This is a genomic window from Alteromonas sp. KUL106, from assembly GCF_009811415.1.
GTDB lineage: Bacteria > Pseudomonadota > Gammaproteobacteria > Enterobacterales > Alteromonadaceae > Alteromonas.
Window position 1 is genome coordinate 1 of sequence record NZ_BLIG01000016.1, and the last position, 106113, is coordinate 106113.

89 protein-coding genes and 4 pseudogenes are annotated in these 106113 nt (G+C 43.1%); 53 read left to right on the top strand and 40 right to left on the bottom strand.

What is annotated here, in order from left to right; genetic code table 11:
- The 4 genes and pseudogenes from GVO63_RS05730 to GVO63_RS05745 form a co-directional block, all read right to left on the bottom strand.
- Nucleotides 1-1424, bottom strand: a pseudogene (locus GVO63_RS05730) (hypothetical protein); the annotation flags it as partial.
- A gap of 7 nt (nucleotides 1425-1431) precedes the next feature.
- A complete protein-coding gene (locus tag GVO63_RS05735; RefSeq protein WP_159489468.1) occupies nucleotides 1432-3048 on the bottom strand; it encodes an AAA family ATPase in 1617 nt (538 codons plus the stop codon).
- A gap of 258 nt (nucleotides 3049-3306) precedes the next feature.
- Nucleotides 3307-4425 carry a succinylglutamate desuccinylase/aspartoacylase family protein gene (locus GVO63_RS05740; RefSeq protein WP_159578459.1) on the bottom strand — a complete coding sequence of 373 codons (1119 nt, stop codon included), beginning with the start codon at nucleotides 4423-4425 and terminating at the stop codon, nucleotides 3307-3309.
- Nucleotides 4426-4516: 91 nt separating this feature from the next.
- Nucleotides 4517-5287 (bottom strand): HesA/MoeB/ThiF family protein, encoded by a 771-nt coding sequence (locus GVO63_RS05745; RefSeq protein WP_159578460.1) that lies wholly within the window; start codon nucleotides 5285-5287, stop codon nucleotides 4517-4519.
- Between the two features lie 124 nt (nucleotides 5288-5411).
- On the opposite strand from GVO63_RS05745, the gene moaB reads away from it, so the two are divergent.
- The 7 genes from moaB (at nucleotide 5412) to GVO63_RS05780 (ending at nucleotide 10273) form a co-directional block, all read left to right on the top strand.
- Nucleotides 5412-5918, top strand: a complete 507-nt coding sequence (gene moaB / locus GVO63_RS05750) for a molybdenum cofactor biosynthesis protein B (protein WP_159489593.1) — start codon at nucleotides 5412-5414, stop codon at nucleotides 5916-5918.
- Entirely contained in the window at nucleotides 5915-6394 is a 480-nt protein-coding gene (moaC, locus tag GVO63_RS05755; protein WP_159578461.1) for a cyclic pyranopterin monophosphate synthase MoaC, read from the top strand. The genes moaB and moaC overlap by 4 nt, the downstream gene beginning before the upstream one ends.
- A gap of 161 nt (nucleotides 6395-6555) precedes the next feature.
- Nucleotides 6556-6804 (top strand): MoaD/ThiS family protein, encoded by a 249-nt coding sequence (locus GVO63_RS05760; protein WP_159578462.1) that lies wholly within the window; start codon nucleotides 6556-6558, stop codon nucleotides 6802-6804.
- A 2-nt stretch (nucleotides 6805-6806) separates the two neighbouring features.
- Nucleotides 6807-7280 (top strand): molybdenum cofactor biosynthesis protein MoaE, encoded by a 474-nt coding sequence (locus GVO63_RS05765; protein ID WP_159578463.1) that lies wholly within the window; start codon nucleotides 6807-6809, stop codon nucleotides 7278-7280.
- Nucleotides 7280-8428, top strand: coding sequence for a molybdate ABC transporter substrate-binding protein (modA, locus tag GVO63_RS05770; RefSeq protein ID WP_236552067.1), 1149 nt, complete (start codon nucleotides 7280-7282; stop codon nucleotides 8426-8428). The genes GVO63_RS05765 and modA overlap by 1 nt, the downstream gene beginning before the upstream one ends.
- A gap of 2 nt (nucleotides 8429-8430) precedes the next feature.
- On the top strand, nucleotides 8431-9126 hold the full coding sequence (modB, locus tag GVO63_RS05775) for a molybdate ABC transporter permease subunit (protein WP_159489482.1): 696 nt from the start codon (nucleotides 8431-8433) through the stop codon (nucleotides 9124-9126).
- 1 nt (nucleotide 9127) lies between these two features.
- Nucleotides 9128-10273 (top strand): ATP-binding cassette domain-containing protein, encoded by a 1146-nt coding sequence (locus GVO63_RS05780; protein ID WP_159578465.1) that lies wholly within the window; start codon nucleotides 9128-9130, stop codon nucleotides 10271-10273.
- Here GVO63_RS05780 and hemN read toward each other — a convergent pair.
- Complete coding sequence (hemN, locus tag GVO63_RS05785) at nucleotides 10260-11636, bottom strand: oxygen-independent coproporphyrinogen III oxidase (RefSeq protein WP_159578466.1); 1377 nt, start codon at nucleotides 11634-11636, stop codon at nucleotides 10260-10262. The two genes, GVO63_RS05780 and hemN, sit on opposite strands and share 14 nt — an antisense overlap.
- Nucleotides 11637-11813: 177 nt before the next feature.
- Between hemN and GVO63_RS05790 the strand changes: the two genes are divergently transcribed.
- From GVO63_RS05790 to GVO63_RS05820, 7 genes are all read left to right on the top strand, one after another.
- A complete protein-coding gene (locus GVO63_RS05790) occupies nucleotides 11814-12470 on the top strand; it encodes an SGNH/GDSL hydrolase family protein (RefSeq protein WP_236552068.1) in 657 nt (218 codons plus the stop codon).
- A gap of 123 nt (nucleotides 12471-12593) precedes the next feature.
- On the top strand, nucleotides 12594-13232 hold the full coding sequence (locus GVO63_RS05795) for a DsbA family oxidoreductase (protein ID WP_159578468.1): 639 nt from the start codon (nucleotides 12594-12596) through the stop codon (nucleotides 13230-13232).
- A 27-nt stretch (nucleotides 13233-13259) separates the two neighbouring features.
- Nucleotides 13260-14252 carry an XdhC family protein gene (locus GVO63_RS05800; protein ID WP_159489492.1) on the top strand — a complete coding sequence of 331 codons (993 nt, stop codon included), beginning with the start codon at nucleotides 13260-13262 and terminating at the stop codon, nucleotides 14250-14252.
- Between the two features lie 335 nt (nucleotides 14253-14587).
- On the top strand, nucleotides 14588-15274 hold the full coding sequence (locus GVO63_RS05805) for a histidine phosphatase family protein (RefSeq protein WP_159578527.1): 687 nt from the start codon (nucleotides 14588-14590) through the stop codon (nucleotides 15272-15274).
- 11 nt (nucleotides 15275-15285) lie between these two features.
- Nucleotides 15286-16521, top strand: coding sequence for an acyl-CoA dehydrogenase family protein (locus GVO63_RS05810; protein ID WP_159578469.1), 1236 nt, complete (start codon nucleotides 15286-15288; stop codon nucleotides 16519-16521).
- Nucleotides 16522-16573: 52 nt separating this feature from the next.
- Nucleotides 16574-17635, top strand: coding sequence for a phosphotransferase family protein (locus GVO63_RS05815; RefSeq protein WP_159578470.1), 1062 nt, complete (start codon nucleotides 16574-16576; stop codon nucleotides 17633-17635).
- 74 nt (nucleotides 17636-17709) lie between these two features.
- Entirely contained in the window at nucleotides 17710-18684 is a 975-nt protein-coding gene (locus GVO63_RS05820; RefSeq protein WP_159489498.1) for an NADPH:quinone oxidoreductase family protein, read from the top strand.
- A 107-nt stretch (nucleotides 18685-18791) separates the two neighbouring features.
- On the opposite strand, the gene GVO63_RS05825 is transcribed toward GVO63_RS05820, so the two are convergent.
- From GVO63_RS05825 to GVO63_RS05835, 3 genes are all read right to left on the bottom strand, one after another.
- Nucleotides 18792-20072, bottom strand: coding sequence for a GGDEF domain-containing protein (locus GVO63_RS05825; RefSeq protein ID WP_159578471.1), 1281 nt, complete (start codon nucleotides 20070-20072; stop codon nucleotides 18792-18794).
- Nucleotides 20073-20308: 236 nt separating this feature from the next.
- Nucleotides 20309-20848, bottom strand: coding sequence for a YchJ family protein (locus GVO63_RS05830; RefSeq protein WP_159578472.1), 540 nt, complete (start codon nucleotides 20846-20848; stop codon nucleotides 20309-20311).
- Nucleotides 20849-21070: 222 nt separating this feature from the next.
- A complete protein-coding gene (locus GVO63_RS05835) occupies nucleotides 21071-21481 on the bottom strand; it encodes a deoxyguanosinetriphosphate triphosphohydrolase (RefSeq protein ID WP_159578473.1) in 411 nt (136 codons plus the stop codon).
- Nucleotides 21482-21804: 323 nt separating this feature from the next.
- Here GVO63_RS05835 and GVO63_RS05840 point away from each other — a divergent pair, with 323 nt between their 5' ends.
- Complete coding sequence (locus tag GVO63_RS05840) at nucleotides 21805-22203, top strand: YqaA family protein (RefSeq protein WP_159578528.1); 399 nt, start codon at nucleotides 21805-21807, stop codon at nucleotides 22201-22203.
- Nucleotides 22204-22223: 20 nt separating this feature from the next.
- Here the strand turns inward: GVO63_RS05840 and GVO63_RS05845 are convergent, their stop codons facing one another.
- The 3 genes and pseudogenes from GVO63_RS05845 to GVO63_RS05855 form a co-directional block, all read right to left on the bottom strand.
- Nucleotides 22224-22886, bottom strand: a complete 663-nt coding sequence (locus GVO63_RS05845) for a sulfite oxidase heme-binding subunit YedZ (RefSeq protein WP_159578474.1) — start codon at nucleotides 22884-22886, stop codon at nucleotides 22224-22226.
- A 100-nt stretch (nucleotides 22887-22986) separates the two neighbouring features.
- Complete coding sequence (gene msrP / locus GVO63_RS05850) at nucleotides 22987-23994, bottom strand: protein-methionine-sulfoxide reductase catalytic subunit MsrP (RefSeq protein ID WP_159578475.1); 1008 nt, start codon at nucleotides 23992-23994, stop codon at nucleotides 22987-22989.
- Between the two features lie 197 nt (nucleotides 23995-24191).
- Nucleotides 24192-25199: pseudogene (locus GVO63_RS05855) on the bottom strand (anti-phage deoxyguanosine triphosphatase); the annotation flags it as partial.
- 89 nt (nucleotides 25200-25288) lie between these two features.
- On the opposite strand from GVO63_RS05855, the gene GVO63_RS05860 reads away from it, so the two are divergent.
- The 7 genes from GVO63_RS05860 to GVO63_RS05890 all read left to right on the top strand — a co-directional run bounded on the left by GVO63_RS05860 (nucleotide 25289) and on the right by GVO63_RS05890 (nucleotide 34633).
- A complete protein-coding gene (locus tag GVO63_RS05860) occupies nucleotides 25289-26563 on the top strand; it encodes a site-specific integrase (RefSeq protein ID WP_159578476.1) in 1275 nt (424 codons plus the stop codon).
- A complete protein-coding gene (locus GVO63_RS05865; protein ID WP_159578477.1) occupies nucleotides 26556-28850 on the top strand; it encodes a hypothetical protein in 2295 nt (764 codons plus the stop codon). The genes GVO63_RS05860 and GVO63_RS05865 overlap by 8 nt, the downstream gene beginning before the upstream one ends.
- Entirely contained in the window at nucleotides 28851-31541 is a 2691-nt protein-coding gene (locus GVO63_RS05870; RefSeq protein WP_159578478.1) for a hypothetical protein, read from the top strand. It abuts the gene before it with no gap.
- A complete protein-coding gene (locus tag GVO63_RS05875; RefSeq protein ID WP_159578479.1) occupies nucleotides 31538-32056 on the top strand; it encodes a hypothetical protein in 519 nt (172 codons plus the stop codon). Before GVO63_RS05870 ends, GVO63_RS05875 begins: the two co-directional genes overlap by 4 nt.
- Before the next feature lie 364 nt (nucleotides 32057-32420).
- On the top strand, nucleotides 32421-33014 hold the full coding sequence (locus GVO63_RS05880) for a hypothetical protein (RefSeq protein ID WP_159578480.1): 594 nt from the start codon (nucleotides 32421-32423) through the stop codon (nucleotides 33012-33014).
- Nucleotides 33015-33017: 3 nt separating this feature from the next.
- Nucleotides 33018-33560, top strand: a complete 543-nt coding sequence (locus tag GVO63_RS05885; protein ID WP_159578481.1) for an ImmA/IrrE family metallo-endopeptidase — start codon at nucleotides 33018-33020, stop codon at nucleotides 33558-33560.
- The gene (locus GVO63_RS05890; RefSeq protein ID WP_159578482.1) at nucleotides 33557-34633 is read left to right on the top strand and encodes a beta family protein; all 1077 of its coding nucleotides are present in this window, start codon (nucleotides 33557-33559) and stop codon (nucleotides 34631-34633) included. Before GVO63_RS05885 ends, GVO63_RS05890 begins: the two co-directional genes overlap by 4 nt.
- Here GVO63_RS05890 and GVO63_RS05895 read toward each other — a convergent pair.
- Nucleotides 34613-35230 (bottom strand): sce7726 family protein, encoded by a 618-nt coding sequence (locus GVO63_RS05895; protein WP_159578483.1) that lies wholly within the window; start codon nucleotides 35228-35230, stop codon nucleotides 34613-34615. The two genes, GVO63_RS05890 and GVO63_RS05895, sit on opposite strands and share 21 nt — an antisense overlap.
- Nucleotides 35231-35485: 255 nt before the next feature.
- On the opposite strand from GVO63_RS05895, the gene GVO63_RS05900 reads away from it, so the two are divergent.
- From GVO63_RS05900 to yfbR (GVO63_RS05930), 7 genes are all read left to right on the top strand, one after another.
- Entirely contained in the window at nucleotides 35486-35713 is a 228-nt protein-coding gene (locus tag GVO63_RS05900; protein WP_159578484.1) for a hypothetical protein, read from the top strand.
- 1579 nt (nucleotides 35714-37292) lie between these two features.
- Nucleotides 37293-37511, top strand: a complete 219-nt coding sequence (locus GVO63_RS05905; RefSeq protein WP_201281881.1) for a helix-turn-helix domain-containing protein — start codon at nucleotides 37293-37295, stop codon at nucleotides 37509-37511.
- Complete coding sequence (locus tag GVO63_RS05910; RefSeq protein WP_159578486.1) at nucleotides 37498-38028, top strand: hypothetical protein; 531 nt, start codon at nucleotides 37498-37500, stop codon at nucleotides 38026-38028. Before GVO63_RS05905 ends, GVO63_RS05910 begins: the two co-directional genes overlap by 14 nt.
- A gap of 33 nt (nucleotides 38029-38061) precedes the next feature.
- Nucleotides 38062-39237, top strand: a complete 1176-nt coding sequence (locus tag GVO63_RS05915; protein ID WP_159578487.1) for a DNA cytosine methyltransferase — start codon at nucleotides 38062-38064, stop codon at nucleotides 39235-39237.
- Nucleotides 39238-39677: 440 nt separating this feature from the next.
- Nucleotides 39678-40358 (top strand): hypothetical protein, encoded by a 681-nt coding sequence (locus tag GVO63_RS05920; protein WP_159578488.1) that lies wholly within the window; start codon nucleotides 39678-39680, stop codon nucleotides 40356-40358.
- A gap of 596 nt (nucleotides 40359-40954) precedes the next feature.
- Complete coding sequence (locus GVO63_RS05925; RefSeq protein WP_159578489.1) at nucleotides 40955-41164, top strand: hypothetical protein; 210 nt, start codon at nucleotides 40955-40957, stop codon at nucleotides 41162-41164.
- Nucleotides 41165-41849: 685 nt separating this feature from the next.
- Entirely contained in the window at nucleotides 41850-42443 is a 594-nt protein-coding gene (yfbR, locus tag GVO63_RS05930; RefSeq protein WP_159578490.1) for a 5'-deoxynucleotidase, read from the top strand.
- 118 nt (nucleotides 42444-42561) lie between these two features.
- Here the strand turns inward: yfbR (GVO63_RS05930) and GVO63_RS05935 are convergent.
- The 3 genes and pseudogenes from GVO63_RS05935 to GVO63_RS05945 form a co-directional block, all read right to left on the bottom strand.
- Nucleotides 42562-42903, bottom strand: a pseudogene (locus tag GVO63_RS05935) (HD domain-containing protein); the annotation flags it as partial.
- An 83-nt stretch (nucleotides 42904-42986) separates the two neighbouring features.
- Nucleotides 42987-43586: a 5'-deoxynucleotidase gene (gene yfbR, locus GVO63_RS05940; protein WP_159489505.1), complete on the bottom strand. Its 600-nt coding sequence runs from the start codon at nucleotides 43584-43586 to the stop codon at nucleotides 42987-42989.
- A 1-nt stretch (nucleotide 43587) separates the two neighbouring features.
- Nucleotides 43588-44808, bottom strand: a complete 1221-nt coding sequence (locus tag GVO63_RS05945) for a pyridoxal phosphate-dependent aminotransferase (RefSeq protein ID WP_159489506.1) — start codon at nucleotides 44806-44808, stop codon at nucleotides 43588-43590.
- 272 nt (nucleotides 44809-45080) lie between these two features.
- Between GVO63_RS05945 and GVO63_RS05950 the strand changes: the two genes are divergently transcribed.
- Nucleotides 45081-45875: a DUF2189 domain-containing protein gene (locus GVO63_RS05950; protein WP_159578491.1), complete on the top strand. Its 795-nt coding sequence runs from the start codon at nucleotides 45081-45083 to the stop codon at nucleotides 45873-45875.
- A gap of 415 nt (nucleotides 45876-46290) precedes the next feature.
- Entirely contained in the window at nucleotides 46291-46620 is a 330-nt protein-coding gene (locus GVO63_RS05955) for a DUF3718 domain-containing protein (RefSeq protein ID WP_201281879.1), read from the top strand.
- 118 nt (nucleotides 46621-46738) lie between these two features.
- Here the strand turns inward: GVO63_RS05955 and GVO63_RS05960 are convergent, their stop codons facing one another.
- From GVO63_RS05960 to GVO63_RS05980, 5 genes are all read right to left on the bottom strand, one after another.
- Entirely contained in the window at nucleotides 46739-49918 is a 3180-nt protein-coding gene (locus GVO63_RS05960) for an efflux RND transporter permease subunit (RefSeq protein WP_159578492.1), read from the bottom strand.
- A complete protein-coding gene (locus tag GVO63_RS05965; RefSeq protein WP_159578493.1) occupies nucleotides 49915-53304 on the bottom strand; it encodes an efflux RND transporter permease subunit in 3390 nt (1129 codons plus the stop codon). Before GVO63_RS05965 ends, GVO63_RS05960 begins: the two co-directional genes overlap by 4 nt.
- A 25-nt stretch (nucleotides 53305-53329) precedes the next feature.
- Nucleotides 53330-54463, bottom strand: a complete 1134-nt coding sequence (locus tag GVO63_RS05970; RefSeq protein WP_159578494.1) for an efflux RND transporter periplasmic adaptor subunit — start codon at nucleotides 54461-54463, stop codon at nucleotides 53330-53332.
- 213 nt (nucleotides 54464-54676) lie between these two features.
- Nucleotides 54677-55069 (bottom strand): OsmC family protein, encoded by a 393-nt coding sequence (locus GVO63_RS05975; protein ID WP_159489510.1) that lies wholly within the window; start codon nucleotides 55067-55069, stop codon nucleotides 54677-54679.
- Between the two features lie 198 nt (nucleotides 55070-55267).
- Nucleotides 55268-56158: a S1 RNA-binding domain-containing protein gene (locus tag GVO63_RS05980; protein WP_159489511.1), complete on the bottom strand. Its 891-nt coding sequence runs from the start codon at nucleotides 56156-56158 to the stop codon at nucleotides 55268-55270.
- Between the two features lie 65 nt (nucleotides 56159-56223).
- On the opposite strand from GVO63_RS05980, the gene GVO63_RS05985 reads away from it, so the two are divergent.
- The 4 genes from GVO63_RS05985 to GVO63_RS06000 are packed head-to-tail and all read left to right on the top strand — an operon-like array spanning nucleotide 56224 to nucleotide 59604.
- A complete protein-coding gene (locus GVO63_RS05985; RefSeq protein WP_159578495.1) occupies nucleotides 56224-56961 on the top strand; it encodes a 5-oxoprolinase subunit PxpA in 738 nt (245 codons plus the stop codon).
- A 56-nt stretch (nucleotides 56962-57017) separates the two neighbouring features.
- Nucleotides 57018-57797 (top strand): allophanate hydrolase subunit 1, encoded by a 780-nt coding sequence (locus GVO63_RS05990; RefSeq protein ID WP_159578496.1) that lies wholly within the window; start codon nucleotides 57018-57020, stop codon nucleotides 57795-57797.
- The gene (locus GVO63_RS05995) at nucleotides 57794-58741 is read left to right on the top strand and encodes a biotin-dependent carboxyltransferase family protein (protein WP_159578497.1); all 948 of its coding nucleotides are present in this window, start codon (nucleotides 57794-57796) and stop codon (nucleotides 58739-58741) included. The genes GVO63_RS05990 and GVO63_RS05995 overlap by 4 nt, the downstream gene beginning before the upstream one ends.
- A complete protein-coding gene (locus GVO63_RS06000; protein ID WP_159578498.1) occupies nucleotides 58738-59604 on the top strand; it encodes a D-amino acid aminotransferase in 867 nt (288 codons plus the stop codon). The genes GVO63_RS05995 and GVO63_RS06000 overlap by 4 nt, the downstream gene beginning before the upstream one ends.
- Before the next feature lie 52 nt (nucleotides 59605-59656).
- Here the strand turns inward: GVO63_RS06000 and fur are convergent, their stop codons facing one another.
- Complete coding sequence (gene fur, locus GVO63_RS06005; RefSeq protein ID WP_159489516.1) at nucleotides 59657-60085, bottom strand: ferric iron uptake transcriptional regulator; 429 nt, start codon at nucleotides 60083-60085, stop codon at nucleotides 59657-59659.
- A gap of 314 nt (nucleotides 60086-60399) precedes the next feature.
- Here fur and GVO63_RS06010 point away from each other — a divergent pair, with 314 nt between their 5' ends.
- On the top strand, nucleotides 60400-62406 hold the full coding sequence (locus tag GVO63_RS06010; protein WP_159578499.1) for a methyl-accepting chemotaxis protein: 2007 nt from the start codon (nucleotides 60400-60402) through the stop codon (nucleotides 62404-62406).
- 110 nt (nucleotides 62407-62516) lie between these two features.
- Here the strand turns inward: GVO63_RS06010 and fldA are convergent, their stop codons facing one another.
- The 5 genes from fldA to GVO63_RS06035 form a co-directional block, all read right to left on the bottom strand.
- A complete protein-coding gene (gene fldA, locus GVO63_RS06015) occupies nucleotides 62517-63041 on the bottom strand; it encodes a flavodoxin FldA (protein WP_159489518.1) in 525 nt (174 codons plus the stop codon).
- Nucleotides 63042-63067: 26 nt separating this feature from the next.
- On the bottom strand, nucleotides 63068-63286 hold the full coding sequence (locus tag GVO63_RS06020; protein WP_159489520.1) for a DUF2788 domain-containing protein: 219 nt from the start codon (nucleotides 63284-63286) through the stop codon (nucleotides 63068-63070).
- A 124-nt stretch (nucleotides 63287-63410) separates the two neighbouring features.
- A complete protein-coding gene (locus tag GVO63_RS06025) occupies nucleotides 63411-64190 on the bottom strand; it encodes an alpha/beta fold hydrolase (protein ID WP_159578500.1) in 780 nt (259 codons plus the stop codon).
- Between the two features lie 106 nt (nucleotides 64191-64296).
- Nucleotides 64297-64695, bottom strand: coding sequence for an H-NS family nucleoid-associated regulatory protein (locus tag GVO63_RS06030; RefSeq protein WP_159578501.1), 399 nt, complete (start codon nucleotides 64693-64695; stop codon nucleotides 64297-64299).
- A gap of 145 nt (nucleotides 64696-64840) precedes the next feature.
- Complete coding sequence (locus GVO63_RS06035) at nucleotides 64841-66490, bottom strand: electron transfer flavoprotein-ubiquinone oxidoreductase (RefSeq protein ID WP_159489526.1); 1650 nt, start codon at nucleotides 66488-66490, stop codon at nucleotides 64841-64843.
- Between the two features lie 370 nt (nucleotides 66491-66860).
- Here GVO63_RS06035 and GVO63_RS06040 point away from each other — a divergent pair, with 370 nt between their 5' ends.
- Nucleotides 66861-67613: an electron transfer flavoprotein subunit beta/FixA family protein gene (locus GVO63_RS06040; RefSeq protein WP_039216447.1), complete on the top strand. Its 753-nt coding sequence runs from the start codon at nucleotides 66861-66863 to the stop codon at nucleotides 67611-67613.
- Nucleotides 67610-68536: an electron transfer flavoprotein subunit alpha/FixB family protein gene (locus GVO63_RS06045; RefSeq protein WP_159578502.1), complete on the top strand. Its 927-nt coding sequence runs from the start codon at nucleotides 67610-67612 to the stop codon at nucleotides 68534-68536. Before GVO63_RS06040 ends, GVO63_RS06045 begins: the two co-directional genes overlap by 4 nt.
- Before the next feature lie 111 nt (nucleotides 68537-68647).
- Here the strand turns inward: GVO63_RS06045 and GVO63_RS06050 are convergent, their stop codons facing one another.
- Nucleotides 68648-68956 carry an isoamylase early set domain-containing protein gene (locus GVO63_RS06050; protein WP_159578503.1) on the bottom strand — a complete coding sequence of 103 codons (309 nt, stop codon included), beginning with the start codon at nucleotides 68954-68956 and terminating at the stop codon, nucleotides 68648-68650.
- A gap of 357 nt (nucleotides 68957-69313) precedes the next feature.
- On the opposite strand from GVO63_RS06050, the gene GVO63_RS06055 reads away from it, so the two are divergent.
- From GVO63_RS06055 to GVO63_RS06070, 4 genes are all read left to right on the top strand, one after another.
- Entirely contained in the window at nucleotides 69314-70546 is a 1233-nt protein-coding gene (locus tag GVO63_RS06055) for an efflux RND transporter periplasmic adaptor subunit (protein ID WP_159578504.1), read from the top strand.
- Nucleotides 70546-73680, top strand: coding sequence for an efflux RND transporter permease subunit (locus tag GVO63_RS06060; protein WP_159578505.1), 3135 nt, complete (start codon nucleotides 70546-70548; stop codon nucleotides 73678-73680). Before GVO63_RS06055 ends, GVO63_RS06060 begins: the two co-directional genes overlap by 1 nt.
- A gap of 49 nt (nucleotides 73681-73729) precedes the next feature.
- Nucleotides 73730-75892, top strand: a complete 2163-nt coding sequence (locus GVO63_RS06065; RefSeq protein WP_159578506.1) for a prolyl oligopeptidase family protein — start codon at nucleotides 73730-73732, stop codon at nucleotides 75890-75892.
- A 152-nt stretch (nucleotides 75893-76044) separates the two neighbouring features.
- Nucleotides 76045-76401, top strand: a complete 357-nt coding sequence (locus GVO63_RS06070; RefSeq protein WP_159578507.1) for a hypothetical protein — start codon at nucleotides 76045-76047, stop codon at nucleotides 76399-76401.
- A 96-nt stretch (nucleotides 76402-76497) separates the two neighbouring features.
- Here GVO63_RS06070 and GVO63_RS06075 read toward each other — a convergent pair whose 3' ends face one another.
- Together GVO63_RS06075 and GVO63_RS06080 are read right to left on the bottom strand one after the other, a co-directional pair.
- Nucleotides 76498-78774: a TonB-dependent receptor gene (locus tag GVO63_RS06075; protein ID WP_159578508.1), complete on the bottom strand. Its 2277-nt coding sequence runs from the start codon at nucleotides 78772-78774 to the stop codon at nucleotides 76498-76500.
- Between the two features lie 260 nt (nucleotides 78775-79034).
- The gene (locus tag GVO63_RS06080; protein ID WP_159578509.1) at nucleotides 79035-80024 is read right to left on the bottom strand and encodes a GlxA family transcriptional regulator; all 990 of its coding nucleotides are present in this window, start codon (nucleotides 80022-80024) and stop codon (nucleotides 79035-79037) included.
- Between the two features lie 142 nt (nucleotides 80025-80166).
- Here GVO63_RS06080 and GVO63_RS06085 point away from each other — a divergent pair, with 142 nt between their 5' ends.
- From GVO63_RS06085 to GVO63_RS06100, 4 genes are all read left to right on the top strand, one after another.
- Nucleotides 80167-81969, top strand: a complete 1803-nt coding sequence (locus GVO63_RS06085; protein ID WP_159578510.1) for an acyl-CoA dehydrogenase — start codon at nucleotides 80167-80169, stop codon at nucleotides 81967-81969.
- Nucleotides 81970-82046: 77 nt separating this feature from the next.
- The gene (locus tag GVO63_RS06090; protein WP_159578511.1) at nucleotides 82047-82814 is read left to right on the top strand and encodes an SDR family NAD(P)-dependent oxidoreductase; all 768 of its coding nucleotides are present in this window, start codon (nucleotides 82047-82049) and stop codon (nucleotides 82812-82814) included.
- Between the two features lie 76 nt (nucleotides 82815-82890).
- Nucleotides 82891-83652: an SDR family oxidoreductase gene (locus GVO63_RS06095; protein WP_159489546.1), complete on the top strand. Its 762-nt coding sequence runs from the start codon at nucleotides 82891-82893 to the stop codon at nucleotides 83650-83652.
- A 25-nt stretch (nucleotides 83653-83677) separates the two neighbouring features.
- Nucleotides 83678-84136: a YaiI/YqxD family protein gene (locus GVO63_RS06100; RefSeq protein WP_120959091.1), complete on the top strand. Its 459-nt coding sequence runs from the start codon at nucleotides 83678-83680 to the stop codon at nucleotides 84134-84136.
- A gap of 126 nt (nucleotides 84137-84262) precedes the next feature.
- Here GVO63_RS06100 and GVO63_RS06105 read toward each other — a convergent pair whose 3' ends face one another.
- The 4 genes from GVO63_RS06105 to GVO63_RS06120 form a co-directional block, all read right to left on the bottom strand.
- Nucleotides 84263-84514, bottom strand: a complete 252-nt coding sequence (locus GVO63_RS06105; RefSeq protein WP_159578512.1) for a hypothetical protein — start codon at nucleotides 84512-84514, stop codon at nucleotides 84263-84265.
- A gap of 110 nt (nucleotides 84515-84624) precedes the next feature.
- Nucleotides 84625-86790: a S46 family peptidase gene (locus tag GVO63_RS06110; protein ID WP_159578513.1), complete on the bottom strand. Its 2166-nt coding sequence runs from the start codon at nucleotides 86788-86790 to the stop codon at nucleotides 84625-84627.
- Nucleotides 86791-87095: 305 nt separating this feature from the next.
- Nucleotides 87096-88286 (bottom strand): amino acid aminotransferase, encoded by a 1191-nt coding sequence (locus GVO63_RS06115; RefSeq protein ID WP_159578514.1) that lies wholly within the window; start codon nucleotides 88284-88286, stop codon nucleotides 87096-87098.
- A gap of 147 nt (nucleotides 88287-88433) precedes the next feature.
- Complete coding sequence (locus GVO63_RS06120; protein WP_159578515.1) at nucleotides 88434-89216, bottom strand: NRDE family protein; 783 nt, start codon at nucleotides 89214-89216, stop codon at nucleotides 88434-88436.
- Nucleotides 89217-89457: 241 nt separating this feature from the next.
- On the opposite strand from GVO63_RS06120, the gene GVO63_RS06125 reads away from it, so the two are divergent.
- A complete protein-coding gene (locus GVO63_RS06125) occupies nucleotides 89458-90093 on the top strand; it encodes a 1-acyl-sn-glycerol-3-phosphate acyltransferase (protein WP_159489556.1) in 636 nt (211 codons plus the stop codon).
- Nucleotides 90094-90183: 90 nt separating this feature from the next.
- Nucleotides 90184-91425, top strand: a complete 1242-nt coding sequence (locus GVO63_RS06130) for a cystathionine gamma-synthase family protein (protein WP_159578516.1) — start codon at nucleotides 90184-90186, stop codon at nucleotides 91423-91425.
- 109 nt (nucleotides 91426-91534) lie between these two features.
- Here GVO63_RS06130 and GVO63_RS06135 read toward each other — a convergent pair whose 3' ends face one another.
- Nucleotides 91535-94003 (bottom strand): CHRD domain-containing protein, encoded by a 2469-nt coding sequence (locus GVO63_RS06135; RefSeq protein WP_159578517.1) that lies wholly within the window; start codon nucleotides 94001-94003, stop codon nucleotides 91535-91537.
- Between the two features lie 223 nt (nucleotides 94004-94226).
- Here GVO63_RS06135 and GVO63_RS06140 point away from each other — a divergent pair, with 223 nt between their 5' ends.
- Nucleotides 94227-94829, top strand: a complete 603-nt coding sequence (locus tag GVO63_RS06140) for an FMN-dependent NADH-azoreductase (RefSeq protein WP_159578518.1) — start codon at nucleotides 94227-94229, stop codon at nucleotides 94827-94829.
- A gap of 172 nt (nucleotides 94830-95001) precedes the next feature.
- Here GVO63_RS06140 and GVO63_RS06145 read toward each other — a convergent pair whose 3' ends face one another.
- Nucleotides 95002-95556 carry a glutathione peroxidase gene (locus GVO63_RS06145; RefSeq protein ID WP_159578519.1) on the bottom strand — a complete coding sequence of 185 codons (555 nt, stop codon included), beginning with the start codon at nucleotides 95554-95556 and terminating at the stop codon, nucleotides 95002-95004.
- Between the two features lie 179 nt (nucleotides 95557-95735).
- On the opposite strand from GVO63_RS06145, the gene GVO63_RS06150 reads away from it, so the two are divergent.
- Nucleotides 95736-98231, top strand: coding sequence for a prolyl oligopeptidase family serine peptidase (locus tag GVO63_RS06150; protein ID WP_159578520.1), 2496 nt, complete (start codon nucleotides 95736-95738; stop codon nucleotides 98229-98231).
- A gap of 181 nt (nucleotides 98232-98412) precedes the next feature.
- Here the strand turns inward: GVO63_RS06150 and rrtA are convergent, their stop codons facing one another.
- A complete protein-coding gene (rrtA, locus tag GVO63_RS06155) occupies nucleotides 98413-98997 on the bottom strand; it encodes a rhombosortase (RefSeq protein ID WP_159578521.1) in 585 nt (194 codons plus the stop codon).
- Nucleotides 98998-99108: 111 nt separating this feature from the next.
- Here rrtA and GVO63_RS06160 point away from each other — a divergent pair, with 111 nt between their 5' ends.
- Nucleotides 99109-99873 (top strand): enoyl-CoA hydratase, encoded by a 765-nt coding sequence (locus tag GVO63_RS06160; protein ID WP_159578522.1) that lies wholly within the window; start codon nucleotides 99109-99111, stop codon nucleotides 99871-99873.
- 14 nt (nucleotides 99874-99887) lie between these two features.
- Nucleotides 99888-101645 (top strand): gamma-glutamyltransferase, encoded by a 1758-nt coding sequence (gene ggt / locus GVO63_RS06165; RefSeq protein ID WP_159578523.1) that lies wholly within the window; start codon nucleotides 99888-99890, stop codon nucleotides 101643-101645.
- Nucleotides 101646-101844: 199 nt separating this feature from the next.
- Here the strand turns inward: ggt and GVO63_RS06170 are convergent, their stop codons facing one another.
- The 4 genes from GVO63_RS06170 to GVO63_RS06185 form a co-directional block, all read right to left on the bottom strand.
- Complete coding sequence (locus tag GVO63_RS06170) at nucleotides 101845-102636, bottom strand: PhzF family phenazine biosynthesis protein (protein ID WP_159578524.1); 792 nt, start codon at nucleotides 102634-102636, stop codon at nucleotides 101845-101847.
- Entirely contained in the window at nucleotides 102626-103003 is a 378-nt protein-coding gene (locus GVO63_RS06175) for a DUF3703 domain-containing protein (RefSeq protein WP_159578525.1), read from the bottom strand. The genes GVO63_RS06170 and GVO63_RS06175 overlap by 11 nt, the downstream gene beginning before the upstream one ends.
- A gap of 13 nt (nucleotides 103004-103016) precedes the next feature.
- Nucleotides 103017-103385 carry an MmcQ/YjbR family DNA-binding protein gene (locus GVO63_RS06180; RefSeq protein ID WP_159578526.1) on the bottom strand — a complete coding sequence of 123 codons (369 nt, stop codon included), beginning with the start codon at nucleotides 103383-103385 and terminating at the stop codon, nucleotides 103017-103019.
- Nucleotides 103386-103801: 416 nt separating this feature from the next.
- Nucleotides 103802-104116 (bottom strand): superinfection immunity protein, encoded by a 315-nt coding sequence (locus GVO63_RS06185; protein WP_201281880.1) that lies wholly within the window; start codon nucleotides 104114-104116, stop codon nucleotides 103802-103804.
- 654 nt (nucleotides 104117-104770) lie between these two features.
- Between GVO63_RS06185 and GVO63_RS06190 the strand changes: the two are divergent.
- Nucleotides 104771-105807: pseudogene (locus tag GVO63_RS06190) on the top strand (IS110 family transposase).
- Nucleotides 105808-106113: the final 306 nt, after the last annotated feature.

Below are 106113 nucleotides of genomic sequence, written 5' to 3' on the forward strand. Positions count from 1 at the left end.
CCTGGTGGGCCGTCAAGAATGGCAAAATCGTTAGACGCAAGCGCTTTGCATACAAATTCCCTTTGCTCTAAGCAGCCATCAAAACTTGTATCTGTAAGTATTTTCCACGATTTTTCATTAAGCGACTCCGGTGCTATTTCCGGCCACACCATGCGGTCGCGGTCTGAAAACAATGATAAGAGATTAAAGTTTCCTAGTGTAGGCGCCTTCTTAAGTGCTTGAATTGCATCTCGCTGTATAAATAATTGGCTTACATCAGCTAACGCCTTAATTTCGTCATCGTTAGGGTAAACACTTTCAATTCGTTTATCTTTTTTACCTAAAAGAAGCCTGCGCTCTTCACTGTCAGATTTAATAACCTTGTATTCGTCATTTCCTCTGCCATTTCTATCTAAAATACGAGCATTGTCGCTAAAAAAATAATCTAATGCCGACACGCCGGTATCATCATTCGACTCTGGCTCTATGAGCTGTATCCATTTATCTTGCTTATGTTCTTTAAGCTTTATTTCTAAATTCCAAGCATCATAGGTAACACTCTTTAGTTTTGGAGCATCTTTATGTTTTGCTGTGATAATACGCTTGCTTTGTTCAGTACTTATTTCAAAATCTGCATTTGAGAGTGAGCTTCCATTGCCAGACAGGTTCGAAATATTTAGTTCCTTCAACCACGCGTTAGTAATATTACTCACCGCACAGTTAGGTAAATTTGGAGAAATATTGCTGCTAATTATCCATGCATTATCAAACTCTTCAGCATTACTTGGTAGAGACTCATCGCTAAATTGGTTTTTAAAGCAAAAGCTTACTTCAATACCATTTATTGTTAATTGATCTCTACTCGGAACAATGTGGTGATAAATTTTGATGGTTTTATCGTTAACTACCCTGTGTTGAACCCTTATGCCATTTAATTGAACATTTGAGGCTTCATTGAGTGAGTTCTGGCACTGTACTAGTGTTAACGTATAGCCTTGCCAAACCGCGCGATTATTGAAAAACTCTATTGTTTGTTCATAACCTTTTAGATTTACCTCGAATCGATCATCTTTTTTTCTCAAATTATAATGAGCGATAGTGACGATTTCTCGGTTCGGTCCTCTACCAATTTCAAGAGGAGCATTGCAATCGGGCGCAAAAAATTCATCCACTTCATGAATATCTAGCTCGTACCAACCAATGTTGTCATCTACTATTTCAATGATGTTTTCTGGGACTATTTTAAATATTTTTGTTTGCAGCGTTATTTCATATTTCCGATCGTGCAAGGGGCGCCATTTTGCTACTACCTCTTTATTTTTGAAGGCTGAAATACTGTTGTTAAGATAATTAACAAAAGGGGTAAGCCCGTTATCGACGTCAGTTGCTAGTTGAGTCGCTTGCTCTGCGCTATTACAAAGCGCATTATAAAATAAATTGCTCATGTACTACCTAAGAAACAAATGGGTTTTCAATTTCCGTTTTAAGTTTTGGCTGCGGTGAGGATTTTTCAGAGGCTTTTACATCTTCTGGCTCTTCACTGCTTGCCTTAACTGCTCTTCCTTTCGCCCATTTTCTAGTGTCATTGATAAGTTCATGCATGGTTACTGAGAGTGGGGATGTTGCTTCTAATGCTTGTTGAATGTGACTTTTATCTAAGTCACATCCCTCGTCAAAAGCGACAAACATAGCTTCTTTGATGGCTTCTTCAAGCTCTGCGCCCGTAAAACCTTTTGAAGTCTTTGCAAGGCTACGTACATCTTCTTGGCTAAATTCGTCTGCTCTTCGTCGACTACGAAGGTGTACGGTGATTATTTCTTCTCTTTCGTTTGCTGTTGGCAAGTCAACAAAGAAAATCTCATCTACTCGCCCTTTACGAAGCAGTTCGGGAGGTAAATGAGAAATATTGTTTGCCGTTGCAACGACAAACACCGGTTTGTCTTTTTCTTGCATCCAAGTAAGAAAGCTACCTAGAACACGTGCTGTTGTTCCACCATCTGTAGAACCAGAGCTTTGCATACCAGATAACCCTTTTTCTATTTCATCAATCCACAATATGCTGGGTGAAAGCGCTTCAGCTAACTGCAGCGACTGACGCATATTATCTTCAGACTGACCGACAATTCCGCCATAAATTTTACCCATATCAAGTCGCAACAAAGGAAGTTGCCAAGCATTTGCAACGGCCTTCGCGGCTAGGCTTTTACCAGTTCCTGGAAGGCCTAGAAGTAATACTCCTCTTGGATCTTCTAGACCAAAGTCTTTTGCATGAGAAGTAAATGCTTGTTTTCGTCTGTTTAGCCATGTTTTAAGGTTCGCTAGGCCGCCAATATCATCTAGTGTTTCCTTTGGATGAAAGTATTCAAGATGCCCATTTTTGCGAATGATTTGCTCTTTTTCTTCTACAATAAGCGGAATTTCAGCTTCGCTTATGCGTTTTTTTTGTGATGCTGCTTTTGCAAAAGCAAGTTGAGCCTCGCTGGTAGACAAGCCTAATGCGGCGCTAAGCACTTCATCCGTAACTCGGTAGTCGGATTCGGCGATATTGAATGTCTGCTTAGCTTGCTTTGCTAATCTTTCTAAATCGGACTTGTTTGGCAGTGGAAGAGTAAGAATTTGAGTTTCTTTTTCCAATTCTACGGGAAGACGGTGTATGGGTTGCGACATAACCAATGTTATATCTCTAATCTTTTTCCCTGCCACCGAAATTGCAAAATTTCTAAGGCGAGCGATTATTGCGTAATCTGCATCAGTTAAATTGGGGTGGAAGTCTTCCAACAATACAATGCAGTTGCTTGGTTTTGGAAAATGCTCATCGTCATCCTCGAAAACGCCATTAAGCCAATCAATAGGAATAGCAGGTTGTTTTGTTTCTTCAGGGGCATCTGGAGACGGGTAGGTTACATTTTCGCGTAAGCCTTGGATGCGATCCCATATATAAGTGTTGCGGCCTAAGGTTTCCGCAACAGTCGCAACTTCGGCTCTTATCCTTAGTGTATCGTGACTGATAATTTGAATTATTGGAGCACCAGCTGCAATGTTACTTTCTAATAGCTTATTGAAAGTCATTTAGAGTCCATTCTTTTTTTAAGAGCAAGAAAGTTACCAAAAGAAAAAATAGAATAAAAGTGCTCTTTATTGAAAATTCACATAATTGTTATAGAAAACCTATTACATAAATTCTCTTTTGACCTGAAAATTGCTTAATAAATTCTTAAAAGTTATGCGCAACTTACTGTGCAGTGACATGCACTCCGTGCGTTCGCTTTTTTATCATAGTGTTTTTCACTTTCTAAAATTCAAATTGTATTTTTATTAGATGTAAATTTATAACTCCCGATAATTAGTAAACACCTTGTAAAGCTGCGTTCCACTCAATACCGAAGCCGACGGGAAGTGCAGAATAGGGATCAAATCGCACGGCGCTTCTAAAGTCCTGCTGCCGTTATCGGTATCGAGATCGTCGATATTTAAAATTTGTGCTAGCGGCTCGCCTTTTTTTACGGTTTGGCCGGGTTTTGCCATGTATTCCACCATGCCGCCCCAATTAGTAAACAAGGTTTTGTAGTCTTTTAAATACACGCCTAAACGCTGCATTGCTTTTGGTTTAATATCGCACTCGTGTAATACACCCTTGGCGTTTAAGTAGCTAAGAATACTGGTGGCGTCTATATTGCCTTCTTTAAAGTCGATCACCTCTTGACTACCCATTTCAAGCGTAAAGGCTTCAACGTTAAAGCTAATTTCCCGTTCTAAATTTGTTTTTATGCTTTCTTGTAGTGTCCACCATGGGCAGAACGTTGCTTCGTCTAACGCCCCTGCAAATACGTTTGGAATAAAAATACAGTGAGGAATGTTGAACAGCTTGGCGCTGTCTTTGGCGTATTCGGGAATATAAACGTGGCGGGTAGACACCGGGCCGTTGTGAAGATCCAGCACGAAGTCGGCGTTGACCGCCATTTGCTGTAGCTTTAGGTTAAGCTGCTGTGCTAGTCCTAAACCCCACGGTTCAGCCAGTTTATTGTCGATAGCGTTAGACAGGTGAGCACGAAAACGTTGCTTTATGCCTTCAATCGACTCTTCGCGAGTCACGGTTTTGGCGAAATACTCCACCGCACTTTTATCAAAGAAGTAGCCGCGGTTCCAGTTTGTTCCGTTCACAGGGTCGAAGCGGCCTAGCGTGTATTCACCGGCTTTAATATTGGTACCAATGGGATTACAGTTGGGCACCAGTATAATTTCGCCGCAAATATCCATATCTTTTAAGCGCTGTATAAGATGATAGATAACCACATTGCCTTGCACTTCAGCGCCGTGAATAGAACTTTGAATATACACAGTGGGGCCAGGGCGCGCGCCTTTCATACGATAAATAGGCACGTTCATGTTACGTCCAGACGCGTTTTGCGCCACTACCATGTGTTTTTTTACTACTTGGGTTGTCATTTAAATCAACCTATTTTCTGTCTTGTTCTTTGTTTTAGTCTGTTGCTTTTAACCACGTCTTTAGAATTGCATGCTGCAAAAGCCTGTAAACTTAACAAGCACATAGCTCGCAATCTACGCCTTTAGGTAGCTTCCAGTTTCGCCACTCGTGCGACAGAGCATCAAACGTCATTAACGTGTTTTTAGGCATATTATCGAAATCCAGCAATACTTGCATAGCTAGCAAGGCTTGGTAAGTACCAATAATATTTACTACTGGCGAGAATATACCTGCCTCAACGCAGCTTAAATCGGGCGATTCAAACAGCGTCCGCAAGCATGCATAGCAACGGCTCTTACCGGGTATAGCCACGAAAAGCTGGCCTTCAAAGCGAATGGCTGCGCCCGATACTAGCGGAGTATTTAGTTTGAAACACAATGCGTTTATTAAATCTCGCGAGTCTGTATTGTCGGTGCAATCTAGCACAACGTCAGCACGCTCTATGGCCTGTTTTAACGCTGGTGACAGCTGAGTAGCGCCGGGCGCCGAAAACGGTTCAGCCATTACGGTAATGTCGCAGTCGCTGTTTATTGCAGTAAGCCGCGCTTTAGCTGCCTCTACTTTATTTGTGCCTACATCTTGTTCGCTAAACAAGGTTTGCCTTGGCAGATTAGTGGCCTCGACTGTGTCGTGGTCGATAATTGTCAGTGCGCCCACGCCACTGGCGCAAAGACTAGTGGCGGCCGCGGTGCCAAGCCCGCCAATACCAATAATACAAATGTTGGCGTTTAGCAGCGCTTCTTGACCGTCTAGGTCAACTTTGGGAAGCACAATATGGCGGTTATAACGCATAGCCTGCTGATTAGTTAGGCTTTTAAACATAGTTTATGCCAACTTAGTTGTTGAATTCATGGCATGCACCCTTATAAAGTGATTACCAAATAGTATTTTGGCTGGTACTTTATCAAAATCCGCCAAAATGTCGCATATCAAATTAGGATTTCATATGTCAGTTGTCAGCCAACCCCTTAATATTGCCGTACTTACTATTTCAGATACGCGTACCCTCGAAAACGACAAGTCGGGAGACTACTTGAAAGAGGCGCTTACCTCAGTTGGCCACAATCTTTATGACCGCGACTTGGTGAAAGACGATATTTATCAGCAGCGCGCCGTTGTGTCCAAGTGGATAGCTGATAAAAACATTCATGCGATATTAATTACTGGTGGTACAGGCTTTACGCACCGCGACTCAACGCCGGAGGCCATCAGCGTTTTGTTCGACAAAGAGGTCGACGGCTTTGGTGAGCTATTCCGCCAAATTAGCTATGAAGAAATTGGTACGTCAACGATTCAATCTCGCGCGGTAGCCGGTTTTGCCAATAATACCGTCATTTTCTGCCTGCCAGGCTCAACAGGCGCGTGTCGTACGGCGTGGGAAAAGATTATTGCTAGCCAGCTTGATGCTGACTTTAGACCGTGTAACTTCGTAAAGCACTTGGTGGAAGCATGAGCACCTTTAGCCATTTAAATGCTGGCGGCGAAGCCAACATGGTAGACGTTAGCGACAAAGACGTAACTATGCGGGAAGCCACAGCAGAAGGGTTCTTGTACGTAAGCGAAGACGTAATTCGCCAAATCTCTGAAGCGAAAATTGCGAAAGGTGATGTGTTCGCTGTGGCCCGCGTTGCCGGTATTCAAGGGGCAAAACGCTGTGCCGAACTCATTCCACTTTGTCATCCATTGGCGCTGTCAAAAGTAGATATTAACTTTGACATTCAAGCTGACCAAAACCGCATTAAAGCTATCTGCTATTGTAAGCTGAGCGGTAAAACCGGTGTTGAAATGGAAGCACTCACGGGGGTAAATGTAGCGTTGTTAACCTTGTTTGATATGTGCAAAGCCATCGACCCTGGCATGCATATGGAGGGGATACGAGTACTGGAGAAAAAGGGTGGTAAGACAGGCCACTGGCAGTCTGCTTCCTAGCGCACACAAAGAGTAGGGTGCTTTAAAAAACACTAGGTTTTATTGCACAACGCACTGAATTAACAGCGTACTTCAACTTGAGTATCGTTTAGAAGCTAAGAAAAACCAAACCAGTGCACAAGCACTGGGCAGCGTCAAAAAGGCATACCAAAAGGCAAAGCATGCAGATAACGGTAAAAACATTCGCACAAACCCGAGAGATTACGGGTGAAGATAAATTTGCGCTTAATTTAAGCGACAACAGCACTATTGCAACCGTAATTTCGCAGCTTAAACATCGCAACGACAAGTGGGCGTTAGCCTTAGAAGGCAGCGTACTCACTGCTCGTAATCAGGAGCTCTGCGATCTCCAAACCGTACTCAGCGACGGTGATGAGCTGGCGCTTTTCCCTCCTGTGACAGGGGGGTAGCTATGTTCGCGCTAGTTCAAGCTGAAGATTTCGACCAAGGTGAGCTGTACGCTAGGCTAAAACAGTCTGCAGATGAGAAGGCCTGCGGCAATACCGGCGCGATTGTTACTTTTACTGGGCTAGTGCGAGATTTTAATAACGCTGGCGATATAGACGGCATCGAATTAGAGCATTACCCGGGCATGACTGAAAAGGCGCTGATGCTGCTGGTTGAACAAGCCATAGAGCGGTTTTCTCTTAACAGTGCTGGCGCGCTACACAGGGTAGGGCGTATATATAATAACGAACAAATTGTATGGGTGGGTGCTGCTGCTCCCCATCGCCAAGCGGCGTTTGACGCGGCAAGCTTTTTGATGGACATGCTTAAGCAGTCTGTTCCCCTTTGGAAAAAAGAATTTAAGGGAGATCAATCTGAATGGGTTGCGGCAAAAGCGTCAGACGACAAAGCTGCGCTGAAATGGATGCAAAAAACATAATGTTTTTTTCTTCTGCTACGCAATCTTCACGGTTTTTCAGCAATGCTGCTCTCTTTATTTACAGCGTGGTTGTATTTGTAGGGTTCACGGTTTTTACCAGTTCTTCGGCACAGGCGAGCAGTTTCAGTCCGGCAAATCCATCGGTAAACGAAGGCATAGGACGCCATGGTGTTGAGCAAAGCCATTCAGCGATTTTTAAACGAAGGGATAAGATTAGCGTGGCCGTTGCTGCGAACTTTGCAAAACCGTTAAAAAGCATTGCTGAGCAGTTTACCGAATTAACGGGTATAGATGTGGCTGTGACGGTGTCTTCTAGTGGTACATTGTATGCGCAAATTCAGCACGGTGCTTCGTTCGACGTTTTTTTATCGGCAGATCGCGCTAGGCCCCAAGCCTTAGTGGATAACAACCTAGTGCATGAAAGCAATATAGTAGACTATGCTAAAGGCAAGCTGGTCTTTATCCATGCTGGCGACTTGCCGTACGAAGAAAGTTGCAAGCAGGGCAAGGAGCCTTATACGGCAGATGCGAAAAGCCAGCTAAGTGCAAAGCTTATTGAGTGCTTGTCTCTGCAGCTAAGTAAGTTATTGGAGAACCCGCAAATTAAGATAGCCATCGCTAACCCGAAGCTTGCGCCATATGGCATTGCTGCGCAGCAAACGTTGCAAAATTTAGGGTTGTCGCAGCGGGTAGTACCACACAGAGTGATGGGCAAAAACGTGCTGCAAACTCTACAGTTTTACACTACAGGCAGCGTGCAAGGGGCGTTTGTTGCGAATTCGTTGGCTCTCGATTTGCCCTCTAATTTACCTTTTGACGTGGCTCGTGCAGATAGTACGAAAAGCGCTGACGCCACCACTGTGATTATTCCCGTTTCTGACACCTTATATCGACCCATTATCCAGTCGTTAGTCGTTAACAGTAAAACGGCGGCTAGGTTTTCGCCAAACTTATTTGACACGACAATACTGGTTGATGAAGCGATGGATAAAGACGAAAGAACCGCATCCAAGCCGTTTAATTTAAGCCATGCCGATGGCGTGCCATCAGCCAGCCTTTTTGTGCAATATGTGTTATCGCAAAGTGTGCAGCATAGCTTAAATGATTGGGGTTACGAGTCAGTTAATCTATTCGGTGCAGGTCAATAAACATGCTTGCGGAATTCTTTGGGGCGTCGACGCTTGAAGCCATTTTGCTTACTTTGAAGCTAGCTTTTATCACCAGTACCTTGTTGTTGCTAATAGCGCTGCCGTTGGCGTGGTTTCTAGCAAACTGGCAAAGTAACGCGAAGCCTTTGGTGATGTCGGTACTCGCATTGCCTTTAGTGCTGCCGCCAACGGTGTTGGGATTTTATCTGCTTGTTGCGTTTTCGCCGCAAGGTGCGTTAGGGCAGGGGTGGCAAAGCCTTACAGGCAGCAGTTTAGCGTTCAGCTTCGAAGGCTTGGTGCTAGGCTCTGTTATCTACTCACTTCCATTTGCCTTACAGCCTTTATACAGCGGCTTTTCGCAATTAGATGGCCGTTATTTAGATGTCGCAAAAACATTAGGTTTTTCAGCCACCGAAGCTTTTATGAAAATTGTGCTGCCTTTGAGTAAGGCACCCATTGTGGTAGCCCTAGGCTTAAGTTTTGCTCATACCATCGGCGAATTTGGTGTGGTGCTAATGATAGGCGGTAACATTCCTGGGGAAACTCAGGTGCTGTCTATTGCGCTATATGAACAGGTAGAAGCATTGGAATACGACAGCGCACATAATCTTGCTCTCGCACTTTTGATATTTTCGTTTGTGATGCTTGCCGCGCTGTATCGTTTTAACGGAATATCCCGCAGTGTTCAAGGGCGCTAGCATGCAAATATCTGCACAACTACAAAATCGTATACATGCACACATCTCACTTAAGCCGCAAAGCCGGTTTATAGGGGTTGCTGGCCCGTCTGGTGCGGGCAAAAGCACCTTGTTTCGGGCACTTGCCGGCGTAGAAAAAAACGCAAAAGTCGTAACACCTTGGGCAGCCCAAAAGATCGGCATCGTCTTTCAGCAGCCTATGCTGTTTCCCCATACCGATGTTCGGGGAAATTTAGCCTTAGCGCAACGTCACGCAAGCGCCAATGCGATGTCTATAGAGGCGTGTTTGCGTGGTTGTTGCTGCGAACATTTAATTGATAAATCCATCCACTCGCTCTCTGGTGGTGAGGCCCAGCGCATAGCGATTGTGCGTGCGTTAGTAAATGGGCCAGATGTATTATTGCTCGATGAATCGTTAAGCGCGATTGATACCTTCACCCGTCGTAAAATTTACCAGTTTTTGAATAATTTATGTGTGTCGGGGCAGCTTACCTGTTTTGTGGTTTCTCACGACTTAGACGATCTTGCGCTGTTCAGCGATGAGCTAGTTTATATTGACCAAGGTCGCGTCGAGCTTTGTGGCCCGACGCGCGATGTACTGGCGCAGGTATTTGACAAAGAAGCCGTTATGACGCCATCTAGTGTGCTTGAAGGGGTGAAGTTTGCTTCAAGGGGCAACGCCAGCGAACAGTTAACTAACGCTAGTCTAAGTGAATACCCGATGGGAAGCTCGATTGAGCGCGTTAGGGTGGCGGGGTATGAGATTTTTGTTAGCGAAGAATCGCTGTCTTATTCATCGCAAAATGACGGTGATGAAGTGCCTGTTCGCTTTGCGGTGAAAGCGTGTGATGTCAGTATCGACACCAACATCGCCGATTTTGGCAGCGCCAGCACTATCAGCATTTTAAACGCGCTGCCCTGTACTATATCGAGTATAGAGCCTGTGATGCGTTCTACAAACGCGTCTGACGGCGCAGCAAATCAGGCCCACAACAATTTAAGAACTGCTTACAGCGCCAAGGTGTTGCTAAAACTAAACGTAATAGGCAGCAGACAAACGTTATACGCCCGTATCAGCTGTATTTCTCTAACCCGTCTTAATCTAGACGTGGGGATGCAGGTGATTGCACGGTTTAAATTGCCTTAGAGTAGCTGCTAAGGGTTTCGCTTGTATTGAGGTAAGCGTCGAAACGTGCGCAGACAGCGCGAATATAAATGCGCGCTGATTCAGGTACTCGAATATACCGGGACGTGATTTCAACAAGCCCATCGGCTTCAAGCCCAGACAAACTCTCTAATGCGTTAATAAAATACTCATTGAATATAATGTGGTGTTTGTCTGAAATAACGTTTTTGTCTACTGCCAAGTTGCACATTAAGCTTGATATGACGTCTCGGCGAATAAGGTCGTCTTGCGTGAGTGACAGCCCAACTTTGGCTATCGGTAAATGATCGTCAATACGCTGATAGTATTCTTTTAAATCTTTGGCGTTTTGGGCAAATGCATTGCCTATTGTACTGATTGCCGACACGCCAACACCAATTAAGTCGGTATCGCCGCGCAATGTGTAGCCCTGGAAATTTCGATGAAGCTCACCTTTATTTTTTGCAATGGCTAATGCATCGCCGCTCAGTGCAAAATGATCTAAACCAATCATTTCATATCCCACGCTAGTAAAGCTATTCACAGCAAGCTTGTATAACGCTGCCTTCTCTTCGCTATCAGGAAGAGTCTCTGGTGGAAATTTCCGCTGCGCAGCAAAACGTTCAGGAAGGTGCGCATAGCTAAAAAGCGAGATTCGGTCTGGCATCATTGCTTTGGTTGCGGCTATGGTCGATTTAAACGTTTCTCGTGTTTGATTCGGCAGACCGTAAATTAAATCTAAATTTACGGAATCAAATCCCAATGTACGTGCTTCAAACACTAAATCAGCAATGTGTGACGTGCTTTGTACTCTATTGATGAGTTTCTGCACATTGTAGTCAGTGTCTTGAAGACCAAAGCTAATGCGGGTGTAGCCCAAGCCTTTTAATTTTTGCAAATAGGCTTTATCCACATTTCTCGGGTCTAATTCGATAGAAAGCTCGGCGCCTATTTCAAACGTAAAGTGTTTTTTTAAAAGGTACATGAGAAATGTGTGCTGCTTTGGACTAAGGAAACTGGGTGAGCCTCCCCCTAAGTGCAGCGAAACCACAGACTTGCCGTCTACCAAATAACGCTTAGACAAAATTTCTCTCTCTAGATACGCTAAATAGATGTCAGCTTTCTCATTGTGGCGGGTGACCAATTTGTTGCAGCCACAGTAATAGCAAAGGGTCTTACAAAAAGGGATATGTACGTACAAACTTACGGCTGGCGCTTTAGACACAGTAAGTGCCTGAGGGTAAATATCTTTTTTCAAAGGCTGGAACTTAAGTGCAGTAGGATATGATGTGTAGCGCGGCGCATGTTGCGCATATTTTTTAATAGTAGAAGCATCGGTGCTCTGCTGTGTAGTCATTTTATTCATTTTTTATATACACTTAGTTCTGCTGGCTCAGCGCCTATTTATGGGGCAAATTAAGCATAACTTATTCGACGGGAACGTAATTTGATCTACTTCAAGGTTTTGCTATTAAACACCGCCATTATTCTTCTGCTTCCAGTGGTTTTTTTACAAGCGTTATGGGTAAGAAAGAGAACCGTTGTGTTGCCAGAACCTCAAGGGGAAAGAGTGTTCTGTTCAACGAATAGTAATGAATTACCAAGCACGAACATACTAATAGTGGGGGACTCTGCCGCTGCAGGCGTTGGCGCAGAATCACAGGAGGGGGCGTTAGCTGGGCTGATTTACTTATACCTTTCACAGCATGGTCCAAGTCGTGTTTCTTTACATGCTAAAACGGGTTACAAAAGTGAAGATGTGCGCAATCTTTTACACCAAATACCTGAACAATGCTTTTCGTCAACCATTGTCTCAATGGGCGTTAATGATGTCACAAAATTTGTATCGATTAACCGCTGGCGACGGAACATAGAAGCGATATGTGCCCTGTTGAACACAAAATTTAGTTGTCGACACATTCTATTTACGGCCCTGCCTCCTATACACGCGTTTCCTGCTTTGCCCCAGCCCTTGAGAGGCTTACTGGGTTTAAGAGCCTTGTTACTCAATCAAGCGTTGAAAGAATCGATTGCTGCCCGTACTGATGCTGACATTCTTTATGTTCGTGCATTACATTTTGGCAAAAGCGCGAAAGATGCAGGAAAAAGCGGCTTGATGGCAAAGGATGGCTTTCACCCTTCTACCCAGGGCTATGAAATTTGGGCACGTTCAGCGCTCACGCATTTGCGATCATCTTAGCCTTTTGCGACGTACACTATGCACAAGGGGTTGAAGTTTCTTTTTGTAACCTCATCTAAGGGTATTCTATAAACGAATATATCTAAAAACTTCGGTTAAACGGGTTATGTTAAGGGAGTCAATATGCAAAAAGTAACCGTAAATATGGTGTCTGACGTGGTATGTCCGTGGTGTATCGTGGGGTATCAAAGATTACAAAAAGCCATTGAAACTCTCGATGACATTGACGTTGATATTAAGTTTCATCCGTTCGAGCTAAACCCAAATATGCCGCAAGAAGGGCAAAATCTTCGCGAGCATATCATGGAAAAGTATGGCATCAGCGAGCAGCAAAGTGCAGAAAACCGAGCGCGCCTTGCAGCGGTGGGTAAGGAGATAGGTTTTACGTTTAACTTTACTGATGACTCGCGCATGCAAAACACGTTTAAAGCGCATCAACTCATTCACTTTGCTGCAGAAAATGGTCTTGAAGAAGAAATGAAGTTGAGCCTATTTAACGCTTATTTTACTGATGGAAAAGACGTTAACGATCTAGATGTGCTTATAGCGCTTGCTGGTGATATAGGTCTTGATAAAGCGGAAGTTGAAGAAGTAATTCAAAGCGCTAAATATGCCCAAGCAGTGCGCGAGGAAGAAAGCGTTTGGATTCAAAGAGGTATACAGAGCGTTCCTACTTTTGTGATTGGCAATCAGGGCGTAGCAGGTGCCCAAGAGCCAGCAACCTTAGCAGCGTTCATTCGCCAAGCGGCTTCTCAGCAATAACCGGGTTAAATAGGTTTTGGGGAATTCATGAGTAATCACGTTAACCATTTGCTGGCACAATGGCTTCCGCTGAGAGATAAGCACAAATGGGTGCTGGGCTTTATTTTCAAAACGGAAGGCTCATGCTATCGCAAAGCGGGCGCTATGATGTTGTTTAGTGATGCCGGGCATCAATTGGGTATCTTAAGTGGTGGGTGCTTGGAAAGTGACATTGTTAAGAAAGCCCAGCGCGTAATGACCGACGGCGTCAGCCGAACCGCGGTTTACGATGATGAAGACGAAGAAGATATCGCTTTCAAACTAGGTGTTGGATGTGGCGGCGTAGTGCACTTGGCACTCGTGCCGGTAAATGACAATAACGCCTATCTATCCCTTGATACGGTAAGTAAGACGCTGTCCAAGGGGTACGCTTGTGAATGGACGTGTACTGTTGATGGAACACAGGGCGCATGCGAGGCGTTGGAAAATGCTTCTGTAAAACCGAGAAAGGCCTTGCTAGATAACGTTGATGGTAAGCGTACGTTATCGGTGTTGATGGTGCCGCCTATTCACCTTCTTGTAATAGGTGGTGGATTCGATGCGACATTTATGACCAAGCTAGCAAACCTTCAAGGTTATTTGGTGAGCTTGTGGGATCCGAGACCGGCTCAAGCAAGAGTAGAGCATTTCCCTGAGGTTAACTATTTAATTGAGGATCCGACGACGGAAGGCTTGCGTCTGCACCTCAATGAGCACAATATCCAAGCGGCGGTGCTTATGTCACATCACCGCGAAATAGATTCAAAAGCACTTCAAGTGCTGAGTAAGCAGTCGTTAACGTATACCGCGATGCTGGGTCCGCTGCATCGCAAGCAAGAAATTATGGACTTGGCAGGACTGAGCGATACTCACTTTACACAGTATTTTGCCAGCCCTGCGGGCTTTGACATTGGTGGTGAACTACCAGAGCATATTGCGTTGTCTGTTATCGCGCAATGTCACGCCGTATTTCACACAAAACACACTCACTTAAATCATTAGATTGACTCCCCAAAGGTTGCGTAAAAGTCTCTCTTAGTCTCGGGGGAGGTCGCGAATTGTGCACGGTTTTGTCTGCGCGCTACCTCTGGTCTTGGCGAGAGACACAGCCACACAAGGGAACGCGAACATTGAAACAATCATCGGCGTACTTGACTGGTATTAAAGCGCCATGTCTTTTTGGGTGTGACCATACCTGCGAAAAAAAGCAGTCATTCGCTGCCTTCTGAATAGTTACACATGATGCATACTCATTCAAAATATCAATTAAACTTATAACGCTGTTTTCCTTAGTATGTTAAATGAAAGTTAACATCTTCATTACATCAGGCAGCGGTATGACAGACATCTATTTAGTACGCCATGGTCAAGCGTCTTTTGGCAAAGCCAATTATGACAAACTTAGTGACCTAGGCGGGCAACAAGCCATCTGGCTTGGTGATTATTTTAAACATCGCAAGATTGAATTTGATGCGGTTTTCTCTGGTGACATGGTAAGACATCACGAAACTAAAGAAGGCATTGCTACTGGTATCGCCACTGAAAACTACGTACTTCCCGAAGTCACTGTAAATAGCGCATTAAATGAATTCAATTTTCAAGCCGTAGCAAAAGCATATTTAATGCGTAACCCCGAGGCAAAAGTGCCTGATGGCGCTTCACCCGCTGAATATTATCGACTACTTAAAAAAGCCATGCTGGCATGGTCGCAGGATGAATTGGCTCATGAACTACTCGATGAGACATGGAGCCAGTTTGAAGAAAGAGTACATCGTATGCTCATGCATCTTCAAAGCACGGACGCAAAACGCGTGCTTGTTGTGAGCTCGGGTGGTGCGATTGCCATGATGCTTAAACACATCCTTGGCTACGACGCTGCTACCGTCATTAATATAAATTTGCAAATACGCAATGCCAGTTTCTCTCAATGCTTCGCAAACCCGCGTGGTGTTCATTTAAATAACTTCAACAGCGTACCTCACCTGGATGTGATTGACAGGTTGCACGCCATTACCTACAGCTAAATGGGGCAATTATGAACTTTGAATATAATGACAAGACTCAAGCGCTTTTAGAAAAGCTAAAAGCGTTTATGAAAGACGAAGTGTATCCGATTGAAAAGGAATATATTCATGCCGTAGAAGGTGGCTCAGCCAACACCGGTGAAGGCCGTTGGAAGACACCGGAAATGATGCATACGTTGAAACAGCGTGCTAAAGAAGCAGGCCTTTGGAATTTATTTTTACCTGAAGAGTACAAACCTTATGGTGCGGGACTGACTAACGCTGAATATGCCCCACTTTGTGAAGAAATGGGGCGGGTACTGTTTAGCGCAGAAATATTTAACTGTAGTGCGCCAGATACGGGCAATATGGAAGTATTGGCGAAATACGGCAATGAAAACCAGAAAAAACAATGGTTAGAACCTTTACTCAACGGCGAAATTCGCTCTGCGTTTGCAATGACTGAGCCAGCGGTAGCGTCAAGTGATGCTACCAATATCGAAACCTCTATTCAGCGTGATGGAGACGAATACGTCATTAACGGGCGTAAGTGGTACACCAGTGGTGCCATGAATGAAAACTGTAAAATTATGGTGGTGATGGGCAAAACTGATTTTGACGCGCCACGTCATCAGCAGCAGTCTCAAATTTTAGTACCGATGGATACCAAAGGCGTAACAGTAGTGCGTCCCATGGCGGCAATGGGCTATTACGACGAGCCCGTTGGCCACGCAGAAGTTTTGTTTGAAGACGTGCGTGTGCCTGCTGAAAACTTGTTGTTAGGTGAAGGGCGGGGCTTTGAAATTGCGCAAGGACGATTAGGCCCGGGCCGTATACACCATTGTATGCGTCTTATTGGCTGTGCTCAGCGTGCGTTAGACATGGCGTGCGAGCGTGTAGAGCAGCGCGTAGCGTTCGGTAAGCCGTTGTCAAAACAGCAATCGATAAGAGAAAACATTGCCCAGATGCATTGTGATATTGAACAGGCGCGACTGCTAACGTTAAAAGCGGCGGACAAGATGGACCGCTATGGGAACAAGGTATCTCGTGACCTTATTGCCGCAATCAAAATCGTAGCGCCAAGTATGGCATGTAAAGTGATTGATCAAGCCATACAAATGCATGGTGCAGCGGGTACCAGTCAAGATTTTGTACTCTCTGCAATGTACGCATATGCGCGTACTATAAGATTGGCGGATGGCCCAGACGAAGTGCACATGATGCAACTAGGTCGTAATCTTATTGCGGAAAAAGCGGTCGCCGAATAAGCGTTGAGTTTATAAAAACAATACAGATAAACGTTACGGGTAAGGAGTCAAAGTGTCTAAAGACAATGCGAAAGCCCCACATGTAATAGATTTAGCGGTGCTAAACTCATACTTATCAACTGCGTGTCCGAGCGTCGGGCATGTGGAAAGTGCCGAAAAATTTGCGGGTGGGCAATCGAACCCGACATTCAAATTGACCACGGATAACGGCGTATATGTATTGCGCCGTCAGCCACCGGGTAAGCTTTTAAAATCCGCCCACGCAGTAGATAGAGAGTTTCGCGTTATCAATGCGTTGCAGGGTTCTGAAGTACCTGTACCAACCGCATACCATTTGTGCGAAGACACCAGCATCATCGGCAGCATGTTTTACATTATGGCGTTTGTCGAAGGCGACATTTTTTGGAATAGCGCACTTCCTGAAATCGCGTCTTCTGATACTCGCGGCGCCATGTATGATGAAATGAATCGCGTTCTTGCTGCGCTTCACAGTGTGGATATCAAAAGTGCTGGGCTGAGTGATTATGGCAAACCAGGCAGCTACTTTGAGCGCCAGTTGAGCAGATGGACAAAGCAGTACCGGGCGTCTGAACTTGAGCATATTGAAGAGATTGAAAGTCTTATTCAATATCTTGAAGCTAATTTGCCTGACGATGATGGGCAAGTCTCACTGGTTCATGGCGATTTTCGTTTAGACAATATGATGTTCGATATGTCTGATACTCAAAACCCGAGGGTTGTGGCAGTGCTGGACTGGGAATTATCAACGTTAGGGCATCCGTATGCCGATTTAGCTTACCAATGTATGCAGCTGCGCCTTCCATCTGATATTGCACATGCGGCAGGGTTAGGCGGCCTCGATAGAGAGCAGTTGGGTATTCCGAGCGAACGCGCCTATATAAATGCGTATTGCGAGCGAAGAGGCATAGATACCATTAGTAACTGGACATTCTACCTCGCATTTAGCTTTTTCCGTTTAGCCGCTATTTTGCAAGGTGTGGTAAAACGGGCGCACGATGGTAATGCGTCAAGCGAGAAAGCCATGCAGCTAGGTGCAATGGTGCGTCCGCTGGCACAAATTGCGAACCAAACCATACATCAACAAAGCGAATAAGCGCGATATAACGTACCTAATGGCATGCGATGCTGAGAAAAGCGCGCAGGCCGAACAAACAAACTGGAGACAGTATGAAAGCAATTGTATGCGAAGCCTTTGGGCCCCTCGATGATCTTCAATTTAAAGACGTGGCAGACCCACAAGTAAAAAAGGGCCATGTCGTTGTGAATGTAGAGGCAGCGGGCGTTAACTTTCCTGACGGACTTTTAGTCCAAGGCCTCTATCAAATGCAGCCAGACTTTCCGTTTATTCCGGGAAATGAAGTGGCAGGCAGCATCGCTGAGGTGGGTGAGGGCGTAAGCCATTTAAAAGAAGGGCAGCGCGTTATCGCATTGTCTAATTTAGGTGGCTATGCGGAAAAAGCGCTGATCCCGGCAACTCACGTTATGCCTTTACCTGATTCTATACACGTTAATGAGGGTGCGGCCCTTGTAACTGCGCATGCGACGGCGCATCACGCATTAAAACAACGTGCAAAACTCCAACCTGGTGAAACATTGGTAGTAACCGGTGCTGCAGGTGGAACTGGCTTAGCGGCTGTGCAAATAGGCAAAATCATGGGCGCTAAAGTGATTGCGGTGTGCTCAACGGAAGAAAAGCTAGCTCTCGCCAAAGAGTATGGTGCTGATGTTTTAATAAACTACAAAGAAAAAGACCTAAAAGAAACGCTAAAAGAAGTAACCGGCGGCAAAGGTGTGGATGTTGTTTATGAATGCGTTGGTGGCGATACGTTCCATGCGTGTAGCCGCAGCATGGCTTGGGAAGGACGTTTGCTCGTGGTTGGCTTCGCTGGTGGAGAAATCCCTAAGTTCCCGGTTAATCTAGCCTTAGTAAAGGGCTATTCGGTGATGGGCGTGTTCTGGGGCTCGTTCACTCAGCATGACCCGAAAGGCTTTGCTGAAAACATGCAAGAGCTTTTAACCTGGTATGTGCAAGGTAAGGTCAAAGTGGTAGTAGATGAAGCGCTGCCATTAGAGCAAGCAACTAAAGCTATGGCGAAGGTAATGAACCGAGAGGTGAAAGGCAAAATGGTCCTCGTGCCGTAGGCTGCAGAGCACTGAAATCATTACTTTAATGCAAAAAGCCTGAATACTTCTGTATTCAGGCTTTTCTATTCCTGTTTTTCAACGTTATACGACGTCATGTATCCTGATCAACACATGGCACACGTCTCTACTAGTGTTTCGCAGTAATTTACCGCACTGACCGCATTCTTACCTTTGTTTTTTGCTTCGTATAGGGCTTCATCAGCAACAGATAATAGTTCATGGGCTGGATCCTCAGTATTCGGTATAGCGGAATTAATGAATACTACGCCAAATGAGCAAGATGCACTGAATGCGTGCTCATCAATTTCAAACACTTTCAATGCTATTTGCTTCCTAATTCGTTCAACTATGGACGGACCGTTTTTCGAGGTGTCACTGTCTGAAAACAGTATCACAAACTCATCACCCCCTAAACGGGCTATGCAGTCAGAAGGACGAATATTTTCTTTTACTATTTCGGTGATGTTCTTGAGCAGCATATCGCCACTGGCGTGCCCATATTTATCATTGATCGTTTTGAAATTATCGATATCGAAGAGGCATAGCGCCATGCTTTCTAACTCACCTTGCGCGGTTAGATTTAGACTTTCAGCAAGCTTTACTTCCAAATAGCTTCGAGAGAATGCATGGGTTAGATGATCGTACATAAGCTGGTGATTGAGCATTCGCCGCTCTTCATATAACTCATCAATGTGGAGAACTAATACCCATGCAATAGTACAGGTTACTAAAAATGACCCAACCCATGTGAGAGGCGGTGCATCCAGAACTTCTATACCTGTTAACGTATCGCTAATTCCAGTGAACAGCCAAATTGTGTTGGTAATGAGTAATAACACCACTGTATTACTATTTTTTAGCAGCGAGCGCTGACGGGCAAATACTTTGAGGAGCACGTAAATACAATACGAGCCTAGAATTAGGATCCAAAGCCCCCAAAGCTCAAACAAAAAGCCATATTTCAGCCCTGTGTAATACTTAGAAGTAGCATAAAATACGTTGTCTAAAAAGTACGGGCTTGGCACTACCGTTAAAAGGGAAAACACGCTAGAAATAACGTAACACCACTTCAAAAAAGAAGGCGCTTTATAGTTGAAAAAAGCAAGGTAGAAATGAAGGCTTATGACTAGGATGAACATGGCGCCAATGATGGTGAGTCTATTTGAAACGCTCAGAACAACAAGGCTTTCGCTTGCATTAATGAGCACACCAAAAGCGCCAAAGAATATTGCGCTCACGAAAGCCGACAGTGCAAACAGAAAATAGTATTTCACTGGCTCTTTATGGTGAAAAGCCAGCCGGTAATAGAGCAGCGAAAAGAATAGGCTCATCAATAAGCAAATGCTAGATGTCACAAAAAGTGGCAGTGACAATGTGTGAATCATATTATTGTTCTATTCCTTATTGCTTCACATCACGTTATGAGTAAGTGTAGAGCAACTATTTTTGTGCGCTAACTTTTCGAGAGTCTTTTAGGGCGTGTTGATCTTTGTTGCACGAATTTTGGCTATATGAAAGCATTTTAATCGCGAAATAGCCCTGCAGGCATAGTTGTTCTATGTCAGAGGGCTGTGACAAAGAGCAAACTGCTGCAAAAATGTACAGCAAAGATCAACACGCCCTAGTATGAGTGATTTTTAAGACCGCAGCACTGTTTAAATTTTTTGTTGCTACCGCAGACGCAAGGTAGGTTTCTGCCATATTTTATTTTGCCGCAGTCATTGTGCAGTTCACCATCGTGATAGCGCCATTTACCCTCTTCGACAATGAAGTTTGATGATTCATGAAGCTGATACATGTTTTTATTTTCAAAATAATAGGCTGTGAATTCAACAATGGCTGTAATGGGCTTGGAGTGCGAGTCAGCTTCGTCCGCCGCTTCTACTTTAGCATTACCGTGCACAGAGCTATCTGCAAAAGCAGGGTGAACTTGTAGCGCGAACCATGTGGCACCTTGTGCGTTTTGCGCCAGATTCTCTATAGAGAGACCCTGCTGCTTTTCTTTGGTGTAGGTTTCAAGAATATATTGATAATGCGCTGTAGCATAGGCTGAAAATCGTGAGCGCATAAGCTGCTCTGCAGAGCTAGGGAATTCAACGCCCTTAATGAAAGGCTCGCAACATGTTTTGAAGGGTTTTGAGGAACAACAGTAACAGCGCATAAGGCAACTCGCAGATTGAGAATATCACAAAGCATTACAGTATAGGGATAAGCAGCGTGAGCCCCAACCTTTTTAAATGTAAAGGTTAGCGATATTCAAAATTTCATGGCAGTCCATGCCAAAGAGTCTATTCCAAATAGCTGTTTGAAAATAATGGTGAAGGCTTTGCCTATGCCCCTCTATTTGCGCAAAAGCAGGATTTAGATACGAACAGGCTATGTATTACCAAGGGCCTAACGCGACGTTTCTTACGTCGTCAATGCTGTTAACACGCACATTCACCAGGCTGACAGAGTAAAGTTCACACAGCTTTCTGATCATTTCACTGTCTGTTGGCTGAAGGTCTAAATCGATGTTTTCAACATACAGTGTTTTACACTGGCCACTTGTAATCAATTTACTGATCCATTCTGGCATTTTCTCTTTTTCAGGCTTTTGAATACGAATCGCGTGATTGACGGTTTTTGAAAACGACACCGTGTTTGAAAGCAGATAATTCCAACCTTTATCGTTACTTCCTTTTCCATTACCTTGTTTTTCGCTAGGAAACCCTTCTATCGGCAAAGGTAGTTGAACAACATTTGAAACCGAAGCGCGCAAAGCATTGAATCGTGAAACTGAAGATGTGTTCATAGTAAAACCCTTAATGCATTTACTCTTAAGTTCGTAAGGCAAACTTTAAGAATAGTGTTATTAATAAATACTGTTCGCATATACAGTGTGTATGTGTATACAGTATTCATAAAAGAGGAGTTTGGCAAGTATTTAGTTGTACTTTTTTTACACAAATTGGTGGGTTTTTCAGTAACTATCTAAAAAGTAGTATTTTTTTGATTGCTCCATGAAAGAAGTATTCATTGATGGTTTAAGGTAATATGCGCAGCTATTGAATGTAGAAACTACTTTATAACGCTGGGGGAGCATTGAGCGCGTTAATACACTTGGGCTATTTGGGCATGTTCTTATCAGCCTTATTGGCTGCTACGATCTTGCCATTAAGTTCTGAAATTGTATTGAGCGCTTTATACAGTAGTGGCTTTAACGGGCTGTTATTGCTTGCTGTTGCTTCGCTAGGAAACGTACTCGGCTCGGTGGTTAATTATGTATTGGGCTTTAAGTTCGGAAAAGACATTGCGACGCATAAGTTAAAAGTAAGCGAAGCGGCGTTTAACCGTGCAAGTCACACCTTTACTCAGTGGGGGAAGTGGAGCTTGTTTTTATGCTGGGTCCCGATTATTGGCGACCCGATTACACTGGTAGCGGGTGTACTTAGAAGCCCGCTTTGGTTCTTCATATTTGCGGTCACTATCAGCAAAACCGTGCGCTATGCCGCGCTGCTCTACGTACTAATGTGATACGTTTATTGATTTTAGCTTTATCTCACTAGCGCACGTTTGTCTCGGTTCGTCTTTTTTCTTTTCTTCTGATACGCCACATACCAGTGTCTCACTCTTGGGCTCATTAGCAACAGTCCAATCATCCAGTACCAAATCGGCTCTTGCCAAAATGTTTTCTGCGACCAGCTGAAATGCAGCAGGGCGAGGGGCAATATCAGGTAAATGCTGTTATGAAGCCTCTGCCACTTTGTTCCCATACTTCGCTGGATGCGTTTAAACGACGTAGCAGTGAGCGCAAAAAGAAGAAGTAACGCCGCCATGCCAACGATTATGTAAGGTCTACTTACTATTTCGCTTGCGACCAGCGCCATATCTAGCTGAAGTTCGAACACAATGTAGGTGAGCAGATGTGAAAAGGCGTACACAAAGGTGTAAACGCCAATCATACGCCTGAAATTCATGGGTTCAGGGCTTGGGAGCCATTTCGCAAGTGGGCTGAGGGTCAGCGTCAATAAGAGAAAGTGAATGGCCCAGGTTCCAGTTTCGTTAATGAGTGTGTTTACAGGGTCAGGGCCAAGCTGATCGTTAACGCCTGCAAAAAACAACCAGGCGACATAGCCTAGCGCTAAAAGATGAATAAGACCTTTCAGCGTGCGACGTTGCAAAACAGAAAATCGAAACGGTTTTTTTCTTAACGGCATTAAATAAGCAACTTAATAACAAGGCAAAAGAATTTCAGTTAGGTGAATGTCATACGAGGGGCTTGTCATCTATATACAGCCCCCTTATACAAGATAGCTGCTAATAATAGCGGGATAAGTCCATATCTTTGTATAACGGAGCGACTTCGCTGTAGCCGTTAAACATTTGGGTGTCGATGCGATTTCTGGCAAGTAGCCCACCTGTGGTTATTCTGCGTTCACTGGCCTGACTCCATCTAGGATGTGACACGTTAGGGTTTACATTGGCGTAAAAGCCATACTCGTTGGCGGCCAGTCGATTCCATGTGGTGGGAGGCTTCTTGTCAGTAAGGCGAATTCTCACAATAGACTTAATGCTCTTAAAACCATACTTCCACGGTACAACAAGCCTGATAGGCGCGCCGTTTTGAGGTGGCAGAGTTTTCCCGTAAAGACCCACTGACATGAGCGTCAACGGATGCATGGCCTCATCAAGTCGCAAACCCTCGATATAAGGGTAATCGATACCTCCACCGGTAAATCGGCTTCGTTGGCCGGGCATTTGCTCTGGGTCATATAACGTTTCAAACGCCACGTATTTGGCTGACATCAACGGGTCCGCTTGTTTCAACAGAGCACCTAATTCAAACCCTATCCACGGCACCACCATTGACCATGCTTCAACGCAGCGCAAACGGTAAATACGCTCTTCAAGTGGAAAGCGTTTTGTTAACGCATCGTGATCAAGTTCAAGTGGATTTTTCACCATACCGTCAACTTTTAAGGTCCATGGATCAGTTTGAAATTCAGTCGCATTTTTAGCTGGCGCATCTTTAGAGGTGCCAAACTCATAAAAATTGTTGTAGCTGGTTACTTTATCCTCGGGCGTTCGTGTTTCCGCTATCTGAAACTTGGGCGGCTGAATGAACTCAAGCGCCTTTCCTTTAAACGCAGCTTTTTCTTCTTCATCTTCCCAAAACCAACCGGCAGCGCCTGCCGACCTCGCTAACAGCGTAGACGCGCCCACGAAGCCCATAGATTTGAGCAATGAACGGCGATTCATGTAGATGCTTTCATCGGTAACATGGCTCTCGTTTAATTTCACTGAGGGTTTAAATGGTTTTGGCATTACATCACCTTCTTTAGAAAATGGCTGGATTACTCTACATTCGTTTAGGAAGCGGAATAATAATAACTACGTAAATACTGGGAGTAAGTTTTAATACCGTTACTTTTTAATGAAATCGATAGAATAAAATAGACCGAGAGAGTGGCATTTATCTTTCAAAAAGCTTTGAAAGCAACGAGTGAAGAGCCAGTTGGACATTACAAATGTAGACTATCCTGAATGCCGCCTTGCTTGGGGGAAAAGATATTGCTGTATAAGCGAGAAGCAAATTCGTCGGTCATGCCAGAAATATAGTCGGCGAGTACGCGCATACCATTATCGCTCTCGCATGCGTTACGCCAACGAACCTGGGTATTTTCTGGTAGCAAACGGTCGGGATCTGACGCAAACGCCTCAAAAAGCTCCATAACCACCAGTTGTCCCTTATATTCAAGCAGCTGAACATCGGGGCGGCGTATCACTTTGTTAAACACAAAGCGTTTAAAAAGCTCTAGCGCTTCGGCAAACTTTTCAGGCATTACGGCGTTAAACGCAAGTAACGGATGAGTGAAACCCTCTACGCCTTTTATTTCAATAGCAGTGATAAAGCTATTTACCAGCGCGCCAATGGCGTTCTTTCTCTCGTGATGCGCGGCACCAAATAATTTGTTGGTTAACGTTTCTATGTTGCTTGATAGCCACGGTACATCAAGGGCCTTAAGTGGTATGGATACATCATCGATAAAATGATGCTTGTCGACCATATCCATAACGATAGCATCCTCTAAATCGTGAATACCGTAGGCAATATCGTCAGATAGCTCCATTATTGAGCAGTCAAACGATTTAAATTGCGTTTTACTGTGGGTATTCGGTTTTGCAGTAAACTGCATAAACGCATCTTTATCTTCATTGCTAAAGGGTGCAAGTAGCCAGTCAAATAGGGGCTCGTCGCAGCGAAACAGACCTTTTGGTGGATGCCAGTCGTGGGCCTTAACCTGACGAAGAGAAAGCGGGCGCTGAGGAACAGGCCCCTTACTATGAAGGGCATCAATAAAATTTGGATATTTCACTAAGCCCAACACACTTCTTCTGCACAAATTCATGCCGTGGTGCGCAGTGTAGGGTTCAAGCTGGGTAATGATCCTGAAAGTTTGCCCGTTTCCTTCAAAGCCGCCGTACTCATGCATCATGTAATTGAGCGCAATTTCACCGCCGTGCCCGAAGGAAAATGAACACCCACTAAAAAAGATAAAAACGTATCTATTGTTGGAAAGGTAAACTAGTATGTAATTAGATTGGGCTTGAGAAATAGATGATGTATAACTTTCAAAGTGAAAAATATAAAACAAAGTTGATGTGTGACAATGATGGCATACCATTGTTGCTACCCAACATATATTTACATTCACTTTATAAGAATAGACAAGCATACAAATTAACATGGGTAGATGGGTCTGGAAAGCGCAGAATAAAAGATGCTGAGCTTGATAAAGTAACGTTATCAAAAACAAAAATTACCGAATGCTTTTACGAGTTAAGAAAGCTTCTCTTGTGGCTTGAAAGTTATTCAGAAAACTCGCCTTCAATTTCTCTTATTACACACCATAACTTACCTGAAGAAATCCTCAATCATTATATCAATAACGTTTTGATTCTGGAGCGCAATACAAGTGAGAAAATGGTCGAGAAAGCAGTTTCAGGCTTGACGTATTACTACAACTATTTGGCGTACAATGGGTTTACTAACATAAAAGAGATTCGTGTAAAAGACGATAAGAAGTCTATTGCAAGGGATAATACAAAAAGAAGAAATGTAATTAAGTATCTGTCTCCTCGCATGCGAGCTGAAATTTATGCCAATGCTAAAAGTCTTCGAGTCGAATGTATTTTGCGTGCAGGCGGAGAGTGTGGCTTACGTACGCGAGAAAATATGGGATTATTACTTAATGACTTTAGAGTTGGCGGTCAACCATATTTAGGTATGAAATCGTTTTTCAAAGAAATAGATATAGAATTAAAACTCAATACGCGCTTAGACAAACAAAAGCAAGAGTTCAAGTATTGGCTTCAAGGTAAATATACTAAAGGCCGTAAAAATGGTGTTGGGGGCATTTCTAGATGGATTTATATTCCACGTGACGTCATGCTACGTTTTAAACTTTATTACGAAACTGAAAGACCTGATTGTGCTGAAGATAGTTTCTTCTTAACTGATCCTCAAAGTCGTATTGTAAATGGAATAAAACAATACCAAGGCACTAGGGACTTTAAAGATACACGTGCTTCGGTTATTGATAGGCAAAAGAAAGGGTTATTGAAAACATACCTTTATAAATTAGATGAAAAACATACATACCACATCCTTAGACATTCTTACGGTACTGATAAGTTTCATGATGCGGTTGAAGAGGATGGACTTGAGCTCGAAAATGTTACGCACTTATCTAGACCATATTTACTAGTTGCAGAATTATTAGGTCATGAAACTCAAGGCAAAGATGCTGTGACAACAACGAGAAAATACATAAGGTCTGTAAAAGAAAAGCTTGACCAAGAAAATTCATACTTGGAGTACTCAAATGGATAATGCAGAAGCAAGCTTACTAGAACAACAAGCTGAAATGCTGGCAGAGTTTTCAAGCAAACAAAAGGTTAGAGCTGTTGATTTTGAGCCATTTGATACTAATAAATTTATTGTTCCGGAATATGAGGGTACAAAGTCCCAAATCATAATTCTTGAAGATTTTGAATCACGAGAAAAGCGGTTAATATTTTCGGCTTTATATGCTGCAAATTATTTAACATTTGTTCTTAATGAAGGCACAGGTAGTAATCGTCAAACATTATCTTATATTGTTCCTAAATTCATGAGTTTCTTAAATGAACTTAAGGTAGATAAATTAAATCGTGTAAAAATTTTAAAATGTTTTGAATCTCACCGAGTTAAAAACGATGGAGTGAAGACTCAAAGCACTGGAATGATAGAGTTAATACGGCTGATAAATAAAGCTCTTAATTATGTAAAATTTGGTAATGAATTACTTGCAATTGATGATTATAGATACCTAGATCTCCTATCAAAAAATAAACCCGCAGCTAGAGATGATAGCGATCAAACTACACTTACTGATTACTTTGGATTTCACACTTGGTTAAGAAGAGATGATGTTGGTGTTGGTTCACAGCTATATCAAAGAGCTGAGTCACCAAAAGTATTGATGCGGTCATTCCAAATTACAGTAAGTAGTGCATTAATTGAAATTAATAAAGCAAAACACGCGCTTATTGACTTGTTTCGTAGGAAGAAAGTTAATCCAAGCTACTTTCCTGAGAAGTTGATTCGCCCTCATCTGGAGGACTATCACGGTGGACGAAAAAGTAAACAGTTTCGCGTAGATGAAGCAGCATTTAAAAATGCTACTCTAAATAATCAAAAAGAGTTTTTTGAGAAACTTAGAAGTGTTCTTACTAATATCGAAACAGATAACATTATTAATACCGCTATAGAGTCTTTAATTTTCTCCCAATGTATAGAAAAAGCATATCAGTTTGCGAAAGATGAATTTTGGAAAACAGGAAAAATAGCAGCGCAAACATCAAAGATTACAAATAAAAGAATCACTGTATTTCGTCAGGCTACGGAATGCTCGCTTTTATTTACGCCTGATTTTATTAGAGAGTTGGTTGAATATTCTCACGTAAAACAAAAAAAGATCCCAATTTCTAAAGGGGAAAATTACTTATTTGCTTTATTAATGTCTTACCAAACGGTTCCATATAACGATTTGTTTAAAATAAAATTGAGTGATTTAAGATTTTCAGAAAGACAAACAGGGGAAGTTACTCAAATAGAATCAGACTATTTTAAATCTCGCTCAAAAAGCTACCATGACCTTGAAACGGTGAAAGCGAATTCTTTATTAGGCATTTCTATCCTTGCGTTTCTAAATGACCGTACAGATAGACTTAAAGTCAATTGTAAGTTAATCGATGATGATGGTTCATTGCTATCAAAGATGGGTAGAACAACAAGCATGTCATTGTTCTTTAAGTTCTTGGGAAAACCTCGTATTCGTGATGTGATAAACAATCAGTTATCAAAAGAGAAGGTTTCACCCGTATTCATCGAATGCGTTTTAGCTATATGTGAAAAAGGTGTTCGAAAAGAGAATTATGAGAGAAAAAACACAAACTGGCTTTTGAATTGCGAAACACCAACTGTGACTCGTATTTTTAGCGCTGAGGCAGTAAAGAACTCAAAAGTACACTCTCAATCAGATAACTTTGACCCAAGTCGAATGACTAATTACAACTCTCATACAAATGAGACAGAACGTACTAACTATCGTACTGAAAACAATCAAACTTGGATAGATAATTGCGGCAAAGTTACTCGCGCTGTTATGAATGATATTTCTTTAAATGTCTTAAGGCCGAGTAAGTCACAAGTTTATGAATATAACACAACAATAAAAAGTGCCCTACAAGCGATTAAACTAAAAGCAGATAATACCTTAGCGCTATTAAAAGTAGTTACTGGAAAAAATAATGGCAAGGTCAACGGCCTTGGTTTCTTGGCATCTAATGAAGGCATTGAAGATAGTCTGCCTGACAATATTTACCTTGTTGATTCACCTGAAACTGTTCTTAAGCTTTTACATTATTTGGGCGAACTAGAACGCAGCCATCAAAAAATATTTCAACGCGCTCCAGAATATTTGTTTCTAGAGGCGTTACCCACGGCAGAATGGATAGAGACGGTTCTATCAACTAGATTGTTTAGTAAAGAAGCGATCATCGAAGGTCAAAAGCTTTATAAAAAGTATAAGAAAGATTTACCACCTATCTTCACCGCGTTTACAGGAGGTTACTAAGTGAATAGTTTAGTTAGTTCGGTCAGCAATATTAACAACTCTAAATCTAGGTTCGTAGAGCATTGTAATGATATGTTGCGTTTAATTGACCCTAACGCACACGCTTCCTTTGTAAAGGATAAATGGATAATTCCTTTTTCTTCAACTAATGCCAGAGCAGAAAATCTGTATGCAACGTTAGATTTCAACGACTTCAATAATGAAAATTTAAAATTCAAATCAAGTATCAAAATTGAATTTGAAGTTGGAGACTTTATTAAATTGACGATCATTGATTTTGCCAAGTGGCTTTTTCTAAAGCAAAAGCACAACAATTGTTTGGACTATAGAAGTGTTTGGTATTTGGAAATGCTAAGAATGCTTTTTGCTTATCTTAGAGTAAATAATATCAAATTACTTGATGAATCCAAGCTGGAGGACTTCTTTAATTTAACTCTGACTCACGATTTTGTAGAAAATGCTTTCGTTAGACGCCTATCATCTCCTGCTTATGGTTCTCGATTTAAAATGTTTAACTTAGCTAACATTGCAAGAGCTTTACGCATTCACAGCGTAGAGGATGTTGTTGCTAATATCCATGAGGAGGATTTGAATAAGGCGCTAAATTCAGCATGTCTATCTCAGATGGGGATGACTTTGGCAGATTACAAGAATGGAGGAACATTTGATTTTTTGACTTTGGATGTAGGTAAACATTATGTTGATTATTGTGCAAGCTTCTTTGAACAACATATTGTTTTTTCTACAGCACTTCGCTGTTCTATTTTTGAGCTAGGATTTGATTTAGAAGAAAAGATAAATCAATCTAGCTGGAATGCGTTATTTAATGAAAATAGAGAGCAGCTCTGCAATTTAATTACTACTAAATTTAACGAAATAGTTGCGAAGTATCATGCATTTAATATAGATAAACTTAATAAAATAATATTAAATTTAAAATTAGATGAAACTCGTTTTGACTCCTATGAGTTTGTAAGAGCGCTGATGTATGCTCGCTTTTATGATGATCAGCTAAAAAAAAGAGAACAAATACTGTCAGAATACACTTCGAGTGTTAATAGTGATAATTCAGGCTTCAAGATCGACTTTTCGTTACAAGAATTCGATGAGCATTGTGACAATGTTTTAAGCGAGCAAGCTTTAGATTTTAAGAAAGCAGATGCACTTCTGAACGAATATTTAGAACTATTTCGGGATAGAACTAATGTCAAATTGATGAGTTTTTTCAGAGATGTCGAAGCCGCTGGTATAACTGCTTTGATTGCTTACACTGGGTGGAGGGCAAGTGAGTATGGGTTCCCTGAGTCATCGTTGAAATCGACTGTCAATAAAGAAATCTTAGATGCCGTTTATTCACCGTTTCGATTTTACATAAAGTGGATTTCACCAAAGACAAATGGCGAAACATTACTAGAAAGAGAAATTACGTTATCAACAGCAATTCTTATTAAGCAATTGTCTGCTTTCACTGCTACAAATAATAATGGTTTTGCGTTGACTTCTGCCACATTTGGAGACGCAACGCTGATTGAGAGACATGTCGACAGAATGGTATCAAGACATTGGCAAAGATTTCCTGAAAGATATGAAGTTTTTTTGGAGCTAGATGAGCTTGAATCACTAACGATTAAGGATACTGATTGCGATTCAGCTGATTTAAAAAGAAAGGCGTATTTGTCAGGCAAATACGATTTGAACAACCCTGTAGTTGAAAATCTTATAGAACTAAAAGATAAATTAAGGAAGGATAATCAAGTCTTAGAGCTAATTTCTCGCAGTTATAAAGTTGTTGGCAAGCACTTACGTTTTGGTGAAACTATAAGACGTTATGTCAATGGCGAGCTTGATTTGATTAGTGTTGGCCTACTCGAAAACGGTTTATCTCAAGAAACTCTGGACCACATTAGAATACATAATGGCAAGAACAGCAACACTGATACTAAGGCTATAATAAAAGAGCTTAAAATAGGAATACTTAGACCAACTCCCCATGCATTGAGGCATATATGGGCCGAAGCAGTATTAAGGCGGTATAAGGGCGACATAGGCAAGTTTATTAGAGCAAATTTCAAACACATTGATGAACGTTTTTTTATGGCGTATTTAAAGGGGAAAGAAGCTAAAGCTTTAATGCAGGTCGCCAAGAGAACAACAATAAATTATATCGTAAAAAATAGAATCAAAAGTCTTAATGATGAAAAAAGACATTATGCGGGTCTGTTTGACCGGTTCATAAACAAAGCTATTGCTATTACTCATGTTAAAACACATGAAGACTATGAAAAACTAACAAACAAAGTTTCAAATGACAGAATAATCGATATCAAAGTTAATCCTTGGAGTACGTGTGTGTTACGAAAGGGTACATTTATTCAAGCCAAGTGCACAGAAGATGATATACCTCAACGGCATAAAGCTGAACCTAGACTTTGCTTAGGCTGCATCAACGGTGATGTTGAAGAAGGAAATTTCAACGGCATTGTTGTATATATCAAACCGGATGTCGAAGCTTGTAGAAACCCTAAACTGCCTATGTTCATTAAAAAGGCGCATTTATTTACGGTGAGACTAGCTTTAAAGCGTATTCTAGAGCTAGGTAAAAATTACGATGATTCACCTTATCAAAAATATGTTGATTTTCTATACGAAACAATAGAAATGGTTGATAGCTTTGGGGAAGCTTCCAAATGAACAGTGATTACTATGAAAACTTTTTATTAGAAGAAAACGGTCAAGGACTTGAGACCACAGAAGTAGGTAAGAAGTTAGAGTGGATTAAGCTTCATCCAACTGCTGAAAAAGCTTACAAAGCGATAAATAACCTTAAAGAGGAAAAGTTGCGCTATATCAGAGGGCACCCAAATCAGAATAGCTATGAAACAAAAAAACATTGGACTTTTACAAAGGCAGAGGTCGGTAGAAAAATTGGAAAAGAGTCTCAGCCATTATTTAATAGTAATACTTTCTCCGAAGGCTTGACCGAACATTATGATAATGCAATCAAAGAGCTACATAAGTCTAAAGAAGATAGATTAAAAAAAACTAACAAAGGTTATCAACATAGGACTAAAGAAGAGCTGGTTAACAGTACTAAAACACTAACGGATGAAAATAAAAAACTACTCCAGAATACCTGTGAAGAGCTATACGAAAGGTTTTTGAATGACATACCTCTCGATATAAAACGAAAACTTGGTTTAAAATAACGGCACTCGCTTTATCAGAGCACGGCATTAAAAAGTACGCATAATGCGCTTGGAAATTGTACGCTTTTTCTCTTGAGTATTCACAAATACCTCTTTGCACATGAGCGTTAAACTAGACCTGTATTCATGGTTGCCGTTAGCAACTTGTAGTAGATAAGCGAGCAGAGCCGTCACCTAGATGACAAAAAATAGCTGTTCCTTACATTTCAACGCTTTTAGAAGTCTAGTTTCTATTGCTTCTTCTTGAAGAGTTTTTCCAATTTCTTTGGGTTTTAGTTAAGGAGCAGTTAAGCAATGGACTAGGTTACAACTGCGGTGTAGTATTGGCGTATTCATCCCAACTGGAGGGGGAGTAGTATTCAAAATGGAAAAAGCGCAGACTACGGTTCAACGTTGGGCATCACCGTTAATAATGTCTCTTACCTTCTCTATCTTTATTCTCTCTTTGTTCATTTATTTTGTAGAGCCAGTGGGTTCTTATGCGGAATATCTCAGTCCCGATTTGAAACTTACTAACGAAGATGCAAAAGGATTGGTTTCACTTGTCCAGAACGATATTTATGAGCTTGTCATCTCGGTATTAATCTTCTTAAACTCTTTAATTGCTGCACTTTCAGTGTGGTATATCAAGACAAATACAGAAGAAAAAGCTGAGCAGAATATAAAAAAGCGGCTTAAAGAATATTTGGCCGGGGCAGAGTTTGAAAAGCAGCTTAGAGTCGAGCTCGATGCAAAAGCAGCGTCCTATCTTAAAAGCGCCCAATCGGATATGGATAGTTTTGCTAAAGATTTTGCTGATGCTGCTAACAATATTTATCAATTGCAATATGACCAAATTGACAGCGAACGCCGATTAGCAGAACTATCAAGGCAAATGCGAATTATAGCGAAAGCTGTTGCTGACAAGGATACTTCTGAGAGCGATGGCAATAACTTAAGGTTTAGAAAAGGGGATTAGTGAATGGCTTTCGTGAGAAAGGGACGAGTAAAAACTAAAGCTGAGGCTGACCAACCAGATATCCATACGTCAGAGGACTTGCTGCTATATGCGGAGAAAAAGGGAATAAAGACGGATCCATTAAATATTGCAGAGCTAGCACATGAGCTTGGTATAGTAGTTCGATATGAACCTATGGACGGGGACGATTCTGGCTCGTTAGAGATGAACGATAAAGAAAACAGATGGATAATGACAATTAATTCTCTCCATCATCCCCATAGGCAACGTTTTACAATGGCGCACGAGCTTGGGCATTTTATTAAACATTCGCCAATCTCGTCGCGGTTTCATGACACGAACTTTTTTCGGAACTCTGAATCAAATCAAATGGAGACTGAAGCTAATAACTTCGCAGCCGATCTTTTAATGCCAAAAGATAAATTTGATTATTTCGTTCAAAACAAATCGGCTTCAGCAGAAGCGGTGGCGGAATATTTTCAGGTTTCTACTATTGCTGCAAGGGTCAGAGCTAAGCAGTTGGGGTATACTGGGCACGGTTTATGAAAAAGCTTTACTACCCAATTTTAAAAACTAGAGACGCTGAACTAAGGGCTATGAAACATTTGTCCGTTGAGGTATTGCAACGTACATGTCCAATTTATGAATTAACAAAGTCTAGGAAAACAACAAAAGTTCCAGATGGCGATATTCACAGAAGAATGAAAGTTATAGAAGAAATTCAGGGTCACAACGAGTTTATATTAGACCTATCAACAGACGAAACCTATACGAACCCTCAAATAAAACAGCTCTTGTCTCCCTATCACGGGTTTAGCGATTGGTTCTACTTCGTAGTGGAAAATTACCGCAATCTAAATATTATCCCAACGGTCCATATTTACGAAGACGAAGACGGATTTTCAAATGAAGTATCAGAGTTTGTCAGAAAGATGTCTCAAATCAAAACAAAACTTGCTCTCCGTTTACCGCATGATCTAGGTGTAGACGATATACTTGAATATTTAAAGTCGGTAATCGAAGCAATGGACGAACGTTGCAAGTTAATTATTATTTTCGATGCTGGTCATGTAACTGAAGCCGAATATGCAAAAGTGATAGGTTCTTTTACCGAGTCCTGCGAAGCTGTAGAACGTTTAGATAGACTTGAGAGTATTGTTGTTGCGTCTTCTTCATTCCCCTCTGACGTTAAAAATTCTGGCGGCCATGATGCAGAGGGGGATTTTGCCATACTAGAGGAGAAAATTTATCTCGCGGTAAAAGATGAGTGCCCAATCGTAGAATGTGGCGACTATGCATCAATCAATACTGAGCAAATCGAAATGCGTGGTGGTACGTTCGTCCCAAGATTGGACATCGTTACAGAGGATTGCAATAGATTCGTGTATAAGAGATACCGACGCGATGATGGAAGTTATCCAAGATGTGCGAAGCAGATGTTAAAGGATAAGCGATACAAAGGAGATAACGGTTGGTGGTCTAACGATGAAATAGCGCTAGCAAGCAATGATGTACCAAATGGTATAAGCCCTGCCTATTGGATATCTGTGCGAGTTGATTATTACATAAACATGAAGATAAAAAAGCGTTTAGAAGAGCTAGAGCTTCCTGAACGCTGAGCTTCTGGGTTTGGTTATAATGATCAAGTCATCGGAATTAAGTTGTTTATAGCTTTCTTTGCGGATAATTTCTGTAGGCAACTGATACCTATCTCTTAAGTTACTACGTGAAAGCGCTTTAATGTCAGAGAAGGTTTTCAACTTTGTAAGTAATTGGCAAAGTTCATGAGTCGACACATTCGGGGTAGGCTTACTGATACGCCTCAATTGTATGCTTGTAATCGTGCTTAGAAGCGCCATTTTATTCTGTATCTTAAATATCTTTGGGCTTCTTAGTTTTTTTACTGAGTTTCTAGTAACTACATTTAAGCCAACCCATCGCGGAGCGATTTCTCTGATCTTTTTAATATTTGCAGGCTCACATACAACTACTACTGCATCAAAATAAAGGCGATAGTCTTTCAGTTGATTCGCTAGTGCATTAATGTTGTCGTTTTCACTTTTTATTTCATATCCAGTGACTACAGTGTTTGAGATAGACATGATATCAGCTCTGCGCCTACCAAATAAAAATGGAACTTCAGAACCTACAGCGTCTACATTCGAATCGTCTAAAAGTGACGATACGAGTAGTTTTTTAATTTCTATCTCATTCAAAATATAATGTTTATTTATACAGATTAATTTCAAAGTATAAATTATTTCAATTTACCTATAAAGGCTATCTTTACGCCTTTGTAACGCGCACTTAGTTTCGCTCTCTAGCTAGGCTCAACAAGTGAACAAACTCAATGTTCTTTTCTTTTTGAGACTATAAAGCTATCCTTTGGTTTGAGGTTGTGTATTATCGCAATACAAGGGTGATGTGTTACCTGCACCTCTCACCCTAAATTGTTCCGAGTAGGATTTTTTATGGAAAAAGTAGACGTTTTAAAACTTGCTGAACTGGTAAATGCTCAATCTCTTACGGGAGAACTCGCGGAGCACCTTTTGAATACTAATGGCGTCCTTTATGAAGCCGCTGAGGAGACTAATAAATTTAGGAGGTTACTGCAAAATGGCGAAGTATCTGAAGGGTATTTTCAAAGTGGGGTCTTTGTAAATGAAAAGGTAGTGGCGTGCTTACCTGTTACTGAGTGAGTTGTTTTATTTCCACCTACTTCTTCGGCCAATAGGTCCTTATACGCTCAGGTATTGTAGAAATAACGCTAATATAATTTTATTTTTTAAAGCGATCTAAAATGGTAGGAAATACGTGCTACAGCCTAAAAACGCCCCATTAAATGTATTCTCATCCAATTTTTTCGGATAGTAGGCCCTTATATACTTGGGGGTTGTACAATCACCACCCAGATTCCTTTCGAAGGCGATCTAAAATGGTAGGAAATACGTTGCTACAGCCTAAAAACGCCCCATTAAATGTATTCGCACCCAATTTTTTCGAATATTAGGCCCCGATATACTTGGGGGTTGTACAATTACCACCCAGATGCCTTGTGAAGGCGATCTAAAATGGTAGGAAATACGACACTACAGCTTAAAAACGGTCTATTAAACGTGTTTTCACCCAATTTTTTCTCATACACTCTGGGCTTGTACAATTGCCATCCAGATGTCCTTCGAGGCGATCTAAACTGGTAGGAAATACAATACAACAGCTAGGAACGAGCCATTAAACGTATTTCCACCCACTTTTTTCCAGTCAATAGAGCCTAGTATGTTCAGAGATTATACAAAGGATGCTCAGATTCTCTTCGAGACGATCTAAACTGGTAGGAAATACAATGCAACAGCCTAGATGTATTCCTTTAAACCTATTTTCACCCACTTTTTTCGGTCATTAGGTTCTTTTAGGTTCAGGAATAATACAAATAATGCTCAGATTCTCTTCGAGACGATCTAAACTGGTAGGAAATACAATATGACAGCGTAGAAACATTCCATTAAACGTATTTCTACACACTTTTTTCGGTCATTAGGTCCTTTTATGTTCAGGAATAATACAAATAATGCTCAGATTCTCTTCGGACGATCTAGACTGGTAGGAAATACAATACAGCAGCTAGAAACGAGCCATTAGACGTACTTCCTCCCACTTTTTCAATCAATAAATCTTTATATATTCGGGGAGATTTTACAAATAATGCTCGAATGCCATTAGAAGTCGATCAAAACTGGTAGGAAATACTAAGCTACAGCTTGATAACACCCGGTTAAGCGTATTTCAATCCACTTCTTCGGGCAGTGGGTCTTCATACACTTGGGGATTATACAAATAATACCTAGATGCCCTTCGAAGACGATCTAAACTGGTAGGAAACATTACATTATCCGGTTTACAACTCATATTTTTTGGTCAATAGACTATACGTTCAGCGATTATGCAAACAATGCTTAGATTCCATTTGAAGGCGATGTAGACTGGGAAAATCCTAATATTTAGGCCGCGAAATACAACTAAACGTATTCTCCACGACGTTTAGGGGTCGGAATACAGTTACGTCAGAGGAGAGTGTACGAGTAATACTTAGAGACCATATAAGCGCGATATGAAACGTGGATAGTTGAGTGTAAGTCGTTTTTAACCAATAGAATATATTGAAATTTCTTTCAAAAATGGTTTTCTATGTGACTTATAGTCCGTGGTATTAAAGTCTACGTTTGTGATGATTGTCCTCGACTTAACCGGGAGTTACACGTGGACAACGAAAAGCTTCTCATGCAATTTGGAACAAAGATTGCGCATATACGCAGGGCGAAAGGTCTAAGCCAAGAAAAATTGGCAGAAATGACTGAACTAGATAGGACTTATATCAGCTCTATAGAGAGAGGGAAGAGAAATGTAAGTTTAATAAATATTGTTCGTGTCGCGAAAGCACTTAATTGTCCACCTAGTGAACTCTTTAGTGAACTGGGAGACAACATTGGACAATATTGATAAAGCATACGATTTTTACAGTAAACATATCTACGATAAAGAAAAAATCAAACTATTACGTGAATACAACCTTAAAACAGCTGGATTTGTACCATCAGTTCTTTGGGAGTTATTTGGAGCTCTAATCACGGGCAAAAAAGGAACAGGTTTAACTGGCGCAGATTTAGAAGGGTGGGAAGTAAAATCCTCTGTTGAACGCGGTTCCTTTGAATACCAGTACCATCTCAATACCGGGCGACCTAAACTTATCGAAGACTGCGGAGTCAGTCACTTGTTTTGTTCATACTCGAAAGATTATAAGAATGTTTTCGTCAGGATGATGACAGGAGAAGAACTACGTGAAAGTTATTTCGATAAGTGGTTGCCTGAATACGAACTAAACTATGATCGAAGTATTGAATCAACTGCAAGGCGTCAACGGTTCCGCAGGTCTATTCCTTTCGGACATGTTTCTAAAAATGGTAAACTTGTATTAGAAATAAAAAATACTGAATTAGTGTATAAAAATACAGTATAATGTTTTGTGGTTTTTAATGCAGGCTGATATTAAATGAAATTTGCAGAGTTTTTTGCTGGCGTTGGGCTAGTTAGAGAGGGGTTAGCGATTGATGGGTGGGAGTGCGTTTGGGCTAACGATATCTGTGAAAATAAGATGCAAACTTATCTCCAAAACTATGGAGAGGACCACTTCAGATTGGGAAATGTCTGGGATTATGTAGACGATCCGACAAGTATACCTGATGATATTTTTCTCTATACAGCTTCATTTCCATGTACTGATCTTTCAGTTGCTGGAGGTCGTGCTGGTTTAGCCGGAGTACATTCTGGGTCTTTAAATGCCGTTTTAAAGATATTGCTCAATAAAAGGCGAGCCGGAGCCGCCCCTAAAGTTATATTACTTGAAAATGTATTGGGTTTTATTACGTCTCATGGTGGTAAAGATCTTAGTGACACGGTTAATTTACTCAATGAACTCGGTTATGTGGTTGATGTCATTGAAATAAATGCTGCGCATTTCACTCCACAAAGCCGGCAGCGCGTTTTCTTAGTTGCAGTTGATAAAGAGATTGCTTCAAATACCATGAAAGTTAAGTCTAACGATGGTGCTTATGCCGATGATTGGTGGGAAGAACTTACCAGTAGACCTGACATCAGATCTTTGAAGTTGCAAAACGTCATTAGACAGAATAAAAACTTAAATTGGGGACTAGTAAAGGTCCCTCCGCTGCCAGTTCTCAGCAATTCTTTAATTGATATTATAGATGAATCGGTAGGCGAAAACTCAAAATACTGGTGGGACTTAGATAGAAAAAATAAATTGTTTTCGCAAATGAATAATAATCATAAGCGAATCCTTGAGTACATGTCAGCTCAAGATAGTCTTTCTTATGGGACGGTATACCGAAGAATGAGAAAAGGGCTGTCGATGGCCGAACTTAGAACTGATGGTATAGCAGGTTGCTTGAGAACACCAAGAGGTGGTTCAAGTAAGCAAATCTTGATACAGGGTGGGTTCGGAGACTGGAAAGTTAGGCTATTAACTCCGAGGGAATATGCAAGATTGCAGGGGGTTAGAGATTCTTACATTTTACCTGTCAAAGACAATCAAGGCTATTTCGCAATGGGGGATGCAGTTTGTGTACCTGTAATCAACTTCATTTCTCAACACATACTAACCCCCATATATTCTGCGTATATCGATAAAAAAATTAAGAAGGCCAGTTAAGAAGGCTTTAAGTGAAATAGACTGTCTCTCGCATGTTCGTTTTAACAGTGCTCAATTAGAATGCTAATTTCTATGCTCAGTCACAAAAACGTTATTCTGATCGGCATTCTTAATTCGGGATTTTGAACTAATTTGTTTAGGCTATTTAAAATCTGAGATTGAAATCAACGTTTCATAGAGCTTTGCGCTTCATTCGCTAGCTTTATAGTGTTTTATACTTGAAATATATAATTATAAGTTCAAAAAAAGAGGTGTTATTGCTAGAGGATACTGACATTTCCATAAATTGATCTCAACTAAATCTGACGGTCTATTGTGTACATGATTTGGTCATTAAATTTATTTACATCGAAAACCCAGCGATGGCTTTTCAATACAAACAGGTGTTACTACGAATTCTCGGTGATAAGCTTTAAGACTCAGGTTTTTAAAGGATTTTTATGCCCTCAACCAATATTCAAACAGAGTATGACTCGCCAATAATATTCAGAACCTGCGACCAAGATGTTTATAATGCAACTTGTGAAACTGGTTCTTTATGGTTAAGAACAAGCAATTATTATCGCAAAATCGAAGATATGGCTCGTCGTGACATCGGGGAAGGGGTTACTGGGACTAGTGTTGGGCTTGAGTTATCGATCAACCCAGAGAACGCAAACGGCATTAGACTAAAGGGGACTGGTACTATTGGCTGCGAAATAATCCCGCATTATTTAATCTCGTTTCATGGAGCCGCAATCAAAGAACAAACAAGAAGAGACTTTGGAGGATATACTCTTGGCGTTAAATCACTTACAAAGCTCAGTGCGGAAATTGTGTATCAGGCATCACTTCAAGTAGATGTTACTGGTTACAGGTACGGCCCGGTTTCCTATCAAAACACGGCATTAACATTGTCCCATTCAGGTTCAAGCGCCGCTTTAGAAATGACTGGAACACCTGCTGTTTATTTAAAATCAATCAACACTGATGTGCTACGCAAATTACCTGTGGAGCCATTCATTTCCCAAGACGAATGGCGGATCGCTCTTTTTGTTAAAAACTATCTTAAAGATGAGATAAATGAACCTCTTAAAATCCATGTCAGTCCATCACATTTTTATAGGTACATGTCATTATAAGAACACTTTAAAACCAAGTTAGCGGGACAATATTAAGCTGGTCTCCGCCTCTTTGTGCTTTTTTAGCCAGTCTTAAAACCAACAGTAGTTCGCGAGGTTGCCAGCAATAACTCATGTCGTGTATTTTGGCAATCACCATCATCATTCGACCAATGCGGTCAATCGCTTTATCGTATAGAACAATAAAGTCTCGGCCTCTTCTAATACTTCGTTGACAGAATCGTTCACCCGTCTTTTAGGCAGTCGACTACCTGAGTCTACGCAAGAGCTTATACTATTGAAAGCGGTGAAATTTTTAGTCCGTTCATATGAGGCACTGGTTTCATAATGGCATATACTTGATGAAGACTTTTTTACCGCGACTGGGGTCAACGTTGGGTCTGACTCGGCCTGCTCTGTCCCTCAGCCTGTTTGTAACAATAAGAAGCTAGCAATTATTAACAGCTTACAATTATTCATAAAGTTTCAAATAAATGATGCATGAATTGAGTCTGCCACTTTGGTTGGGCATCACCATCCATACACTATTCCGAGGTGCAGTTACAAAGAGAAAGGCTTGCTGCTAACATAGCTATAAAATCTGAGGGGGTGATAAAATGAACATAGAGCAAATAATAGACGACACCGCTGATGAACTGAGAGCTGTGCACGACATCATCAGTACGATTCTCGAAAGCATCCCAGCCGACGAGCCAGAGCATAAAGCTATCGAGTGTAGTGACAATGCAATGGTGCTGCTTGAGTATGCCCGTGGTTATGTTAATCGCGCATTCAAATGTCTCGATAGGCTAGGTAATCACAGATGAGTTTAAACTTAAATTTAGCTTTTATAGTAATCAGTCTAAAAACTCTTCAATCGAAACGAAAATGAGCGAGCGTTATTTGCATATTCACGCTCGTCCGTAATGATATGGGGCAGCAATGTACGTTTTATGACATTTAACTTTTCTCATGAGAACACAGAATACAGTTTTTCAGTTGAAACGGGCTTTATTATAAATTTTCAGTAATAAGCCCCATTGAGAGATAAGACTAAGAAATTTTTAGGATAAACAATTGGTGCGCCAAATAGCTATAGTGAGATAGTTAGGAAAAATGCAATCACGTCCTATAGAGAGATTAAACTTCGATGCTATTTTGGGGAGAAAAGTCACTAATTTGTGAAAAGTTTTCGCTCAGCTAGAACGCGAAATTAACGGCAGTGGAACCGCTGAAGGCTGAGAAAAAGCAAAATATTCTGTTCAAGCGTCTAGGTAGGTAGCCGGTATTATCGAGTAAAATACTGAAAATATAAAGAAGGCATTGTAAAACATTACAAACATAGTAAAACGTACTTAGCCAGTCAATTTACAGTTGGGATAAACTGACGAAAAGAGAGCTGAGTAACAATATTTATAGCTATATTTCACTTAAATCTTAATGTATGGAACATAGCTTTTTTTGATAACACTTGTTAGTGAAAAATTTAATTTTATTTAAAGAGGTGCTTTAGTGAAAGATAGTTCGTTCTTAGCATGGATACTTCGTATGAATCTCATCAAGCGTTGGTCCCCTATGCACTTAGTTAAACAAGAAAATGTCGCCGAACATAGCCACCAAGTTGCCGTTATCGCTCATCTTTTAGCTACTGTTAAAAATGTTTATTGCGGTGGTCAAATAAGTCCTGAGAAGGCGGCTACGATAGCTCTATACCATGAAGTTTCTGAGACTAAGCTTCAAGATATTAATCACGTTACAAAATACAGTTCACCAGCATTAACTGAGGAGTTTAAGAAAATTGAAGATTTAGCTGAGATAGAGTGCTTGAACACCCTTCCTGAAAAATTAAAACCGCTGTTTAAAGAGCTAGTCATCCAAAAACAGGTAGATGAAGAATATAAAAAATTAGTAAAAGCGGCAGATGTGCTTACTGCGTATTTCAAAGCATGCGATGAGCTTAAATTCCACAACCCAGAATTCGTATCTGTTAAAAGACGCTTATCTAAGAAAGTTGACTCGTTCAAAGAAGACATGCAAGAAGTAGGCGTGTTTATGGATTTATTTGAACAAAACTGCTTGGCTAGTTTGGATGATTTATCTAGTTAATCTTGACTTTTGAACTTTGTATGTAGTAATTTGTATGTATGGCTTTTATTACAAAGCTATATACTACAAAGGCTTCAGCTACCTTTCTTTATTAAAAGATACGATATTGGTGTTTTGTTCCGAAAGGGGGATGACCTATATCATGTGCTAAGCACAGCGTTTCAATTAGTGTGGGATCGAGTGCCAGCGAACGCGCTATATCAGGAAATTTTACCCAAAGTTGCGCGGTAATACCTGTGCCGATTTGTGCAGCCTCTAATGAATGGGTGAGCCGTGTACGATAAAAATCGCTCAGCCCTACACCAAGCACTTGGGTTTTTGCCTGTAATCTTCGGAACGCCGCGCTGTGAAGTACACGCGCTTTATCGCGCTGATACGGATTGCGGTGATCGCCGTCTCGAGTTTCGCTACGGGGTAAGCGACGCTCGTGTAATGCTAGTTCCCATTCGCTTGTTGCCAAAAAAGCCTCACTGCTATGTTTTGCTGTTTGCTAGTACCGTAACGCAGACGCGATAATGTGTGTCGTCATGGTTTGCTTCTCTTTTATATATCGTCTTGGGTAATTTCATCAAGGCTTAAAGAAAAGCTTGGTACGTAGCGTGTTAAGAAGTAGTCCACTTCTTCAGAATGGTATTCTTTGAGTGTTTTATCTAGGCGTTTTTTTGCCAGCTTAAATTCTTGGTTGCCAGCCGCAAGTTCTTCCAGCGTTTTAAGATAAGCACAAAGCACATCAGCCGCTTTTACGATGAATGCTTCTTCTTCGCTATGGTAGTGGTGATCAATCAGTGCCGCATAGTCTTCACGAAACGCTTCAGGCGCCATTTCAATGAGCTTGTTCTCTGCAATTTTCTCAATCTTCTTATATTCTTCTTTTATCGCAGGATTGAAGTATTTTACTGGGGTAGGAAGGTCGCCCGTGAGTACCTCAGAGACATCATGAAAAATTGCCATGGTTGCGATGCGTTCAGGGTTGAGGGTGCCGCCAAAAAACTTATTTTTAATTAAGGCCAGCGCGTGCGCTACCATGGCCACCTGTAAGCTGTGCTCCTGCACGTTTTCCGTACGTACGTTGTGCATAAGCGGCCAGCGATTGATAAGCTTTAAGCGTGCTAAATGCGCAAAGAAGTGGCTCTTATCAGACACATTACGCCCCTTGCTTGTAGGTTCTAAAGAAGTTGCCAATGCGATGCAGTGCGGGCACTAATACATCGCTATGGGGTAAAAATACTAATCGGAAATACGTGCCTTCGGTAAGGTTAAACGCGCGGCCATGTACCAGCAGTATTTTTTCAGAGCTTAATAAATCCAACACCATTTGTTCATCGTTTTGAATGTTGAACTTTTTGTCATCCACTTTGGCAAAACAATACATCGCCCCTTTAGGTTTTACGCATGAAATACCGTCAATACCGTTAAGCATATCTGTCGTCACGTCGCGCTGTATGCGAAGGCGCCCGTTTTCTTTTACCAAATCATCAATACTCTGATAGCCACCTAATGCGGTCTGTATTGCACTTTGACAGGGAACGTTTGCACACATACGCATTGAAGACAGTATGTTGAGCCCTTCAATGTAGTCAGACGCTAGGCGCTTATTACCGCTCACTACAAGCCAGCCAGAGCGGAATCCTGCTACGCGGTAATTTTTACTTAAACCGCTAAAGGTAACGAAAAAGACATCGTCTGCCAGTGAAGCAATACTGGTGTGTTTTGCCTCGTCGTAAAGAATTTTGTCGTAGATTTCGTCGCTAAATACCACTAAGCCGTGCTCGCGGGCCACTTCAACTACCTCTAGCAAAAGGGCTTTGTCGTATACTGCACCGGTGGGGTTGTTTGGGTTAATCAGCACGATAGCGCGCGTTTTACTGGTGATTTTACTTTTTATGTCATCAATATCTGGGAACCAGCCTGCTTGCTCATCACACCGGTAGTGGACTGGGGAGCCCGAGGATAGACTTACAGCCGCCGTCCATAGAGGATAGTCGGGGCTTGGAATGAGCACCTCATCTCCATGATTGAGCAAGGCTTGCATCGCCATCATGATTAATTCAGACACACCATTACCTATATATACATCATCTACGCGGATGTCTTTGATATTACGCTGTTGGTAGTACTGCATCACGGCCACACGGGCGGCATAAATTCCTGTCGAGTCAGAGTATCCTTGAGACGTAGGCAGGTTATGAATAACGTCTTTTACAATATCATCAGGGGCTTCAAATCCAAATGGGGCGGGGTTACCGATATTCAGTTTTAATATGCGGTGTCCTTCGTCTTCCATTTTACGTGCTTGCGCAGCAATTGGGCCTCTAATGTCGTAACAAACGTTATCTAATTTATGTGAGCGAGATACAGTTTTCATGGTCTATCTGGTTGATTTACATACCCTGAGATTATCGCAATCCAAAGCTATATGCGATGACCTTTTTGCAGTATTTCAGTCTAAAGTACGACTTTTTTCACCAAATGCTCAATTAATGAACACATGGCGATATAGCCATTCCGCTTGTCGCTAAAGTATAAAATTTATGTTAATAGCTTGTGAACTTTTCATTCTGGGCCTATCGTAGTAATAAGGCGTGTATAAAAAACGCGTTAGTAACAAACAGGCTAACAAGCAGAGGTGATAAGAATATGTCGCACCATTTCAAAGAAACACCAGAGAACGCGATCACGCAAAGCGGTATAGCGCGCGTTATTCCATGTAAAGAATTAGACGTTGGTGACCCAATAAAATGGGTGTCTCTAGCATTGAGAGACGCCATGCGCGCTCCGGGGCTTACCGTTTTTTACGGAGTGCTTTTCGCGGTCATTCCGTGGTTCATCATGTACTTGGTAGAAATGACGGGATGGCATTTAGTTATTTTACCCGCCATCGTCTGTTTCATGTTGGTAGGGCCTTTTCTAGCAGCTGGTCTGTACGATATCAGTTGGGAAATGGAAAAAGGGCATAAACCCACGCTACGCCATTCGCTACGCGCAATGCGAAGAAACGCGTTCAACGAGTGGGGGTTCGCTATTTTACTCATGGTAATGATGATTTTTTGGTTGCGCGTTGCCTCGCTTATTCATGCGCTTTATCCACCATATATAGAAAATGACTTAGAAAGCTTGTTACCGTTTTTGGCATTAGGCACTATCGTTGGCGCAGGCTTTACGTTGGCGATGCTTTTTGTGACCGCTTTTACTCAGCCCATATTGATGGAGCGCAAGGTTGACCTTGCGACAGCAGTATTAACGAGTGTGAACGCAGTATGGTTAAACAAAGTTCCCATGCTTATATGGGGTGCAATTATTTTCAGTGCAGTCGCCATTGGTTTTGTAACAGGGTTTATCGGTTTTATCGTATTGATGCCTATTATTGGCTATGCGTCTTGGCACGCTTATATTGACGCAATTGAAACCAAACGCGAACGCAAATATGAGTAGTTTTAAGTGATTTGTGTAATTTAATTACGTAAATTGGGCTGTCATTCGTATAAAAAATAGACTTTATGATGGTTTATTTTGTTAAAATTACATTTTTAAGGCTCCTTAAGGAGCCTTTTTATACTTAAGTCTTATATTTCTTTCTTCCTATAAAAGTACAAGCTAGATAGATTAGTAATATATGTTTTAGATTAATTTAGGAAATTCAAAGGTTTAGCCAAATAACAACCATGTAACAACTTGATTTACCAAGCATTTACCCTCGTTACACAATCTTTCAACAGAAAAGTTTTTATTCTTGATGCATAAATAAAGGGCGTTGAGTGGCTCGTTAATCTAATTAACCCCGCTCATCCAAAACAAAGAGTTTGTCGAAAACTTGATTGTTATTTATCCATACATTGAGGATTTAAAAATGAAACTATCTAAAGCACTAAATGTTTTAGCGGCTACAGCAACAGTTGTTTTTACCATTAACGCAAATGCAGCTGCTCCACAAAAGGATGTACGTTTTGTTGGTGAGACCCAGTTTGCAGGTTTTTGTAAAGCCATAGTCAATGATGACGTAAGAGTACTACGTTCTAGTCTTTCGCGTAACGTGGGCCGTATTGGCGCGAGTCAACGTGAAGTATTACGCATGGTAACATCTGAAGAAGGATTGACATGTAACGGAAGTAGTCTTATTGAGTTTTCTGTAGAACGCGACGCAAACGCGGTACATGAGTACCTAACGTCGCGTAGCTAAGGCATTGGCTGCGGTAACAGAAAATCCAGAAAAAGCGGGCTAGTCATTCTTACTTGTCATCATTATTGTCATGATGGTTAGCGTAGAATCTAGACCCGCTTTTTGTCTTATCCTATTTTCAGTTTGCTATTTTAATGTATGTCGCTACGCGAGCTTTGCTGGTTTTAAATAAGCGCTGCGTTTTAAACCTGAGCTTTAGCAGCAATACGTAAGCGAGAGGTACCAAAAACAAGCTGGTAAGCGTTGAAAATACCAGCCCACCAATGATGGCTATCGCCATTGGAGAGTAAGGCGGTCCATCACCACCAATACGTGTATTGCCCATAGCAAGCGGGATAAGCCCCAGAACAGTCGTGGCTACTGTCATCAGGATTGGCCTGATACGGCTCATACATCCTTCAATTACTGCGTCATACAACGATAGGCCGTCGTTTATGAGTTGGTTAATTCTATCAACCAACACAATGCCATTGTTCACTACGATGCCCATAAGAATCAACATGCCAATCATCCCCATGATAGACATTGATGTACCCGTAACCATGAATGCCCAGAACACACCCGTGAAGGAAAACAGTAGGGACGTTATCACAGACGTAGGAAGGATAAGCGACTCAAACAGCGCTGCCATCACAACGTATATCATGCAAAGTGCCAACAGCATGTTCATTTGCATCACTGCGTTGGCTTCATCCTGACGTGAGAAACTGCCGTCTAGCGTCCACTTGTAACCCGTAGGCAATTCAATATTCGCAAGTGCTTTCTCGATGCGCTCGCGGGCTTGTTCAGTCGTGGTTTCTCCCTCTAAGTTGGCGCCGATAGCAAGCGCGGTTTGACGGTAGTTGCGGTTAATTTGCGATAACTGTGGCACAACGGAGAAATCAGCAATCATATTTAGCGTTACAGACTGCCCCTGCGCAAAGCCAATGTTGATATTCTTTAGTTCGCTCAGTGAGGCTTGAATATCGCTACCGAATTTAAGCTGCACCGCTACTTCTCCGGCGTCACCATAACGGAATGTGCGCAAATTACTGCCTCGTAGGGCCGTAGAGATCAGTTTAGCCACATCATTAACTTGAATGCCGAAGCGGTTAGCTTTCTCTCTGTCTATGCGTATTTGAACTTCATCGCGGGTAGATCCCGTGTCTGCTTTTACATCTTCCAGCCCGTTAATAGTGGAAAGAATAGGAATGATTTGTTCGGAAATATTTATCAAGGTTTCTGACGACTCGCCCAATAGCGTTACTCTTACGCCACCACCATTACCGCTATCCCACTGGAAAGAGGGGCGAGCCCGCACAAACGAAGGCATGTTTTTGCGAATATCTTCTTTAATTTTTCCTACACTTACGGGCAACTCGTCATTCAGCGTAATGCCGCTTACTGCATGGCCAGCGGTAAAATAGGTATAGACCTGCTTTATATGAAAACGCTCTTGATTTTCATAAAGGTAAGCCTCCATTTTATCTACAGTCTTTTCCACTTCTTCCAGTGTGAAGTTCTGTGTTACGTGATAGTTAAGCCAAATGCGCTCTTGGTTATTGTTACCTTCATCGTCTGATGTCACTGCCTGCATCGGCACAAAGGTCGACGCCAATATAAATAGAGCGATAATGCAGGTTATGCCCTGGTGCTTCAACATCCAGTTAAGTGCACGGCCATAGCCTGTTATGTATGAAGGTGTTTTAGGTGTTTTTACAACCGGAATTTTTACCTTTGTTGTCAGCAATGGAATAAGTGTTTTGGCAATAAAAAGCGACGCGAACAGGGATATACAGATTGCCACGGCGACGTGCTCTAAGAAAATTGTCACGTCTATTTTTACTCCAATTATGTTGGGTAAAAATACAATCGCCGTGGTTGCCGTTCCGGCTATTACCGCTAAGCTGACTTTGTTCACTCCGATTTGCGTGGCCCGTTTAACATCACCTTCTTGTTGGCGTTCTTGAAAGATGCTTTCGGTGATCACAACGGCGTTGTCTACCAACATACCTACCGCTAACATCAGACCCATAAGTGATAAGATATTTAAGGTATAACCCAACAGATACATCACGCCTAAAGTGATACAAATTGAGAATGGTACAGAAAGCACCACAATTAAGGTGGTGGTAAGTTGTCGCAAGAATAAGTACAGCACAATGACTGATAACAACGCACCTAATAAACCTGCGTTAAGCAAGTCGCTTAGTGATGACGTAACGCTTTTGGCGGTATCGTCCATTACAAACAAACTAATGCCTGTGAACTCAGGGTCTTCCTTGGCTTTTTCGATAACTTTCATCACCGCGTCAGAAACTTCTACGAGGTTACTGCCCGATTCACGAAATACATTGAAGCCCACCGCAAAGGTACGATCTAAATGACGTCCTTCGTTGCGCTGCGGGAGTTCGTACGTCACGCTGGCTATATCAGAAAGACGTACGCTGCGACTCACCCACATATTTTTGAAATCGTTAACGTCGGTAAATTCACCCGTCGGATTAACCAGTATTTTTTCGCCGTTGTTGTACATGTAGCCCGCGGTAAGCGAGAAGTTTGCGTTTTGAAGCTGCTGTTCTAAACGGGTGCCGTCTATTTGGTAGGCCGCCATTTTTTTAGGATCTAGGCGAATCGTAATCTGACGCTTCATGGTGCCGTAAAGCTCAACTTTCGATACACCCGGAACACGCTCTAGCGGACGTTTAAGGTTGCGCTCAAGCAAGTCGTAAGCATTTGATAAGTCGCGGTCGCTCGATACACGCAGCTGAAATATAGGCATATCGTTGGTGTTAAACTTGTACACCATGATCCGCTCTATATCGTCAGGAAGCTCGTGGCGAATGGCATCAATTTTTTCCCGTGCTTCGATGCTTTTGGCTTTAAGGTTTTCATCCCAGTCAAACTCCACAATCACTTCAGCCATATTGTCGTAAGAGCGTGCCCTTAAGCGCTTTATCCCCGACATGGTAGCAACGGCTTCTTCAACCGGGCGGGTGATCATCGTTTCAATTTCAACTGGCGTCGCATCAGGGTAGGGGATCTGCACCACCATTTCTGGAATATCGATCCCAGGGAATTTCTCTAAAGGAAGCAAGCGTCCAGATACAATGCCGAACAGTAGCATAGACAAAAACAGCATGCCGATAGTGACAGGCTTATTGAGGGCAAAACGTGCCAGCGAGGCGCCTATACCTGCAATCTTTGAAAGGTGCGGCTGTGAAGCTATATCTGCCTCGTGTTTATTCGTTTCACTCGCTTGGCGCTTTTCAGTATTGGTTTGAGCACTCTTGTTAGAGCTGTGGAAAGGCGTACTCATAGTACACCTCCTTTTGACGTGGCTTCTTCGTCACCAAAACCCACCTTGGAATCAGTGTTTACAGACGTTTTTTGCTTAGCCGTTTTCTTAACATCGAACAGGCTGTAAAGCACGGGCAGAAGGATAAGGGTGAGCATGCTTGCAAACAGAAGGCCGTAAATAACCGTAATGGCCATTGGCGTGCGAATTTCGGCACCTTCGCCAAGACCAAACGCCATAGGCAATAAACCCAGTACCGTAGTAAGTGTGGTCATAACGATAGGGCGTAAGCGGGTTTTTGCTGCATCTAGAATAGCCGCGTCTTTATCTAAACCTTGACGGCGTAGCTGATTAATACGGTCAACTAATACAATGGCGTTATTCACTACAATGCCGCACAGCATAATCAAACCGATAAATACCACCACATTAAGCGGCGTATTGGTAAGCCACAGGCCGTACACAGAACCCGCACCGGCCAGCGGCACTGCGAATAAAATAAGCAGTGGGTGTAGCAACGACTCAAACTGTGATGCCATAACCAAATACACCATGAACACTGCAAGTGCTAGGGCAAACTGTAGAGAACGGAAGCTGCTCTGCATGTCTTCGCTCTGTCCGGTGACTTCTGCACTCAAAGATAGGGGAAGCTGGGTTTCAGCAATGACCTTGTTGGCAACGGCAACCGCTTCATCAAGCTTACCTTTGGCTAGGTTCGCAGATACCAGCGCTACGCGCTGCTGGCCAACGCGGGTTATTTCACTTGGACCTACGCTCATGTACACATCAGCGACGGCGCTTAATGGGATAGGTTGTGCCGAGCCTGGGTTAACAATAATGGCGCGTACGCTGGCGATGTCATCTCGCTGGTTTTCTTGCGTTCTTACAAGCACATCCACTTTTCTGTCTTCAACGCTGTATTGCGTGGCAACACGGCCACCCACTTTAGCGGCGATGAGTTGAGAAACGGTAGACGCATCAAGCTCAAGTCGAGCAAGTTTTGCGTGTTGGAAGGCTATTTTAAGCTCTGGATTTCCGTCGCGAATGCTGGTGGTAACGTCAGCGAAATTGCTATAACTAGCGAGTTTTGTCGCAATGGCGTCGCCATACTGCTGTAATTGATTAAGGTCGTAGCCCGCAATTTCAATTTGAATAGGCGAGGCAAAGCTAAATAGCTCTGGCTCTGAAAACGTTGCCTGAACCTGAGGTTTGAAGGCTAGGTAATCACGAAGCGCACGCTTCACATCGTCCATGTCGCCAGCTGTCGCCGTAGGCTGCATGACAATGTTTAAACGACCCCAATGATCACCACCTTGATTTGGCGCTGCGCTTATAAGGCTTCCTGTACCAGACATGGCATACGTGCGAAGCACTTTGGTTTCGCCGCCACTATTGTTATTTACCGCAACTGCGGCAAGCTCGCTGATAATAGCGTCGGTACGCGCGAGTGGCGATCCTGCCGGAAGGGTCACTTCTACTGAGAATTCTCCCTGGGATAGGGTTGGGATGAGTTCCATGCCCAATCTCGGGATCAGCAACACCGCGCCCGCCGCAAGTACAAAGGCAATGGCGAGAACTAGCGCTTTTGCTCGAAGGCTTATACGTAGCAGTTTTTCATAAGCAGAGGCGAGAAGGTCAAACGCTTTATTAAATAACCAGATAAGTGGTTTAAACGCAACGCTCAGTAGTTTACTGACGATATGCCATGCCCCGATCACCAATGTCACTAAGGCTGCAGGTAAAAACACAAAGACAAGCCTGAATACCCAACGAATTGGCAGGGTAATGTAATACATAACTTTGCCAAACGTTGACGTAGGAGCGGTAGGCGCAGGAGTAGTGAACACATCTTCGTGATCTAGCTGTTGTTTTTTCTTCTTGTGCGCCATTGCTGGAATGAGTGTCAGCGCGACAACAAGGGAGGCGGCCAAAGCGAACGACACGGTCAACGCTTGATCTTTAAACAGTTGCCCTGCAATGCCTTCTACAAATATCAGCGGCACAAACACCGCCATTGTAGTCAGTGTCGAAGCCACAATCGCACCAGAAACTTCTTTTGTACCTTCGCTGGCTGCAGATGACTCTGCTTCTGTGGCTTTTGCCGTTGATTTTTCATTCGCTGTCGCGTTTTCGCTTCCTGCGGTTTTAAGCTTTTTGTGACGATCGATATTTTCAAGCACAACAATACTGTTATCTACCAATAGCCCTACCGCGAGAGCAATACCCCCTAAGCTCATCATATTTAAGCTTATATCGTTAGCATACATCAGATTAAAAGTAGTAATAACGGATACGGGAATAGAGACCGAGATAATAACGGTAGCCCAAAAATCTTTAAGGAAAAGATACAGCACTAACATGGCTAAAATACCGCCCATTACCGCTGCTGATTTCACGTTGTCTATGGCTTGTTTAATGAATACACTCTGGTCATAAATTTCGCTAAGCGCATAGTTCGATGGAAGGGTATCGATCACTTCGTTTAATCGGGTGGCTACTTTTTGTGCAACGTCAACCGCATTAGCGTCGCCTTCTTTATAAATGGCTATTTCGATGCCTTCACTGCCATTGAATCGAGTCACTACGTTACGGTCTTTATACGCACTTTCTACCGTGGCAATATCTTTAAGCTGGATGTTTTTGCCTTCAAAACGGCCAATAAACAGGTTTTCTATATCGCTAAGCGTTTCAAACTGATTCAGGGTTCTGACCAAAAACGCCTGAGCTGCGTTGTCAATACGTCCACCCGCAGCATTAATGTTTTCAGCACTCACTCGGTCAATAATACGGGTAATGGGGATGGACAGCTGACTGGCTTTCTGTTGGTCAATAAGAATGTGAATCTCGTTTTCTAAACCACCACCAACGCGTACAGCTGCCACACCTTCTACCGACTCCAAAGCACGTTTTACCTGCTGTTCGGCATATAAACGCAGTCGCTTCATTTGCGCTACACTTAAACTTGATGTGTCACTTTGTGCCGTAAGCCCCAGTTTGATAACGGGATCTAAACTTGGGTTAAAGCGAAGGAGTCTTGGTTTTTCAATATCAAGGGGAAGTTGTAAAACATCGAGTTTTTCGCGCACTTCTAAACTCGCGAAATCCATGTCAGTACCCCACGCGAAAGACAGCACTACATCAGACTGACCGGCGCGCGACGTGGACGTGACTTTACGTACGCCTTTTACTACACCGATGGCTTCTTCAATGGGTTTTGAAACCAGTTGTTCAACTTCGCCTGGTGCCGCACCGTCATAGTCGGTGCGAATGGTAAGGGTAGGGTAAGACAAGTCAGGCAGTAAGTTAACAGACAGTCTGCCTAACGACACCATACCAAATAGCAATACCGCAAAAGTGAACATACTAACGGCAACAGGGCGCTTTACAGCAATATCTACAATACGCATTGTGTGAATTCCTTGTTAGGCCGAATTAGCTGTTAACTACTTCAACAGGGGCGCTGTCTTTCAAGTTTTGGTGACCTGCGGTAACCACTTCTTCATTACCTTTTAAACCATTGATAACTTCAACGACTTCGTTGTTTTCAAAGCCTGTAGAAATATTAACTTTTTTAACTTTGCCATTATCGACAACAAATACGCTGTGGTTGTTATCAATGGTAACTAGCGCTCTGCGGGGCAGTAAGGTAGCGTTAGCATGGGTAGCATAAGCGAGTGATACATCGGTAAACATGCCGGCTTTAAGTTTGTTATCTTCGTTAGGTACTTTCAATGTCACTTTAAACGTGCCGGTGGTCGCATCTATTACTGGGCTAATTCGCTCTACGTTGGCCGTAATCGTCCTGTCGCCTAAGGCCGCAACTGTCAACTTAGCGCCTTGCCCAATGACCACGTTAGGCAGCTCGTTTTCGGGTAAATACACAATGCCTTGCAGATTGCGCTGCTGAACAATATGGAACATTCTCTCCCGTTGGAACGATTCGGTTAAGTTACCTACTTTGGCGTTTCGCTCTGCAATGTATCCATCAATTGGTGCTGTAATCGTGGCTTCTTTCAAATCAAGTTCAGCCAAACGTACAGACGCTTTTGCCGATTCAAATTGCGCTTTGAGTTTGTCGTAGGTATCGTCACTGATAAGCTTTTTAGAATATACTTTGTTGACTTTCTCTAGCTCACTTTCAATGCCGGCTAAATCAGCCAGTGCTTTTGACAAATTCAGCTCGTAGCGTCGCTTATCAAGTTGGGCCAGCACTTGACCTTTTTCAACATAATCACCTTCTTCCACGAAGATTTCTTCGATAATTCCAGACGCTCGCGCAACGACAAACGCTTCTTCGCGGGCTTCTAAAATAGCCGTGGTGTCGTAGGTTGACGTTATGTCGCCAGTGATGATGGTTTGCGTTTCAACAGGGATAGCGAAAACGGCTTCTTCCATTTCAGTGGTATTGGCTTTGTCGTTGACCGCATCGGCGTCGGAGCATGCGGCTATCGAAAGCGATAGCGCAACGATACCACTACCAACAAGTAGTTTGATCGAATTTGGCGAAAACGGTAATAGTGAGCAGAGCGGAGAGAAAGTGGTATTGCTTTGCGCTGATGTATCCATGGTCAATAACCCTAACGTAATTGTCGTTATATAATAATGACCGTCTACAGCAGCTAACATGCCAAAGATGTTAATTAATGTTAAATTGTATGTTTTTCAATAAGATAGATGTATAAAAAAGCATTTCAATAAAAAAGCCAACCTTGATGGTTGGCTTTTTTAGCTAATGCTTAGTGGTAATCACTAATAAGCGGTTTATTCCACTAAAGTTTATTAAACCAAAGTATAGCTTGTGGTGATGTCAACGTTACCCGTTAACATAAGCATGACAGAGCAATACTTCTCTGCAGAAAGTTGCACGGCGCGAGCAAGGGCTTTTTCGCTTATTCCTTCGCCAGACACTGTGTAGTGCGCGTGTATTTTAGTGAATACACGTGGTGGCTCTTCAGCACGCTCAGCGTCCAATTCACAATTACAGGCTTCGATGTTAAAACGGCCTTTTTTAAGAATGTCTACTACGTCAACACTCGAACAAGCACCAACGGCTAACAGTACTGACTCCATTGGAGATACGGCCTTACCGCTGCCGTCCATTACCGTTTTGTAGCCGCTGTCTGTTGTACCGGTAAATGTTAAATCCTGATCCCAAGAAACACGTGCTTTCATTGTTTGTCCTAATGTCATAAAAATAAAAAAGAGAGCGGCAAGTCAAGCTTGGTAAGCACGTCATAGCCGCCGCCCGAAGGGAGCGTTATGGAAGCCTTTTACGCTTTATCACAGTCCTTTAATTTAGCTCACTAGAGCGTCCAGGACCGTTTCGAGATTAAAAGGCTTCTATTTAAATCGAAATTTGTACACCAAAGATCAGCTGGCCTTAGTAAGGCGAATAGCGTCAGGCCCGAGCGTGATTTTCTTCTGCTTATACAACGCCCCTAATGCTTTTTTATAGGCCGCTTTACTTACGTTAAAATGAGAGTAAATGGCTTCTGGTGCACTCTTATCCGTTAACGTTGAAATACCACCATGGGCTTCTAAATCATCCAAAATAGCTTGCTGAAGGGCATCACGGCCACCTTTATCCACACGCTGAAGGGCTACGTCCACCTTTCCATCTTCACGAATGGTTTTAATTACACCTTCAGTGGCTTGCCCAACTTTAAGCGGCTTAAAAGCGTCACTGTGGAAGATTAGCCCTAGGCTCTTTTCATTGATAACTACCTTAAAGCCTAAATCTGTTTTGGCGTAGACTAAGCAATTCACTGTATCACCCTCGTTGAGATAGGCGCTGCTTTCCTTTAGGAAATAGTGAAGTTTAGTGGCACCCAAAATTCGTTGGGTTTTATCGTCAAAAAAGGTGTGAACGACGTAATACATACCGGGGTTAACCGGTTGAGCTTGGTAGTCGTTAGGCATTAATAGATCGTTTTCTAAGCCCCAATCGAAGAACGCGCCAAAATTAGTAGCAGACACCGCTTTAAGTACCTTGGTCTCGCCCACTTGAATAAGAGGTTTCTTCATGGTGGCATAGAGGTCGCCGCGCTGATCCGTGGCCACAAAGACTTCAACCTGTTGCCCCTCGGTGAGCGATGCTTCTACTTCGTCAATCGCAAGAGTAACGGTTTGCAGATCATCAGCATCATCTATAGCTATCACGCTGTCGTTCTCGTCATTGTTTTCGACAAGTGGCGCTAGAGCGTAGCCAAAGGGGTATTGGGCTACGACGCGTAATGTATTAATTTTTCCAATATTTATCATCAGCACTGACTTTTTAAAAAGAACAGGTAACATGATACTGGAATGAACGTAAGAGCTAAACCATTATGAAGTTAAATTGCGATTTAGGTGAGAGTTTTGGCGCGTGGTCTATGCCAGTGGAATCGGCCATCATGGCGGAAATAGATCAGGCAAACATAGCGTGTGGTTTTCATGCCGGCGACCCGTTAGTGATGAAGCAAGCTTTATTTCTAGCGAAAACCCATGGTGTAGCCATTGGTGCACATCCAGCGTATCCCGATCTTCAGGGGTTTGGTCGCAGAAGTATGACGGTAGCAGCCGATGAACTCATTGCTATGATCCAGTATCAAGTAAGTGCACTAAGCGGTATGGCAGCGCTGCACGGGACAATGGTCAGCTACGTGAAACCTCATGGTGCGCTTTACAATGATATGATGAAAGACCTTAACGTTAGGCGAGCAGTGATGAAAAGCATCGGTGAGATAAACGCTCAGTCTTCTCAAGAGCCGTTAGCCTTGATGGTGCAAGCGACGGCTAAAAATGACGAAATCAAAGAAGAGGCGAAAGGGTGGACATTACCGCTGTATTTTGAAGCCTTTTCCGACAGACGCTATACCGATGACGGTCTATTACAATCCCGTGCTATCGAAGGTGCGGTATTGGATGAGAATGCGGCACTGAGTCAGGCTGAGCAGCTTATAGAGTTTGGTACTGTAACTACCGCATCAGGAAAAACGTTGAAAATAGAAGCCGATTCCCTCTGCGTACATGGCGACACGCTAGGCGCGGTCAGCATTGCTCAAAGGATCAGAGCATTTCTATAAATTTGCCTCATTAAAAACACATTTATTAAGAATAATAACGGTATCAAGGACAGCAAATGCAAGCTTTTGGGCATATTAAGCGAATTGTGGTAGCGGGTGCTGACGCTATTATAATCTACTTTGACGGTGCTAATTTGGATGAAGCCAATACTGCGTGTCACCAAATGCTCGCGGCTATCGACGCGAGGCGAGCAAGTGTTAGACATAATGCGGCGAGTGAAGGCTTAGAGCATAACGCAGAAAGCCCATGGGGTTGGCTACGCGAGTGCGTGCCGTCGTACGACAGTTTATTGATTACCTTTGACATGACGTTAATTGACAATCATGGAGTGTATCGCGCCTTAAAGGCGTTAAGTACTGAACGCATCAATACGCAACCTGCTGATAATAAACCAGGTTTTGGTAATTCAGTGATTGAGATTCCCGTGTGGTATGGTGCGCCCAATGCGAGTGACTTAAGCGTTGTGAGTAAGAAGACCTCACTGTCTATTGAAGAGATTATCGAATTGCATACGAGCACTGCTTACAAAGTTTACGCTGTGGGATTTTCTCCTGGCTTTGCTTATTTAGGGGATATTCCAGAAGCACTTAAATGTGCACGGCTAGGTACACCGCGTAAGCGCGTTCCCAAAGGTGCTGTTGCGATTGCTGATAGGCAAACGGCGGTTTATCCCAGTGAGTCCCCGGGAGGATGGAATTTACTGGGGCTGACCGCGTTTGACATGCTTCTGCATACTGATCAAGACAGTGAATCCCGGTTAAAAGTTGGCGATGTTGTTAAGTTTGTGTCGATTACTGAACAGGAATATAAGTCAGCATTGAAGGTCGAACTATGAAAATTCAAGTGCTCAACAAAGGACTGTTTAGTCTAATCATTGATAATGGACGAGTAGGGCGACAACGGGATGGGTTTTGCGAATCAGGCCCTATGGATAGTAGCGCTTATGATTGGGCGAATTTTCTTGCTTTTAATCTAGACGGCACGCCGTGCATTGAGGCCATTGGCGAGATGCAATTACAGGTTGATGAAGAATGTATCATCGCAGTAACAGGTAGAGAGCCCGAACTTAGCATTGATGGACGCCCTATATCGCCTTACCAAAGTCAAAAAGTACCCGCAGGAGCCATCATTACTTTTGGTTGCGCACTACTTGGTAGTAAAGCCTACTTGGCAATATGTGGAAACTGGCAAGTCCCAAAAGCTGTGGGTAGTGCATGTACCGTGGTGCGTGAGCAATTGGGGGGAATAGATGGCAAGGGAAGTGTGTTAAAAGATGGCGATTGCATTGAAGTATTCGCTAATACAAGAATAAAAGACAGTGATAAAATGCGTACGTTACCTACACACCTCATTGACGATTACGGTTTTTTAGAAGCCATTAGGGTTGTGCCGGGGTATCAATTTTCATGCTTTAGTACTGTTGCTGTGCGTACTTTTGAAACCAGTACTTATACAGTTTCATCAGCCATTGACCGTATGGGCTTCAGGTTTACGGGAGAATCAGTTACCGCCGATATGGAGAACATGCGTTCGGAAGCAATTCATTTAGGTGCAATTCAAGTGCCCGGTGACGGGCAGCCTATTGTGATGATGCGCGACAGGCAAACACTTGGGGGCTATCCCAAGCTTGGCTGCGTGAGTCCGTGTGATATAAATCGTTTGGCTCAAGCAGTGCCTGGCGAGAAAGTTAATTTTATTTTTCAAAATGAAGAAGAGGCAAGGGTGGACTGGTTACTCATGACAAGTAGACGTCGCCGATTGCAAGGAGAAATATTGTGACAATTGCGTTTTTGAACGGTGAATATATGCCTCTTTCTGAAGCTAAGATTTCGCCGATGGACAGAGGTTTTCTCTTTGGTGACGGTATTTATGAAGTCATTCCAACATATTCTGGCCACGCAGTCGGCTTTAACGGTCACGCCACGCGTATGGCGCAGGGCCTAGAGGCTATCGAAATCTCTAATCCTTACACGGCAGAACAATGGCAAGACATTCTGTCGAATTTGGTCGCAAAGAATAAAACGTTTATTGAGAGCGAAAACATCGGCGTTTATTTCCACGTGAGTCGAGGGACTGATACCAAGCGTTTTCACGCCTATCCTAAGCATATAGCGCCTACCGTATTTGGTTTTGCCTTTGAAATCGCGCCACCTCAACCTACTGTAAAAGCAGACGTTAAACCGTTTAAAGTTGCTCTTCAACAAGATAAAAGATGGCAACGTTGCCATATTAAATCAACGTCTTTGTTAGGTAATGTGATGCATTACCAAGCAGGAGTAGATGCGGGTGTTAACGAAACTATCTTGTACAACGGTGAAGGTATGATCACTGAAGCAAGTTCGTGTAACGTATTTATGGTAAAAAACGAACGCATCTACACGCCGCCACTCAATCACGAACTGCTTCCTGGCGTAACACGCGCTATTGCCATAGAAGCATTCAAACAAGCGGGGTTGGTGGTTACCGAAACCTGGTTTACCAAGGAAGACCTGCTAGAAGCAGACGAGGTGTGGTTAACCTCATCGAGTAAAGAAGTTGCCCCGGTTGTAGAAGTTAATGGCAAACAGATTGGTACAGGGAAAGTTGGTGATGTCTGGGAGAAAGCAATTAAGGCTTACCACGCCTACAAATTTAAAGCGTGATAAATAAAAAGGCCCGCTTATTAGCGGGCCTACATTAAAAACTCACTATGACTTATTCAGACACGTTGTCGCAGTTTCCATCTGTGCACTCGCCGTACAAATAGAGACTGTGATGGGTTAATTTCATCTTGTGCTTCTTAGCAATCATTTCTTGGCGTTCTTCGATGATCTCGTCTTCAAATTCAATCACTTTTCCACACTTAAGACAAACCAAATGGTCGTGGTGATCTTTGTGGCTAATTTCGAATACTGACTTTCCACCTTCGAAATGGTGACGATTAAGAATACCTGCATCATCGAATTGGTTCAGGACTCGGTAGACGGTGGCAAGACCGATCTCTTCATCTTGTTCAATAAGAATTTTGTAAACGTCTTCGGCGCTGATGTGCTGGTTTTCTGGCTCTTGCAGAATTTGTAAGATTTTTAGGCGAGGCAGAGTGACTTTAAGCCCTGCTTTTTTCAATTCTTTATTTTGATCCATTACAACCTACTAAGAACGAGTGAATAAGTATTTGGTCGTTATTATAGGTAAGTTAAAACAATTTAAAAGGAAAACCGTGGAAACTTTGTTTTCTCGATGAAAATTTACCCATTGCCGTTATTTTGAAAAAGACAGCGCACTGTTAGTGTCTTGTATTAGACCGGCCAGACCAGTTGATAAGTCTCAGATAATGCTACTAAATAACTTTAATAAATAAAACTTTTGATGTATTGCATTAACATCCTGTTAAACTAAACTCAATATAGCGACAGAACGCTTCTTTTTTTTGGCATACAGTTTTAATGGAAGTGCCCATGCAGTTAACAATTATAAATAAAATCACATTAGGCTTCGGTCTATTCGGCTGCTTACTTTTGCTTACCAGTACGCTCTCTTACTTTGGACTCAGCAGTATAAAAGACTCTGCGTTAGATGTCGTAGAACAGAAGATGCCAGTGCAAACCAGTATGGTAAAAGTGAAAACAGAGATCCTTTCTTTGTCGGTTATCACCGCCAATGGCTATCACGTCGAAAATATTGCAGAGCTAAGCGCGAATAAAGAAACGTTTGATTCACTATCTGCTGCATTTGCAGAAGACTTGTCGCAGCTAACCTCTCTTATGCCTAAAAACAACATCGCATCTAATGCTGTAGAGGTCAGTTTGACCTACGTCGAGAGTAGCAATGAGATGTACCAGGCGATAAACGAGAGGATGAATATAGAAAGCGCTCTGGCGAAACAGCTCGAGAAAGTTCTTATGACAGCCGATGAGGCGAGCGCGTTAATGCTAGACCTCTCCTATTTAGAGGGGAGTAACCCTAGTATTGAAACACTTATTGGGGCGGGTACTGCTATCGACAATAAACTGCTTACGATGAACGACTCGTTTATTGAACTAGCGGAAAACAATAACGATTCACAAAGCGCGAACATAATTGAAGATTTAAATTATCAATTGAGCAATTTGCAAGTTGATAGAGACTATGTCAATCGCTTGGCATTGGATATTGATGATGGCGGTACAATAGAGGCGTTCAACGAGCAATATGATCTCCTGATTGAGGCGGTAAACGGCGCAAACGGCTTGATTGCTTTGCAACGCCAAAAACTGTTAGAGGTAGAAAAAGCAGCTGTTGCTCAGAAACAAGCACAAAAAGCCTTACAAACAGCACTTGCTGATATCAATAATCTGTTTGATGCAGTACAGGAACAATCTCTTGACGGGCAAAACGCCATTCTTGAGTCTGTTCAGGAGAATTTAGTCCGTAATATCATCGTTGCAATCTTGGGGTTGACCGCATCAATATTCTTGGCCGTGATAGTAACTCGCAGCATTTCAAAACCTCTAGGTCGGATAAATAAAGGGCTTAGTTTGTTGAGTAGAGGTGATCTCAGTACAAAACTATCAGAAGAAGGCAACGACGAGTTTTCTGCGTTATCAGCAAAAGTGAACAGTTTGACCGACAGTTTACGAGAGCTCGTTGGTAATATTCTTGAACAAGAAAAACGCCTCATAGAAATAACAAAGGAAAGCGTTGAGCTTGGTAATAAAAGCTTGGCAGAGGTGGACAAACAGAGAGAGCAAGTTACCGTTACCTCAGCGAACACAAAAAATGTTCAAGACAAGAGCCGCAGTAATCTTGCTCAAATTAATGATGCGATGGTTGCGCTTCGAGAGATAACGCAACAAAGCACAGACATTGGACATTTAGTTGATAAAAGTCGCCAGCAGGTGGCAAATCAAGCTAGACAAGCTGAATCTTCGTCACAGATTATAAGTAGATTGGATGACAATTCGCGCAGTATCGGAAGCATTTTAGACGTGATTAAAACGATAGCTGAGCAAACCAACTTATTGGCGCTAAACGCAGCCATTGAAGCGGCGAGAGCCGGTGAACAAGGCAGAGGATTTGCTGTAGTTGCAGATGAAGTCAGAACGTTGGCAAATCGCACACACGACTCAACAGAAGAAATTGAGCAAATGATTGGTAACTTGCAAAAAGATGCCGCTGAGGCTGTGAAAGCGATAAATGCGGGGCGTGAGCAAGCAAAAGAGGGGGTGCTCATCTCCCAACAAGTTGCTCAACAAGTTGAAAGCATTCGTCAGATTATTGAGCGCTTAAGCAATATTAATGAACATATTGTGGCAGATACCGAGCAGCAAGATGTATTGCTCGGTGACGTGGCGCAGAGCTTGAACAAGATTGTTGCCTTGGCGGATTCAAGTGCGCAGAGCACAAGGCAGTCGAATGAATCGACTATGATGCTAGATGCACAAACAGAAAGTCTGAGAAAAGCCGTTGAGCGTTTTCACCTTTAATTGCTAAAGCCTTGGCATACATTTAACCTAACTCGATATACCTAAAAACAAAGAAACCGCTCATTGAGCGGTTTCTTTTCGTTATCATTAACGGCTAAATCTGACTTAGTCTACGCCAGCTCTGCTAAGCATAGTTCGTCGTGGATTTGCTTGCACCACGCTTTAACGCGAGACTCTGTTAATTCAGGTTGACGGTCTTCATCAATACCAAGACCGACAAAATGATTGTCGTCAGCCATGCCTTTAGATGCTTCAAAATCATAGCCATCTGTTGACCATTGACCCACTAAAATTGCGCCCTTAGCTTCAACGATGTCGCGTACCATACCCATTGCATCGAGGAAGTACTCCGCATAATCTTCTTGGTCTCCACAACCAAATATGGCGACCAGCTTGTCATTGAAGTCGATTTGCTCGAGTTCAGGGAAGAAGTCATCCCAGTCGCATTGCGCTTCGCCGTAGTACCACGTAGGGATACCAAAGATTAGCAAATCAAATTCAGCGATGTCTTCTTTACTGCTCTTAGCAATGTCTTTAACATCAATTAGCTGTTTACCCAATTCCTTCTGGATCATTTTCGCAACATGTTCGGTGTTACCCGTGTCACTTCCGAAAAATAGGCCAACGCTTGCCATATCTAACCTCTATTAATCGTTACTAATTAAACGCCTGTGCTTAACCAAAACCATTCAATAATGCCCTTCGCAAGAAAACCGAGCGCACCTAAACCAAGCACACCATAGGTTACGACGCGTCCAATAAGCGGTACGTCGTTCTTACGTAGTACATCGTGTACAGCAAACCCCATTAACAAAAACAGTATAAATAGGCCGCCATACAACATGATGGACTCAATGAGTTCGTAATTTTCTGCAAGCATAGTGTTGTTACTTTAAAAAATCTGGCGCAATGATATCACAGTATGTACGCCTGTAAGAGCTTAAAACGTTCAAAAAAATGTAATCATAGTCATTCTCATCTTAAATGATAAAGACGCTTGATTTTCATGACGTTTTATTGAGCGTTCTTTCTACTATTGAGTTGAATGCTGCTGGCTTTTCAGCGTGTAACCAGTGCCCAGTACCTTCAATAATATGTGCCTTAGCGTTAGGGAAGTAACGACTAATTTCATCGCGGTAAGCAGAGGTAATGTAGTCAGACTCGCTGCCTTTAATAAATAAGGTTATGCCATTGAACGTCTGATTTGTTTGCTCCCAATCAATAATATGCGAATAACTGGCAATGAGCCCTTCCACATTAAATCGCCATTTCCACGCGCCGCTATCGTTCTGATAAAGGCTTTTCAAGAGAAACTGACGTACTCCTGGTTCCTTTACGTGAGCCGCCATTTCTTTCTCTGCTTCTTTTCTACTTTTAATTGTGTCTAAAGAAACAGAATTCAAGCCGTCAAACACCGCTTGATGACTATGCTGGTAACTTACAGGGGCAATATCAGCGACGATTAAATGCGATACATTTTTACCGTGATTCAATGCTAATTTCATTGCCACTTTACCGCCAAGTGAATGGCCTAATACTGCACTTTTTTCGATATTAAGCGATAGCATGAGATTAAAAATCGCTTCTGAAGCTTCTTCTATTGAAAACGCTGACGTCCACGGTGATTCGCCATGATCCGGTAAATCTACACTAAGAATGTTAAAGTTTGATTCAAAATGCCGTTTTATAACTGCCAGATTATCGGCATTACCAAAAAGGCCGTGGATCAATATTAACCATGGAGAAGACGCTTGGCTTTTTGAAATTTTGTAGTTTAACTCCACAATTTTACACCTATCTCTTATTAAACAAGTTGTACTTATTAACCTTTCGTTTAAATAAAATAGGGCCTGTAAAAACAGACCCTATTCAAACTGTTAAGCAGGCAAATTAATTAATGGCGTAATCGTTAAGAGATTTTCCACTGTCCAGTGCATCTTTGTAAACGCGAGGCATACGGCCAATGCCTGTCCAAAGATGTTCTTCGCCTTTTTGATCAACCAACTTATATTTTACCGGACGCTTTTTTCCAGTCTTTTTGTTTGTTTCAATATTCAGCGACTGTAAATCTTCTAAATTTAAGCCGGCTTCTTCTATTTGCTTTTTAATTGCCGCAAGCTTTTCTAATTTTTCTTTTTCTTGTTTTTCTTGTTCAAGCGCTTTTTCTTTTCTCTTTTCGATGATGCCGATAAGTTTTTCTTGAACTTGTTCTAGTTCTTCTATGCTTAATTCCTTAACAGCACCTTGTAAACGTCTTCCATGGGTTAAAATATCTAAAAATTCGCTCATTAATTAACCTTAATACGTTGTACTAAATTCCAGTTAGATAGTAATTAAAAGTAGCACAAAAAAAAAGCGAGCTACGCTCGCTTTTAAAAAATATCCGTTAAATTGCAAAAACTAATAAACATTGCCGCGTGACAATGACGGAAATTTACATGTTTGGATAATTGGGTCCACCTGCACCTTCTGGTACAACCCATTTAATGTTTTGACTAGGATCCTTAATATCACACGTTTTACAATGTACACAGTTTTGTGCGTTGATTTGAAAACGCTTCTGACCTTCTTCCTCAATTACCTCGTACACACCAGCGGGACAATAGCGCTGAGCTGGTTCTGCAAACTTTGGCAAATTAATTTCAATAGGAATTGAAGGATCTTTCAGCTTTAAATGACAAGGCTGGTCTTCTTCATGATTGGTATTAGATAAAAACACTGACGATAGTTTATCAAAGCTCAGCACGCCATCAGGCTTCGGATACGCAATTTCTTTGGCATCTTTTGCTTCTTTAAGCTGGGCGTAATCCTTGTGCTCATCTTTCATGGTAAAAAACATATTACCGTTAAAGAAATTTTGCTCTAAGGTATTAAACGCGCCGCCCCAGAAATTCCCTAGTTTGTGGATAGCCGGGCCGAAATTGCGAGAGCGGAATAATTCGTCGTACAGCCATGACGATTTAAATTTATCAGTAAAGCTAGTTAGCTCTTTTACAGGCGCTTCCGCGTTTTCTGTAATCGCTTCAAAAATACTTTCAGCGGCTAACATGCCTGATTTCATTGCGGTATGGTTTCCTTTTATTTTGGCAAAATTAAGCGTGCCTGCTTCACAGCCAACCAATAAACCACCAGGGAAAGTCATTTTGGGTAACGAGTTAAATCCACCCTTCGCAATCGCGCGGGCCCCGTACGACACGCGCTTGCCGCCTTCCAGGTATTGCTTGAATACTGGGTGGTGCTTTAGACGCTGGAATTCGTCAAAAGGGCTTAAATATGGATTGTCATAGTTGAGGTCAACGATTAAGCCAACGAATACCTGATTATCTTCAGCGTGATAAAGGTAGCTCCCGCCCGTGGCGTCATTAAGCGGCCATCCTGCACTGTGCACGACCAAGCCCGGTTGATGTTTCGCAGGATCGATATCCCAAATTTCTTTAAAGCCAATTGCATAGTGCTGAGGCGAGCTTTCCTGATCTAGCTTGAAGTGAGAAATTAATTCTTTACCTAAGTGACCGCGACAGCCCTCTGCAAACACGGTGTATTTGGCGCGAAGCTCCATGCCCGGCATGTAGCCATCTTTAGGCTCACCGTTTTCGCCCACGCCCATGTCGCCAGTTAACACACCGCCAACACTGCCGTCTTCGTTATAAATAACGTCAGAAGCGGCAAAACCCGGGAATACCTCTACGCCTAGTTGTTCAGCTTGTTCTGCTAACCATCGACATACATTACCCATAGATACAATGTAGTTGCCATCATTGTGCATCGTTTTCGGCGTAATACCGTTTGGTAGCTTTTTCGCTGACGTTTCATCGTTAAGCAGGTAAATGTGGTCTTCCGTTACTGGGGTATTGAGTGGGGCGCCTTTCTCTTTCCAATCAGGGAAAAGTTCATTGAGCGATCGAGGCTCAAATACGGCACCAGAAAGAATATGCGCACCTACTTCGGAGCCTTTTTCGACCACACAAACCATTAGCTCTTGGTCTTTTTCATTTGCAAGCTGCATAAGCTTACAAGCCGTTGATAATCCAGCTGGGCCGGCACCGACGATGACTACGTCAAACTCCATCGATTCTCGTTCCACGGGAGGCTCCTTATGTTTGAATTTTTATAATGCACTATTGATGAAACAAATAATGCTTTGTGTCAAAAACATGTAAATTAATTGTCGTTTTGCAAGGTAATGCAGGTTGACGTTTACGTCAACAGTAAGTACATTGCAAAGCAGTTTACGTTAACGTTAACTGGCGGGTGATTATAACCGCTCGTAAACGTGGTGTTAACGTCGTTTTAAGGCTAGCCTTTAAAAAACGTACGTTCCACAGTTCCTTTTTTAACGTAGAAGCATTGTTAAAGTTTCAAAAAGCGTGGTGATGTAATACGTTTTTAATTATTAATAGTTAATTATTAATGAAACGTAATTAGCACCGACGAACTCAACAATTGAGGTAAATATGAAAATACTCGTACCGGTCAAACGCGCGATCGACTACAACGTTAAGGTAAGAGTGAAGGCTGATGAATCAGGCGTAGATCTTACTAACGCAAAAATGGCAATTAATCCGTTTTGCGAAATTGCTGTTGAAGAAGCCGTTCGATTAAAAGAAAAGGGCGTGGCCACTGAAATCGTTGTTGTTTCAATTGGTGACAAAAGCTGCCAAGAACAAATACGCACAGCACTCGCCTTAGGTGCTGATCGTGGTATCCAAATTGATACCGACCAAAACCTTGATTCACTTCAAGTGGCAAAGCTTTTAGCCAAAGTGGTAGAAGAAGAGCAGCCTCAGCTTGTTATTCTTGGTAAGCAGAGCATTGACTCTGATAATAACCAGACTGGTCAGATGCTGGCTGCATTAACTGGCATGCCGCAAGGAACCTTTGCGTCAGAAGTGGTTGTAGATGGCGAGAAAGTTAATGTTACCCGTGAAATCGACGGTGGCCTTCAAACGGTTGCGCTTTCGCTTCCAGCAGTAGTAACAACTGATCTTCGTCTGAATGAACCGCGTTACGCGTCACTTCCAAACATCATGAAAGCAAAACGTAAGCCCCTAGATGTTAAAGCGGCTGCTGACTTTGGTGTTGCGCTAGAGTCTAACGTAAAAGTATTAAAAGTTACGCCACCTCCTCAGCGCGAGGGCGGCATTAAAGTGGCAGACGTTGCTGAGTTGGTAGACAAGTTAAAAAATGAAGCAAAGGTGATCTCATGAGCGTACTCGTATATGCAGAACACGATAATACAAGCTTAAAGACGGAAACGCACAAGCTTGTCAACGCGGCACAGAAAATGGGCGGCGATATCCACGTGCTAGTGGCAGGTGAAGGTTGCCAAGCAGTTGCCGAAGCTGCGGCTCAAATTGACGGCGTAGCAAAAGTATTAGTTGCAGACAATGCGGCGTACAAGCATCAATTAGCTGAAAATACAGCGGATTTAGTTGTTGAGATGGCGAGTGATTATAGCCACGTTGTTGCAGCAGCAACAACGACTGGTAAAAACTTCATGCCTCGCGTGGCAGCACTATTAGATGTAGCGCAAATCTCTGACATCATTGGTGTAGAAAGCGACGATACCTTTATTCGCCCAATTTATGCGGGTAACGCCATTGCTACCGTACAGTCGTCTGACGTTAAGAAAGTGATTACGGTTCGCGCAGCATCATTCGATGCAGCGGCAACAGGCGGTAGTGCAGAAGTCACCGCTGTGGATGTAGTTAAAGGTAGTGAAAAATCTGATTTCGTTTCAGCAGAGCTTACTGAATCAGAGCGCCCAGAACTTACCGCTGCCGAAGTGGTTATTTCCGGTGGTCGCGGTATGCAAAATGGCGATAACTTTAAGTTACTTGAAGGCATTGCTGACAAACTGGGTGCGGCTATTGGTGCATCGCGCGCCGCAGTAGACGCTGGATTCGTACCTAACGACATGCAAGTAGGTCAAACCGGTAAGATTGTTGCGCCTCAGCTTTATATTGCAGTAGGTATTTCAGGTGCAATACAGCATCTTGCTGGTATGAAGGACTCTAAAGTCATTGTCGCTATCAACAAAGATGAAGAAGCTCCCATTTTCCAAGTTGCTGATTATGGTTTGGTGGGTGACTTGTTCGAAGTGCTTCCAGCGCTTGAAAGCTCGCTGTGATAATCGCAATTAAATGAGAAAAGGCTGCATTAATGCAGCCTTTTTTGTAGGGATTGGTTGTTCAATACGCGCGGTATCTTATAAGTATAGTGCTCAGATTAGAACTCGGGGTTACACTCGAACAACAGAGTTGTCCTCAATGCTTACAGGTGAAGGTATGTACGCATCGGCATCCCAGTCATTCTCCCATTTTTCACCGTCTAGAAGATATCGAAATTGGTACTCGTTATCTTTTTCAAGGTCAACGGTTAATGTAAAGTCGCCGCTTTTGAGCTTCTTCATTGTTAATGGCTGTGTTTTCCAATCAGTGAAATCTCCACATAGAGATGCTTCTGTGGCGTCTTTTGCCGCTTCCGCATTTAGTCGAAATGTCACTTTGCACAGAGGTTTTGATTTAAGGTATTGTTTCTTAAGACTCATAATCTGTTTTCCCTTCAACGTAGCGAATTCAATCCCGAGGCGAATTGGCATGCAAAGCAGTACCAGATTGTAGCCGCCGGTTAACTCATAACCAATGAGTGATGAAATAATCAACGAAAACCTGATAATTATCAATCATACTTTGTATTCTTTTTATAATTTTTTATATTAGAGGAGCCTGATTTTCGTGTGCTCAGTGAGACGATAAATAGAAATAAATTTTAACAATGTTAAATGAGTACTTTGTGAAGAAAATTAGTACACTAGTGTTGAAACAATAATAATAGAATTTTCTGGGGTATCGGCATTGGGCGTGAATGCACCTATTTCGATAACCTTTGTTCCTAGGGATAGTAAATGAAAAACTCCATGTTAGTGAAAAGTGGTATACCACTGTTCATAGTATTAATCGCGTTTGTTGCGGCTGCTGTTATGATTAAATCACGTAAGCCGCCCGAGCAAGTCCCTGTAGAGATCCCCGCCTTTTTAGTTGATGCTAAAGAAGTCAATTCAGAGCAAGTAAGCTTTATCGTAAAGTCGCAGGGTAATGTGGTACCTCGCAACAAAACAACGTTGAGCGCACAAGTCAGTGGTCAAGTCGTAAGCCTGTCAGATGTGTTTATCGCAGGCGGAACCTTCAAAAAAGGCGACGTACTTGCCACACTGGAACAGGATGATTACCGCACTGACCTCAAACTTGCAGAAGCTGAACTTGCTCAGGCAAAAGCCGCCTTACAGGAAGAAATTGCGAGAGGGAAGGTAGCTGAACAAGAGTGGCGCTCCGTAAGCAGCGTTGCTCCGCCAGAACTTGGTCTTAGAAAGCCACAGTTGGCGAAGGAGCAGGCGAACGTCAAAGCGTCGGAAGCCAAATTAGAGCGAGCAAAACGTAATCTAGAGCGCACTAAAATCACGGCGCCCTATAATGGCATCGTCGTAGAGCGTAATATTGATCTCGGTCAGTTCGTGGCCGCGGGCACCATGTTGGGAACCGTCTATTCTACTGACACTGCGGAAGTAAGATTGCCCATTCCAGACAGCGACCTCATGTTTGTTGATATTGCGGGACAGTCAAGCGACAGCGCCCCTGTGTTTCTTTCTGCCTCTGTTGGGGGCATTAAAAGAACATGGCAGGGCAAACTTGTTCGTTCAGAAGGGATCTTAGATACGAATAGCCGAGTGGTATACGCCATTGTTGAGGTGCAAGACCCTTACAATTTGAAATCTTCTCACGGTGCGCCACTGCGTTTTGGGCAATTTGTAGAAGCAGAAATCACATCTCGCCAAAACGAAGCGTTAATTGTGCTGCCTCGCAGTATCTTGCGTTTGGACAACACCGTATTGACGGTAAATGACAATCGTGAAATTGACATTAAGTCCGTTGAAGTTGCGCGCACGACGGCCAAAGAGGTGTTTATTCGTTCTGGTCTTGAGGCAGGAGATTTGGTGGTCAATAGCGCTGTACCAAACCCGTACAATGGTATGAAGGTTCGTCTGCCAGGCGACGAACCTGTGCTTTCAGATAAAGCGGAATCGGACACCACTGAAGATACTGATAAAGTAGAGAGTAAGACGTTGGAAGGTGATAACTAATGAGCCGCATTGATACGAACAAAGGCTTAATTGCCTGGTTTGCGCGAAATAATGTTGCCGCCAATTTACTTATGATTATGCTCATCGTAGGGGGCTTGTTCAGCGCATTCAGCATTCAAAAACAAGTGTTTCCAAGCTTTGAGATAGACGTTATCAATGTGCGGGTTCCTTATTTGGGGGCTGCGCCGCAAGAAGTTGAAGAGGGTGTACTTTTAAAAATAGAAGAGGCCATTAAAGACTTAGAGGGTATAAAGCAACTTAGTGCTACCGCTGTTGAAGGCATGGGTACGGTGAGCATTCAAGTAGAAGAAGACTACGATGTCCAGTCTTTGCTTGATGAAGTAAAGGTACAAGTTGATGCAATCCCCAGTTTTCCTGCCGATACTGAAAAGCCTGTTATTTATCGCCAAAAAATTCAGCAAGATGTGATATGGATTTCCGTTTATGGTGATGCGTCAGAGCGAGAGTTAAAAGAGTTTGCTAAAAATTTAAGGGATGACATTGCCAACCTATCTGGAATTTCAAGCGTCCAGGTCGTCGGAGCGCGAGACTATGAAATTTCCGTAGAACTTTCTGAAGTGGATTTGCAAAAGTACAACTTGACGTTTGCTGATGTCGTAGCACGCTTAAGCCAGTCTAGTGTAGATTTACCCGGCGGCTCTATTCGTACTGAAAACGGAGATATCCTGCTCAGAACAAAAGGTCAGGCTTATACCGGCTGGGATTTTTCTCAAATAATACTGGTTACTAATCCTAACGGCACACGAGTCACTTTGGGTGATGTTGCCTATATCAATGACGGCTTTATTGAAAACAATCAATATGCCCTTTTTGATGGTAAACCAGCCGTCAGTTTGCGGGTAAAGGCTGTAGGCGATCAGAATGCATTAGAAATTTCAGAGCAAGTAAACAAGTACATAGAAAGTCAAAAATCAGAATTTCCAGCGCATATTACCGCTGATACGTGGGGGGACAGTTCTTTTTACTTAGCGGACAGACTTAATATGATGCTTGAAAACATGTTTTTCGGTGCTCTTCTTGTATTTTTAGTGTTGTCTCTGTTTTTGAAAATTAAGCTCGCGTTTTGGGTTATCGTTGGATTACCGGTGTGTTTTCTCGGTACTTTATTTGTAATGCCGTTAGACGCAGTTGGTGTTTCAATCAATATGCTCAGTTTGTTCGCTTTCATCCTCGTATTAGGGATTGTGGTAGATGATGCCATCATCATGGGTGAGTCAGCGTATTCTGAAATAGATAAAAAAGGTCATAGCGCCGACAACATTATCGCTGGTGTTAAAAAGGTTGCTATGCCTGCCACATTCGGCGTACTTACTACGATTGCGGCATTTGTCCCGATGCTGATGGTATCTGGCCCTTTCGGTATTATCTGGAAAACCATCGGCATGGTGGTGATTGTCTGTCTAATTTTCTCGTTAATTGAATCTAAACTCATATTGCCTGCCCACTTGGTACATATGAAGTTGAAGCCCTATGATCCTGCAAAAGCTAATGCCTTTCAAAAATTCAGAGACTTCTTTAGTGAAGGCATAAAAGTATTTATCCAAAATAAATACGCCCCTTTTCTAGCCAAAGCGATACGCAACCGCTACACCACGGTCTCCGTGTTTTTGGCCATGCTAATCTTAACGGTAGGTTTATTTGGTGGTGGAATAGTACGTTTTGTGTTCTTCCCTAGTATCCCCAGCGACTTTATGTTTGCCAGCTTTGAACTAGAGCCAGGGTCGTCACTAGAGCAGCGAGATAATGTCCTGACAACCCTTCGCGAAGCTATGCATCGTATGGATGACAAAATTGCTGAAGAGTCGGGTGAAAACGTAATCAAACATGCTATCGCTTTTGACAATGGCAACTTAGGGGGAGAAATTTTCGCTGAGTTGACTAAAGGTGAAACGCGGACCTTAACTGATTTCGAAATTCAAGATAGGTGGCGTGAAGAGTTGCCTGAAATACCGGGCGTAAAGTCTTTCAATATAAGTTCGCCGGGCGGCCCCGGTGGCGGTTCAGACCTTAGCTTTGAATTTAGCTCAGGTGATATTAAGGCATTGCGCGCCATCAGCGAGGAACTAAAAGAAGCGTTGGACCAATATGAGGGCGTAACAGACATCAACGATACCTTTTCAGGGGGAAGTGACGAAATTCAGCTAGCGCTTAAGCCCCAGGCCGATGCACTAGGAATTTCATTGCGAGACCTAGGGCAGCAAGTGCGGTTTGGTTTTTATGGTGCCGAGGTTCAGCGAATTCAGCGTGATGACGAAGAAATCAAAGTTATGGTGCGCTACCCTAAAACCGAGCGTAGTTCTGTAGAACACCTTGAAAATATGCGTATTCGTGCGCCTAATGGCCAGGAAATCCCGTTTGAGCAAGTAGCTACGTTCACTGTAGGCCAAGGCTTTGATTCTATTATTCGGGTAGATGGTAAGCGTTCTGTTACCGTAACTGGCGTGGTCGACAAAGCATTACTCGATCCTTCAGAGGTAACAAACGATGTGATTGAGAACCTCATGCCAGACTTATTGGCTCGATACCCCAACGTTGACTTTCAGCTGCAAGGTAACTCAAAAGAGCAGGCGGATGCAACGATAGGCCTGTTGCAAGGGTTGCTGTTTGCGCTGTTCGCTATATATGCCCTGTTAGCTATTCCGCTTAAATCTTATAGTCAACCTTTGATCATAATGTCGGTTATCCCGTTTGGCATAGTGGGAGCGATTATTGGCCATTTGGTACTCGGCATGGCAGTTAGCGTACTTTCAATATGTGGCATCATCGCACTTTCCGGCGTTGTGGTTAACGATAGCCTCATTATGGTTGATTTTGTTAACCGTGCACGCAAAGAAGGCATGTCTTTGATGGATGCAGCAATAAGCGCAGGCACGCAACGCTTCAGAGCGATTATTCTTACCTCGCTAACAACCTTTATGGGTTTAATGCCAATCGTGTTTGAACGTAGTTTACAAGCACAAGTCGTTATTCCTATGGCGATCTCGCTGGCCTTTGGTATTTTGTTTGCGACAGTGATCACGCTGTTACTCGTTCCAGCGCTTTATCTTATTCTTAATGACCTTAGAAATGTATTCAAAGGCAGAAAACAGAGACAGATTACGACAGAAAGCTAAATAGATAATGCCGGATAACTCCGGCATTTTTCTTTGAAGGAATAAAAAAATGAAGAAAAATCTTATATATAGTGCCATGGTGGCGGCAACAGCAAGCTTTGTAGTTGCTTGCTCAAGCAACTACAAAGATGACGGGCAATCGGCACAAGTCGAGTTACAGCGTAAAGCAATGCCTGCGGTATCTCGCTACCCAGAAACAAAAACGGTAAAGCAAACAGATAACTATCACGGAACTGACGTAAGCGACCCATATCGCTGGTTAGAGAAAGAAAAGAGCGAAGATGTAAAGGCTTGGGTTGAGGCGCAAAACAGCTTAGCTCGCCCGTATCTTGCAAAACTGCCCACGCGAGAGCATTACAAAGAGCGTTTAACTGCGCTTTGGGATTACGAGAAATATTCAACGCCCTATATGGTGAACGGTAAGCTGTTTTACTCTTACAACGATGGCTTACAAAATCAATACGTACTGTATATGGCCGACGGTGTAAACGGCGAGCCTGAAGTATTAATTGACCCGAACACACTAAGCGAAGATGGCACAGTGTCAATGGCCTCAACAGAGCTTAGCCCTAAGGCCTCATATCTTGCCTACATGCTTTCAGATGGTGGGACAGATTGGAAAACTATTCATGTACGCAACACTAGTAACAAATCCGATTTAACCGATTTAATTAAGGGCATAAAATTTTCAAATATTGCATGGTTGCCCGATGAAAGCGGCTTTTTCTATTCCCGTTACCCGCAAAATGACGCGGGTGAATACGATGATAGTCAAACTGTATTAATCTATTTTCATGCAATCGGTACAGCACAAGATGAAGACAAAAAAGTCTTTGCATTTGACGATAAACCCACATGGAACCCGTATCCTTCTGTTGTGCAAGATGGCGACACGCTACTTATATCGGTCTTTGAAGGGTATCAAGCTAACGGTGTTTACGCGAAATCTCTGGTAAACGAAAACAGTGAGCTTGTTCCTGTTTTCGACAAATGGGATGGACGTTACGATTTAATTGGCGAACATAACGATACGCTGTTTTTCACATCTACAGCAGGAGCGCCAACAGGTAAGGTTATTAAAGTTAGTTATGAAGGTGGCGTTAAAGCAACTGAAACTGTCATTGAAAGTACTTCTGATACCTTGTCTAGCGTTTCACTTTTAGGCGAAAAGCTGTTTGCTCAATACCTCAAAGATGTAAAGGGACAGGTGAGTGTATTTGACTTAAACGGGTTGAAAGTTGATGAAATAGCGTTTTCCGACATTGGAAGCGTGAGCGGTTTCTACGGCAGTAAAAATGCAGAAACAACGTTCTACAAACTCACTGGCTTCACTAACCCCGGTCAGGTTTATGCCTATGATATTCAAAGTGGCGAGTCATCCTTGTTTAAAACCATCGATACAGGTATCAATTATGACGATTACGAAACAAAGCAAATTTTCTACACCAGTAAAGATGGAACAAAAGTTCCCATGTTTATTGTACATAAGAAAGACTTAAAGCTAGATGGGAGCAATAAAACCTTACTGTATGGTTACGGTGGTTTTAATATCTCTTTAATTCCACGTTATTCGGTATCACGTATGGTATGGGTAGAGCAGGGCAATGTACTGGCCATTGCCAATTTACGTGGTGGTGGTGAGTATGGTCAGCAGTGGCACAAGGCCGGTACTAAGCTCAACAAGCAAAACGTTTTCGATGATTTCATCGCAGCAGGCGAGTATTTAATTGAAAGCGGCTACACTTCGCCGGAGAAAATGGGCATCCAAGGTGGCTCGAATGGCGGTTTGCTTGTGGGGGCAACGTTAACTCAGCGTCCTGATCTTTTCTCTGCCGCTCTGCCTGCAGTAGGCGTGTTAGATATGCTTCGCTATCACACACCAAGTGCGAATGCTCGCGCATGGTCTTCGGACTTTGGGTTAAGTGAAAACAAAGACGAATTTAACGCCCTTTATGCTTATTCGCCTCTGCACAACACCAAGCCTGGCACCTGTTACCCAGCTACGCTAGTCACTACTGGTGATCACGACGACCGCGTTGTTCCGTGGCATAGCTACAAGTTTGCTGCGCAGCTACAGGCTGACCAGAGCTGTGATAATCCAGTGCTGCTTCGCGTAGAAACCCGTGCAGGTCATGGCGCGGGTACACCGACATGGATGCAAATAGAAGGGTATGCTGATCAATGGGCATTCTTGGAATCAGCCCTTGATTAACCCTGACGTATAGCTAATAAACAAAAGCCGCTTTCAAAGCGGCTTTTTTGTTTGCATTTTAAACAAACTTAAATATACTGTATAAATATCAGTATGGTTTATTATGAGTCTTATTTTGGTGTGCGATGTGTCGCAACCTTGAGGAGATAATTATGCAAACAGGCATTAAAGCGGTCGACCAACTTATTTCAAAGCACGGTATTCTGGCTGACTTAGGTTCAGACACGTTTCAACGCCGGAGTCGTCTAACTGGAGGCGATGAACGCGCAAACGGGTTGCCTTTCTGTATGTATCAAAAAGTTGTGCATGCCCCTTTGTCTCATCAATTTACGGTGCATCATTTTTATATGCCTGAAAATAAGGGCAAACTTGCGAGCTTTTTGTTTAATGAGAAAGGGCAGTTAATTGAACAGGTTTATTATCAAAAAGTGGCGCGTTGGGTGAAAGTATGTAGAAAATTGCAGCAGCTAGTGCAAATGCCTACATCCGATATTCATATGTCGGCGTAAAGCGGTATAAAAAAGCGGTAGCGTTTCTCAACGCTACCGCTTTCAAACAAAACAATTGAACAGCCACTACATCTGTAGTCGCTATCTAGCCATTGCTTAGAAGTAAGTATACTTAAACTCAACACCCCAAACGCGTGGCTCGTTTACGATACCTGTAAGGTTGTTGAAGTCGATGGCGCCTTTAACGTTGTCTTCGTCAGTAATGTTTCGACCAAACAGCGCTACCGTGTAGTTGTGTGCGAAGTTTTCGTAACCAATACGTAGACCACCTTCGAAGTTATCGTCAGTAGTAAATTCAACCGCTTCGTATAGGAAGATATTGGTTTCGCCTTGGAATGCCCAATCTGTAAATACAAAGAATTCACCGTCGTCACCCATTGGGATGGTGTAACGTGCAGTAAAGTTGAAGATTGACTCTGGTGCTTGTGGGAACGGGTTACCGTCAATGATGGTATTGAATCCATCTGGGCGTTCGTCAGTTACTGTACAGTTGCCTGCTAAGTTTAAACCAGGATTCGTACCACAAGGCAATACAGTTAACGTATCGTCTTTAATTTCAGTGTGGTTGTAGCTGTAACCTGCTGTGAAAGTTAGTTCATCAGTTGCAAGCCATTGTGCATCAACTTCGAAACCGTATGCTTCGCCTTTGTCTGCATTTACAAGCGCAGTAAAGTTGTTACCACCACCAATCGCAGAGAACTGCATGTCATCAACGGTATAGTAGAAGGCAGCCGCATTTAATCGAAGTGTATCATCCAAAAGATCAGATTTAATGCCCACTTCAAACGAATTGATAGTTTCAGCATCAGCAACAGAAGGTGCACCTTCAAATGCAACATCACGACCTTGAATAGTTTGAGCGCGGAAGCCGTTTGCGTAGCGAGCGAAAACAGACATGTCGTCAGTGACGCGGTAGTTAGCACTTAGTTCGTAGCTAGCTTGACCGTCATCAACATCGATGTCGTCGTATTCTTGAATTTGCGCTGCACCGATAACTAATGCAAAACCATCAACGTTTTGTTCGCCAACAACTAGGCTCTTAGAGTCGTGCGTGTAGCGAATACCACCAGTAATATTGAGCTTCTCGTTAACTTGGTAAGAGCTTTGACCAAATAGTGCCCACGTTTGGTTTTCGTGGAATACAGTGGTTGCACCGAAGAAACCGTCAATGCTGGTTACGTTAAATGACGCGTCGTAGTAGAAAGCACCAACCTGCCAGTTCATCGCGTCGCGTGTGTTGCTTGAAAGTCTAAATTCTTGCGTGTATTGCTCTAGATCGTTCAGATTATCTTGGGTGACTGCAGAGAACGGAATGAAGCCTGGACCAGAAGTACCGTCAGGGCGATTGAAGCCACCGTCGATATCACCAAGGCTTGAGCCTTCTGCCGTTTCAAGTGCAGAGATTGATGTGAACGTTACTTCATCCATGTCGTATTCAAGTTTTAATGACGCACCAAAACCATCATATTCTTGTGGATTGTTGTCGATACCGTCGCCTTGAAGATCACCATCATAGAAAATCGTTTCGCGATCATAGTTTGCGTTAAGTTTATTGCTTCCTTTATCGAAAACGTTCGCACGGAAAATAGACGCAGTACCTTCAAGCTCACGGCCGTGTACGTTTAGTAGTGCAGAAAAATCTGCTGATGGCTCCCAAAGAAGCTGTAAACGATAGGCTTTTTCGTCGTAGCCACCGATTGCATCGCTTTCACCGGTAAAGGCGTTATCGATATAATCATCACGCTCTTGTGACAATACCGAAAGACGAGCAGAAAGTTCGTCAGTAAGACCGCCGCTTATTGCGCCTTCAAAGTTCATTGTACCGTATGAACCGAAGCCTGCTTTCGCATAGCCTTCAACATCTTGTGTTGGTTTTACTGTATCAAATTTAATGATACCAGCAGTGGTGTTACGGCCAAATAGAGTACCTTGAGGGCCACGAAGTACCTCAACTTGCTGAACGTCAAAAAGCGGGAAGCTTTTAAGAACAACGTTTTCCATTACCACTTCATCCATGATAATAGAAACAGGTTGTGATGCCGCTAGGTCGAAATCGGTGTTACCTAAACCACGAATATAAAAACGTGGTGCAACACGACCATTTGATGATTCAGCGTAAAGACCCGGTACTCGTACCGCTAGAGCAAGAATATCTTCGCCGCCAGAGAAAAGGCTTTCAAATTTTTCACCGCTAAGAGTCGCAACAGAAATAGGTACTTCCTGAATTGACTGGGTACGCTTTTGCGCTGTTACGGTAATTTGTTCTAGTGAGGCTTCTTTTTTTTCTGTTGTTGCGGCCTCTTGTGCAAGAACTGATGAGCTGAACGCAGCACTAACGGCAAGCGCTAGCGTGGCGATTTTATGTGTTCTCATGTTTCCACCAAGATGTTTTTAGGTTTTTACTTTTGTAGTGTTTTTAGCACAAAAATTTACTATCTATGCTTGGCGCGGCATTTTACACAAACTTTGAAATAAAAACCGCAAATTTGTGCAAAGCAACGTGTTTTTCGTCGCAATTGCACGATATTAGGTAATCTTAATATAACTAAGTGGTGATTTTGCACGGTATTAGAGCGTTTTGTTGAAATAGTGTTATTTTTTGGTGCGTTAGGTGTAATGTTGGTCAACAAACACTAGTTTCTTTTGAATTTTGCGCGATATTGAGATGGCGATAATCCCGTAGTCTTTTTAAAAAGCCGAGTGAACGAGCTTAAGTCTTCGTATCCCACCTCACCAATCAAGCTCTCTAACGGCATGTTAGATGTTTCCAAGAGTTTTCTCGCGTGTTCAAGTCGCAGCGATTGTAAATACTGACCCGGCGTAGTGTCGCATGCATTTTTAAAACGACGAATGAGCGTGCGCTCGGTCATATTGTGATGCACAGCTAAGTCGTTGAGCGTACATTTACTTTGTAAGTTTTTCTCCAAAAATGACTGTACAGTCAAAATATCTTTATCTGTATGAAATCGTCGTTGACGACTACTTGCATACACTGTTTGGTTAGTTCTAGATACATCTAGCACATGGGATTTCGCAGTATCACTGGCTATCTGGTGGCCACAGTAGCGCTCAATTAAGAGGATCGACAAGTCAATCCACGCCATACCGCCGCCCGCGCAATAAACAGTGTCATCTTCCGTTACCATTTTCTCTGGCTGCAAATTAATTGTTGGAAACATGGTTTTGAATTTATCTGCATATCCCCAGTGAGTGGTGGCCATTTTATTGTCTAGTAATCCAGTCTGCGCTAATAAAAAAGTACCGGTGCAGTTGGCTGCTACATCCGCTCCCATTTTTTGAAGGCGCTTTATATGAACCAATAGTGGCTGAGTGTCGTCGAGCACTTCATCAATATCGCCACCAATTGTAGGAATAAGTAAAACATCGGTACGAGACACATCTTTAATGGCAATATTTGGCTGCAGCACGACTTGATTAGAACAGAGAATCGACTGCCCGTGATGACTCGCAAGCTGAACTTTGAATTGGGGGCTAGTAGGCAAATTATGAATACGCTGCCAGCTAATACCAGCAAAAGCAAAAACATCAAGCGCGCCTGTTATAGCAGAGGCTAAAGCTTGATTAAAACCGAGGACAGTAACGGTGAACTTAGCATTATTCATAAAAATAATTCAATTTATAAAAGAAAATAAGACTCAGTGATTATTGGCGGGAACGGCCATTATTGTGTCATAAATGACAATAATGGCACGATAACGAATATGACACAATGCATTAACAAATATTCGTAGAGGACAAGACACCATGGCCGATCAACTTATTCCCCGCCGTGAAATGCAATTTCAGCTGTACGAGGTATTAAATACCGCTGGGCTATGCGAAAAAACACGTTTTGAAGAGCACAATGTGGAAACCTTCAATGCCGTCATCGATATGGCAGAGAAAATGGCAGAAGAGTTATTTCTTCCACATAACGCGGTGGCTGATAAAAATGAGCCTACGTTCGATGGCACTAAAGTATCGATGATAGACGACGTAAAAGTGGCGTTTGATACCTACAGAGAATCAGGCTTTATAGCGGGTCATTTCGACTTTGAAGATGGCGGTATGCAGCTTCCTGTTACTGTAATGAATGCCTGTGCGGGTTATTTCCTTGCGGCGAACCCATCTTCTACTGCTTATCCATTTTTAACGGCGGCAGCTGCCAATGTGATTAAGCATTTCGCCTCAGACGACATTAAAAATGCGTTTTTGTCGAAAATGCTAACGGGTGATTTTACAGGCACCATGGCGCTAACTGAGCCTCATGCAGGGTCGTCTCTTGCTGATATTCGTACATCTGCAAGGCTTCAGGATGACGGTACGTATCGCGTAAAAGGCAGCAAGATTTATATCTCAGGCGGTGAGCATGAGCTCTCTGACAATATCGTTCATCTAGTGCTGGCCAAAATCCCTGGTGGCCCGGCTGGTGTAAAAGGCATTTCACTGTTTGCTGTGCCTAAATATCGCTTAGATGCTGACGGCAACCCAGATGTACGCAATGATGTAACCCTTGCAGGCCTTATCCATAAAATGGGTTATCGAGGTACCACCTCAACTGCACTGACCTTTGGCGAAAACGGCGACTGCCACGGTTATCTTATTGGCGAGCCGCACCAAGGTTTGCGCTATATGTTTATGATGATGAACGAAGCCCGCATTGGTGTGGGGTACGGTGCCGCTATGATAGGGTATCGTGGTTATCGCTATTCACTTGAATACGCCAAAGATCGCACCCAAGGTCGCGCTGCGCCAAATCTAGCCCCAGAAGACGATCCCACGCCTATTATCAACCATGGCGATGTGCGACGTATGCTGTTGGCTCAAAAAGCTTACTGTGAGGGTGGTATGTCGCTTTGTTTATACGGCAGCATGCTCATCGATGAAATGGAAACAGAAGCTGACAATGAAAAACGTACCGAGCTTTCTCAACTTTTAGATCTGTTAACACCAGTTTTTAAGGCATGGCCGTCAGAGTTTGGCCCCAAAGCTAACGATTTGGCGATTCAGATTTTAGGTGGAGCGGGCTATACCCGCGAATATCCTGTTGAACAATGCTGGCGCGATAACCGCCTAAACCCAATTCATGAAGGTACCAATGGTATTCAGGCGTTAGATCTGTTGGGAAGAAAGCTATGGCAGCATGACGGCAAAGGACTACAAGTTTTACTAGCGCGTGTAACAAGCGACATGAAGCGCGCAGAAACACCAAGAGCCCAAGCGCTTGCTGCAAAATTAAAACCTTATTTAGACCAGCTCGGCGCCTTAATTCAACAGGCGGCTGCAGACCTGCGTTCTGACAAGCAGCCCGTGTTATTAACCAATGCAAGTTGCTTCTTGAATATTTTTTCAAGTTGCGTGGTGAGCTGGATTTGGCTGCGCCAAGCTAATGTTGCCGAACAAGCGCTTGCTAGCGGCGCAGGGGAGCAAGATGTTGATTTTTATGAAGGTAAACTTGCCGCAGCAGAATACTTTTTAAATTGGGAATTGCCGCTAGTCAGTCGCGACATTGAAGTGCTCTCTTCACGAGAGGCGACATGCAACAACGTCAAAGCTAGTTATTTTTAATCGGTAAAAACAACAAGTATGCGCAACGTTCTTTAAATATAGACGTTGCGTTAGTCCACTAAATGGGAGTACAGCTAATGAATGTAGCTGCAAATGTTGAAGGCAAGCATATTCTTATCACGGGCGGTGGCTCGGGTATTGGTGCCGCATCAGCTCGCGTGTTGAGTGCGCGTGGCGCAATCGTCGGTGTTGCCGATTTAAACGAAGACAACGCAAAAGCACTGGCTGAAGAAATTGTTGCTGCAGGTGGTAAAGCCTATTCGGTGGCAGTGGATGTTACCGAACCCGCTCAGGTCAAAGCTATGTTCGATACGGCGTTTTCTCACAGTGAAAAAATTGATGTGATTATTAACAATGCTGGTATCGATCATTTTCCTGCGCCGCTCACTGAAGTAGACGACGCCATGTTTATGAAAAATATCCAGGTCAATTTAGCTGGCGTATGGTATTGCATGAAAAATGCGCTTAAACATATGACGGCAACGGGCGGTGGTCACATTATCAATATTGCCTCAGTAGCTGGCTTGCGCTCTGCGCCCATGATAAGTGCCTACAGCGCTTCGAAACACGGAGTTGTGGGGCTTACCAAATCAGCGGCAGTAGAGTACGCAAGAGCCAACATTCGTATTAATGCCGTTTGCCCAAGTTTTGTAGACACGCCTATGGTGCAGGGTGTGTTGTCAAAATTGGACGAAAGAGGTCAAAAGGGACTGATTGGCGCGAACCCAATGAAGCGTCTGGGTAAACCTGAAGAGATTGCCAATGCCATTGCTTGGTTGTGCAGTGACGAGTCGTCATTTATGACGGGGCAGTCAGTAGTACTCGATGGGGGGATGTTGGCCTAGGGCAAGCACTCCAACACGCGTTAATAAACAAAATTAAGCACACAGCACGTTATCAGCAAGAATTAAGGACATGACAATGAAGAACTTATTTGATTTAACAGGAAAAGTGGCACTGGTTACAGGTGCTAGCCGTGGTATTGGTGAGTCTATAGCTCGTTTGCTTGCCCAGTATGGCGCACACGTTATTGTATCAAGCCGAAAAATTGACGGCTGTGAGGCGGTTGCTTCTTCAATTCGCGACGCAGGCGGCAAGGCAACCGCGCTTGCGTGTCACGTGGGTGAAATGGAGCAAATTACAGAAGCTTTTAATGTCATTAAGCGCGATTTCGGCAAACTGGATATTCTTGTAAACAATGCGGCGGCCAACCCTTATTTTGGCCATATTTTAGATACTGACTTAGGTGCCTACAACAAAACCGTAGACGTAAACATTCGTGGTTATTTCTTCATGTCGATTGAAGCGGGCAAAATGATGAAAGAGCAGGGCGGCGGCGTCATACTTAATACTGCGTCTGTAAACGGTATAACGCCGGGTGACATGCAGGGTATTTACTCTATCACTAAAGCGGCGGTTATCAGCATGACTAAATCATTTGCTAAAGAGTGCGGTAACCTGAATATTCGTGTAAACGCATTATTGCCTGGTTTAACCGATACTAAATTTGCCTCAGCATTAACGACCAATGAGCAAATCTTAAAGCACGCGCTTAAAGTTATACCACTGGGGCGCGTCGCTGACCCAGATGAAATGGCGGGCACGGTATTGTATTTGGTATCAGATGCGTCTACCTATACGACCGGCACGACAGTGGTGGTAGATGGTGGTATGCTAGCGTAATTAAATACATTTACGAGATACGACCATGCATATATGGGTTGACGCAGATGCGTGCCCTGCAGTGATCAAAGACATTCTCTTTAAGGCAGCTAGGCGTACCAAGCTGCCTTTGTCTTTGGTGGCTAACCATTCTATGTCTGTTCCACCAGACAAGCACATAACCTTAACGCAAGTTCCGTCTGGCTTCGATGCTGCTGATGATTACATTGTAGAAAAGTGTGAAGCAGGTGACTTGGTGATTACTAACGACATTCCGCTAGCCGCTGATGTGCTGGCAAAAAATGCGCTAGCGTTGAATAATCGTGGTGAGGAATACGACAAGTCGTCTATCAAGCAGATACTGGGTATGCGAGATTTTATGGACACTATGCGCTCAAGCGGCGAGCACACCGGTGGGCCCAAAGCGTTTTCACAACGTGACAAACAAAACTTCGCCAATGCCCTAGACCGACTTCTTACCCAAGGCCTTCGCAACCTCAAATAAAATAATGGGGTCAGAGTACATTAATTTTGGGGTCAGAGTACATTTCTATAGCGCGATCTGATCAGCGAAAATAATGGGGTCAGAGTACTTTAATACTTAAAAAAAGTACTCTGACCCCATTCTGTTTTAGCAGTCTCCGCCACCGCCATCACTGCTGCAAGATGAGCTTGAGCTGCTGCTTGGCGTGTAAACCGCTGAGGCTCCATCGCTTTGAGAACCAGACGTGCTGCCGCGAGTCCTTGAAATGAATGTCATTAAGAACACCAACGCACATAGTGAAACAATAGCGATAGAGGCTTTCCACTCGCCAGTTATTGCACCGCCGTAACACGAGTATGCAGCCACAGCTAAACTCGCAAGTCTTATTAGCAACCTCATAACCTCTCCTTTTCACTAGAAGGCATGAGGGGTGAAAAATGCTCTCAGCCCCTCACTTTTACCGTTCTTTAATGGGGGCAGAAAAGTACTCTGACCCCATTATTTGGTGGTTATTTAACGATGGTCATCTCTTCTATGAGGTTCGTTGCACCGTCAACATATTCCATAACCCACAACATGTAGCGGCTATCTACGTGGATGGTACGGGTGGTCTTCGGGTCAAAATCCCAATCGGAATTCACACTCTCAAACGTACCGTCAAATAACAAGCCGATGAGCTCTGCATTTGCGTTAAGCGTTGCCGAACCTGAGTTTCCGCCTGTTGAATCTAAATCCGTTAGGAAGTTTACTGGCACGCTGTTAATCGCATCTAGCTTGTAAGAGCCGTATTGTTTGTCTTTAATCAGCTCAAGCTGTTTTTTAGGTGAGTCGAAAGGTGTCTCGCCTGTGTCTTTCTCAGTTATGCCTTCAAGACGAGTGAAGGGTTCGTAAATTAGCCCGTCTTTTGGCGAACCGCCCATGACGTTACCGTAAGTAACGCGCAGTGTGCTGTTTGCATCTGGATATGCAAGGCTGCCCAAAGATTTTTGCCATTCAATAATGGCACTCATGTATTTAGGGCGAAGCGCAGCAGCTTTACCACTTAGCGTTTTGCTCTTATCTTCAATAGCCATTTCGGTATCGAAAAGTGCGACCGCAAGTTTAATGAACGGGTCGTTACTGCTTTCAAAATCAGAGCGGCTCGCTGTTAGCCATTTCAAGCGGTTTTCGGTACTGGTAAGCGAAGTATTATCGTAAAATGCTTCTAATTTCTTCTGCAGCGTCTTGCTATCGGTATTACCATCAATGCCTACTGCTTTGTCGAACGCAGCTACGCGGTTTTCTTCTGGCTGTTCTAAATACATGCTTATCATTTTTTGCCAAACAGCCTGATCTACCACTGGATCAAAGCGGCGTTCAATACGTTCAACACCTTCTTTGATACGAATTTGGTCACGCTCCTGAAATCCTGATTCACGCTCTGCATCTGGTTTTTCTCTTTCGATGGCATTGCGGTAAAGGGTTTGGGCAGACGACAATAGTTGTGCACGACTTAGGTTGTTGTACCAGAAGTTTTGCTTGTTCATTTGCATCTGTTCAGCACTAACCGCATCAAGGTCTGCAAGGGCTTTTTTCAACTCTCCCTTGTTGTTCTTTTCAAGCCATGCCGCAAGTTGCTCTTCACGCTCAGCGCGACGCGGAACCAGCCCAACACGTTTGGCGCCAGAAAGCTGACCTAACGTATTTTTATGGAAGTTGTTTAGACCCGCTAATAATGCTTCGTATTTAATACGCGCATCGCTGCCTTCTTCAGATGCACTTTCAATCGTTTTAATCCACGCATCAACCAGTTCAAGATAAGTTGGATATAGCCAATCAAACGTATACGAAACTTGTGATAAACGTGCATAGCGATTAGTAGAGCCAGGGTAGCCCGCTGCCATCACAAAGTCGCCGTCTTCAAGTCCAGCGGCTGAAACTTTTAAGAAATGATCAGGTTTAAACGGCACGTTCTCTTCACTGTAGTCAGCTGGTTTACCGTCTTTCCCTACATAAGCGCGATAGAAAGAGAAGTCTCCCGTGTGGCGAGGCCACATCCAGTTATCGACGTCACCACCGTATTTTCCAATTGAATCGGCAGGAGCATAGGCGATACGCACATCACGAATTTCCATTTGCTTAATGAGTTTGTACTCAAGGCCTTGGAAAAATGAGGGGACAGAGCAGCGGAAGCCTGCTTCAGATTCACATTCTGCAATTAACGCTTTTCTATTCGCTTCAATGAGGTCGTAGCGCTCGCGGCCTTTAACGTCATCACTGATGCCACCAATGACCTTGTCAGTTACATCAGAAAAATCGACCGTAACGAACATGCGAGTCCCCGGAGCGGCCGGCAGCTCTTCACCAATTTCTTTCGCTAGAAACCCATCTTTTAAATAGTTGTTTTCTGGGGTGCTGTTGTACTGTACCGAGCCACGTGCGCAGTGGTGATTGGTCACTGCTAAGCCTTTTTCAGAGACAAATGATGCAGAACAACCACCAAGTGAAACAATAGCGCCCATAGGAAACGCAGTTAAGTCGTTAATGCTGCTGGCAGGAATTGCCAAACCCGTTTCTTTTAAATCGCCGGCAATTGAAGGGAGTTGTTCTGGCGTGAACATGCCTTCCTTAGCATTAACTTGCATTGCACTGCCAAGTAGCGCGGCAGAAAGACAGAATACACTTACTTTAGACATGGGTAATCCTTGTTCTTGTCGTTGAACTCGGGCGCGTTGATCTTTGCTGTGCACTTTTGCAGCAAAGGTCAACACACCCTAATTATTATTAATTAAATAATACAAAGTTAACGTTTACGTCAACATTGTTACAGCGTAACTATTATTCTTTGTTTAACCCAAGAAAAAGCGCTGGGAGTAAGTCGAAAATTTGTTAGGAAGTGTGTCTGTGTGCAAATGACAGCACAAAGGGAGTGCGTTACTGGTAGGAAAAAAGGCAGAGTATCTACTCTGCCTCTTGGATTCTGGAAATCGTTAGGCCGCGATTAAAGCACCGAAACTAATGCTTTGGCTAGTGTTTCTACGTTTTCTTGATTGATACCCGCGATGTTTACGCGGCTTGAGTCAACAAAGTAGACACTGTGCTTTTCACGTACTTCGCGCACTTGCTCAGGTGTGATACACAAGAATGAGAACATACCTTTTTGGTCGTTTACGAAGCTAAAGTCTTTAGGTGAACCATTGTCGTGAAGGTTTTGAACCAGCATCGCTCGAAGTGTTTTCATGCGATCGCGCATTTCGTTAACTTCAGATACCCACTCATTGTTCAGTGCTTCGTCAGCCAGGATTATGTCAACCAATGCACCGCCGTAGCTTGGTGGCATAGAGTATATACCACGTGCGATTGATTGAATCTGGCCCTGTGCAATTTTACGGGTTGCTGAATCTTCAGTGATAATGGCGGCTAAACCAACACGTTCGCGGTATAGGCCGAAGTTTTTAGAGCAAGACGCCGCAACGATAACCTCTGGAAGGTTTTCTACTAACAGGCGCATGCCGTATGCGTCCTCTTCTAAGCCTTCACCAAAACCTAAATAAGCCACATCAATGAAAGGTAAAAATTCACGCTCCTTTGCAACTTCTAGCACTTCATCCCACTGTGCATTGGTAAGGTCAGCACCTGTAGGGTTGTGACAGCAACCATGAAGAAGAACGATATCGCCTTTTTCAGTTTTGCGAAGGGTCTCCATCATCGCATCGAAACGAATGCTCGCTGACGCTTTATCGAAATACGGGTAAGTTTCAATTTTAAGGCCCGCAGATCCAATAAGTGGAATGTGGTTTGCCCATGTAGGGTCGCTTACCCATACTTTGCCGTTTTCGTTACAACGAACAAGCAGCTCTGAAAGGATGCGTAGCGCACCGCAACCACCAGGTGCTTGAACCGCTGCAACGCGGTCTGCAAGAAGTACTGGGCTATTCTTACCTAAAAGCAAAGACAACATACCGTCGATAAAACCTTGGTTGCCCTGAGGCGTGATGTAGGTTTTGCTTTTTTCTGTGTCTAAAAGTACTTTTTGTGCTTTAGCAACACTTGAAAGAATAGGGGTATTACCTTGCTCATCTTTATAAACGCCAACACCTAAATCGATTTTATTTGGGTTGGTGTCTTCACGAAAAGCAGCTGACAGGCCAAGAATTGGATCTGGGGCGAGATGGGGTAATACTTCAAACACGATATGTCCTCACGTTACGTTGGTATGCAAAAGATAGCAGGCGGGCATTATGCCACTGATGGTAGAAAAAACGACCCCTAAAAGTTGAAAATATTTCAATTCTTCGAAGAAAGAAAACGTAAACGAAAGTTTCATTTCAAAAAACCATTAGATTGTAAAAGAAAAAACGCGGATTTCTCGTGTTTCGCCATGGTCTGAAAACCGTCGCTCTTTCCAAGTGATGGTATTGTTCTTATCAACTAAAAGAAGAGTAGACGTGCGCGTGCCGTATTTTTCGGTGTGAATAAAAATGGATGATAGCGCTTTTTCCCATTCGTACCCTATGCCTGTATCGGGTAGCATGGCATCGTCAGCTTTGCTGTCGTGGCGCAAAATATCAAACAAGTCGTCATCATTTATATTGCCTGCTTTCGATATATAATCGTTCAAAGCAGTCACACCATGTGTGACCTTAGGCCATGGCGTGGCAATATCAGCGTTTGACAATCCGTACACTCCGCTGCCGATAAAATGGGTCGAATTGTTTACGTTGTTGTAAACCTGAAGCGCGTTGACATGACCAAATAACAAGTTATAGCCGTTGTATTGTTGGCGGGAATTTTTCAAGAACGCTAAATAGTGTGATTGTGCTTCATGGTTCGCATCGACGGGGTTTTGCTTCAACCAATTAGCCACTAATTCTCCTCTAGATACCGCATTTTTATTGACGTTTTGAGGGTCTCTCACGTTAGTAAGTGCTGCAATATTACCGGTACGCGTAACACCCATCCAGGTGCCGTTGGCTTCTAAATCTTGGCCAGCAAGTAAATACGGGTGAGTGTCCCAGAATGCAGAGGGCGCGGTGGGTCTTGCATAAAACTCATCACGATTGGCAGCGATGATAAGCGGATAGTCGTCTCGCATTTTGTTGGCGATAAATAAAATACACATAAGGTAATTAAGCCTTTCCCCGTTTAGCTGTAAGTATGCGATGCTGTTAACAATTGCGTTACAATTGCATTTTGATTACTCTTCGTCAAAATGCGCACAATTCGACGTTTCTCTTTCATTAACAATATGCGGGTACAATCCAAAAAATTAAGCGCAATGAGTTGTGACTTATCGTAACGAAGCTCGGTCAATTAAAATAGCTTTTAAACCGAGTAAATGTAGTAAAAAGAGCATAATAATAATGACAAATTCCTCACGCCCAAACTCGCATTCTCAATTAGTCAATAACGTGGTAGTGGGGGATAGTATCCCACGGAAATGGCCAAATTGGTTATCGTCGTTCGCAGCATGGGTACTTACAAAGAGAGGCTGGCGCGTAGAAGGCGAGCTTATCAATCAGAAAAAAGCCATCTTAGCTGTTGCTCCTCATACATCGAACTGGGATTTTTTTATTGGCCTATTCATTGTATTTTCATTCAAGCTAAACATTAATTTCTTTGGAAAACACACCATTTTTACACCGCCTCTTGGAGCTATTGTTAGAAGGCTAGGTGGCATTCCAATTGAGAGAAGTAAAGCGCACGGTGTTGTGACGTCCATAGCGAATAAAATAAATGAAGCCGATCAACTCATTCTCGCTTTAGCACCAGAAGGTACACGCAGCCCCATTTATCCGTGGAAAACAGGTTTTATGCATATTGCCCGAGAAGCTAACATTCCTATTCAAGTTATTGGATTAGACTATGAGAGAAAGGCTATTGTGCTGGGGCCAATTATTCAGAAAGTGACTAATATAGATGAACAAATGCAAACTATTTATACGTTTTATGATAATGTTTGCGCAAAATATCCTAAAAACTGCATTACAAAGCCATAATCATTTCTATTGAAATGAAAAGTGAGTACCGGTCTTCATCGAGGTGCGCACACGGCTAGGTCGCAAACATCTATTTTCGGAGCTTTACCCGTGACAAAATTGGGATTCACAACCCGTCAGGTTCATTCTGATCGTATGCTAAACACACCAGAACATGGCGGTGTTCATAGTAGTACGTCTAATTCTGTTCTTTTTGAGTTTAAAGACGCTCAAGGCATTATCGACGCATTTCAGGGCAAACGTGCGGCTCACGTTTATTCTCGCTCTTCTTCACCTTCTGTTGCCGCGCTTCAAAATATGTTGAATGAATTGGAAGGCGGCGTTGGAACGCTATGCTACTCCACAGGTATGGCGGCGATAAGCAGCACTTTGCTCGCGTTGCTCAAAGCGGGCGATCATTTAATAGTAAGCCAATATCTTTTTGGGAACACGCGAAGCTTTTTTGAGACCATTAAAGACTTTGGTGTTCAGGTCTCCTTCACCGATGTGACCGACATCGAGCAAGTGAAAGACGCGTACCAACCGAATACTAAAGGGGTGTACACAGAAACCGTTGCTAATCCTGTGACTCAGGTCGCCGACCTTCACGCCATCGGTCAATTCTGCGAAGAGAAACACATGTTGTTCATGGTTGATAATACCATGACGCCGCCGCCGGTTTTTTACGCGAAAGACGTTAAGGCGTCGCTCGTGTTCTGCTCGCTGACGAAATACATTGCAGGGCATGGGAATGTACTAGGCGGCGCAGTAGTTGATACTGGTAACTTTGACTGGACAAAGTTTGATAACCTAAAAACTGCTTATCAGGTTGCAGATACAGCGCAGTGGGGCATTACCCAAATTAAAAAGAAAGGCTTGCGCGATTTAGGGGCGACATTAGCACCGCAATCAGCGACAGCCATAGCCTTAGGCATGGAGACCTTGGATTTAAGGTTATCTCGCAGTCAACATAATGCGATGCAGCTGGCAACGTTTTTAGACAACCACCCGAAAGTGTCCAAAGTTTTTTATCCTGGCCTTGCCGATCATCCTCAGCATTTCATGGCTCGGGAATACCTAAAAGGTGGGTACGGCGCGATTTTAAGTTTTGATCTTATCGACGGTGCTGATCCTGTGGCGTTTTTAAACGAGATGAAATTGGTTATTTGTGCAACGCATTTAGGGGACAATCGAACGCTCGCACTCCCTGTTGCACCTACTATTTATTTCGAAAACACGGCCGAAGAGCGCGAACTAATGGGCATTTCCGATACCATGCTGCGTATCTCGGTGGGTATTGAAGATACTCAGGATTTGATTGCAGATTTTGAAGCTGCACTTAATACGATTTAAATAACGCTTTTTTGTTTCACAAATACAAGAAAGGGGCGTAAGCCCCTTTCTTAATTTTAGCGAATCAAGTTCTATAGCATTGAGTTGCTATACACTTAACTTACTTATTTCATTCAAAACCTAACGTTATTTGACCGCGAATTTCGCCGGTTGGAAATGCTTCAGAATGGAAATTAGTGTAAAGACCACCGTCAGACATCACGCCCATTTGCTCGGCGGTTAGCACAGTATTAGCTGGCACTGACCACATGCCATCTGTACCGGCAGATAACCCCAGTAAAACTCCGCCGTTTACGCCCGCTTCACCTTCATGAATATGCGCCATAGTAGCTGTCATACCCGTGACCGTCACGCTACCTGACAACGCACCTGTCGTTGTATTTAACGTAAAAGCACCAGCACCGCTTGCGGTTGTAGTAACCGCCGGTACTTCTTGTAGGCCGTTGGCAACGATACCGTACACTTCGATGTTGTCAGGCGTAATCTGGCCGCGAATTTCACCGCCAGTAAACGCTGCCGTATGTACATTCACATAATGACCGCCAGAAAGTAATTGCGTAGCTGTTGCTTCATCTAACGCTATGCTACCGTCTGTCATCCACACGCCTGCTGTAGCCTCACTCTCTACCAAGGCCGCTAAGACAGGGCCATTTACACCAGCAAACCCTGTGTGAATGTGTGCCATAGTTGCATTTTCGATAGTCGTAACTGCCACAAGAGACACATTATTATTGGTCGTATCGAAAAGCGCATAGCCTGAACCCATGGCCATAGTGTCTACCGCTGGTACTTCTTGGCTTCCACTTAACGAGAATGTGACCACCGCTGTTGTGTCCGGAACAATTTGGCCTCTCACTTCACCACTTGGGTTGGCGGTAGTATGAACATTTAAATACCACTCACCATTCGTCAGCGCGTCTAAATTACTAGGTGAGATGGTAGTCTCGGCTAAAATATAGGTACCGTTTCCAGCATCGGTAAGCGGAAAGGCAACGGGGCCATTCATACCAATGCCACCGTCATGTACATGCACCCCAGTGACATCTGTCAGGCCTGATACGTCAACACTTACACTAAATGCTGGCAGGTCCTCGTCGATTTCAACCACTGCCGTCGCCGTAGACATGGTATTAACCGCCGGTACTTCTTGTGCACCGCTTAGACTCACATTATATGTCATATCAGCATTGAAGGCCGGAGGCGGTGGCGCAAGACCGTCAAGCAGAGCTAATTGAGGTAAATCTCCTTCCATCGCACCATCTAGCGCAATAGCGGTGTAGATTTCGCCGTTTTCCAGAGAAAGTACGCCCGTTTCAATGGCTGCTGTCTTGGTACCCGTTGGTGTAACCGTCACGACATAGTCACCTTCCGCGAGGCTCACATAACCTGTTTCAACCAACTCAGCAGTTTCATAGGCTATATTCGCAAATGCGGGGTCTACTGCGTCAATTTCGCCGTCTGCGGTGACGTAGATGTCAACGTTACCCGCTGAGGGCGACGCATGGACGATACGCACTTTCGCTTCGGTTGCGACAGAGCGGGGCATGTCAACAAGCACATCAAGTTCAGGTGCAGATAAAACGTTGTTTGCGATAGCAGTGTATGACATACCCACCTCTAGTGTGAGTTCAGCATCGTCAATTGCCACAATGCTGTTGTCGCTATCAGCTACAACATCAATCAAGTAGTCACCTTCTGCTACTGATAAATAGTCTGTAGTACGCGGGAACTGGATGCCGTCAACCAGTACAATTTCGTTATTTGCTATGATGTCTACGGCTGGCGCGTCGCTGATGCCATGTACCACACGAATGGCTGCGCCTGCTTCTGCATCCCAAATTTTGAAGCTACCTTCACCGTCTGCGGCAAGCAGTGTGACAGGGGAGTCTCCTGTACCCACATTATTCGTCGCAGCGATCAGCAAGTCTGCGCCGTCAGCTAAATTCACGGTGCCTGAGTCGTACACAACCGTTGTTTCGCCTGCCGGTGTTATACGAATTTGATAATCGCCAGCGGGTACTTGAATTAAGTCTGTTGCGTCAGTGAATTCAGCCGTGACCAGTGGCTGCTCAGCAGATATGTCTGCATCTGGTGCCGTCACGTAAATATCTACAGTGGGAGCCATCGATGCCGCGTGTACAATTTGCACTTGAGCATTTCCAGCTTCAACCGAAGTTTCCATACTCGTTACCGTCAGCAAAGATAGTGTTTCATCGCCAACATTACCCACGGCAAAAATGTCGTAGTTCATGTCTGCTTCCAGCGTGACGTCAGCTTGCAAAACTTCAGCATTTTCCCCCGGAAGAATGCCCGTAACGCCGATGTCGTAGGTACCTGTTTCCACCTCAAAACGCGATGAAGCAACTTGGTAATCAACGTTTTCTAAACCATTGAGTATGCCGTCGTTAGCAGTGATGTTGACCATAGGGGCATCAGATGCGGCGTGAACGACGCGCACATTTGAATATTCAACAACGGGGGCAGGGACTTCAACCGTTTCATCGTCGTCATCATCAGAGCACCCGATTAAAAACAGTGGTAAGATTGAACATGCAAGGAGCGCTTTGGTCCTTCTCATTTTTTTATCCTCATAATTGTGTCATAGCAAACTCGATTACGCTGAGGAAATAAGGGAAGATCATCCTCCTTGCAACATTAACGCAATGTAATGCTTTCAATTTATTTACATCTTTTTCGTTCGAATAATTAGAATAAATGTTCCTTTAATTTGATATTTTCATCCAAGCTAATTGCCCTAATATAGGTTTGTGTTTCGCAAACAACAAATATTGGAGTTCGGCATGAAAACAGTTTTAGCAATATTTTCCAGCCTCAATGGCATTCAAGGTAATTCTTCGAAACTTGCCAACGAGTACTTATCAAAAATTGAGAATAATGATTCGGTGCGAGTAAATCGCGTTGATGTCGCCTCTCTCGCTCTTCCTCATTTAACTGGCGAAGAAATGCAGGCTTGGATGACTGAGCCTTCTAAGCGCAGTGAATCTCAGCAAGCATTGGCAAACGTGTCGGACGACATTGTTGAAACGGTAAAAGCGGCTGACGAAATTGTACTAGCAGTGCCAATGTATAACTTTGGCATCCCCTCAAGCTTAAAAGCGTATTTTGACCGTATTGCACGAGCAGGCATAACGTTTAAGTATTCTGAAACAGGGCCAGTCGGTTTACTAGAAAATAAATCAGCAACGGTTTTTGCCGCGCGCGGTGGTGTATATGCCGGTTCAGACTTTGATACTCAGACCCCGTACTTAAAACATTTTTTAAATTTCATTGGTATCAGTGACGTAAAATTTGTTTATGCTGAAGGACTTAACATGGGTGAAGAGAAAGCGAACAGCGCATTTGCCGAAGCAAATGAAAAAATTATTGAACTAACTAGAGGCTAAACACACTAACTTAATGCAGTTAGCTAAAACGTAGGAAGTATGTTTTCAGCTAAAAGTGTGTTCCAAGTTGAGTGTGCTTGATTGCCCCGCGTATTACGCGGGGCTTTTTTATGTACGTAGCTTTTATTTGTCGCTATGTGGCTTGCAATAACGAAACCAAAAACAAGGCCTATTACTCGCTTTTGAGCAGTGCCTCTACTGCAGCAACAAAGGCTGGGTCAGTTGGCTTGGTTGAGCTCGGATAATGGATTATTTTCTCACCAGCACTATCAATAAGGTATTTGTTGAAATTCCAAGAGGGGGCTTTTCCCGTAGAGGCCTTAAGCATTCGGTACATAGGATCTGCATCGTCACCTTTCACCGATATAGGCTCAAACATTGGAAATTTTACGCCGTAGGTTAGTTCGCAAAGCTCTGCGGTTTTACCTTCATCGCTGTCTTCCTGATTAAAATCGTGTGAGGGGAAGCCAAGCACGACGAAATCTCTATCTTTATAATCGCTATAAAGGGCTTCTAACCCTTCGAATTGGGGCGTGTATCCACAATAACTTGCAGTATTAACAATTAACAGTGTTTTGCCACCGTATTCCGTGCATAAATTGACAGTATCTTGTGAGTTGAGTTTGCGCTTCATAAATTTAAGCACGCTAGGGCATTCGCTTGCATAACCAGTGCAAGTAAAAAAGCTTAACGCGAGCACGGCGGTTAGGTAACCTTTCGCTTTCATGGTGTGATACCTCAAGAGTTAATTTTTGTTGTTTTGTAGGGGCTGTCGAGCCATTAGTGATGATTCATAAACGTGAGCGGTTTACGTTTGGTTCACTATTGTCATCGATGAACGTTAGCGCTTTGATGGGTGCTCTGGGTATAATGTTAACGCTTTTTACATAACAACGATTTAAAAAAATGAAAAAATATTCTTCTTTACTCATCGCGGCCAGTGTAACGCTCGCGCTAGGTGGATGTGCAAGCACAACGACTAACACTTCAATTAAAACTGTTGCGTCCGCACAAAACAAAGTAACCGCTCAACACACTGTCACTCCGGACGTATCACCTTTAAATGGCGCGCGCACAGGTGAGATTACATTAAAACAAATCATGTCAGATCCTCAATGGATTGGCGCGTTGCCAGAGGCAATGGGGTGGTCTGTAAACGGCGATAAAATAGTGTTTGAAAAAGAACAGCAAAATAGTGCACTTAAAGATGTATACATTGCTGACGTTTCAAACCCAGAGAATATTCTTAAAGCTGAGCTCTCTGACTTGCACAAATATCGATTCGACGAGCGCGTTGTAAGAGACGATGGTGTCATTGCTTATTCGTTTGAAGACAGTGTTTATGTGCAGTTCACCAATGGTGAAACGGTCAGGATCGCGCGAGGGGGCAGTCCACTTTCTACTCTATCTTTTATGACTGATGGACGTTTGATGGCACTCAGTGACAACAAATTTATCGCGATTGATTTATCTGACGGTTCTCGCGAAGAAATACTGAGCTGGCGCTTTCAGGATAAGCCCAAGGCGGTGGAGCCACCCAAAGACTATATTGCTGAGCAACAGCAGTCTTTGCTTGAATACATCAAACTTCAGCGTAAAAACAGCCAGGAAAAAGAGAGTGCTAAGAAAGCACTTGCAAAAGAGAACGCGAGTCTTGCTCCCGAGCCTTTTTATTTTAATAAGTCACATAGCCTAGCAGGTATTAGCGTATCACCCGCTGGTAATTATGCGGTAGTTGCAACCACAGAGACTAAATCAACACGTGATGACAGCGACATCATGCCGCATTACATTCAGGAAGATAGCCGAATAGCAGCAAAGCCTGTGCGCCAGCGTGTGGCAGATGCAGAGTCAGTAAATCACGAGCTGTGGCTACTGAACCTTAAAACCGGTGAGAAAAGTGAGCTTAAATACTTTAATTTGCCTGGCTACAATGACGATGTACTTGCTGATGTGAAAGCAGAAAATGCCAAGGCAAAAGGCGAGACCTATGAAGTGAATCGTTTACCACGCGATATTACCTTATTACAAAGCTGGTATTGGACGAAACCTTCTATACGCTGGCACAAAAACGGCAACGCCGTTGCTATTATGCTGGAGGCATGGGACAACAAAGACCGCTGGATTGCCACGGTCGACTTAGCAAATAAAACGCTAGAAAACCAGCATAGGCTTCACGACGATGCCTGGGTAAATTATCGTTTCAATGCATTTGATTGGCTGAATAACAGTGAAACTCTTTACTACCAGTCTGAGCATACTGGGTATTCGCATTTGTATATTCAAAAGCCAGGGGAAGAGCCTGTTGCTCTTACCAGCGGCCGCTTTATTGTTGACGATTTAACGCTTTCAAGCGATGACAACTATATTTACTTTAAAGCCAATATGGAGCACCCAGGGCTTTACGAAGTTTATCGTGCTAATTTGACAGACAATACCATCGATACCATGACTGACCTCAACGGTATGACGGATTATTCACTCAGCCCTGATGGCTCGAGCTTGCTTTTAAGTCATAGTAAAGTGAACCAGCCCCAAGAGCTTTATATCAAGCCGGCTGAAGAAACGAGCAGGGCAAAGCAAATAACGCACAGTACAAGTGCTGATTTTAATGCGCTACCGTGGGCTGTGCCTAACATTGTTGCTATCGCATCGTCACATACCGAGGCACCCATTTACGCTCGCGTATATCTGCCAGAAAACTATGATAAGTCTGCGCCAAATAAAGCGGTGGTGTTTAATCATGGCGCAGGTTATTTGCAGAACGCCCACATGGGATGGTCGGGGTATTTCAGAGAATACATGTTTCACAGCATGCTAGTGCAACAAGGCTATGTCGTACTTGATATGGACTATCGAGCAAGTGCGGGCTATGGCCGTGATTGGCGCACCGCCATTTATCGCCAAATGGGCACGCCTGAGGTGCAAGATTTGCGTGACGGTGTTAACTGGCTCGTTGATAATGCAAATGTTGACCGTGAACGTATTGGGACTTACGGGGGATCTTACGGCGGCTTTTTGACCTTTATGTCGATGTTTACCGCACCGGATTTGTTTGCCGCGGGCGCAGCCCTTAGACCGGTAACCGACTGGGCACATTACAACACGCCGTATACGGCAAACATACTCAACACACCCGATATTGACCCAATTGCATTCGAGCGTAGCTCGCCCATCTATTTCGCAGAAGGGTTAGAAAAGCCATTGCTTATCAACGCGCCCATGGTGGATGATAACGTGTTTTTCCACGATACAGTGCGGTTAGTACAGCGTCTTATTGAATTAGAAAAAGAAGACTTTGAAACGGCTATTTATCCGGTAGAGCCACATGGTTTTGTTCAGCCCAGCTCATGGCTTGATGAATATCGCCGAATCTATAAATTGTTTGAAGAAAATTTATAAGCTAAGCGTAATGCGTGAATAACCCAGAGCTTTATAATCACTGGGTTAATTCACAAATGATAGCGGTAAGCGGAAAAACAAAGGCCCGAATTCAGATAGATTCGGGCCTTTTTATCATTCGGCCTATATTCGTCGTTTGCTTTCAATCTGTTTAAAAATTAAGAGCATGCGGTGCGAATGGCTATGCTCGTTTTGCCGTTATAAACATAAGTAAAAAGATGACAACGCCAGTTACGGCGCCAAATAAATGCGCGTCTACGGCAACTTTCGCATCAATAAGGTTTGCCACTTGCTCACTGCTGCCGTCCATTTGTTCGTAACCGACCTTAAGTGCTAGCCCGATAAGTAAAAGCCAACCGGATTTCATTTTTTCCTTGATATCAACGCAGGCCCCCCAGGCAAAAATACCGTGAAGTGCCCCCGACAGACCCGCATACCAAATAAGATCTGGAGAGAAGAAGTACAGGCCAATACTGGTTCCCAGGCAACACCATACAAATACTTTCAAGAACAGCCCAATGCGATAATGCTCGCCATGCAATGCCCACAAAAGCACTAAGCCAACTATATTTAATAACAGGTGGTAGCCATTCGTATGGACGATATTGCCCGTTACGATACGCCATGTTTCAAGGCCTTGAATGGCATAACGGTCATAGGCCAGATAGTTGCCAGACATTGGCTCAAATAAAAACGCAACAACAGAGCATAGCGCTACAAAAAGGGGACCCGCGCTATACTTAAGCGAAAACGGCAGTGAAATCATTAGTGTTAGTTATTTTTGAATTTCAAATTTGGTGGCTATGATACAGAAATTGCTTACAAGGTGAAAATCGAAGTACACCCATAATAAAAGAACGACAGTACAGGAGTGTTTATGTCTTACGTCATTACCGAAACACAAAAGCAGTGCCTAACAATTACGCTAAACCGCACAGATAAGAAAAATGCCTTAACACGCGAGATGTATCAAGACATGGCGAATGCAATTTTAGGTGTTAAGAATGATAACACGACAAAAGTTGTGGTAATCAAAGGCGCGGGAGATTGCTTTACTGCGGGGAACGATATCAATGATTTCGCTCAGCAGAAAGATCATGCTCAAGTTCCCGAAACTGCTGCATTTATGCGAGCACTCGCGGCATGCAACCTACCAATAATAGCTCAGGTTCACGGCTTAGCGGTGGGAATAGGTACAACGCTCTTGCTGCACTGTGATCTTGTATATGCCACTCCAGATACCCGATTTGTTCTACCATTCATCAATTTAGGGCTTGTTCCTGAATATGCATCAAGCTATCTTTTACCTAAGGTTGCAGGTCATATCAAAGCGGCAGAGTGGTTAATGTTGGGCGAACCCTTTTCTGCGGCTGACGCATATCAATTTGGTATTTTGACTAAAATTACTGATGTCACTGAAATAGAACAAACAGTTCAAACTACGGTTGAAAAACTCGTTGCCAAACCTTCATTTTCGCTTAGACAAACAAAAGCGCTGTTAAAAGGTGACCGAGAGCATATAAACCAGCAAATGAATGAAGAGTTTGATATTTTTTTAGAGGCATTGAGCACCTCTGCAGCCCAAGAGGCGTTCGACGCGTTTCTTAAAAAGCGCCCAATTAACCCCGAAAGATTTAAATAAGAGGAATTTGTATTTTGAGACGCAGTGCTTTGTTCAGAGCTTCGGTAGTTACCTTTGCTTTATCTACCTGTTTTATTTTCGGTGCGAATGCTAAACAGGCGCGCGAAGTAGGTGAACCAGAAGCAGCCACGGGCTACATCGAGAAAAAAGCGTTCGAGGCAAGTGAATACATGGTCGTTGCCGCAAACCCTTACGCGTCTTGGGCGGGAAAAAACATACTAGAAAAAGGCGGTAGCGCTATAGACGCCGCGGTAGCGGTGCAGGCCATGCTCTCGCTCGTTGAACCCCAATCGTCAGGGATAGGCGGTGGCGCATTCATCCTTTATTGGGACAATAAAAATAAAGTTCTGCATACTTTCGACGGCCGCGAAACGGCACCGAAAGCCGTAAATTCTCATTGGTTTATTGAGGGCAATAAGCCAATGCGCTGGCTAGATGCCGTAGTAGGCGGAAAGTCAGTAGGCGTGCCGGGCGCAGTAAAAGCATTAGAAATGGCCCAAGGTGAATTCGGCAAACTACCTTGGAATACGCTTTTTGACGATACAATTAAAACGGCTGAAGAGGGGTTTAAAGTATCGCCTCGTTTAGCCAAATTGGTCGCCTTAGATTACCATCCGGGCCTTAAAACGTTTCCTTCAAGCTCTACTTATTTTTTCCCCGCCGGACTGCCGCTAAAAGAAGGCACGGTTAAGAAAAATAGAAAGTTAGCCAAGACGTTAGAAGGGATTGCTCAAAAGGGCAGTGACTATCTTCTGAAAGGCGAAGTGGCCGAAAAAATTGTCGCGGCAGTTAACGGTGCAGAGATAAATCCAGGTCAAATGACGTTGGAAGATTTAGCAAGTTACGAGCCGGTAAAACGTGAACCTGTATGTGGCCTTTACCATGAAAAGCGTATTTGTGGTATGGCTCCACCAAGTTCTGGCGGCGTTAATGTCTATCAAATTTTGAAAATGCTAGAAGGCTTTGACCTTAGCAAGTATGCGCCAGATTCAGTAGAATTCGCCAACTTGTATACGCAGGCAAGTGCGCTTTCTTACGCTGATCGCGAGAAGTTTATAGCAGACAGCGATTTTACTAATTTGCCCTTTGCGGCCATGATCAATACTGCGTATTTAGAACGTCGCGCTGAAAATATTGGTGTTGATAAAACGTGGCGCCGCAAGCGCGCCGGCAATCCTTATGCCGATGCAAATGTGGCGTTGGGAACTTCAATGGAGCTTCCCAATACGTCTCACGTGTCTATCGTGGATAAAGAAGGCAATGCGGTTTCCATGACGACAAGCATCGAGTTTATGTTTGGCTCAGGGATTATGGTTGAAGGCTTTTTGCTTAATAACCAATTAACGGACTTTTCTTTTTCGCCTACGCAAAATCGTTTTCCTGTACCTAACCGTGTTGAGCCTGGCAAGCGACCTAGAAGTGCAATGAGCCCGACAATGGTGTTCGATAAAGACGGTAACTTGGAAGTAGTAGTGGGTTCGCCTGGAGGTTCTAGAATAGTGAGCTATGTGGCTCAGACACTCATTGGCGTGCTTGACTTTGGCCTAGACATACAGCAGGCGATTAACCTTCCCAAAATTACCAATAGAAATGACTATACGGCACTTGAAAAAGGCACACCTATAGCAGCGTTAGAAAAGCCTTTAAAAGCACTGGGCCATGATGTAAAGGTGGTAGACTTAAACAGTGGTCTCCATGGGATCCAGTTTAAATCCGGTAAATTGATTGGCGGTGCGGATCCTCGTAGAGAAGGTATTGCAGTAGGGCGCTGATAAACAGCTCCATTACTGTTCGAGAAAAGCCGATTTCCAACAAGTCGGTCAAATAGAAAATGCGGAAGGTGTGTACCCTTCCGCTTTTTTAACGAGCATCATGCGCCAACTCACGAATTTAGCCAGTTACGCTCCCTTTTACGTATTTTGCCTTTTAGAGACAAGCACCTTACGCATGCGAGGAGTAAATCATTAACCATCAAATAGTGATGTAACCTTCAAGATATGACACGGCTTGGCCTGAAATGAGCACGCGATCGCCTGTTACTTCACATTTTAACGTTCCGCCTCGTTTAGAGGCCTGATAGGCCACGAGTTTCGACTTACCTAACCTTTTAGCCCAAAACGGCGCCAACCCAGTGTGGATTGAACCGGTAACCGGATCTTCGTCGCCACCATTGGCTGGCCAGAAATAACGTGACACGAAATCGAATTGTGTTCCCGGCGCTGTCACCACCACATCAAAAGGTGCGAGTGTTTTCAGCATATCGCTGTTTTGTATTACGCTTAATACGTCGTCCTCGTCTGAATAGACAGCGAAGTACGCTTGGTCATTTTTCAACACACTGTTGGGCTTGATAGAAAGCCCTTCAACTAACCCTTCAGGAATTTCATCGACGGCGATGGGCATTCTGTTTGGAAAGTCCATCTGAATAAAGCCATCATCTCTTTTGATAACCTTCATCATTCCCACAGACTCAGCAAAAAGTGAAATGTGCTGAAGCTGATAATTTTCGCTAAAAATGACAAACGCAGAAGCCAAGGTTGCGTGACCGCAAAAGTCTATTTCCGTGAGGGGAGAAAACCAGCGTATAGCGAATGTGCCGTTTTCATCTTCAACTAAGAATGCCGTTTCCGATAAGTTATTTTCAGCAGCAATCTCCTGCATTTTTTCATCGCTAAGCCACTTGCCAGTAATGACCACAGCCGCAGGATTACCTTTGAATCTTACATGGGTAAATGCATCAACAACATTTATTTTAATTTTCATTGGATTGCGCTTTTTCTATGATTTTTTTGAGTTTAGGCGGTATTGACATAACCTTGAAAGGGCTCACATTCGCACCACCTGTATTTCCAGATGGTACAAGGCCAAAAGCGGTTTTTGTAGCGGCGCCAACAATTCTCAGAATTTGGCCGCAAAACTCATTCAAATTTCCTTTCTTAATTGCCCACAAGAGCATCATGAGGTGCACTTTAACATGCAACCTGGTAGAGGCCTGACCAAGAACATGGGCATTTTCTAAATGTGTAAAAGCCTCTGCCTGGTTGCCTTGACGTTGTTTTTTGCGGGCTAACGCCAGTTCGGCTTCAACATAAGGGCGAATACTGCGCGTAAAGTTTACTGTTTTATACATGAGATAGCGCCTTTCATTGCGGTTGATTTAAGTTAAGCTCTTTTTGCTTTTTCTTGGTCAATCCTAACGATACTAATTTATGAGACGCGCTTAAATAATATTCTAGTGCCTCGTTCTCATCACTTTCACAAGCGTATTGCTGTATCCATTTCATGCCGCGACTAGCGAGGTAGGGGGCAGGTCTATACCCCGGTTTTTCCTCTAAAAAATAATAGTTTTGTTCAGACGTTTTAAACGTAAACGCAGGGTGCCCATTTTTGCCAAAACTTCCTATCGCAAATACTTTACCCCCTACCTTCCATACATCAGAATTACCCCATTGGACAACATGAGTTGTGCAGGGGAGCCCGTTGCAAAACCTATTGAATTCATCAAGGGTCATATTGAATTCACTCTCGCTGTGTATTGTGATCAGGTAAAATGTTCAAGGATTTTTTATTTTGATTTATTTGTGTCAGACGGTATGTCGTTACATATGTCACATCGTATACGTTTTTTAAAATTATAAGTACGGCGGACTGCAAATATAAAAATAACGATGAAGGCCCAAGCTAACCCAAACTTGAGTGAATATGAAACAGTTTGCCCTTTAAAATATTGAACACTTGAAAAAATAGCGAACAAAAGAGGGAATGCGATTAGGTACTGTAATGTCCATTTCTTCAAAGGCATTGGTTATCCTTCACTATTTAATTTACGCTTTAGCGTGCATAGGCATATCACAATTGCTCATTAGTTGAGCCTTACTGTCCCAGCGACCGAAGGGAGCGCCAACAGCATTTGTTATGTGCGCTCATTTTAAAGAAGTGTTGCTTTCTTACTTTCAAACTTTTCTTGGGTAATAACACCTTGTTCTTTTAACTCATGCAACTTCCGAATTTCATCGGCTGAACTGAAAGAATTATGGCTGCAACGTGATGAATTACTACTGGGCACTATAAAGCACCAAACCAGGGCGATAAACCAACCAAGGCCCAAGAAAACAGATACAACAAAATTAGTAAGAACTATTGGTATCTTATGAGGATGATTTTTACTTATCGCAATAATTGAAGGAAGAAATAGAATTGGTAATAACACCAATAAAATCAGCCAAATTCTTGTACCACCCATAATAAACTCCTTTTAAAAAACTATTAGCCAAATTCTATACAGCTAAGCACATAACTTTTAATTAAGGGACGCAGGCAAGTGGGTCATAATGGTGAAGCCGCTTTGCACGTATGCGTCTCAACGAACGAAGTGAGTGAGTTTATTGAGTTATGCACCTAAACCACCGTATATGAGAGTGTAACTGGTGAGCCAATAGAAAAAGAAGCTTTAGTAATAATATTTGGCAGGCCAATGATTCTTGAATCATGTTCAGTAACAAATGAAACGAAAATATCTGTATTCTCTACTTCTACCTTATTAGAAGTTACAAAACTTTCTATAAATTCCAGTGAAGATTGTGTAAGAGGCATACACACGATAAAACCACCTAATTTTTTATTAGGTCTACAAGATGAGGCTTTAAGGCTTTATTTGATTTCGTTGGATAATTCTTCTGTAAGCGAAAAAAATCTGAAGCTGATATTTAATTCAATCTCTGAGTCCATTCAATGTGTCCGTAGGTGCATAACTTCCAAATATGGGGCACAACACGTGTGCAATAATGGCGCAACCGTGCACGTGTTTGCGACCCAGCGAGATAATTGGACTCCCCAACCTAATAGGTTGGTCTAACATTTACGTTGTCACACACAAAGGTTAGATAGGAGTCCATGTATGTATAATATGCTCACTGGTGTAGATTTAGCAAAAAAAGAGATTCAAGTTTGCGTTGCTAAATCGAATAAAATAATTCGCAATATGGCGATGACGCCCACCGCGTTTTCTAATTGGCTAGCCACTCAAAAGCCAATGACAGTTGTTTTCGAAGCGTGTGCAACGTCAAATTATTGGTATCAATGTGCGCGTGAATATGGGCATGATGCCCGTTTAATATCAGCTAAGCTTGTATCGAATATTCGTCAAAACCAAAAGACTGATAAGAATGATGCCGAGGCGGTTTTACAGGCATCACAACTTAGTAACGTGAATTTTATTAGCGGGAAGTCTAAGGAGCAGCAAGAGCTTCAATCGCTTGTTCGTATGCATCAACTATCAGTAAAGCATTAAGTTGCTTACGGGAATCAACTTTGTTCGTTACTTTTAGAGTTCAACATTAAGTTATCACCCACAGATATGGGGTTGAACAGTGCAATACAGTCGATATTAGAAGATGCAGAAAATGGATTTAGCGCGATATTCAGAGATGCATTACACACGGCATGGCATCAATACCTTAAGAGTATAGAACTCGTGAAGCACTACGAACAGAGTGTAGCTTGAGCCAGCAGAGCATCAGAAGTTTGCAAAAATCTCATGAAGATAGAAGGTGTTGGCCCGACAAATGCGGTTAACCTTTACATAGCGCTAGGTTGCTGTGAGTTGGGTGTTTTCAAAAAAGCGCGAGACGCTGCTGCGTGTGTTGGTTTAACGCCAATACAACATTCTTCAGGTGGAAAAGTGCGCTTGGGTTCTATAGGTAAAAATATCCGGAATTCGTCATTGCGCGCTAACTTGGTTGCAGGTGCAATGTCAGCAGTAAACCAGGCAGTTAAACGTGATTCACGAACCAAGAAAGATGAATGGATTAAAGGGTTAGTAGAGCGGCGAGGTAAATGGTGCGCTGCTGTGGCGATGCCAACAAAACAGTTAGAACGGCATTTTCGTTGCTACGCAACGGAACTGAATATAAAGCAGAGTTATTAGCTGCTTAGTTTTAAGTTAACAACGAAATGCGCCATACGAGATAAAAATCAGCTTGGTAAGCCAGTGCTGCGCTCAGGGCATAAAAGCCCGCCAGCGAGATGTGGCATCAAGTTCGCGTAAATATCATAGAGCCGGGATAGCTTCCCATTATGAGCTCGTACATAAGCACGCATTACATCATAAATGGTAAAAATAGTTGTTGACTATGGGGAGTCCACATAAGCGTAGCGAGTGTTGATGCGTTTGTTATACGCAATTTGCCACACCTGTAGCGCATTGCTACAATGTGGTGACGAACCATTAGGAGACATATT

What these genes read in the sequence shown, in the direction of transcription:
- GVO63_RS05980 (WP_159489511.1), bottom strand. Translation starts at nt 56,158, where the DNA reads ATGATAAATATTGGAAAAATTAATACATTACGCGTCGTAGCCCAATAC.
- GVO63_RS05990 (WP_159578496.1), top strand. Translation starts at nt 57,018, where the DNA reads ATGCAAGCTTTTGGGCATATTAAGCGAATTGTGGTAGCGGGTGCTGAC.
- GVO63_RS05960 (WP_159578492.1), bottom strand. Translation starts at nt 49,918, where the DNA reads ATGAGTACGCCTTTCCACAGCTCTAACAAGAGTGCTCAAACCAATACT.
- GVO63_RS06030 (WP_159578501.1), bottom strand. Translation starts at nt 64,695, where the DNA reads ATGAGCGAATTTTTAGATATTTTAACCCATGGAAGACGTTTACAAGGT.
- GVO63_RS06095 (WP_159489546.1), top strand. Translation starts at nt 82,891, where the DNA reads ATGAAGAACTTATTTGATTTAACAGGAAAAGTGGCACTGGTTACAGGT.
- GVO63_RS05795 (WP_159578468.1), top strand. Translation starts at nt 12,594, where the DNA reads ATGCAAAAAGTAACCGTAAATATGGTGTCTGACGTGGTATGTCCGTGG.
- GVO63_RS05825 (WP_159578471.1), bottom strand. Translation starts at nt 20,072, where the DNA reads ATGATTCACACATTGTCACTGCCACTTTTTGTGACATCTAGCATTTGC.
- GVO63_RS05995 (WP_159578497.1), top strand. Translation starts at nt 57,794, where the DNA reads ATGAAAATTCAAGTGCTCAACAAAGGACTGTTTAGTCTAATCATTGAT.
- GVO63_RS05950 (WP_159578491.1), top strand. Translation starts at nt 45,081, where the DNA reads ATGTCGCACCATTTCAAAGAAACACCAGAGAACGCGATCACGCAAAGC.
- GVO63_RS06150 (WP_159578520.1), top strand. Translation starts at nt 95,736, where the DNA reads ATGAAAAAATATTCTTCTTTACTCATCGCGGCCAGTGTAACGCTCGCG.
- GVO63_RS05905 (WP_201281881.1), top strand. Translation starts at nt 37,293, where the DNA reads ATGCAATTTGGAACAAAGATTGCGCATATACGCAGGGCGAAAGGTCTA.
- GVO63_RS05890 (WP_159578482.1), top strand. Translation starts at nt 33,557, where the DNA reads ATGAAAAAGCTTTACTACCCAATTTTAAAAACTAGAGACGCTGAACTA.
- GVO63_RS05820 (WP_159489498.1), top strand. Translation starts at nt 17,710, where the DNA reads ATGAAAGCAATTGTATGCGAAGCCTTTGGGCCCCTCGATGATCTTCAA.
- GVO63_RS05925 (WP_159578489.1), top strand. Translation starts at nt 40,955, where the DNA reads ATGAACATAGAGCAAATAATAGACGACACCGCTGATGAACTGAGAGCT.
- GVO63_RS06080 (WP_159578509.1), bottom strand. Translation starts at nt 80,024, where the DNA reads ATGAATAATGCTAAGTTCACCGTTACTGTCCTCGGTTTTAATCAAGCT.
- GVO63_RS06065 (WP_159578506.1), top strand. Translation starts at nt 73,730, where the DNA reads ATGAAGAAAAATCTTATATATAGTGCCATGGTGGCGGCAACAGCAAGC.
- GVO63_RS05875 (WP_159578479.1), top strand. Translation starts at nt 31,538, where the DNA reads ATGAACAGTGATTACTATGAAAACTTTTTATTAGAAGAAAACGGTCAA.
- GVO63_RS06070 (WP_159578507.1), top strand. Translation starts at nt 76,045, where the DNA reads ATGCAAACAGGCATTAAAGCGGTCGACCAACTTATTTCAAAGCACGGT.
- GVO63_RS05800 (WP_159489492.1), top strand. Translation starts at nt 13,260, where the DNA reads ATGAGTAATCACGTTAACCATTTGCTGGCACAATGGCTTCCGCTGAGA.
- GVO63_RS05780 (WP_159578465.1), top strand. Translation starts at nt 9,128, where the DNA reads ATGCAAATATCTGCACAACTACAAAATCGTATACATGCACACATCTCA.
- GVO63_RS05880 (WP_159578480.1), top strand. Translation starts at nt 32,421, where the DNA reads ATGGAAAAAGCGCAGACTACGGTTCAACGTTGGGCATCACCGTTAATA.
- GVO63_RS05740 (WP_159578459.1), bottom strand. Translation starts at nt 4,425, where the DNA reads ATGACAACCCAAGTAGTAAAAAAACACATGGTAGTGGCGCAAAACGCG.
- GVO63_RS05760 (WP_159578462.1), top strand. Translation starts at nt 6,556, where the DNA reads ATGCAGATAACGGTAAAAACATTCGCACAAACCCGAGAGATTACGGGT.
- GVO63_RS06085 (WP_159578510.1), top strand. Translation starts at nt 80,167, where the DNA reads ATGGCCGATCAACTTATTCCCCGCCGTGAAATGCAATTTCAGCTGTAC.
- GVO63_RS06125 (WP_159489556.1), top strand. Translation starts at nt 89,458, where the DNA reads ATGACAAATTCCTCACGCCCAAACTCGCATTCTCAATTAGTCAATAAC.
- GVO63_RS05735 (WP_159489468.1), bottom strand. Translation starts at nt 3,048, where the DNA reads ATGACTTTCAATAAGCTATTAGAAAGTAACATTGCAGCTGGTGCTCCA.
- fldA (WP_159489518.1), bottom strand. Translation starts at nt 63,041, where the DNA reads ATGGCAAGCGTTGGCCTATTTTTCGGAAGTGACACGGGTAACACCGAA.
- GVO63_RS05900 (WP_159578484.1), top strand. Translation starts at nt 35,486, where the DNA reads ATGGAAAAAGTAGACGTTTTAAAACTTGCTGAACTGGTAAATGCTCAA.
- GVO63_RS06020 (WP_159489520.1), bottom strand. Translation starts at nt 63,286, where the DNA reads ATGCTTGCAGAAAATTACGAACTCATTGAGTCCATCATGTTGTATGGC.
- rrtA (WP_159578521.1), bottom strand. Translation starts at nt 98,997, where the DNA reads ATGATTTCACTGCCGTTTTCGCTTAAGTATAGCGCGGGTCCCCTTTTT.
- GVO63_RS06180 (WP_159578526.1), bottom strand. Translation starts at nt 103,385, where the DNA reads ATGACCCTTGATGAATTCAATAGGTTTTGCAACGGGCTCCCCTGCACA.
- GVO63_RS06050 (WP_159578503.1), bottom strand. Translation starts at nt 68,956, where the DNA reads ATGAGTCTTAAGAAACAATACCTTAAATCAAAACCTCTGTGCAAAGTG.
- GVO63_RS05955 (WP_201281879.1), top strand. Translation starts at nt 46,291, where the DNA reads ATGAAACTATCTAAAGCACTAAATGTTTTAGCGGCTACAGCAACAGTT.
- GVO63_RS05830 (WP_159578472.1), bottom strand. Translation starts at nt 20,848, where the DNA reads ATGCGCTGTTACTGTTGTTCCTCAAAACCCTTCAAAACATGTTGCGAG.
- hemN (WP_159578466.1), bottom strand. Translation starts at nt 11,636, where the DNA reads ATGAATAAAATGACTACACAGCAGAGCACCGATGCTTCTACTATTAAA.
- GVO63_RS06105 (WP_159578512.1), bottom strand. Translation starts at nt 84,514, where the DNA reads ATGAGGTTGCTAATAAGACTTGCGAGTTTAGCTGTGGCTGCATACTCG.
- GVO63_RS06120 (WP_159578515.1), bottom strand. Translation starts at nt 89,216, where the DNA reads ATGTGTATTTTATTTATCGCCAACAAAATGCGAGACGACTATCCGCTT.
- modB (WP_159489482.1), top strand. Translation starts at nt 8,431, where the DNA reads ATGCTTGCGGAATTCTTTGGGGCGTCGACGCTTGAAGCCATTTTGCTT.
- GVO63_RS06175 (WP_159578525.1), bottom strand. Translation starts at nt 103,003, where the DNA reads ATGTATAAAACAGTAAACTTTACGCGCAGTATTCGCCCTTATGTTGAA.
- fur (WP_159489516.1), bottom strand. Translation starts at nt 60,085, where the DNA reads ATGGATCAAAATAAAGAATTGAAAAAAGCAGGGCTTAAAGTCACTCTG.
- GVO63_RS05885 (WP_159578481.1), top strand. Translation starts at nt 33,018, where the DNA reads ATGGCTTTCGTGAGAAAGGGACGAGTAAAAACTAAAGCTGAGGCTGAC.
- GVO63_RS06075 (WP_159578508.1), bottom strand. Translation starts at nt 78,774, where the DNA reads ATGAGAACACATAAAATCGCCACGCTAGCGCTTGCCGTTAGTGCTGCG.
- GVO63_RS05970 (WP_159578494.1), bottom strand. Translation starts at nt 54,463, where the DNA reads ATGGATACATCAGCGCAAAGCAATACCACTTTCTCTCCGCTCTGCTCA.
- GVO63_RS05810 (WP_159578469.1), top strand. Translation starts at nt 15,286, where the DNA reads ATGAACTTTGAATATAATGACAAGACTCAAGCGCTTTTAGAAAAGCTA.
- moaC (WP_159578461.1), top strand. Translation starts at nt 5,915, where the DNA reads ATGAGCACCTTTAGCCATTTAAATGCTGGCGGCGAAGCCAACATGGTA.
- GVO63_RS05765 (WP_159578463.1), top strand. Translation starts at nt 6,807, where the DNA reads ATGTTCGCGCTAGTTCAAGCTGAAGATTTCGACCAAGGTGAGCTGTAC.
- GVO63_RS05805 (WP_159578527.1), top strand. Translation starts at nt 14,588, where the DNA reads ATGACAGACATCTATTTAGTACGCCATGGTCAAGCGTCTTTTGGCAAA.
- GVO63_RS05965 (WP_159578493.1), bottom strand. Translation starts at nt 53,304, where the DNA reads ATGCGTATTGTAGATATTGCTGTAAAGCGCCCTGTTGCCGTTAGTATG.
- GVO63_RS05860 (WP_159578476.1), top strand. Translation starts at nt 25,289, where the DNA reads ATGATGTATAACTTTCAAAGTGAAAAATATAAAACAAAGTTGATGTGT.
- GVO63_RS05920 (WP_159578488.1), top strand. Translation starts at nt 39,678, where the DNA reads ATGCCCTCAACCAATATTCAAACAGAGTATGACTCGCCAATAATATTC.
- GVO63_RS05915 (WP_159578487.1), top strand. Translation starts at nt 38,062, where the DNA reads ATGAAATTTGCAGAGTTTTTTGCTGGCGTTGGGCTAGTTAGAGAGGGG.
- GVO63_RS05975 (WP_159489510.1), bottom strand. Translation starts at nt 55,069, where the DNA reads ATGAAAGCACGTGTTTCTTGGGATCAGGATTTAACATTTACCGGTACA.
- GVO63_RS06110 (WP_159578513.1), bottom strand. Translation starts at nt 86,790, where the DNA reads ATGTCTAAAGTAAGTGTATTCTGTCTTTCTGCCGCGCTACTTGGCAGT.
- GVO63_RS05865 (WP_159578477.1), top strand. Translation starts at nt 26,556, where the DNA reads ATGGATAATGCAGAAGCAAGCTTACTAGAACAACAAGCTGAAATGCTG.
- GVO63_RS06060 (WP_159578505.1), top strand. Translation starts at nt 70,546, where the DNA reads ATGAGCCGCATTGATACGAACAAAGGCTTAATTGCCTGGTTTGCGCGA.
- msrP (WP_159578475.1), bottom strand. Translation starts at nt 23,994, where the DNA reads ATGCCAAAACCATTTAAACCCTCAGTGAAATTAAACGAGAGCCATGTT.
- GVO63_RS06135 (WP_159578517.1), bottom strand. Translation starts at nt 94,003, where the DNA reads ATGAGAAGGACCAAAGCGCTCCTTGCATGTTCAATCTTACCACTGTTT.
- GVO63_RS06090 (WP_159578511.1), top strand. Translation starts at nt 82,047, where the DNA reads ATGAATGTAGCTGCAAATGTTGAAGGCAAGCATATTCTTATCACGGGC.
- GVO63_RS06045 (WP_159578502.1), top strand. Translation starts at nt 67,610, where the DNA reads ATGAGCGTACTCGTATATGCAGAACACGATAATACAAGCTTAAAGACG.
- GVO63_RS05745 (WP_159578460.1), bottom strand. Translation starts at nt 5,287, where the DNA reads ATGTTTAAAAGCCTAACTAATCAGCAGGCTATGCGTTATAACCGCCAT.
- moaB (WP_159489593.1), top strand. Translation starts at nt 5,412, where the DNA reads ATGTCAGTTGTCAGCCAACCCCTTAATATTGCCGTACTTACTATTTCA.
- GVO63_RS06010 (WP_159578499.1), top strand. Translation starts at nt 60,400, where the DNA reads ATGCAGTTAACAATTATAAATAAAATCACATTAGGCTTCGGTCTATTC.
- GVO63_RS06160 (WP_159578522.1), top strand. Translation starts at nt 99,109, where the DNA reads ATGTCTTACGTCATTACCGAAACACAAAAGCAGTGCCTAACAATTACG.
- GVO63_RS06170 (WP_159578524.1), bottom strand. Translation starts at nt 102,636, where the DNA reads ATGAAAATTAAAATAAATGTTGTTGATGCATTTACCCATGTAAGATTC.
- GVO63_RS05840 (WP_159578528.1), top strand. Translation starts at nt 21,805, where the DNA reads ATGTTCTTATCAGCCTTATTGGCTGCTACGATCTTGCCATTAAGTTCT.
- GVO63_RS05985 (WP_159578495.1), top strand. Translation starts at nt 56,224, where the DNA reads ATGAAGTTAAATTGCGATTTAGGTGAGAGTTTTGGCGCGTGGTCTATG.
- GVO63_RS06140 (WP_159578518.1), top strand. Translation starts at nt 94,227, where the DNA reads ATGAAAACAGTTTTAGCAATATTTTCCAGCCTCAATGGCATTCAAGGT.
- GVO63_RS06040 (WP_039216447.1), top strand. Translation starts at nt 66,861, where the DNA reads ATGAAAATACTCGTACCGGTCAAACGCGCGATCGACTACAACGTTAAG.
- GVO63_RS06100 (WP_120959091.1), top strand. Translation starts at nt 83,678, where the DNA reads ATGCATATATGGGTTGACGCAGATGCGTGCCCTGCAGTGATCAAAGAC.
- modA (WP_236552067.1), top strand. Translation starts at nt 7,280, where the DNA reads ATGTTTTTTTCTTCTGCTACGCAATCTTCACGGTTTTTCAGCAATGCT.
- GVO63_RS06185 (WP_201281880.1), bottom strand. Translation starts at nt 104,116, where the DNA reads ATGGGTGGTACAAGAATTTGGCTGATTTTATTGGTGTTATTACCAATT.
- GVO63_RS05835 (WP_159578473.1), bottom strand. Translation starts at nt 21,481, where the DNA reads ATGAACACATCTTCAGTTTCACGATTCAATGCTTTGCGCGCTTCGGTT.
- GVO63_RS06055 (WP_159578504.1), top strand. Translation starts at nt 69,314, where the DNA reads ATGAAAAACTCCATGTTAGTGAAAAGTGGTATACCACTGTTCATAGTA.
- GVO63_RS05945 (WP_159489506.1), bottom strand. Translation starts at nt 44,808, where the DNA reads ATGAAAACTGTATCTCGCTCACATAAATTAGATAACGTTTGTTACGAC.
- GVO63_RS06145 (WP_159578519.1), bottom strand. Translation starts at nt 95,556, where the DNA reads ATGAAAGCGAAAGGTTACCTAACCGCCGTGCTCGCGTTAAGCTTTTTT.
- GVO63_RS05845 (WP_159578474.1), bottom strand. Translation starts at nt 22,886, where the DNA reads ATGCCGTTAAGAAAAAAACCGTTTCGATTTTCTGTTTTGCAACGTCGC.